Raw genomic sequence first — 112,935 nt, 5'->3', positions numbered from 1 at the left:
CGATGCGGACGTCCGACAGCACGGGGTCGGCGCCGCGCGCGAGCGCGGGCACCGCGGCCAGGAGCAGCGCCGCGAGCAGGACGGGGACGCTGGGCGGGTGGCGCGTCACGGAGCCGCGGAATCTAAACCGGCCCCTGGAAAACCTCAAACACTCTTGCGCCGTGGCCTGCCCCGTCGCCGCGCGACGCGGGGCGGGGGTCGCGGGGCGCGTCAAGCGAGCCGTCCCTGGACCAGGCGGAGCCGGCGCGGCAGCGCCGCGGCGAGCCGCTCGTTGTGCGTCACCACCACCGCGGTGATTCCCATCCGGACGTTCAGGTCTGCGAGCAAGGCGTGGATTCCCTCGGCGGTCTGGGGGTCGAGGTTGCCGGTCGGCTCGTCCGCGAGCAGGAGCTTCGGCTGGAGGCACAGCGCGCGGGCCAGCGCGACGCGCTGCTGCTCCCCGCCGGACAGCTCGCCGGGCCGGTGCTCCATCCGCTCGCCCAGGCCCACCGTCTCCAGCATCTCGGCGGCGCGGCGGCGGGCGTCGCCGCGGGCCACGCGGCGGATGAGCGCCGGCATCATGGCGTTCTCCAGCGCGGTGAACTCGGGCAGCAGGTGGTGGCTCTGGAACACGAACCCGATGGTCTGGTTCCGGAACGCGGCCAGGCCGTCCTCGCCGCGCCCGAACACGTCCTCGCCCTCGAACAGGACCCGCCCGCGGGTGGGCACGTCGAGCGCGCCCAGCAGGTGCAGGAAGGTGCTCTTGCCGGCGCCGGACGGGCCGGTGAGCGCCACCAGCTCGCCGGCGGCGATCTCCAGGTCGATCCCGCGGAGCACCTCCAGGCGCTTCTCGCCCATGAGGTAGGTCTTCCCCAGGCCCTCGATGCGGATGAGCGGCGCGGGCTGCATCACTCGTCCCGCAGCCCGTCCACCGGGTGGAGGCGGGCCGCCTTGGTGGCGGGGTAGATGGTGGCGAGGTACGAGAGCGCGAGCGCGGCCAGGCCGACCAGCGTGAACTGCGCGCCGTCGAGCAGCACCGGCAGGTTGGAGATGTAGTAGACGCCCGGGTCGAGCGGGATGCCGACCTTGTCGATGAGGAGGCAGGTGCCGAGCCCGAGCAGCAGGCCGAAGAGCGTGCCCACCGCCCCGATCACCACGCCCTCCACCACGAAGATCTTCATGACGCTGGGCACCCCGGCGCCCATCGACTTCAGCACCGCGATCTCCCGCCGCTTCTCCAGCACCTGCATGATGAGGGTGGCGACGATGATGAAGCTCGCCACCAGCACGATGAAGCCGAGGATCACCGCCATCACCACCTTCTCCATCTGCAGCGCGGAGAAGAGGCTGCGGTTCAGCTCGCCCCAGTCCTTGGCGCGGTAGGGCCAGCCGCCCAGCGCGAACACCACCCGGCCCATGACCGAGCGCGCGGCGTCGGCGTCGCGCACCTTCACCTCGAGCCCGGTGACCGTCTCCACGCCGAAGAACCGCTGCGCGTCGGCCAGCGAGATGTACGCGAACTTCGAGTCGTACTCGTACATGCCGCTGTAGAACACCGCCGCCACGCGGAACGGCCGGCTCTTCGGCTGCGGCCCGCCGGGGCCGAGGTCGCCGAACGGGGAGACCAGGTTCACCTGGTCGCCCACGAAGACCCGGAGCGCGTGCGCCAGCTCGCGCCCGATCACGATGCCGGGCAGCGGGCGGCCGGGGCGCGGCCGCTCCGGCGCGGCGCCGCCGCCGTCGCCGCTCCCGCCGTCGCGGGGCAGCGGGATCTCCGCCGGCGCCTCCAGCCACTCCAGGCGGCCGTCCTGCACGCTCGCGGGCAGGTCGGTGACCGACCCGATGGTCTTCACGTCGATGCCCTTCAGGATCGCGCCGGTCAGGTTCTGGCCGGTGGAGAGCATCACCTCGTTGTAGAGGAACGGCGTGGCCGCCTCGACGCCGCGCACCCCCAGCACCGTCTCGCGGATGCGGCGCCAGTCGCCGAAGTCGTCCTGCCCGTAGCTCAGCACCATGCCGTGCGCGGTGTGGCCCAGGATCTTCTTCTTCAGGTCGGCCTCGAAGCCGCTCATCACCGAGAGCACCACGGTGAGCGCCCACACCCCGATGGCGACGCCGCCGATCGAGATGAGCGTCATGAGCAGCGTGGCCGGCATGCGCGGGCGGTGGAACAGCTCGCCGCGGCGGTAGGCGCGCCGCTCCCGGGCGTCGCGGACGAGCGACCAGGCCAACGCGAGGAGCAGGCCCGGGAGCAGCCCGGTCACCACCACCGCGAACAGCGCCGCGAGCGCCTTCGGCGAGAGCTTCAGGTGGCTGCGCGCCACGAACAGCTCGTAGGACAGCGAGGCGTCCACGCGGCCGGCGCCGGCCAGCAGGTACGCGAGGCTCGCCCCCGCGAACACCGCCACCGCCGAGAGCAGGCCGGCCCCGAGCAGCCCGAGCACCACCACCAGCGTGCCCTGCGCCTCGAGCGCCTGGATCGCGCCCACCGCGCCGCGGACGCCCGGCGGCAGCACGCCCACCAGCACCGCGACCACCGCGGTCCACAGCAGCGTGGCGGCGGAGAGCTCGTAGAACGCGAGGCGCCGGCGCACCCGCGCGGCCGCGGCGCCGAACGCGCCGCCGAGCGCGGCGCCGGCGAGCGCGGCCAGCCCGCTGGCGAGCGGCGTGGGGAGGCCCAGCCGGTCGCCGAAGAAGGCGTGCGCCACCGGCGCCAGCGCGGCGGCGCCGAACACGCCCGCCAGCACCAGCGCGAACGCGGCGAAGGAGAAGACCGGCGGCACCGGGTGGGCGGCGCCGTCGCGGGAGGCGGCGCCGGGCGCGGGCGCGGCCGCCGGGCGGGGGCCGGGCTCGGAGCCGGGCCGGTGCGGGACGGGATCGGACAAGGTCAGTCGCGGGACTTCAGCAGCGGGAACAGGATCACGTCGCGGATGGAGGCCGAGTCGGTGAAGAGCATGGCCAGGCGATCGATGCCGATCCCCTCGCCGGCGGTGGGCGGCATGCCGTGCTCCAGCGCGCGGACGAAGTCCTCGTCGTAGGGCATGGCCTCCTCGTCGCCGGCGGCCTTGGCGCGCATCTGCGCCTCGAACCGCGCGCGCTGGTCGGCCGGGTCGTTCAGCTCGGAGAACGCGTTCGCGAGCTCCATGCCCGCGGCGAACAGCTCGAAGCGGTCCACCAGCCGCGGGTCGGCGTCGCGCCGGCGGGAGAGCGGGCTCGTCTCGAGCGGGAAGTCCACCACGAACGCGGGCCGATCCTTCGGGAGCTGCGGCTCGCCGAAGATCTCGAACGCGAGCGCCACCGCCTCGCCCGGCGTCTTCTTCGCGGCCTGCTCCAGCTTCCAGGCGTCCTCGGAGTCGTTCTCCCGCGCCGCCGCGCGCGAGAGCGCCTCGGCGAGGCCGCGGCCGGCCAGCGCGTCGTCCGGCGACAGCCCCAGCGCCCGCGCGCCCACCTCCAGCATGGAGACGCGCGGGAACGGCGGGGTCAGGTCGATGGCCTGGCCCTGGAACGTCACCACCGGCCCGCCGGTCACCTCCACCGCGAGCCGGTGCATCAGCTCCTCGGTGAGGCGCATCAGGTCCTCGTGGGTGGCGTACGCCTGGTAGAACTCGATCGAGGTGAACTCCGGGTTGTGGCGCCGGTCGATCCCCTCGTTGCGCCAGATCCGGCCGATCTCGTACACGCGATCCAGGCCGCCGACGACGAGGCGCTTCAGGTGCAGCTCGGTGGCGATGCGGAGCTTCAGGTCGAGATCGAGCGCGTTGTGGTGCGTCTCGAACGGCCGCGCCGCCGCGCCGCCGGCCTCCTCCGGCTTGTGCAGCGTGGGCGTCTCCACCTCGAGGTAGCCGCGCGCGTCCAGGAAGCGGCGGATCCCGGAGACGATGCGGGCGCGCTTCACGAACGCCTCGCGCACGCCGGGCGTCACCACCAGGTCCACGTAGCGCTGGCGGTAGCGCTGCTCCACGTCGGTGAGGCCGTGCCACTTCTCCGGCAGCGGGCGCGTCGCCTTGGTGAGGATGGTGAACGTCCGCGCCTCCAGCGTCAGCTCGCCGGTCTTGGTGCGGGTCGCCGGCCCCTCGGCGCCCACGATGTCGCCGATGTCGAGCAGCTTGAAGACCTCGAACGCCTGCTCGCCCACGCGATCCTTCTTCACCCACACCTGGAGCTCGGCGGAGCGGTCGCGGACGCGCAGGAACGCGGCCTTGCCGAAGGAGCGGACCGCCAGGACGCGACCGGCGAGCGACCAGTCGCCGGGGTCCTTCGCGATCTCCTCGGCGGGCTGGTCGCCGTAGTGGCGCAGCAGCTCGTCGGCGAGGTGGCGGGGCTGCCAGCCGTTTCCGAAGGGGTTCACGCCGAGGGCGCGGAGCGCCTCGGCCTTCTTCAGACGCTGCGCGATGATCTCGCGCTCGGTCGTTCCAAGTTCGTCGGCCATCGGGTGCGGAATCTCTCGGATCCTCGGAGGAATCTCCGGGAAGATGCGTGCGGGGGGAGGCTAGTCGGGTCGGCGCGGGGCGTCAACGCGGGATCCGCGCCGCCGCGAGGGCGCCGAGCGTCCCGGAGGGCCCGCCGAGGGAGGCGCCCTGCCGCGGCGTCACCTCGCGTCGACGGCCCCCGTCGTCACGCGACCGACGGCCCCGCCGTCACCGCGCATTGATGCCGAGCGACGGGTTCGTCGCGCCGCCCGAGATGCGGACGTAGAAGTCCCCGTCCCAGGACAGCTGGCCGAGGTAGGTCGGGTCCGCGTCGGTCGTCAGCCGCCCGCCGGAGGACAGCGCGATCCGGCGGGAGGCCGGCAGCGCCGTCGAGCCGGCGCTGTTCTCGAACGCGCTGAACGTGAGGGTGCCGCTCGCGTCGATCGAGTCCGCGCCGTGGTTCCAGCCCGACGAGAGCACGCTCGCGCCGCTGTAGACGAGGTGCAGCGCCCAGTCGCCGGCCAGGTCGGCCTGCGCGAAGCTCCGGCCGGTGCGCTGGAGCACCAGGAAGCCCGGCTCGCGCGCGGCGGGGTCGCCGGAGAGGTGCACCAGGAACACCGCGTTCTTCTCCGGCGCCATCACGCCGCGCATCGCGGCGCCGTCGTCGAGCCGCACCACCCCCGCCGCGTCCACCGAGAGCGTGCCCGCCGCGCCCGGGTCCATCACGACGCCGTCCGAGGCGTGGAACTCGCCCACGGTGAGCACGCCGGCCGCGTCGGTGCTCGCGGCGCCATGGGTCCAGCGGACGCCGGCGCCGGCGTAGAGGCCGTGGAAGGCGAAGCTGCGGCCGGCGAGGTCGGCGGCCGAGTAGGTCAGCCCGGGCACGCGCTTGCGCCACGCGTACAGGTTCCGCCGCACGACCGGCGCGCCCTCCTGGCCGGTGCCGAACACCAGCGTGCGGGCCGCGGTCATGGTGCCGTGGAACGTCGGGTCGCCGTCCGCGCCGGCGAGGCGCACGGTGCCGTCCTCGGCGATGAGCGCCTTCAGGTCGAACCCGGTCGGCGGCAGGCCGGTGTCGCCCGCGTCGTCGAGGAACGAGAGCACCGTCACCTGGCCCGAGGCGGCGATGCGGACCACCACGTCCGCCCAGCCCGCCGCGTCGTTGGTGGAGAGCTGGAGGATGTCCCAGTCGCCGGCGAGGTCTGCCTGCGTGAAGCCGGTGACCGGCGCCGGATCGCTCCCGCCCGACGAGCAGCCGGCGAGGATCAGCAACGCCGCGGCGGCGGCGCACCGCGTGAACGGATGGCGCGAGCCCATGGTCTTCCCCCCCTGCGGCGGACGGCCCTGCGCGTCCGCTGGCGCGAAGCGTCGCACGTCGCCGGGGGGCGGGGCGCCGCGGCAAGGCGCCGCCCGCGGCGGCGGTAGGCGCCGAGGGGGCCCGGGCGCCGCGCAGCGGTCAGCGCGGCGCGTACACCGTGTAGTCGATCTCGGGGAAGATGTTGTCCTTCTGCTCGACGTGGGCGAGCCACCCCTCGTCGATCCGGCCGGCGCGGAGCTGGTCGTGGAGCCGCGTGAAGCGGAGCACGTGCTCCTTCGTGCGCCGGATGGCGTAGTCCACCATGGTGCCGGTCTTCATGATGAAGGCCCAGTCGGACGACTGCGCCAGCAGGAGCTCGCGCGCGGCCTGCGAGAGCGCGCGGCGCTCCAGGTCGGTGGGCTGCTTGTAGTCGCGCGCCAGCGCGATCATCCGCTCGGCCGCCTTGTGGAGGTGGCGGTAGATCCAATCGTTCGAGCCGTCCAGCCACACGCCGGCGTAGCCGCCCGCGCCCCAGGAGCAGAGCGGCGGCGTGGCGAGCTGCTGCTCGGGGTTCTCGCGCAGGTAGTCGCCGGGCGTGGCCAGCCGGAAGGCGCGCTGGTCGTAGGCGGTCTTGCGGACGAGGTAGTCGATGAACATCGGCCCCTCGTACCACCAGTGACCGTACAGCTCGGCGTCGTAGGGCGAGACGACGATGGGGCGCACGCCGCCCATCCGCGAGGCGAGGTGCTCGATCTGCCGCTCGCGGTTGAACATGAAGTTGCCGGCGTGCTGCGCGGCCCGCTCGCGCGCGCGGCCCGGGTCGTAGGGCTCCTTGTGCGCGGTCCGGCCGGTGATCCGGTAGTACTTGATGCCGACGTTCTTCCGCTGCCCGGTGGGCTGGATGTACGGCCGGACGTAGTCGAGGTCGAGGTCCCAGCCCACGTCCCGGTAGAACTCGCGGTAGTCGGCGTCGCCCGGGTAGCCCGACTCCGCGCTCCACACCTGCATCGACGACTCGGCGTCGCGCCCGAACGCGGCCGGGCCGGTGGGCGTGTAGATGGGCGCGTAGACGCCGTAGCGCGGGCGCGGGGTGGCGTCGGTGATGCCGTGGGTGTCCACGAAGAAGTAGCGGATGTTCTGCTCGGCCAGGTACGCGTCGAGGCCGGGGAAGTAGCCGCACTCCGGCAGCCAGATGCCGGCCGGATCCCGGCCGAAGTGGCGGCGGTGGTGCGCGACCGCGACCGCGATCTGCGCGCGCACGGCCTCGGGATACTCCTGCATGAGCGGCAGGAACCCGTGCGTCGCGCCGCAGGTGACGATCTCGAGCCGGCCCGCGTCCTCCAGGCGCTTGAAGGCGCCCACCAGGTCGCGGCGGTACCGGTCGCCGAACAGCGCCCGCAGCCCCCGGAACTCCTGCTGGTAGTGCAGCGCCAGGCCGTGGAAGGTCGCGTCCTTGCGGGTGCGGTGGACCTCCTTGTCCGCGAGCTCGCAGAGCTTGTCGAGGCGCCGCGCGTACCGCGACATGAGCAGCTCGTCGCGGAGCATGGCGACGAGCGGCGGCGTCATCGTCATCGAGACGCGGAACGGAACGCCCTCGTCGGTGAGCCGGTCGAACGCCTGGAGCAGCGGGAGGTACGTCTCGGAGATGGCCTCGTAGAGCCAGTCCTCCTCCAGGAACTCGTCGTACTCGGGGTGCCGGACGAACGGCAGGTGCGCGTGGAGCTGGAGCGCCACGTAGCCGCGCACGTCGGTCATCTACTTCTCCCTCGGGTCGACGGGCCGCCCCGGCGACGACGGCGCCGCGGTCGGGGACGACGGCCGCCCCCCCATCCCGCCCGCGCTCCCGCCCCACACCGGCGCGCTGCCGAACCGCGACCAGTCGGACAGGCGCGCCAGCAGCGCGCGCACCTCGTCGGAGAACGGGCCGCCCGCGTGGCCCGGCCCGAGCAGCCGGCCGAGCGGCATGTCCCACGGGATGCGCACGAACCGGTCGTCCACCACGCCCGACGGGCCCGACGGCGGCAGGCCGACCGGGTTCGACGGGCGGGCGACCAGGCGCTCGGCGCCCCGCCGGTCGACCACGTGGATCTCGGCGCGGTAGGCCCGCCCCGGCTCGAGGTCGTGCACGTAGTAGCCGCGGGACTCGAGCGCGAAGTCGATCACCCGCACCCGCTCCCACCCGGCGCCGCTCCGCGCGAAGACCCAGAGCTGCGAGCGCCCGTGCTCGAGCCCCTGGAACGCGGCGTCCAGCGTGGCGCCGGACCAGTCCCAGTAGAGGAAGAGCGTGCGCGGGTCGCGGGGGAGCGCGACGAACGCGTCGTCGCCGTAGCCCCAGGGCAGGTCCCCCAGCCCCTCGTCGTACGCGGGCGCGCCGGACGGCGTGCCCTCCGCCTCCTCGCCGGCGACCTCCTCGTCCTCCGGCTCCGGCTCGACCAGCGGGTGCGGCGCCTCGCGCACGGCGTCCTCGCCGCGCACGCGCGCCACGAAGAAGCCCTCCGCGTCCGGCACCGCCCCGCGCGGCCTGCGCGCCGCGGCCTTTCGCCGCCCGGCGCGCGCCCCGGCCGCGGCGCCGACCGCCGCGCCCACCGCCGCGCCCGCCACGGCCGCCGCCGCGGTCGCCGCCTTGCCCGCCTTGCGCGCCCGGGCGGGGGCGGCGCCCGCCTTCGCGCCGACCACCGCCCCGATCGCTGCCCCGGCGCCGGCGCGCGCCGCGCGGGCGGCCGCGCCGGGCCGGCCCGGCTTCGCCGCCTTCGAGGGCGCCGGCACGCCCGCCTCCGCCACCTCGGCGGCGGCCTCCCGCGCCGGCTTCTTCGCGCCCCGGCGGGCCACCTCGCCCGCCGCCTGCTTCACCGCGCGCACCGCCTCGCCGGTGGCCTTCACGGCCCGTCCCGCCGCGGCGCGGACGCGCGCGCCCGGCCCCGGCCTCGCCGGCTTCACGCTCGGTCCCGGCTTCGCCTTGGCTGCCGGCTTCGCCCTGGGGGCCGCCTTCGCCGCGGACGTGCCCGAGGGCGCCGCCCTGGCGGGCTCGCCCGCCCCGGCCTCCTCGAGCGCGCTGACCAGCTCCGCCTTGGTCTTCAGCCGGGAGTGACCCGGCCCGAGGACCTTGCGCGCGAGCGCGCGGAGGCTCTCCACGGTCATCTTCCTGAGGTCGGGCATGGCTCGGGTTCGTTCAATCAATGTTCGCACGGTGGGGCAAGCGGTTTCCGGGGTCCGCGACGGCGCGCGCGCGGATCTGTCCCCCCTGCGCGGGGCACGGCCCGCCGCCGCCGTCTGCTAGGCTGAACGTGCAAACCGCGGGGGCTCATTGCAGGAACCGGGAAAGGTCCACGAGTCCGCGGGCGCGACCGCCTGCCTGCGCTGCGGAGCACCGCACGCGCCGTCCTACCCCTGCACCCCCGCCGACGCCGCCGCCCGCACGCTGGTGTTCGGCGGGTGCGCCGCCGCGCCGCCGCCGGACGCCGGCGCGGACCCGCTGGTGGGCGCGCAGGTCGGCAGCTTCCGCATCGTGCGCATGCTGGGGCGCGGCGGCATGGGCACGGTGTACCTGGCCGAGCACCCGGTCATCGGCAGCCGGGTGGCCATCAAGTTCCTGAACGAGTCGATGGCCGCCGACGCGGAGCTCGTCCAGCGCTTCTACGACGAGGCGCGGGCGGTGAACCTCATCGGCCACGAGAACATCGTCGGGGTGTACGACCTCGCCTCGCTGCCGTCCGGCCGGCGCTACTACGTGATGGAGCTGCTCGAGGGCGAGACGCTGGCCGAGCGGCTCGCCCGCGGCCCGCTGCCGCGCTCCGTGGCGCTGCAGGTGCTGCTCCAGCTCTGCGACGCGCTGCAGTGCGCGCACGAGCGCGGGGTGGTCCACCGCGACCTCAAGCCCGAGAACGTGTTCCTCGTGCCGCGCCGCGGGCGCCCGGACTTCGTGAAGCTGGTGGACTTCGGGATCGCGAAGCTGCGCAGCGCCACCGGGCACGCCACCGGCGGCTCGAGCGCGATCATCGGCACCCCCGAGTACATGGCCCCCGAGCAGTGCGAGGGCGGGCCGGTGGACGCCCGCACCGACGTGTACGCGCTCGGGGTGATGGCGTACGAGCTGCTCGCCGGACGCCGCCCGTTCGACTCCGGGCCGGTCCAGAAGCTGCTCCTCGCGCACCTGCGCGAGCCGCCGCCGCCGCCGTCCGCGTTCGCCGACCTCGAGCCGGAGCTGGAGGCCGCCGTGCTGCGCGCGCTCGCCAAGGCGCCGGCCGACCGCTTCCAGGACATGGGTGCCCTGGCCGAGGCGCTGCGCCCGGCCGCGGCCCGGCTGGTCCGACCGGCGGCCCCGACCCCTGCGGCCGGCGACCGCCGGGCCGCCGAGGCGGAGCGCGCGCGCGCGGCCGCCGCCGCCCGCCCCGAGCCCGAGCTGACCGCGCTGCTGCGCGCCGGGCCGGTGCCGCGGCGGCTGCCCATCGTCGAGCTCACCCGGGCCGGCCTGTACCTGCGCGCGGACGACGACCTGCCGCCGCTGTTCGCGCGCGTCAAGGTCGAGCTGGCCCACGCGTCGCTGCGGGCGCCGCTCGTGCTCGCGGCGGAGGTGGTGCGCCACGTCACCCGCGCCGAGGCGGCCGCGTTCCGCATGGCGCCCGGCTTCGCGCTGCAGCTCGTGGACCTCGCGCCCGCCGCGCGCGCGGCGGTGGCGGGGCTCGCGGACGCGCTCCGCCGCGAGCCGGCCCCGACCTCGCCGCCGCCCAGCCCGGGGGGCGCGAGCGCGCGCCTGGAGGTGCTGGAGCGGCGCGCCGCGGAGGGGCCGTACGCCCTGCTCGGCATGCCGCCCGACGCCGACTTCCCCGAGGTCCGCCGCGCGGCGCGCGCGCTCCGGGAGGAGCTGGAGGCGCTCCGGGCGCGGCCGCTCGCGCCCGATCACGCCCCCCGCACCGGCGCGCTGCTCGCGCGGCTCGACCTGGCCCAGGGCGCGCTCGGCACGCCCGCCCCGCGCCTCGCGCACGACGCCCGCGCCGGCAACTGGCGCGGCGTGCGGCGGTGCCTGGCGGCCGGCGTCCCGGACGCGCTCCGGGACGCGCGGCGGCGCGAGCTGCACGAGGCCGAGCCCGCCCGCGCCGCGGAGGCCCGCCGCCAGCTCGCCTGCGCGCAGGTGGCGCGGAAGCTGGGGAACGTCGAGGCCGCCCGGACCGCCTGGGAGGCGGCGCTCGTCGCCGACCCGCTCGACGCGGCCGCGGTGGAAGGGTACGTGGCGTTCCGGCGCGAGCAGGAGCGGCGCTGACGCCGCCCGCCCGGGCCGCGACGCCGGCGCGGTGAATGCGGACCGCGGCCGCGCGTCTTTCGGTAGACTCGCCGCCCGATGCCCGCGCTCCCCACCCTCTGCGCGCTCGCGCTGCTGGCCGCCGCACCCGGCGCCGCGCCGGCGCCCGCCCCGGCCGTGCCCGCCCCCGCCCCCGCGCCGGCCGGCGGCCCCGAGGCCGGCCCGCTCGGCCGCCGCTATCACCTGGAGCGCATCGAGCTGCGCGGCCTCACGCACACGCGGGAGGCCGAGGTGCGGCGCCACCTGCTCGTGGCGCCCGGGGACGTGCTCGACACCGAGCGGGTGCTCCTGTCCCGCCTGCGCCTCCTGCAGCTCGGCTGGTTCTCGCGGGTGGAGACCCGCGTCGAGCGCGGCTCGGAGCGCGGCCTGGTGGTGCTCGTCATCGAGGTCACCGAGCGCAACACGCTCATCGTGAGCGATCTCGTGTTCGGCTCGACCGGCCCGCAGCCGTTCTACGGCGGCCTCGGGCTGTCGCAGCAGAACTTCCTCGGCCGCGGCATGGGGCTCTCCGGCGCGTTCGTGTACGGCGGGTCCCCGTCCGGCCGGTCCGACGACCCGTCCCGCTTCGCGCTGCGCGGCGGCTTCTTCGCGCCCGACCTCACGCCGCGGCGACTGCCGCCGCTCGTGTTCGGCGTCTCCGGCCAGTTCCTGCGCGGCGAGGAGCTGACCTGCGACGACCCCGACTGCGAGGCGTACCGCTCCGACTACGGGCGCGCCCCGCGCATCCGCTACCAGCGCGCGGCCGGCGAGGTGACGCTCGGGATGCGACCGGGCCCGTTCGAGCGGCTCCTCGCGACCTACCGCTACGAGCGCCTGCACGCGGCCGCCATCGACGACTCGCCCGCGCTGGCGGCGGCGCGCGGGCCCGGCCCCGCCATCCTGGTCGGCTGGTCCGACCTCTCCGCGCTCACCGGCACCTACGAGATCGACACCCGCGACGACTTCTTCTTCCCCACCGACGGCTTCCGCGGGGTGGCGCAGGTCACGTTCGGCTCCGCGCTCCTCGGCGGCGACTACGAGTACAGCCGCTACCTGCTGCAGCTCGAGACCGCGTACGCGCTCCTCGGGCGCAGGCTCCGGCTCCAGCTCGCGGCCGGCGCGGCGCAGGGCTCGGCGCCGTTCTTCGAGCGCTTCTACGCGGCGGACTGGTCGTACTTCACGGTCGGGCCGGCGCTCGGGCGCGCGCTCGAGCTGAACTTCTCCACTGACTCGCGCTACGACGCGGTCCTGGGCATGGCCGGCCTCGAGTACGCCGTGCCGCTCTGGTCGCGGGGCGGCTTCTTCCACCGCGGCTACCTCGCGATCGGCGCGCGCGGGGTGTGGTCGGCGGCGCGCCCCGGCGGCGGCCGCACCGCGGTGTCCGACCTGCCCTTCTCGGCGGACCTGGCGCTCCGCCTCGACACGCCGGTGGGCACCTTCAACGCCTCGCTGGGCTACGCGCTGGACAACTTCCTGTGATCGCGCCGCCCGCCCGCACGGAGCCCCGCCGCGGGGCGCGCCGCGCCGCGCTCGCCGGCCTGGCGCTCGCCGCGCTCGCGGCGGCGGCCCCGGCCCGCGCCGCGCCCGCGCCGCTGCCGGCGCACCTGTGGGTCCGCGGCGGGCACCTCCAGGCCACCCTGGACCTGTCCTCCGTGTTCCCCGCCGCGCTGGAGAAGCAGCTCGGCAACGGGCTCACCAACCTCGTCGCCATCTACGTCACGGTGTCGCGCGAGGAGGGCGGCCCGCCGGCGGCGCTCTACGGCGAGGTGATCGAGATCCTGTTCGACGTCTGGGACGAGACCTACGCGGTGACGGTGAAGGACTGGCGCACGCCCGCGGGCGCGCGGCGCGTGCTGTCCGACTACGCGGCGCTGCGGCGCCTGCTGTCCGACGCGCGGGAGGTGGACCTCGGCGCCGTCGGGGCGCTGCCGCCGGGGCGGCTGGTGGTGGAGGCGCGCGTGGAGGTGAACCCGGTGTCGAAGGAGCAGCTCCAGCGGACGCGCGAGTACATCGCGAACCCCACCGCCGGCGCCCGCGCGGGCGGCGGCGGGGGCGGCGGCTCGCGCAGCGTCCTCGGGGCGGTGGCGAGCTTCCTGCTCCGCGATCCGGACCCCGGCACCGACGTGCACCTGCTCCGCTCGGCCCCGTTCAGCCTCGCCCAGGTGAGCGTCCGATGAGCGCCGCCCGCCGCGCCGCCGCCCCCGTGGGCACCGCCGCGCCGGGCCGGCTCCGCCGGCTGCTCGGCCACCTGCGCATGTCGCGCTTCGAGGCGCGCATCACGCTCGCGCTGGTGATCGCGGCCAGCCTCCCGCCGCTCGGGGCCATCCTGCTCGCCGGGAGGCTCGCCGAGGAGAACCTGACGCTCGGGCTCGACCCGCGGGTGGTGGACCGGCTGGAGTCGATCCCGTCGCTCTACGGCGACCTGTTCCAGGCGCGCAAGGCGCTCTATGCCGAGCAGGCGCGCGCGCTCGCCCGCGGGCTCCCGCGCGATCCCGCCGCCGGCTCCGCCTACCTGGCGAGCGCCCTGGAGCGGACCCCGCGGCTGCGGCGGGTGGTCTGGACCGGCCCCGACGGCCAGGTGGTGAGCGAGGCCGAGACGCAGGCGCCGAACCCGGAGGGCGAGTGGCGCGAGGCGCCGGCGCGGGTGGGCCTGCCCGGCGGCGGCCAGCTCGAGTGCGTGTTCGCCATCGAGGCCCGCTACTTCGCCGAGGTGGCGGAGTCCCGCGAGCTGGCGGAGCTGGTGCAGAACGTGGAGCGGCTCCAGGCGGAGATCCGGCGCAGCTACGTGCGCGCGTTCGGGCTGCTGCTGGTGGCCTGGGCGGTGGTGGCGGCCGGGGTGGGCTTCTGGCTGGCGCGGCGGACCACCCGGCGCGTGTCCGACCTGGTGCGCGCGGTCCGGCGGCTCGCGGCCGGCGACCTCGCGGTGCAGGTGGACCCGGGCCGCCACGCCGACGAGGTGGCCGGGCTGGCGCGCGCGTTCAACGCGATGGTGCGCGAGGTGCGCGAGAGCCGCGACCGCATCGTGTACCTGGAGAAGATCTCCGGGTGGCAGGAGGTGGCGCGCCGGCTCGCCCACGAGATCAAGAACCCGCTCACCCCCATGCAGCTCGCCTTCCAGCAGCTCGAGGCGCGCTGGAAGGCGACGCCCGGCGGCGACCCGGCCTTCGGGAGGCTGCTCGCGGACGCCGGCGAGATCGTGCGCGAGGAGATCGGCACGCTGCAGCGCCTGGTGGAGGAGTTCTCCGGCTTCGCCAAGCTGCCGCAGGTGCGGCCCGAGCCGTCCGACCTGGGCGAGTTCGTGGAGGAGTTCGTGCGCACCAGCCCGCAGATCGCCGAGGCGGCGGACGTGGACGTGGTCCGCGCCAGCCCCAGCTGCCCGGTGGGGCTCGACCGCGCGCTCATGCGCCGCGTGCTCGCGAACCTGTGCGCGAACGCGATCGAGGCGGCGCGGCCCGGGCGCGCCCGCATCCACCTCGGGGTGGCCCGCACCCGCGACCGGGCGGTGCTGACGGTCGCGGACGAGGGGCCGGGGATCGAGCGCGACCTGCGCGAGCGGATCTTCGACCCCTACTTCACCACGAAGGGCACCGGGACCGGCCTCGGCCTCGCCATCGTGAAGAAGATCGTCCTGCAGCACGGCGGGGAGATCCAGGCCGGGGAGCGGCCCGGGGGCGGCGCGTCCTTCACCGTCGCGCTGCCGCTCGCCGCGCCGGGCGAATCGACGGGCGCGGCCGGCGCGGCGCGCGGTTAGAATCCGCGCCATGCCCTACGACCTGACCGACCGCCTCGCCCTCGTCACCGGCGCGACCTCCGGCATCGGCGCCGCCTGCGTGGACGCGCTCGTCGGCGCCGGCGCGCGCGTCGTCGCCGCCGCCCGCCGCGCCGACCGCCTCGACGCGCTCGCCTCCCGCCACGCCGGGCGCGTCCACCCGCTGCTGCTCGACGTGCGCGATCGCGCCGCGGTGGAGGCGAGCCTGGCCACCCTGCCCGCGGGCTGGGGCGAGGTGGAGGTGCTGGTGAACAACGCCGGGCTCGCGCTGGGGATCGAGCCGGCGCAGCGCGCCTCGGTGGACGAGTGGCAGACCATGATCGACACCAACTGCACCGGCCTGGTGGTGGTCACGCGGGCGCTGCTGCCGGGCATGGTCGAGCGCGGACGCGGCCACGTCGTGAACGTCGCCTCGGTGGCCGGCACGTACCCGTACCCGGGCGGCAACGTCTACGGCGCCACCAAGGCGTTCGTGCGCCAGTTCACGCTCAACCTGAAGGCCGACCTGATCGGCACCGGCGTGCGCGCGACCTCGATCGAGCCGGGCATGGTCGAGACCGAGTTCTCGCTGGTGCGCTTCTCGGGCGACGCCGGCAAGGCGAAGCAGGTCTACCACGGGATGCAGCCGCTCGGCCCCGAGGACGTGGCGGACGCGATCCTGTGGTGCGTGACCCGCCCGCCACACGTGAACGTGAACGCGCTCGAGCTCATGCCCGAGCGGCAGGCGTTCTCGCCGTTCGCGGTGAAGCGGGGCTAGCGGCGTCCCCTGCGCGGCATCCGCTCGCCCCGAGGCTGCGAGGGCGGGCGGATGCAGCGCGGGACGCGGCGCTCAGTCGGCCGGGCTCGCCTCGGCGCCGTTCACCGGCCAGCCGATCTCGTCGGCCACGGGCTCGAGGTCCCGGCGCAGCTTCTCGAGCGCGCGGATCTCGAGCTGGCGGGCGCGCTCGCGCGAGAAGCCGAAGTGGTGGCCGAGGTCGCGGAGCGTCTCCTTGCCCTCGCCCATGATCCGCGCCTCGACGATGTGGCGCTCGCGCGGGTCGAGCCGCCCCATCGCCTCGGACACCCGGCGGGCGAGCAGCGCGTCCTCCTCGGCGCGGGCCAGCTCCTCGTCCTGCGGCTCGCCGTCGGCCGGCGTGAACTCGAGGTGCGTGCTGGTCCCGTCGGCCACCGGGGCGTCGAGCGACAGGTCGCGCCCCTCCATGCGCTGGGTCATCTCGACCACGTCGCTCGGCCGCACGCGGAGCTTCTTGGCGACGAGCGCGACGTCGATGCCCTCCTCGGCGAGGCCGGCGCCGGGGGTGAGCCGCTCGATCTCGTGCCGGGTGCGGGCCAGCGAGAAGAAGAGCTTACGCTGGGCCTGCGTCGTGCCGATCTTCACGAGCGACCACGACTTGAGGATGTGGTTCTGGATGTAGGCCCGGATCCACCACACCGCGTAGGAGATGAGCCGGATCTCCTTGTCCGGATCGAACTTCTGCACCGCCTTCATCAGGCCGATGTTCCCTTCCTGGATGAGGTCGGCCATGCGCAGCCCGTAGGAGCGGTACTCGAACGCGACCTTCACCACGAAGCGGAGGTTCGCCTCGACCAGCCGGTGGCCGGCGCGCGTGTTCCCCTCGTCGCGGAACTGGCGGGCGAGCCGCCGCTCCTCCTCGACGGTGAGGAGCGCGACCCGGTTGATCTCGCGGAGGTACTGGTCGAGGGTGCTGCTCGCGGTGCTCGGTCGGTTCATCTCTCCTCCAGGGTGGGAAACGTCGTAGGCCCGGTCCCGCCCCAGCAACCTCCGTGCCCGCCCCCGGATCGCCGCCGATCGCGCGCCAGCGGCGCCGCCGGCGAGGGGATCCCCGGGCGTGCCTGTAACTTCGTCGCGCCACGTCCGCGCGCGATCCGGTAAGCGCGACAGGTGCGCCGGCTCGGGGGCCCACCCCGCGTGCCGGCCGGCGTGCGGCCCGTGGGCGGGTGGCCGCGCTCGCGCTCGCTCGCTGCGGCGCCGCCCGGTGACATTCACGCATCGTGACGCCTACATCCCCGAACGAGCCCGCCCCGCTGCCCGCCGGGGCGCTAGAAGACCGCTTCGTCCGCGCCCGCCCCGGGCGCGTCGAAAGGAGACCTCGGATGCCGTCCGCCTCAAGCCCTCGCGCGCGCCTGGCCGCGCTCGCCGTCGCCGCGCTCGCCGCCGCGCCCCTCGCCGCCTCCGCCCAGCCGAAGGCCGCGCGCGGCAAGACCGAGGTCACCTGGTACGGCCACGCCGCGTTCCTGGTGACCACGCCCGGCGGCACCGTGCTCGCCATCGACCCGTGGCTGTCGAACCCGAAGGCGCCCGAGCCCGGCCTCGCCGAGAAGCTGCCGAAGGTGGACTACATCCTCGTCAGCCACGGCCACTTCGACCACGTGGGCGACGCCGTCGCGCTCGCGAAGCGCACCGGGGCGAAGCTCATCACCAACTTCGATCTCGGGAGCTCGCTGGTCGCGGCCGGCTACCCGAAGGACCAGGCCGGGATGGACACGCTCGGCAACATGGGCGGGACGATCCAGGCCGGCGACGCCGCCGTCACCATGGTCGCCGCGGTCCACAGCTCCGGGTTCGCGGACGACAAGGGCGCCGCGCACCCCGGCGGCAACCCCATGGGCTTCGTGATCCAGGTGAAGGGCGGCCCGACGCTCTACCACACCGGGGACACCGACCTGACGCAGGACATGAAGCAGCTCCCGGAGCGCTTCGGCCGCGTGGACGTGATGCTGACCTGCATCGGCGGCCACTTCACCATGGACCCGAAGGCCGCCGCCATCGCCGTGGGCTACGTGCGCCCGCGCACGGTGGTGCCCATGCACTTCGGCACGTTCCCGGCCATCGCGGGCACGCCGGAGGAGCTGCGCGCCGCGCTGAAGGGCAAGGCCGAGGTGCGGGTGCTCGAGCCGGGCAAGCCGGTGGCGTTCTAGGCGGCGCGGCGGAGGAGCCGAGCCCGCGGGGCCGCCACCCTGCTCCGCGGGTCCCGCGACCTCGTGCGCCCGCGTTCGCGGGCGCGCACGAGGTCCCCGCGGGCGCGGCTGCGCCGCGCTCGGGCGCCTCCGCCCCCTCACGCCGCCAGCGGGAACATCCCGCGGGTCTGCTTCTCCACCAGGCTGGCGTAGTGGCCGCCGCGGGCGACGAGCTCCGCGTGGCGCCCCTGCTCGACGATGCGCCCCTCGCGCAGCACCACGATCCGGTCCGCGTCCACCACGGTGGAGAGCCGGTGCGCGATGATGAGCGTGGTGCGCCGCCGCGACACGCGCGCCAGCGCCTCCGAGACCAGCGCCTCCGACTCGGCGTCGAGCGCCGAGGTGGGCTCGTCCAGGATCAGGATGGCCGGGGACTTGAGCAGCGTGCGCGCGATGGAGATCCGCTGGCGCTCGCCCACCGAGAGCCGGCTGCCGCGCTCGCCGACGACGGTGTCGTAGCCCTCCGGCAGGCGCACGATGAAGTCGTGCGCGTTCGCGGCGCGCGCCGCCGCCTCGATCTCGGCGCGGGTGGCGCCGGGGCGGCCGTAGGCGATGTTGGCGAGGACCGACTCGTTGAACAGCAGCGAGTCCTGGAACACCACGCCGATCTGGCGCCGGAGCGCGACCTGCTTCAGCTTGCGGACGTCGATGCCGTCCACCCGCACCACGCCCTCGGTCGGATCGTAGAAGCGCTGCACCAGCGAGACCAGGGTGGACTTGCCCGAGCCCGAGGGGCCGACGATGGCGACGCGCTCGCCCTCGCGGACGTGCAGGTCCACGCCGTCGAGGAGCGGCGGGCCGCCGCCCGGGTAGGCGAAGCGCACGTTGTCCCAGCGCACGTCGCCGCGCAGGCGCACCACCTCGCGCGCGTCCGGCGCGTCGCCGAGCAGGTCCTGCGCGTCGAGGATGCCGTAGACCTCCTCGACCGAGACCTGGGCCGTGCGCAGCGTCTTGTAGACGCCGGCGAGCCCCAGCACCGGGCCGAACAGGCCGCCCACGTAGCCGAGGAACGCCACCAGCGTGCCCGCGGTCATGTGGCCCCGCAGCACCAGCGCGCCGCCCAGCGCCAGGGCCGCGACCCGCGCCCCGATCTGCACCAGGTTCTGGGCCGCGCCCACCCCCGCGTCCACGCCGACGCCGCGGATCACCACCTCGTTGGCCGAGTTCACCTCGTCGAGGAAGCGGCGCTTCTCCGCCTCCTCCATGGTGAAGCTCTTCACGGTGACGATGCCGGAGAGCACCTCGTTGAACCGGGAGTAGATGTGCACCCAGCGCTCGAGCAGGCCGCGCTCGCGCCGCGTCTGCATGGGCGCGGCCAGCCGCGCGATCAGCGCCGGGAGCGGGGCGAACGCGAGCACCAGCAGCGCCAGCCGCCACTCGAGGCGGAGCATCACCGCCACCGAGATGAGGAGGTACGCGGCGGCGGGCACCACGTTGAACGCGATGTCGGAGAGCGCGCCCACCAGGCCCTGGATCGAGCGATCCAGCCGGGTCATGAGCGCGCCGACGCCCTCGGCGCGGTGGAAGGTGAGCGGCAGCCGGTGCAGCCGGCCGACCGTCGCCTCGGTGAGCCGGTACTGGATCCCGATGCGCGTCCGCCAGGTGAGCCAGTTCGAGGTTGCGGTGAACGCCTCGCGGAGCAGGCCCAGCACGACGAGCGAGATGACGCCCTCGGCCAGCGGGCGGCCGCCCTGCCCCAGCGCCAGCGCGTCGAAGATGCGCTTCAGCGCCAGCGGCTCGGCCGCGTTCACGCCGGCGAGCGTCAGCGCGACGAGCAGGATGCCGGCGATGGGCAGGCGGAACGGCACCAGGAACTCGGCCGCGCGCAGGAGCCCGCGGCGGCGGCGCCCGGCGCGACCGGCGGCGCGCGCGGGCGAGGCGGCGGGGGCTGCGGCGGCGGTCGTGGTCACGCCTCCCGGAACCCATCACCGGCCGGGGGTCTTCCCGCCGGGGGGCGCTCGTGGGCCTCCGGCGACGGCCGGGCGGCCGATCGCTCACTCGGCGAGGAGGCTCGCGACCACCCGGTAGCGTGGCAGGTGGCGGCACACGATCCGAACGGTCGAGAGCAGCGGGACCGCCAGGAACAGGCCCACCGGCCCCCACAGCCAGAACCAGAACAGCGAGCCGAGGAACACCACCAGCGGCGAGAGCCGGAGCTGCTTCCCGAGGAACAGCGGGTCCACCACGTTGCCCTGCACGTTGACGAGGACGAGGTAGATCGCCGCCACCAGCGCCACGTCCTTCGCGGTGCCGTACTGCAGGAGCGCCATGGCGGTGGGCAGGAACAGGCCCAGCGCCGGCCCGACGTACGGGATGAAGTGGAGCAGCGCCGTGGTGATCCCCCAGATGGCGGCGTGCTCGAGGCCGTACAGCGCGTACACGGCCCAGGTCACGACGCCCAGGATCGCGTTCAGCGCCACGCGGTTCAGCATGTACTGCTCCACGTCGCGGTGCAGCTCCTCCAGCGCCGCGAGCAGGCGCGCGCGGCCGCGCGGCCGGCGGTCGGCCCACGCGAGCAGCTTCACGCGGAACCGCGGGCCCTCGGCCAGCGTGAAGTAGAGGACGAACACCACCACCGTGGCCTGGCCGGCGAGCGTGAGCGCCCCCTGCGCCGTCCCCACGAGCAGCGTGCCCCAGGGCACCGTCTCCTGCACCTTCACCTCGCCCGGGCGGCGGGGCGCCTGCACCAGCTGCTCGGATTGCGCCTGCAGGTGCGCCGCGTGGCGCCGGATCCCGGCGGCGGCCTCGCGGAGCCGCCCCTCGTAGCCGGGCAGCTCCTGGGCGAAAGCGGCGATGCGGTCCCAGAGCACCCAGCCGATGGCGGCGAGCACCGCCACCGTGAGCAGCGTCCCGGCGATCGCGGCGAGCGTGCGCGAGAGCCCGCGCCGCTCCAGCGCCGCGACCACCGGGTGGACCGAGAGCGCGAGCGTGGCGCCGAGCGCGGTCGGCACGAGCAGGTCGCGCGCCAGCCACAGGAACCCGAACCCCGCCGCCACCGCGAGCAGGGTCAGCGCGCGCGCCGTCGCCCGGGCCTCGTGCCCGCCCGCGGGCGGCGGCGGCGCGACGGCGCTCACCCCAGCCCCGCGGCGATGGCGAGCAGCGCGTCGGCGCGGTGCGCGCAGGTGTGGCGGGCGCGGATGGTCTCGAGCCCGCTCGCGGCGAGCTCGCGCGCCAGCCCGGGCTCGGAGAGCACCGCGCGCAGGTGGCGCGCCATCTCGGCGCCGTCGCGCGCGACCAGGAAGTCCACCCCGGGGCGGAACAGCCGCTCGGCGTCCTGCCACGGCGCGCTCACCAGCGGGATGCCGCAGGCGAGCGCCTCGAACGGCCGGATGGTGGGGATGCCCGGCAGCGCCTCGGCGTACGGCCGCCGCGGCACGTGGACGGTGACGCGGTGGCGCGCGAGCACCTCCGGGGCGCGGTGGTTGGGCAGGTAGCCGCGGTAGGCGATCCCGGCGGCGGCGAGCGCGCGCAGGCCGGCCTCCGGGTAGCGCACCCCGTGCACCGTGGCGGAGATCCCGAGCGCGCGCACCGGCCCGAGCAGGAACTCCGCCAGCTCGGCGGTGCGCTCCTCGTCGCCCCAGTTTCCCACGAACACGAGGTCGCCCTCCGGGTCGGCGGGGCGCGGGTGGAAGCGGCGGACGTCGGCCGCCTCGTGCCAGGTGAAGGCGCGCCCCTCGAACCCGCGCGCGCGCCAGATCCCGGCCAGCACCTCGCCGAACGCGAGCACGCCGTCGTAGCGGGCCAGGTCGAAGCGGGCCAGCTCGCCGGGCGCGGTCACCGCGCGGTGGTGCGTGTCGTGGAACAGGAGCCGGAGCGAGGGACGCCGCGCCCGCTCGGCCCCGAGGCGCGCCACCACCTCGGGGTCGTTCCACTCGTGCACCAGCGCCAGGTCCACGCCGTCGAGGGCCTCGGCCGCGTCGAGCGCGCCGGCCACGTAGGTGCGGACCGCGATCTCCGGGTAGGCCTCGCGCCAGGCGTCGAGCGCGGCCGCCCCGTGGTCGCGCACCAGGTTCTCCGCGCTCCAGGCGCCGAGCGGCTCCCAGGCCGTGACGGCGTGGCCGCGGTGGACGAGCTCCGAGGCGACGCCGCGCAGGAAGTGGGCGTTGCCGTGGTTCCAGTCGGAGCGGAGCGAGTGGACGAAGAGCGCGATCTTCACGGCCGGGCTCCGGCGCGGGCGGCGAGCCCGCGGTAGAGGTCGAGGTACGCGTCCGCCATCGGGCCGGGCCCGAGCCGGAGCGCGCGGGTCCGGGCCCGGACGGCCAGCGCCTCGCGCCGGCCCGGATCACCGCAGAGCCTGCGCAGCGCCGCGGCGAGCGCCGCGTCGTCGCGGGGCGGGACCCACTCGGCGCAGCCGTCCCAGGTCTCGCGCAGGCTCTCGAGGTCGGAGAGCACCAGCGCGCACCCGGCCAGCGCGGCCTCCAGCACCGCCAGCCCGAACGGCTCGTAGCGGGCGGGGTGCGCGAACACCGCCGCGCGCCCGAGCCAGGCGGCGAGGTCCGCCTCCTCGAGCCGCCCCAGCAGGTGGGCGGGCCCGGGCGGCAGCGCGCGCGGCGCCGGATCGCCCGCGACCGGCGGCCCCTCCGCCCCGGGGGCCCGCGCCTCGCCGGCGATCGCCACCGGCCAGGGGAGCCCGGGCGCGATCCGCGCCAGCGCCGCCGCGCCCTTCGCCTCGTCCCAGAGCCGCCCCGCGCCCATCACCAGCGGCGCCTTCTCGCCCGGCGGGAAGCGCGCCGGGTCGCGGCCGTTCGGGACGACGGCGGGCGGCGCGAGCGGGCCGTGGTGGCGCACCAGCGCGCGCGCCATGGCGGCGCTGGGGGCGGCCACCGCCTCGGCCGCGGCGAGGCCCTCGCGCACGGCGCGGCGGTAGCGATCCCAGCACGGCGGCGGCGGCTCGCCCCGGACCGCCTCGTACCAGGAGACCACGCAGGAGTGGCCCACCACCAGGCGCGGCGCGCGGAACGGCAGCCGCCCGTGCGCGAACGCGCCGAGGTGCACCACGTCCGGACGCTCGCGGCGCTCGATCCCGAGCAGCCACTCGCCGGCGCGGGCCACGTCGTCCCAGGGCTCGTCCATCCACTCGAGCCGGAACCCGGCCTCCTCGTGCACCAGCCCCGGGATGGCGCGGAGCCGCCGGCGCGCGCCCTCCGGCACCGGGCCGCCCTCGGTCGCGAGCACCACCGCGACGCCGCGGTCCGCCAGCGCCGCCGAGAGCTCCAGCGCGTAGGTGAGGACGCCCCCCACCGCGTCCGCGTGCAGGAGGACCTTCACGGTGGGTCACGCCTCGTAGATCCGGTCCAGGGTGGCCTGGACGTCGAGGATCGACTCGACCGCCGGGTCGTAGCGCCCGCCGGCGGCGAGCGCGCGCGCCCAGGCCACCGCGGCCCGGCCGCCCCACGCGTCGGGCGGGCCGGCCAGCAGCTCGCGCCGCGTGCCGTGGAAGCGCTCCACCAGGAAATCGTAGAAGGACCCGTGGACGTTGCGGAGCGCCGCGCCGCCCCTGGTGCCGTAGAACGCGGCCTCGATGGCGCAGTCCTGGCCGGCCGAGAGGCGCCAGGAGCAGGAGAGCTGGACCGCGGTGCCGTTCCCCAGCTCGAGCTGCGCGGCGGCGTAGTCCTCCACCAGCCCGCTCTCGCGCCCGCGCAGCCGCTTCCCGCCCGAGCGCAGCGTCGCGCTCACCGTGTCCACCCCCGGCCCGCCCAGCGTCCACAGCGCCAGGTCCACCAGGTGGATGCCGAGGTCCACCAGGCAGCCCCCGCCGGAGAGGCGCGCGTCGTAGAACCAGGGCTTGTCCGGCCCGTACGCGTTGTGGAATGAGAGGTGCGCCGCGTACACCTCGCCGAGCGCCCCCTCCGCCACCAGCGCGCGCACCTGGTCCATGCCCGCGACGTGGCGGTAGGAGAGATCGACGCCGAGCAGCCGGTCGGCGGCGCGCGCCGCCTCCACCACCCGCCGCGCCTCCGGGGCGGTGCGCGCGAGCGGCTTCTGGCAGAACACCGCCACCCCGCGGCGGAGCGCCCGGACCGCCTGCTCCGCGTGCAGCGCCGAGGGCGTGGCGATCACCACGCCGTCCACGCCCAGGTCGAGCAGCGCGTCGAGGTCGGGGACCACCAGGCAGCCGTCCAGCGCGGAGGCGGCCTCCCGGGCCGCGGCGGCGCTCGGATCGGCGAGCGCGGCGGCGGTGGCCGCGCCGGACTCGAGGATGGCGCGCAGGCGGTGCCGGCCGATCCAGCCGACGCCGAGGAAGCCGAGCCGCGGGCGCGCCGGGCTGGCCGAGGGGTACGCGATCATGGGGTGACGAGGGCCTTCACGAAGCCGTCGGGCCGCTCCTCCATCGCCTGGAATGCGTCGGCGAGCCGGTCGAGCGGGAAGCTCCGGTAGAGCGGCCCGGGATCGAGCCGCCCCTCCGCCACCAGCCGCGCCGCCGCGAGGACCCCCTCCCGCTGCACCGCGGGATCGCGCTCGTGGGCGTTCACGACGTCGATCCCGCGCCAGTTCCACGACTGCATGTCCACGGTGCGGGGGCCGTCCTGGTGGTAGCCGGCGATGGCGAGCCGCCCGCCCTCGGCCACCAGCCGCGAGGCGAGGTCCAGCGCCTCCTGCGAGCCGATCGCCTCGACCACCACCCGGCACAGCCGCCCGCCGGTGAGATCCCGGACGCGCGCCTCGGCGGCGCCCGGATCGCCGGTCGGGATGGCCTCGTCCGCGCCGAGCCGCCGCGCCAGCGCGAGCGAGGTCTCGCGGCGCGAGAGCGCCAGGACCCGCGCGCCGGCCAGCGCGGCGAGCCGGAGCACCATCAGCCCGAGGAAGCCCGCCCCCACCACCGCCACCGTGTCGCCCTGCCCGATCGCGGCGCGGCGGAAGACGTTCACCGCGCAGCCGAGCGCCTCGCCCGGGAACGGCCCGGTGAGCGCCTCCGGGATGGGCAGGACCCGGTCCCCGGCGGCGAGGTCGTACTGCGCGAACGCGGCCCCGGAGAGCAGCGCCACCCGCTGCCCCTCCACCAGCCCGTCCACGCCCGCGCCCAGCCGCTCCACCACGCCCCACCCCTCGTGCCCCGGCACGCCCGGCGCGAACGGATAGGTGAACCAGGCCCGCCCCTGCCACGGCGCCAGGTTGGAGCCGCACACGCCGCAGCCGTGCAGGCGCACCAGCACCTCGCCCGGCCCGGGCCGGGGCCGCTCCACCTCGGCGAGCTCGATCCGCCGCGGGCCCGCCAGCACCGCGGCGCGCATGTGCGCGGCCATCTAGGTCGCCGCCTCCTCGAGCGTGGCCGGGCGCTGCGGCCGCGCCGCCGCCGCCAGCCACGCGTGCAGCCGCCCCACGCCCTCCTGCACGCCGGTGCGCGGCGCCCACCCGGCCAGCGCCGCGAAGGCGGAAGGGTCGGACACGTACCAGCGCTGGTCGGCGAGGCGCCACGGCTCGAGCGTCACCCGTGGGCGCACGCCCTCCAGCGCCTCGACGAGCTCGAGCAGCTCGATCAGGCTCACGGTGTTGTCCGGCCCGCCGCCGAGGTTGAAGGCGCGCCCGGCCACCTCGCGCGGGCGCTCGCGCGCCGCCAGGAACGCGTCGAGCAGGTCCTCCACGAACAGGATGTCGCGCACCTGCTTGCCGTCGCCGTAGAGCGTGATGGGGCGCCGGGCCATGGCCTGGATGAGGAAGTGCGCCACCCAGCCCTGGTCCTCGGTGCCGAACTGGTGCGGGCCGTAGATGCAGCTCATCCGGAACACGGTGGCGGGCACGCCGTAGGTGCGCGCCCAGTCGAGGACGTACTGCTCGGCGGCGCCCTTGGAGCAGCCGTACGGTGAGTGGAAGGCGAGGTTGCGCGCCTCGGAGATCCCGCGGTGCAGCCCCGGATCGACCGGAGCGTACCGCCGGCCGGCGTCCTCGAGGAGGACGTCCTCGAGCGCGCCGTAGACCTTGTTGGTGGACGTGAAGAGCACGAACGGCGGCGGGTCCTGGCGACGCACCGCCTCCAGCACGTTGAGCGTGCCGCGGGCGTTCACCTCGAAGTCCTGGACCGGGTCCACCAGCGAGGTGGTCACCGCCACCTGGGCCGCCAGGTGGAACACCGCCGAGGCGCCCTCGACGGCGCGCGCCACCGCGCCCGGGTCGCGCACGTCGCCGGTGATCACCTCGAGCCGATCGCCGTGCGTGGCGCGCAGCCAGGCCAGGTTCCGCTCCACGCCCGGCCGCGCCAGGCTGTCGAGGAGCCGCACCCGCGTCCCCGACGAGAGCAGCCGGTGCGCGAGGTTCGCGCCGATGAACCCCGCCCCGCCCACCACCAGCACGCGCTCGGCGATCACAGCGACAGCCCCCGCGCGGCCAGCTCCGCGCTCGCCTCTCCCACCCGGTCGTGCGCGATCTGGCCCTCCAGCCAGCCCGCCAGCTCCGCCAGCCCGTCGTCGAACGCCACCGCCGGCGCGTAGCCGAGCACGGCCCGCGCCCGCGAGATGTCGGCGAAGCAGTGGCGGATGTCGCCCACGCGGTAGCGCTGCGTCACCTCGGGCCGGAGCTCCTCGCGGCCGACCGCCACGGCCAGCCGCTCGGCGACCTCGAGCACCGTGAAGCTCCGGCCGCTGCCGACGTTCAGCACCTGCCCGGCCGCGCCCGGCACCGTCAGCGCCAGGCGGCAGGCCTCGGCGACGTCGCGCACCGACACGAAGTCGCGGCGCTGCAGGCCGTCCTCGTTGACGAGCGGCGGCCGGCCGTTGAGGTAGCGCGCCGCGAAGATGGCGAGGACGCCGGTGTAGGGGTTGGAGAGCGCCTGGCGCGTGCCGTACACGTTGAAGAAGCGCAGCGCCACCGTGGCGATGCCGTACGCCTCGCCGACGAGCAGGCTCATCCGCTCCTGGTCGTACTTCGAGAGCGCGTAGACCGACGCGAGCGCCGGCGCCTTCGTCTCGGGCGTCGCGACCGGCTCGAGCGGCGCGCCGTCCTCCCCGGCAGGCTCCCAGCGGCGCGCGAGGAGCTGCGCGCGGGTCCGCTCCGCGGTGACGGACCGGCCGTGCGCGTCGCGGTACAGCCCCTCGCCGTACAGGCTCATCGACGACGCCACCACCAGCCGCTCCACCGGGCGCTCGATGAGCGCCTGGAGCAGGGTGGCCGTCCCGAGATCGTTCACGCCGACGTAGCGCTCCACCTCGTACATGCTCTGGCCGACCCCGACGGCCGCGGCGAGGTGCACCACCGCGTCCACCCCCCGCAGCGCGCGCCGCACCGCCTCGGCATCGCGCACGTCGCCGACCTGGAGCTCCACCTCCCGGGCGAGATAGGCGGGGCGCGCCGCGCCCGGGCCGTGCACCTGGGGTGAGAGGACGTCCAGCGCGCGCACCGCGTGGCCGTGCGCGAGCAGGTGGTCGGCGAGGTGCGACCCGATGAAGCCGGCACCGCCGGTGATGAGGATCCTCCGTCCGTTCATGCGTTCGCCGTCCCTGGGCCCGCCCCCCGCTCCGTCCCCCGGGCGTGAAGGGCGGCCCTCCTCGCGAAACGTGCGGACAGGTGCGTGGCCGGGCAACGTGCACGCCTCGCGGGGGAACGCTCCTCGGGCGTGCGGCGCAGCGCCGAGCGACGCCGGGCCGCTCGGCGCCGACTGCGGGCGGGGGATCGGCAACCTACATTTCGTCGAGCGGATGGCCCGGAGGCCGCCCGTCACACCCATGCCTGAACGGCTTCGGATCGCCTTCTTCGCCTCGAGCCTGGTCTCCGCCTACTGGAACGGGGCGGCCACCTACTACCGCGGCCTGGCGCGTGCGCTCCACGCGCGGGGCCACGCGCTCACCTTCTACGAGCCCGACGCGTTCGAGCGGCAGCGGCACCGCGACATCCCGGATCCACCGTACGCGCGCTCGGTGGTCTGGGATCCGGGCGATCCCTCCGCGCTGGAGCGATGCCTGGAGGAGGCCGCCGACGCCGACCTGGTGGTGAAGGCGAGCGGCGTGGGCGTCCACGACGCCCTGCTGGAGGCATGCGTGGCGGGGCTGCGGCGGCCGGGGAACCGGGTCGCGTTCTGGGACGTGGACGCGCCCGCCACCCTGGCACGGCTGGCCGCCGACCCCGACGACCCGTTCCACGCGCTGGTGCCCCGGTACGACCTCTTATTCACCTACGGTGGAGGCGACCCGGTGGTCCGCGCCTACGCGGCCCGCGGGGCGCGGCGCTGCGTGCCGGTCTACAACGCGCTCGATCCGTCCACCCATCACCCCGCCCCGCCCGACCGGCGCTTCGAGGCCGACCTGGCGCTCCTCGCGAACCGGCTCCCGGATCGCGAGGCGCGGGTGGAGGAGTTCTTCCTGCGCCCCGCCGCGGCGCTGCCGGATCGCCGCTTCCTGCTCGGCGGGGCGGGCTGGGAGGACCGGGCGGTGCCGCCGAACGTGCGGCGCGCCGGCCACGTCGGCACCGCCGACCACAACGCCTGGAACTCCACCGCGCGGGCGGTGCTGAACGTCTCGCGAGACAGCATGGCCGCGACCGGCTTCTCCCCCGCCACGCGCGTGTTCGAGGCGGCCGGCGCGGGCGCCTGCATCGTCACCGACGCGTGGGAGGGGATCGAGCGGTTCCTCGCGCCCGGCGAGGAGATCCTGGTCGCCCGCGACGGCGCCGAGGTGGCCGCGCTGGTCGCCGGGCTGGACGCGGCGCGCGCCCGCCGCGTCGGCGCCGCCGCCCGCCGCAGGGTGCTCGCCGAGCACACCTACGCGCGCCGCGCCGAGGTGGTGGAGGCGGCGCTCGGGATCCGCGGCGCCCGGCCCGCCCCGGAGCCGGCGCTCGCCCAGGGGTGGGCCGAATGACGGCCGGCGCGCTCGACGTGGTGTTCCTGGGGCTCTCCATCACGTCGTCGTGGGGCAACGGGCACGCCACCACCTACCGCGCGCTGTGCCGCGCCCTCGCCGCCGCGGGGCACCGGGTCACCTTCCTCGAGCGCGACGTGCCCTGGTACGCGGCGAACCGCGATCTCGCCGCGCCGTCGTTCTGCCGCCTCGAGCTGTACCGGTCGGTGGCCGAGCTGCGCGAGCGCCTGGGGGAGACCCTCCGCCGCGCCGACCTCGCGGTGGTCGGCTCCTACGTGCCGGAGGGCGTGGAGGTCGGGGGCCTGGTGCAGGAGCTCGCGCGCGGCGTCACCGCGTTCTACGACATCGACACGCCGGTCACGGTGGCGCGCCTCTCCCGCGGCGAGTGCGAGTACCTCACCGCGGCGCTCGTGCCCGGCTTCGACCTGTACCTGTCCTTCACCGGCGGTCCCATGCTCGCGCGCATCGAGCGCGAGCTGGGCGCGCCCGCCGCGCGGGCGCTCTACTGCAGCGCCGACCCGGAGGTGCACCGCCCCGCCGCCGGGCCGGGGGCCGCGCCGACCTGGGACCTCGGCTACGTCGGCACCTACGGCGCCGACCGCCAGCCCGCGCTGGAGCGGCTGCTGATCGAGCCGGCGCGGCGCCGCCCGGACCGGCGCTTCGTGGTGGCGGGCCCGCAGTACCCGCCCGGCATCGCCTGGCCCGCCAACGTCACGCGCGTCGAGCACCTCGCGCCCGGCGAGCACGCCGCGTTCTACGCCGCGCAGCGCTTCACGCTGAACGTCACCCGCGCCGACATGGTCCGCGCCGGCTGGTCGCCGTCGGTGCGGCTGTTCGAGGCGGCGGCGTGCGCCACGCCCATCGTGTCCGACCCGTGGCCCGGCCTCGAGACCGTGTTCGCGCCGGGGCGGGAGATCCTGCTGGCGCGCTCCACCGGCGAGGCGCTCGCGATCCTGGAGCGGCTCCCGGAGGACGAGCGCCGGGCGCTGGGCGCGCGGGCGCGGCGGCGCGTCCTGGCCGAGCACACCGCGGCGCACCGCGCGGAGGCGCTCGCCGCCCACGTGCGCGAGGCGCGGGAGCGCGCCGCGCGGCGCCGGGCGCCGGCGCGCCGGCGGGCGCGGGTGGCGCAGGAGGATCCGGGCTAGCGGAACGAGGGGGATGGATGCGGATCGCGGTGGTGGGCGCGGGGTACGTGGGGCTGGTCACCGGGACGTGCCTCGCCGAGTCCGGCAACGACGTCAGCTGCGTGGACACCGACGCCGGGAAGATCGAGCGGCTCCAGCGCGGCGAGGTCCCGATCTACGAGCCGGGGCTGGAGGAGCTCGTCCGGCGCAACCAGCGCGAGGGGCGGCTCCGCTTCGGCACCGACCTCGCGCAGGCGGTGGGCCGCGCCAAGGTGGTGTTCCTGGCGGTGGGCACGCCGGAGGGCGAGGACGGCGACGCCGAGCTGCGCCACGTCATCGAGGCCGCCGAGGAGGTGGCGCGGGCGGTGAAGCACTACACCGTGGTCGCGACCAAGAGCACGGTGCCGGTCGGGACCGCCGGGCGCATCCAGGAGATCATGGGCCGTCGCGCCCGGTTCGAGGTGGACGTGGTCTCGAACCCCGAGTTCCTGAAGGAGGGGGCGGCGCTGGAGGACTTCCAGCGGCCCGACCGCGTGGTGGTGGGCGCCGGCAGCGACCGGGCCCGGCGGATCATGCGCGAGCTGTACGCCCCGTTCGTGCGGACCGAGCGGCCCATCCTGTTCATGGAGCCGCGCTCGGCCGAGATGGTGAAGTACGCGGCGAACGCGATGCTCGCGACCCGCATCTCGTTCATGAACGACATCGCGCTGCTCTGCGAGAAGGTGGGCGCCGACGCCGAGCAGGTCCGGCGCGGCGTGGGCGCGGACACGCGCATCGGCTACCCGTTCCTGTTCCCGGGGATCGGCTACGGCGGCTCCTGCTTCCCGAAGGACGTGAAGGCGCTGCTCGCCACCGGCCGGCGGCACGGGGTGGACCTCGACCTGCTGCGTGCCGTGGAGAAGACCAACGAGCGCCAGAAGCGCCACCTGCTGTCGCGCGCGGTGCGGCACTTCGGCGATCTCGCCGGCAGGGTGTTCGGCGTGTGGGGGCTCGCGTTCAAGCCGCGCACCGACGACATGCGCGAGGCGCCCTCGGTCGAGGTCATCGAGGGGCTGCTGGGCAAGGGCGCGCGGGTGCAGGCGTACGATCCGGTGGCGATGGAGCGCGCCCGGCGGCGCTTCGGCGAGCGGGTGACGTTCGCGCCCGGGCCGTACGAGGCGCTGGAGGGGGCCGACGCGCTGTTCGTGGTCACCGAGTGGAGCGAGTTCCGCAACCCGGACTTCGAGCGCATGAAGGCGCTGCTCCGCGCGCCGGTGGTGTTCGACGGGCGCAACGTGTTCGACCCGGAGGAGATGCGCGAACAGGGGTTCAGCTACTTCTGCGTCGGCAGGACGGCGGCCGGCGCGCGCTGACGCCCCACCCCACCCGGACCCTCCGCCGTCGTGGCGGGCCCGCCGGCGGGGCCCCATCTTCCGGTGGAGGCCGCGACGGAGGCGCCCATGGACGGCGATCGCATCTGGCCTGGCCGACCCTACCCGCCGGGCGCGGTGTTCGACGGCGAGGGCACCAACTTCGCGGTGTACGCGCGCCACGCGGACGCGGTGGAGCTGTGCCTGTTCGATCCGGCCGACCCCGCGGTCGAGCGGCGGCGACTCCGGCTCGGCGCCCGCACCGGCCACGTCTGGCACGCCTACCTGCCCGGCGTCGGGCCGGGGACGCCGTACGGCTACCGGGCGCACGGTCCGTACGAGCCGGAGGCGGGGCACCGCTACAACCCGGCCAAGCTGCTGGTGGACCCGTACGCGCGCGAGCTGAGCGGCCAGGCCGACCTGCGCGGCGCGGTGTTCGGCTACCGCCGCGGCGCGCCGGACGAGGACCTCACCCCCGACCCGGAGGACTCCGCGCCGTGGGTGCCCCGCGCGCTGGTGGTCGGCAACCACTACGACTGGGAGGGCGACCGGCCTCCGCGCACCCCGCTGCACCGCTCGGTCCTCTACGAGCTGCACGTGCGCGGCTTCACCATGCGTCACCCGGAGGTCCCGCCGGAGCTGCGCGGCACGTACGCCGGGCTGGCCTCGCCGCCCGCGCTCGAGCACCTGACGCGCCTGGGCGTCACCGCCGTCGAACTGCTGCCGGTGCACGCGTTCGTGGACGACGCGTTCCTGCTCCAGCGCGGGCTGCGCAACTACTGGGGCTACTCCACGCTCGCCTACCTCGCCCCCGAGCCGCGCTACGCCGCGCGCCGCGGCCCCGGCGAGCAGGTGAACGAGTTCCGCGGGATGGTGAAGGCGCTGCACCGCGCCGGCGTCGAGGTCATCCTCGACGTGGTCTTCAACCACACCTGCGAGGGCAACCACCTCGGCCCGACGCTCTCGCTGAAGGGGCTCGACAACCGGACGTACTACCGGCTCGCGGGCGAGTCGCCGCGCTACTACGCCGACTACACCGGCACCGGCAACTCGCTCGACCTCACCCAGCCCCAGACGCTGGCGCTGGTGATGGACTCCCTGCGCTGCTGGGTCAACGAGATGCACGTGGACGGCTTCCGCTTCGACCTCGCCGTCACGCTGGCGCGCGACCCGGAGACGTTCGACGAGGCCTCGCGGTTCCTGGCGGCGGTGCACCAGGACCCGGTGCTGCGGCAGGTGAAGCTCATCGCCGAGCCGTGGGACGTCGGGCCGGACGGCTACAAGGTCGGCGCGTTCCCGGTGATCTGGTCGGAGTGGAACGGGAAGTACCGCGACGTGGTGCGGCGGTTCTGGAAGGGCGACGAGGACCAGCAGGCGGAGATGGGCTACCGGCTCACCGGCTCGGCCGACCTGTACGAGCCCGCCGGCCGCAAGATCTACGCCAGCGTGAACTTCGTCACGGCGCACGACGGGTTCACGCTCCGCGATCTCGTCTCGTACGACCAGAAGCACAACGAGGCGAACGGCGAGGAGAACCGCGACGGGACCGACGAGAACTTCTCGTGGAACTGCGGCGCGGAGGGAGAGACCGACGACCCGGCGGTGCTGGCGCTGCGCGAGCGGCAGCAGCGCAACCTCATGGCGACGCTGCTCGTGTCGCAGGGCGTCCCGATGATCGCCGCGGGCGACGAGATGGGGAAGACGCAGCGCGGGAACAACAACGCGTACTGCCACGACGACGAGCTGTCCTGGCTGGACTGGGACCTCGACGAGCGGCGCCGCGCCCTGCTCGCGTTCACCCGGCGCATGATCCGGCTGCGCCTCTCGCAGCCGGTGCTGCAGCGGCGCAGCTTCTTCCGCGGCGCGCAGCTCTGGGACTCGTCGGTGAAGGACCTGGCCTGGTTCCGCCCCGACGGCGCCGAGATGACGCAGGCGGACTGGGACGAGCCGTTCGCGCGGTCCGTCGCGTTCCTGCTGGGCGGCGACGCCATCGCCAGCCCCGACGAGCACGGGGAGCGCATCGTGGGGGACACGCTGCTCGTGCTGCTCAACGCGCACCACGAGCCGGTCCGCTACGTGCTCCCGGCGGTGGAGTGGGGCCGGCGCTGGCTGGTGCTGGAGGACACCGCCGCCGAGCCGGAGCGCCGCCACGGGCCGGTGGAGGCCCGGGGGGCGGTCGAGGTGGAGGCGCGCTCGCTCGTGATCCTGGCCCGGCCCGCCGAGGTGTGACGGCGTCCCCGCCGCGCGCGGCGCGGGCGTCCCGGGCCGAGGTCGCCTATGATCGCGCCCGCATGGACCCGACCAAGGCGAGCATCCTGGTGGTGGACGACGAGCGGAACATCCGGCGCACGCTGCGGATGGTGCTCGAGGCCGAGGGCTACGCGGTGCTGGAGGCCGAGAGCGCCGAGCAGGGGCTGGAGGTGCTCCAGTCCGAGCCGGTGGACCTGGGCGTCTTCGACATCCGCCTCCCCGGCATGGACGGCCTGACCCTGCTCTCGCGCGCCCGCGAGCTGTGGCGCGACCTGCCGGTCATCATGATCTCCGGCCACGCCGACACGAGCGACGTGGTGGACGCGGTGAAGCGCGGGGCCACCGACTTCTTCTCCAAGCCGGTGGACCGCGACCGCGTCCTCGTCTCGGTGCGCAACGCGCTCTCGCGCCGGGACCTCGAGGGCAAGGTCCAGGCGCTCTCCGCGCGCGAGCGCCGCTTCTCCGACGACATGCTGGGCGAGAGCCCCGCCATGCGGAAGCTGCGGGAGGACATCGGCAAGGTTGCGCCCACCAGCGGCCGCGTGCTCGTCCTGGGCGAGTCCGGCACCGGCAAGGAGCTGGTCGCGGCCGAGGTGCACCGTCAGTCGAGGCGCGCCGACGGGCCGTTCGTGAAGGTGAACTGCGCGGCCATCCCCTCCGAGCTCATCGAGTCGGAGCTGTTCGGGCACGAGAAGGGCAGCTTCTCCGGCGCCGCGGCGCGCCGGCGCGGCCAGTTCGAGGTGGCGCACGGCGGCACGCTGTTCCTCGACGAGATCGGCGACATGGGGCTGTCCGCCCAGGCCAAGGTGCTCCGCGCGCTCCAGACCGGCGAGGTGGTGCGGGTCGGCAGCGAGAAGGCGTTCACCGTGGACGTCCGGATCATCGCCGCGACGAACAAGGACCTGGAGGAGGAGGTGCGGAACGGCACGTTCCGCGAGGACCTGTTCTTCCGCCTGAACGTCGTGCCGCTCACGGTGCCGCCGCTCCGCGACCGGCTCGACGACGTGCCGGTGCTCGCCGAGCGCTTCTTCCAGCTCGCCACCCGCGAGAACGGCCTGCGCCCGAAGCCGGTGGACCCCGCCGTCTATGACCGGCTGAGGCAGCACCGCTGGCCCGGCAACGTCCGCGAGCTCCGCAACGTGTGCGAGCGGATGGTGATCATGAGCGGCGAGCGCATCACCGCCGCCGACGTCCCGGAGACGGTCGGCCCGCGCGCCGCGCCGCCCCCGCCCCCCGGCTCGGCCGACCTGTCCCGCTACGGCGAGGTGCCGCTGAAGGAGCTCCGCGACCTGGTCGAGCGCGACTACATCCTGTCGCGGCTCGAGGAGCACGACTGGAACATCACCCAGGCCGCGCAGGCGCTCGGCGTCGAGCGCACCAACCTCCACAAGAAGATCAAGCAGCACGGGCTCTCCCGCGCCGGCCGCGCGCCGCCGAGGGAGGAGGCGGACGAGGGCGGCGACGCCGACGCGGAGGGCTGACACGGTTGCCCAAAACAGGAGTTGAGGTCAGAGGCGCGGGATGATCTTCTGCGCGCGATGACGCTCACGCCCCCGCCGACCGAGCCCGCCCAAGTTCGCCGCAGGCAGCGCCGAGATCCCGATCCGCACTTCAAGCCGGACACGAGCCACCAGCTCGACGCGATCCTGGGCTGCCCGGCGGAGAGCGTCCCGAAGGATCATCTCGCCTGGGCGGTGCTCGAGATCGTCGAGCAGCTCGACACATCGGCGGTCGAGGCCGGCTACTCGTCGCTCGGCCGTCACGGTTATCACCCGAAGAGCACGCTCGCCGTCTGGGTGTACGCGAGCCTCATCGGACTTCATCACTCGACCAAGGTGGCCCGCGCGCTGGGGACGGACGCGGCGATGCGGCTCGTCGCACGTGGCGGGAAGCACTCGGGCGCGACGCTGCGCCGGTTCCGGCAGCGCAATGCCGTGCTGTTCGCCGCCGCCATCGACGCCACGGTGCGCCTCGCGCACGAGCGCGGGCTGCTCGACGCGAAGGACCTCGCCATCGACAGCGTCCGAATCCGGGCGCACGCCTCGACGAAGGCGGTGAGGACGCGCGAGCGCTCCACGCGGCGGCTCCGCGAACTCGAGGGGATCGATCCGCGAGACCTGCCGAAGGGCAGCCGGATGGAGCACGCGGCAAAGCTCAAGAAGCATCGCGAGGCGCTGGCGCTGTGCGACGAGCGCGACGTCACGAACGTGGTGCTGACGAGCCCCGCGGCCGCACTGATGAAGTTCCCGTCGGGCGCGGGTCTGCCGGGTCATCGCGTCACCGTCACCGCGAGCGGGCAGAGGACCCGCTTCGTGATCTCCGTGCTGGTGGACGCGGCGACGAACGACTACGGCAAGCTCGAGGGAGCGGTGAACCAAGCGCGAGAGGCCCTCCTGCGGGCGGGTGTGCCGGAGGAATCGAAGCTCCAGTTCGCCGCGGACGCAGGTTACTGGAGCGAGCCGGATCTTTCGTTCGCACTGCGTTCCCGCGAGTGGGCCGACATCCTCGTCGCCGAACCCGGCAAGGAGAACGGGCATGACGACAGGACGGCTCCGTACTTTGGGCGGCGCGCCTTCGAGATCGACGGCGAAACCGCCGTCTGCCCGGCAGGCACGCGTATGCGCGGCCCCTATCAGGACTCGGCGGTCGGCCGGCTGAAGTGGATCGGCGTCGGCTGCGCGGAGTGCCCGCAGAAGCCGCAGTGCACGCCCGGACGTGAGCGCGCCCTCACCGTGAGTCCGGCTGCGGAGGCGATGCGGGACCGGCTACAGGGCAAGGGGGCACGCGAGCGCTACAACCGGCGCATCGCGACCGTTGAGCCGGTGTTCTCCGCCATCGAAGACACGATGGGGTTCCGTCGCGTCAGCTCGCGGCTCCCCGAGACGGTCCGGGCGGAGATCCTGCTCAAGATCCTCGCCCACAACGTCGGTCGCCTCGTCACGGCGAAGCGGGTTCGCTGTGTCTACGTGCTCGTCGAGGAATTCTGATCAACCCTGTGAGAGAGCGTGAAGAAATCGGCCGGCGCCCATGGACCTAGGACGGCCGGCCGTGATCTTCTCGGGGCGTGAGCGAGCACGACGCGCCGCGGGTGGTGAGGCCGGTCCGGAACCAGCTGTCGTTGCAGCCGACCGACCTTGAGGCATTGGTCGCGGACGAGCATCCGGTTCGCGCCATCTGGGGGCTCGTTGAGCGGCTAGATCTCTCGGCGTTCTACGACGAGATCGCGTCGAGGGGCAGCAACGCGGGGCGACCGGCGACCGACCCGGCGGTGCTGCTGGCGCTGTGGCTGTTCGCGAACTCCGAGGGCGTGGGGAGCGCCCGGCTGCTGGAGCGGCTTTGCGAGCGGGATGCGCCGTACCGCTGGATCTGCGGCGGAGTGCCGGTGAACCACCACACGCTCGCCGACTTCCGCGTGATTCACGGCAAGAAGCTCGACCGGCTCATGACGCAGGTGCTCGCCGCGCTGATGAAGGAAGGCGTAGTGCAGCTGAAGCGCGTGGCGCAGGACGGAATGAAGGTCCGCGCGAGCGCCGGGGCGGCGAGCTTCCGGCGTCGGCAATCGCTCGAGCGGTGCCGCAACGAGGCCGAGGAGCAGGTCCGCAAGCTCCGCCGCGAGATCAGCGAAGATCCGTCCGCATCGACGAAGCGAGTGACAGCCGCGAAGGAGCGCGCGGCGAAGGCGCGGCTCGACGCCATCGACGCTGCGCTTGCGGAGATTGGTGAGGTCGAGGAGGAGCGTGCCGAGCGCGACGAGAAGAAGCCGTCAGACGCGAGACGCCGCGGTGAGATCCGCGTGAGCACGACGGACGCCGAGAGCCGCGTGATGAAGATGGCCGACGGCGGCTTTCGCCCCGCGTACAACGTGCAGCTCGCGACGGACGAGAGCGGCTTCATCGTCGGCGCGGACGTGACGAACAACGGCACCGACCAGCCACACGTCGTGCCGATGCTCGACGAGATCCAGCGCCGCACCGGCGAGGCGCCACGCGAGTACCTGGTCGACGGCGGCTTCGTGACCCTCGACAACATCGAGGCGATCGCGGAGCGCGGCGCGACCGCCTACGCGCCGCTGCCGAAGTCGAAGAGCAAGGACGTCGACCCTCACGCTCCGAAGCGGAACGACCCGCCCGCGGTCGGTGCGTGGCGCATACGGATGGGCACCGAGGATGCGAAGCGCGTCTACATCCAGCGCGGCGTGCTCGCTGAGCGGACGAACGCGGATCTCCGGGCGCACCGAGGTCTCGACCGGCTGAACGTCCGTGGGCTCGTGAAGGTGAAAACCGTGGTGCTGCTGGCCGCCATCAGCTTCAACGTGATGCGGCTCATCGCGAGCGGGCTCTCGGCCTGACCGGCGTCTCCGGGCGCCCACTTCGGGCGCCCGAACCAGGGTCCTGACCGGGCAGCATCGGACTTCGGCCGGCCGAACCGCCGCCGCTGCCCCCCCGGACTCGGGCGCGTCTCGACTCCGCGGCGCCTCCGGCGCCGCCACGCTCGACGCGAACGGATTACTTCACGGTCCCTGAGAGCACGTGAACCCATCCCCTCCCGTCGCCGCGGCGGCCGATCCGCGTCGCATCGCGTCGTTGCTCCTCCCTCACATGCCGACGGGCATGCTCGGTCGTCGCGCCTCGCGCTGCTCGCGTCTCGACCGCCTGGCTCGGTCCAGGGATTGATTCACGCGCTCTGAGGGCCGCGGGCTATGGGAGCCGATCCGCCGGCCTCCCCGCCCGCTTCTCGGCGAGGCAGCGCTGCAGCGCCGCGTCCCCGGTCCAGCCGCAGGCGCCGTCCGCCTGGCGCTCGCAGCGGGCCGCGACGTAGCAGGCGAACTCCGGCTTCATGATGCACGGCGAGACCAGGTCCTCGGCCGCGCACAGCTCGCCGGCGCAGCCGGTCCGCCGGCACGCGCCGGCCGGCGCCGGGGCGTGCGCCTGCGGAGGCGGCGCCGGGGTGGCGGCGCCTCCCGCCTCGCCGGCCCCGGACCGGATCGCCGATCCCGCCGGCGCGCCCGGGTCGCCCGGCCCCGCCCCGGCGGCCGGCCCGCCCGCGGCCGGCGGCGGCGGCGCGGGCGGCTGCGGCGCCGGTGAGCCGTCGGTGCAGCAGGCGGCGAGGAACGCCACGGGGATGGCCGCGAGCACGAGGGAGCGCATCCGCGGAAGGTAGCGCGGCGCGGGCGCGCCCGGCCAGCGCGGCGTGCGCATCCGGCGGGGTGCGCCCCGGCGCGGCGCTATGATGGCCGGCCGATGCCCACCTCGCACGCGATCCCCGGCCTGCCGCCCCTCGAGCCCCGCGCCCCGGAGTCGCAGGAGCGGCTCGCCCGCCTGGAGCGGAAGTTCCCCGGCCGGATCGCCGCGGTGCGCGAGGCGTGCGCCTGCGCGCCGGATCCGGACCTGGCGCTCGCCGGCATCGAGCGGTACGTGGACGGCGCGGGCGCGCTGCCCGCCGAGCCGGACCTGCTGGAGGCGCTCGCGCTGCTCTGCGGCGGCTCGCGGCTGGTCGCCGCCCTGCTCGCCCGCGACCCGCGCCTGCTCCGCCGCGCCGCCCGCTCGCCGCACCTGCTCCGCCCGCGCACCGAGGCCGACCTGCGCCGCGTGCTCTCCCGGACCGCGCGCCGCCTCGATCCCGGGGACGTGGACGGCTTCCACCGGCTGCTCCGGCGGGTGCGCGCGCGCGAGGTGGTGCGCATCGCGCTCCGCGACCTGCGCCGGGCGCGCGTGAAGGAGATCACGGCCGAGCTGTCGGCGCTCGCCTGCGCCTGCGTGGACGCCGCCATCCGCTTCCACGACCGGCGCCTGCGCGCCCGCCACGGCGCGCCGGCCGGGCTGGCCGGGCGCGAGTTCGGCGCGGGCTTCTGCGCGGTCGCCATGGGCAAGCTCGGGGCGCGCGAGCTCAACTTCTCCTCCGACATCGACCTCATCTACGTGTACGGGCAGGACGGCCAGACCGACGGGCCGAAGCCGCTCACGCACTTCGCCTACTACGCGAAGCTCGCCGAGCACGTCACCGAGGCCATCGCGAAGCCCACCGAGGACGGGTTCGTGTTCCGGGTGGACCTGAACCTCCGGCCGGACGGCCGGAGCGGGCCCATCGTGAACAGCATCCCGGCCGCCGAGTACTACTACCAGGCGTTCGGGCGCTCCTGGGAGCGCAACGCGCTCGTGAAGGCCCGGCCCGGCGCCGGCGATCTCGCGGTCGGCGACGAGCTGCTCCGGCACCTCGAGCCGTTCGTGTGGCGGCGCAGCCTGGACCTCGACGTGGTGGCGGAGATCCAGGCGATGAAGGCGCGCATCGACGCCCGCGCCGGCGCCGAGGGCAAGGACGACCTGAAGCTGGGCCGCGGCGGGATCCGCGAGGTGGAGTTCTTCGTCTCGGCGCTGCAGCTCCTGCACGGCGGGCGCGACGAGGGCCGGCCGCTCCGCGAGCGCGCGGTGCTGCCGGCGCTGGAGCGGCTCCTGTTCGCCGGCGTGGTCCCGGCCAGGGACCGCGACGAGCTCGCCGACGCGTACCTGTTCCTGCGCCGCGCCGAGCACCGCGTCCAGATGGTGGACGGCGCCCAGACCCAGCGCCTGCCCCCGCCCGGCGAGCGGACCGGCCTGGCCCGCGCCATGGGCTACGCGTCCGAGCAGGCGTTCGAGGCGGTGCTCTCGGACCACCGCGAGCGCGTGGCCCGCCACTTCGCCGGCCTGCTCGGCACCGGCGCCGGCACCGCCCCGCTCGATCCCGAGCTGGCGCTGCTCGCCGACGCCGACGTGCCGGCCGACCGCCGCGCCGCCATCGCGACGCGCCGCGGCCTCGCCGACCCGGACCGCGCCATCGCCGCCATCGACTCGATGGCCCGCCGGCGCACGCCGTTCTCGCAGCTCGGCGATCCCGCCGCGGCGGTGTCGCTCCTCGCGGACGCGCTCGGCACGCCCGATCCCGACCAGGCGCTCTCGCACCTCGCCGACTTCGCCGCCGCGCTGCGCAACCCCGACCCGTACTTCAAGATGCTGGCCGAGCACCGCCGCATCGCGCGGCTGCTGCTCTCGCTGTTCGGCACCTCCGACTTCCTGTCCAAGCGCTTCCTGCGCCACCCCGAGCTCATCGACCTGCTGCTCCGGGAGGACCAGGTGGTGCTGGAGAAGCCGCTCGACGAGCTCCGCGCCGGGGTGCGCGAGCGCCTCGCGGCGGTGGACCGGTCGCTCCCGCTCGACGACCTGCTGGAGCACGAGCTGGGCGAGCTGCGCCGCTTCAAGGACGAGGAGGTGCTGCGGATCGCCATCCACGACATCGCCGGCACCGTGGACCTGCCCAGCGTCGCGAGCCAGCTCTCGGATCTCGCCGAGTCGTGCCTGGAGGCGTGCCTCGCGCTGGCCGAGGACGAGGCGCGCGCCAAGGGCGTGCTGCCGCCGGGCCGGCTCTGCGTCATCGGCATGGGGAAGCTGGGCGGGCGCGAGCTCGGCTACCACTCCGACCTCGACCTCATCTTCCTCTACCCGGGCGGCGCCGAGCCGGGCTTCGAGCGCTACGCCCGGCTCGCGCAGCGGTTCATGTCCTTCCTGCAGATGCCGCTGCGCGAGGGGCGCCTGTACCAGATCGACACGCGCCTGCGCCCCTCCGGCAACCAGGGCGCGCTGGTGATCGGCGCCGAGGGGTTCGTGCGCTACCACACCGGCGAGGCGCTCCCGGGCGGCGCCGCGCGCGACGGCGCGGCCGGCGCGGTGCGCAGCCAGCTCTGGGAGCGCCAGGCGCTGCTCCGCGCGCGCTTCGTGGCCGGCGACCGCGCGCTGTTCGACGACGTGAACGCGCGCGCCATCGTGCCGGCGGTCTACGGCCGGCGCGAGGACCCCGCCGCGCTCGCCGCCGAGATCCGGCGCATGCGGGAGCGGATGGAGTCGGAGCTGTCGCGCGAGGCCTCGCACGGGAAGAACCCGAAGACCGGGCGCGGCGGCCTGGTGGACGTGGAGTTCGCGGCGCAGTTCCTCCAGCTCGCGCACGGCCACGACCACCCCTCCATCCGGACCCCCTCGACCCCGGTGGCGCTGCGCGCGCTGCGCGCCGCCGGCCTGCTGCGCGAGGCGGAGCACGAGGCGCTCGCGCGCGGGTACGAGTTCCTGCGCCACGTCGAGCTGCGCCTGCGCATCGTCCACGACTTCACCATCGACCACCTGCCCGCGAGCGGGCCGCCGCTGCACCAGCTCGCGCGGCGGCTCGGCTACTACGGCGCGGAGCCGGGCACGCGGTTCCTGGCGGAGTACGCGCGCGTGACCGCGGCGGTGCGCCAGGCGTTCGACGACGTCGTGCGCTGACGCCGGGCCCGCGCCGCCGCCCGCCGGCCGGGTGCGCCGAGGTGGGGTACGGGCGCGTCGGGGGCGCGGCGTAGAATGCGCCCGCCCCCGATGCGCCCCGTCCCGCCCGAAGACCCGCTCGACCTCCATCACGAGGCCATCCGCCCGTTCGAGGAGGCCGAGGCCGCGCTGGTCCGCTCGGTGGTGAGCACGCCCGCGTGGCTGTCCGAGCGCGACGAGGCGGCGCTCCGCTACGCGCTCAACCTGGCGCGGATCGGCCGGGTCCGCGCGCCCGACGGCGGCGAGGTGGACCTCGAGCCCGCGCTCGCCCCGTTCCGCGAGGACGTGCGCCCGCTCGTCTCGGCCCTGCTCGCGACCGGTGGGCCGGATCGCGCCGCCGCGACCGGGATGGTGCCGAACCTGTCGCTGCGCGCCCGCGCGTTCCGGGCGCGGGCCGTGGCGGCGGCGGAGGGGCGCCTCGCGCCCGGCGCGCTCGACCGCGAGGTGTGCGAGAAGGCGCTGGTGCTGGTGTGCGGCGGCGGCGGCGGCGTGGCCTGGTCGTACCTGGGCGCGTTCGCGCTCCTGGAGCAGTACGGCCTCGTGCCGCGGCTGCTGGCCGGCACGAGCATGGGCTCGGTGCTGCTCCTGTTCCGGGCGCGCCGCGCGCGCTGGAACCCGGACGACGTGGACGAGGCGCTGAGCGGGCTCTCCTTCCGCACGCTGTTCCGCTTCCTCCAGACCGGGAACCGCTACGGCCTCCCCGCGGCGCTGCGCCTGTACCTGCGCGCCGCCATCGGCGAGTTCCTGAAGGGCCCCGACGGCCACCCGCTCACGCTCGGGCAGCTCGCGGTGCCGCTGGTGGTGGCGGTCACCGGGATCCGCAACGGCGCCCTGCCGCGCGACCCGGGCTACTACGAGCACCTGCTCGACCTGGACGCCCGCGCGCCGCGGCCGAGCGCGCTCACCCGCATGTTCTCCGACGTGCTCCAGGCGGTGGGCGAGCTCATCGTGCAGCGCGACCGGTTCGCCCGCATCTACCTGGGCGCCGACGCCGAGACGCACGCGTTCGACGCGATCGACGCGGTGGGCTTCTCCTCCGCCCTGCCCGGCGTCATCCACTACGACGTGCTGCGCGACGACGAGCGCATGCACCGCCTGCTCGGCGCCCTGCTCGAGAAGCACGACGTGTTCCGGCTGGTGGACGGCGGCCTGGTGGACAACCTCCCGGCGCGGGCGGCGTGGTCCACGGTGCAGCGCGGCGCGATCGGCACGCGGAACGCGTTCGTGCTCGCGCTGGAGGGCTTCGCGCCCAAGCTCTCGCAGCCGCTCTGGTTCGGGCTGGAGCAGCTCGCCGCGCAGAACGTGACCCGCAACCGGCCGTTCGCCCACCACCACCGCTCGTTCCAGAAGGTGCTCTCGCCGGTCGAGATCGTGCCGTCGAGGGAGGAGCTGCGGGACGCCATCCACGCCGGGAAGGCCGAGCTGCACCCCGACATGCCGTTCGTCGCGCGGATGGTGCGGCCGTTCGCGCCGCTCGCCTGACCGCGCGCCGCGCTCCACCGGCGGTGCGCCCCCGCGCATCGTGCGATTGAATCCCGCGGCGCGTTGGGGCATCTTCGTCGACCCACTCCCACCAACCTCGGAAGGGCCACGATGATCAAGGCGGACAGGATCTGGCTCGACGGCAAGCTCGTCGCCTTCGAGGACGCGAAGGTCCACGTCCTCACCCACGCGCTCCACTACGGCATCGGCGTGTTCGAGGGCATCCGCGCCTACGAGCAGGCCGCCGGGGGCTCGGCGGTGTTCCGCCTGCGCGAGCACATCCAGCGCCTGTTCGACTCGGCACGCATCATGCTCATGGACATCCCGTTCGCGCCCGGCGACGTCGAGCGCGCCTGCGTCGACGTGCTGAAGGCGAACGGCCTGAAGGCCGGCTACATCCGCCCGCTCGCGTTCTTCGGCACCGGCTCCATGGGCGTGGGCGCGCCGAACCCGGTGCAGGTGCTGGTCGCGGCCTGGCCCTGGGGCGCCTACCTCTCCGAGGAGGGCATGGCGAAGGGCATCCGCGCCAAGGTCTCGTCCATCGCCCGGCTCCACATCGGCGGCCAGATGGTGCGCGCCAAGGTGTCCGGCCAGTACGTGAACTCGTTCCTCGCCACCCGGGAGGCGGCGCTCGCCGGCTACGACGAGGCGATCCTGCTCGACGCCGACGGCTACGTGGCCGAGGGCTCGGGCGAGAACGTGTTCATCGTGAAGAACGGCGTGCTGCAGACGCCGCCGCTCTCCTCCCCGGTGCTGGACGGCATCACCCGGAACGCGGTGCTCCGCCTCGCCGGCGACCTGGGCATCCCGGTGAAGGAGGAGAAGTTCACCCGCGACACCGCCTACCTCGCCGACGAGCTGTTCCTCACCGGCACCGCCGCCGAGGTCACCCCGGTCCGCGAGCTCGACAACCGGCGCATCGGCAAGGGCGAGCCCGGGCCGGTGACGAAGCGGATCTCCGAGGCGTTCTTCAAGGCGGTCGGCGGCGAGGATCCGAAGCACCGGGAGTGGCTCACGCCCTACTAGGGGCCCGCGCGCCCGCGCCGAGCCCCATCAGGGCTCCCGCGGGCGAGCCACCATACATCCTCCCGACACGAGGGCCGTTTTCCGGGTGTTTGCCCCCCGAGGACGGCCCTCGCGCGCGCCGGCGACGGAACAAACCTGCCCCCCGGCCGGTTCCATCCGCCGAAGGGCAATTCCGTTGACCTTTCGCGAACGATTCGGCTAGATTCCCCGGACTTTCCGTGGGGCCCACCAAGGAAATCGCCTGAGATGCCGAAGGGTTCGACCGGCTCCGCGCCTCGATACCCGGGCCGATCCCCCTCGCGCAGAGGAGCACCCAAGATGCGGACCCGATACGTCGACATCGACGATCGCATGGAGGATCTCGCGGACCGTCTCCGCGGTGATCCCGAGATCGTCCAGGACTTCCTCGCGCGGTACGAGCTGTCGTGGCTCTACCACGAGAACGCGCTCGAGGGCGTCGTGTACTCGAGCCAGGAGCTCGCCACCGCGCTCGCCAACGCGCCGCTCGCCGACGTCACGTTCGTGAGCGCGCTCCAGGAGATCCGCAACCACAAGGTGGCGCTCGACCTGGTCCGCGAGGAGGCGGCGGCGAAGAAGCCGAAGCTCAACCTCACCACGGTGAAGAAGCTGTACGAGACGCTCGGCCACGGCATCGAGGGCCGGAGCGTCGCCGAGTACCGCAAGGACATGCCGCTCCACCGCGCGTACTTCCACGACATCGCGCAGCCGGCGAAGATCCAGCCCGCGCTCCAGAAGCTGCTCGAGACCACCGAGGGCGCCGACTTCCGCAACGCGCACCCCATCCAGCAGGCGTGCAAGCTGCACCACGGCTTCATGCAGGTGTTCCCGTTCACCGAGAACTCCGGCCGCGTGGCGCGCCTGCTCGCGAACCTCGTCCTGCTGCACGCCGGGTACAAGCTGCCGGTCATCGTCCACGCGACCGACCGCCAGCGGTACTACGAGTCGCTCCGGCTGCCCGAGACCATCCTGCGCGACCTGACCATGGAGGCGCTCGACAACGGGCTGTCGCAGGCCGAGAAGTACTTCGCCGAGGCGCCGCGGGCCCGGAAGGCCGCCCGCTAGGCGACCTCGCACCGCACCGTGCGCACCCCAAACGGGTGCGCACATGGGCGGCTCCTGTGCGCCGGCCGCCGGCGCGCGGGGAGCCCCGAGCGCGCCGCCCGCGCGCAAGCTGCCGACAGGACTGGATTTTGGGGCTGTCCCCGCCCGCGGCCGACCGAGCATGGCGGGGCGGGGGCCGGCTATTGTATAGCTACGCCCCCCTATGCTCCTGGGAGCACACGAAGGCATCGCCGGTGGGGTCTCGACCGCGTTCGCGCGCGCCGAGGCCGACGGCGCCGACTGCCTGCAGATCTTCACCCGCAACGCCCGCGGCTGGGCGGCGAAGCCGCTCGAGCCCGACGAGGTGAAGCGCTTCCAGGGCGAGGCCCGCCGCACCCGCAAGCCTGTGGCGGCCCACTCCTCCTACCTCATCAACAGCGCCGCGGCCGACCGCGACCTGCGGAAGAAGAGCTGGGACGCGCTCGCGGACGAGCTGGACCGCTGCGAGCGGCTCGGCATCCCCGGGCTGATCTTCCACCCCGGGAGCCACGAGAACGCGGCCGAGGGCCTCGAGCTGGTGGCCGAGGGGATGCAGCGGGCCATCGAGAAGGTCCCCGGCAAGGCGAAGCTCCTCGTGGAGACCACCGCCGGCCAGGGCTCCAGCCTGGGCTGGCGGTTCGAGGAGATCGCCGCCATCCGCCAGGCGATCCCCGGCGCGGCCCGCCGCCGCACCGGCGTGTGCGTGGACACCTGCCACCTGTTCGCGGCGGGCTACGATCTCACCACCGAGGAGGGATACCACCGCACCTTCCAGGAGCTCGACCGCGTGGTCGGGCTCTCGAACGTGCGCGCGTTCCACCTCAACGACTCGAAGAAGCCGCTCGGGTGCCGGGTGGACCGGCACGAGCACATCGGCCAGGGCGCGATGGGGCTGGACCCCTTCCGCCGCCTGGTGAACGACCCCCGCTTCGCGGAGATCCCGGGGTTCGTGGAGACCGAGTCGCGATTCAAGGAGAACATCGAGGTCCTCCGCGGCCTCGTACGCCGATGAAGGTCCACGTTCCCATGCGCCAGCCGCCCGACGAGCCGCAGAAGCCGCGGACCCGCCCGGAGGTCCGCGCCGCCCGGATGACGCTCTATCCCCGCGGCGGTGAGTCGCCCCGCGCCAAGCTCGATCGCCTGATCCAGTACGCCCGCTCGCACGAGCGCGCGCTCATCCTCACGCACGACAACCCGGATCCCGACTCCATCGCCGCGGGCGTCGCGCTCGCGTACCTGCTCGAGAAGCTCGCCGGCGTGGAGGCGATCGTCGCCTACGGCGGCATCGTGGGGCGCGCCGAGAACCGCGCGCTCATCAAGGTCCTGAAGCTGCCGGTGGTCCCCATCGCCCGCGTGGTCTTCGACGACTACGACCTCATCTGCATGGTCGACACGCAGCCGGAGCAGGGGAACCACTCGCTCCCGGCCCGGCACTTCCCCGACGTCGTCATCGACCACCACCCGGAGCGGCCCGACTCGCACCTCGCGCCCATCGCCGACGTGGGCGGCCCCATCGGCGCCACCTCCACCGTGCTCGCGGAGTACTTCCGCGCGAGCGGCCTGAAGGTGCCCGCCGGCCTCGCCACCGCGCTGTTCTACGGGATCAAGGCCGACACCCGCGACCTGGGGCGGCAGACCACGCCCACCGACGTGGACGCGTACCTGTGGCTGTTCCCGATGACGGACAAGGACGCGCTCGGCGCCATCGAGCACCCGCTGCTGCCCGAGGACTACTTCCGCCTCTACCACACCGCCATCGAGCGGGCGCAGGTCTACGGCGAGGTGGTGATCTGCGACCTCGGCACCATCTACACGCCGGACATGGTCGCGGAGATCGCCGAGCGCTTCATGTACCTCGAGGACATGAAGTGGTCGCTCGCGTTCGCACAGTACGAGGACGCGCTGTTCTTCTCGGTCCGCACCACCGACCGGCGCATGAACGCCGGCCGGCTCATCCGCGAGGTCATCGAGGCCCGCGGCGGCTCCGCCGGCGGCCACGGCACCATGGCCGGCGCGCGGCTGCCGGTGAAGGGGCTCGGCGCCGCGGCGAACCGCAAGCTGCGCGAGGAGGTCGTGAAGGACTTCCTCGACGCGTTCGGCGTGCGCGCCCGCAAGCCGAAGAAGCTCGTCTAGCCCTGCACTGCGGGCCGGCCGGAGCGCGCCGGTGATCTACCTCGACCACAACGCCATCACGCCCATGCGGCCCGAGGCCAGGGCCGCCGTGCGCGACGCGCTGGAGGTGTTCGGCAACCCCAGCTCGGTCCACGCGGCCGGCCGCGCCGCGCGCGACCTGCTCGACGGCGCCCGGGACCGGGTGGCCCGCGCCGTGGGGGCGGCCCCCGCCGAGATCGTGTTCACCTCCGGCGCCACCGAGTCGGCCGCGCTCGCGATCCGCGGCGTGCTCGGGGCCGCGCCCGCCGGGCGGCGGCGGCTGGTGGTCACCGCGGTGGAGCACCCCTGCGTCCTCTCGCTCGCGCGCGCGCTCGAGCGGGCCGGCACGCCGCTCACGGTGGTCCCGGTGGACCGCCGCGGCCAGGTGGACCCGGAGGCGTTCCGGGCCGCGCTCGGGCCCGACGTCGCGCTCGCCTGCGCCATGCGCGCGAACAACGAGACCGGGGTGGTGCTGCCCGTGCCCGAGCTCGCCGCGGCGGCGCGCGACGCGGGCGCGCCGTTCTTCTGCGACGCCGTGCAGGCGGCCGGGAAGATCCCGCTCGACGTGCGCGGGCTGGGCGCGGACCTGGTGGCCCTCACCGGGCAGAAGTTCGGCGGCCCGCGCGGGGCCGGCGTGCTGTGGGTCGCGCCCGGCCTGCGGCTCGCGCCGGTGCTGGGCGGCGAGCAGGAGCGCGGCCGCCGCGCCGGCACCGAGAACCTGCCCGGCATCGCCGGCCTGGCCACCGCGCTGGAGGCGGCCGTCGCCGCCGTGGCGGAGGAGGGCCCGCGCCTGGCGCGGCTGCGCGACCGGCTCGAGGCCGGGCTCCTCGCCGCGGTGCCGCGCGCCCGCGTGAACGGCGCCGGCGCCCCTCGCCTGCCCGGCACGCTCTCCATCACGTTCGAGGGCTGCGACGCCGAGGCGCTGCTCATGGCCATGGACCTCGAGGGCGTGTGCGCGAGCGCCGGGTCCGCCTGCCACTCCGGCTCGACCCGGCCGTCGGGCGTGCTGCTCGCGCTCGGCCTCTCCGACGCGGACGCGCGCGCGACGCTGCGCCTCTCGCTCGGCTGGACCACCACCGCCGAGGACGTGGACGCGGCGCTCCGGATCGTGCCGCCGCTCGTGGCGCGGGTGCGCGGCGCCATCGCGGGCCCGGCGTAGCGGCCGCTAGGCGGCCCCGAACAGCCCCCGCACCACCGCGGCGATCGCGAGCGGCGTGCCCACCGCCGGGTCGTACAGCGCCGCGATCTCGTCGGCTGCCGCGGCCGCGCTGGCCGGCCGCTGCGCCGGATCGCGAGAGAGGCAGCGGAGCACGAGCGCGTCCAGCGCCGGCGGGAGCTCGCGCCGCAGCGCCGAGGGCGCGCGCGCCTCGCCGGCCAGGATGCGCCGGCCCACCTCGTTCACGTCGCGTCCCGGGAACGCGGGCCGATCGGTCAGCAGCTCGAACAGCACCGCGCCGAGCGCGAACAGGTCGGAGGCCGGCGTGGGGCGCTCGCCGCGCAGCTGCTCGGGCGAGAGGTACTGCACCTTGCCGAGCGCGCCCGGCCCCGGCGCGCCCGCGGCGCCGGGCGTGAGCGCCACGCCGAAGTCCCCCAGCTTGATCTCGCCGAGCCGGGAGACGAACACGTTCGACGGCGAGACGTCGCAGTGCACGATGCCGAGCGGCGCCCCGGCGGCGTCCACCCCGGCGTGCGCGTGCGCGAGCGCCTCCGCCAGCGCGTGGGCCGCGTACGCCGCGAAGTCCACCGGCAGCAGGATCCCGCGCTGCCCGCAGCGGGCCAGGATCTCCTTCAGGTTCCGGCCGTCCACGTACTCCATCACGATGAACGGCGCGCCCTCCGCCACGCCCGTCTCGAGCACCTCGACGATCCCCGGGTGCCGGAGCCGCCGCGTGACGGCCGCCTCGTTCTCGAACAGCGCCACGAAGCCGGGGTCGCGGGCGAGATCGGGCCGGAGCCGCTTCAGGGCCACCGTCTGGCCCGCGAGCGGCCCGTCGAGCGCGACCGCCCGGAAGACCTCGGCCATGCCGCCGCGGCCGATGAGCCCCTGGATGCGGAAGCGGTCGAGCGCGGTCGCCATCGGGCCGCTGTTCTACAGCACGCGCGCCACGGCGGGGCGCCCGCGCGCACGGGACCCGGGCCGGGAGGCGGGCCCCGGCTGTCGGCCCGCACCCTTCGTGAACGGGGCGGCTCCGTGGCGAATGCGCGCGCCCTCCCGCGTGCCACTGGACCGCCGCGAGATCAGGCCGCTCTGACCGCAGAGGGCGCCCCGGCGTGGCCCTCGGCATGGCTTGACAGGCCAGGCCTCCGAGCCTAGGATCATCCCGTAAAACACCGCGTGGTTACGCGGGGTTACTGCTCTTTGACCGCGCGCTTGCGCTGTACCCCCTGCCGGGTTCGTGATTGGCCTTGCGTCGTTTGGGCCGACTTTGTCCAAAGCGGAGCGCCCGCCCACGTCCATGAGCAAGCTCCCTGAAGCGAGGGAGAAGCCTACGGATGCTGGCGTACCGGGTGCCCCACCTGTAGAAATACAGGTTCAAACAACCGGGCCACACGGCCCACGCGGGGGGCTTTTTTTTGTCCAGCCTCGGGGCACAGACGGCGCGGTGAGCGATCCCGCCATCCCCTCCGACCGCAAGCGCGCGCTGCGCAGGTCCCTCATCGGCGCGCGGGCCCGCATCGACCAGGACGAGCGCGCCGAGCGCTCCCGCCGCGTCCTCGCGGGGCTCGAGGCGCTCGACCTCGTCGCGGGCGCCCGCACGCTCGCGCTCTACGCGCCGCTCGGCGGCGAGGTGGACGTGCTCGAGCTCGCGGCGCGCGTGCGCGCCGGCGGTGGACGCGCGGTGTTCCCGAAGGTCCGGGCCGGCGATCGCCGCCTCGCCTTCGCGCTCTGCATGCCGCTCGACCTGGTGCGCGGGCCGCTCGGCGCGCTCGAGCCCCCGGAGTCCGCCCCGCCCGTCGAGCCGGACGAGGTGGACTGCGTGGTGCTGCCGGGCGTGGCGTTCTCGCCGGACGGCCTGCGCCTCGGCCGCGGCGGCGGGTACTACGACGCCACGCTCGCGGCCATGCCGCGCGCCGCGCGCGTGGGGGTGGCGTTCGAGGTGCAGGTGGTGGACGCGCTCCCGCGCGAGCCGCACGACGCGGTGCTCGACGCCCTGGTCACCGAGGCGAGGACCCTCCGGTTCGAGCGAGAATGCGGTTGACTGGGCGCGCTCCGCGCGCGAGGGATCCCCGACCTTGAAAGTCCTGTTCCTCGGAGACGTGTTCGGCAAGCCCGGCCGCCAGGCGATCCAGCGGCTCGTTCCCCGCCTCATCGTGCGCGAGGCGATCGACCTCGTGGTGGCGAACGCCGAGAACTCGGCGGGCGGCGCGGGCGTGACCCCCGACTCCGCCGACGAGCTGCTCGCGGCCGAGGTGGACCTGCTCACCAGCGGAAACCACATCTGGTCGAAGCGCGAGATCGTCTCCTACCTCGAGGCGCCCGGCTCGCGGCTGCTCCGCCCCGCGAACTACCCGCCCGGCTCGCCCGGCCGCGGCCGCGGCATCGCGTCCACCCCGGACGGCCGGCGGCTCGGCGTGGTGAACGTCGAGGGGCGGGTCTTCATGAAGACGCTCGACGACCCGTTCCGCACGGCGCTCGCCGAGGTCGAGGCGCTCCGGGCCGAGGGCGTCACCTGCATCCTGGTGGACGTGCACTGCGAGGCGACCAGCGAGAAGAACGCCATGGGCTGGTTCCTCGACGGCAAGGTCTCGGCGGTGCTCGGCACGCACACCCACGTGCAGACCGCCGACGCGCGCGTGCTCCCCGGCGGCACCGCCTTCGTCACCGACGTCGGCATGTGCGGGCCGTGGGACTCGGTCATCGGCGTGAAGAAGGAGCTGGTGCTGGAGCGCTTCCTCACGCAGCGCCCCGTCGGCTTCGAGCCGGCGCGGCGCGAGGTCTACCTGCAGGGCGCCATCGTGGACCTCGACGACGCGACCGGCCGGGCGCGGTCGATCGCGCGCGTGCAGGAGAAGCTCGAGGAGTGACCGCGGCCGGGCGGCGCGCCCGCTACCGCACCTTCACGAGCGCGTAGTTCCGCTTCCCCTTCTGCAGGAGCGCGTAGCCGCCGGCGAGCAGGTCGCCCGCGGCCACCTTCGCGTCGCCGGACTCCAGCACCGCGCCGTTCAGCGAGAAGCCGCGCCCCGCCACGCCCCGGCGGACCTCGCCCTTCGACGCGGCCAGGCCGACCTTCACGAGCAGGTCCGCGATCGTGAGCGCCGCGAGCTCGTCCCCGGTCACCGCCGCGGACGGGATCTCGCCGGCGAGCACGTCGAGCACGTCCGCGCTCGCCGCGCGCAGGTCGGTGCCGCCGAACAGGATCCGGCTCGCCTCGATGACGCTGCGGGTCACGTCCGGCCCGTGCACGCGTGCGGTGACGTCCTCCGCGAGCCGGCGCTGCGCCGGGCGCTTCCCGGGATCGCGCGCCTGCTCGGCGAGCAGCGCGGCGATGTCCTCCACCGACAGAAACGTGAAGAACTTCAGCAGCCGCTCCACGTCGCGGTCGTCGGTGTTGAGCCAGAACTGGAAGAACTTGTACGGCGAGGTCCGCGCCGGATCGAGCCACACCGCGCCGCCCTCGGTCTTGCCGAACTTCGTGCCCGAGGCGGTGGTGAGCAGCGGGAAGGTGAGCCCGTGGACGCTCGCGCCGTCCTTGCGCGAGACCAGCTCGGCGCCGGCGGTGATGTTGCCCCACTGGTCGCTGCCGCCCATCTGCAGCTCGCACTTCTCCGAGCGGAACAGGTGCCAGAAGTCGTAGGCCTGGATGAGCTGGTACGAGAACTCGGTGAACGAGATGCCGCTCTCCATGCGGCCCTTCACCGAGTCCTTCGCCAGCATGTAGTTGACGGTGAAGTGCTTGCCGACGTCGCGGAGGAACTCCATCAGGCCGATGGCGCGGAGCCAGTCGGCGTTGTTGCGCACCCGCGCCGCGTTCTGGCCCTCGAACGACACGAACCGCTCGAGCTGCGCGCGGATCGCGGCGACGTTCCGGTCGATCTCCTCCACCGAGAGCACCGGGCGCTCCGAGCGCTTGCCGCTCGGATCCCCGACCATGCCCGTGCCGCCGCCCACCACGATGATGGGCGTGCCGCCGCAGCGCTGCAGCCAGGCGAGCGACATGACCGCCAGAAGGTGGCCCACGTGCAGCGAGTCGGCGGTGGGATCGAAGCCGACGTAGCCGGTGATGGGGCCCTGGGCGAGGCGGGCCTGGAGGCCGGGGGTCTGATCGTGGACGAGGCTGCGCGAGACGAGGGCTTCGAGGAGGTTCTGCATGGCGCCGGGCAGACTAGCGGATCCCGGCCGAGATTTGGACGCGGAACCGCGCCGTCAGCCTCGCCTGGCCGGCTTCCTCGGCGTGGGCTTCCTCGCGGCGGGCTTCGAGGCCGCGGGCTTCTTCGGCGCGGGCTTCCTCGCAGGGGGCTTCTTCGCAGCGGTCGCCTTCTTCGCAGCGGCAGGCTTCTTCCGCGGCGCGGTCTTCACCGGCGGCGCGGTCTTCGCCGGCGCCGCAGCGTGCTCCGGCGTGGCCGGCTGCTGCGGGGCAGCCCGCGGCTGCGGCGCCACGGCGTGCTCCGGCGCGGCGCCCTTCTCCGGCACTGCAGGCTGCGGCACTGCCGGCTCCGGAGCGGCGCGCTGCTCCGGAGCCTTCGGAGCGTCCGCCCTCACCGCCGCCAGCCCGACCGCCGCGCCCCCGCGGAAGCCCGTGCCGAGCACGTAGACCTCGTAGCTCGACTCGCGCACCGCCTCCGGCCGGATCACGTGCATGGCCGCGAAGCGCCCCTGCAGCTCGCGCTTCAGCGCCGGGAAGTCGCCGCCCATGAACACCTTCGCGACGAACGCGCCGCCCGGCACGAGCACCTGCTCCGCGACCGACAGCGCCATCCGCACCAGCTCGAGCGAGCGCGCCTCGTCGGTCACCTTGATGCCGATGGTCTTCGGCGCCATGTCGCTCGTGACCAGGCGGAAGCGGCCCTCGTGCAGCAGGCGGATCTTGTCGAGCGCGTCCGGCGCGAGCAGGTCCACGACCGCGGTCCGGACCCACCGCTTGCCCAGGTTGCGGATGGGCTCGAGATCGACGCCGACGGCGACGCCCTTCTCGCCCACCGCGTCGGCCAGGATCTGCAGGAACCCGCCCGGCGCGGCGCCCAGGTCGAGCACCGCGTCGCCCCGCCCGAGCAGGCGGTGGCGGTGGAGGATCTCCTCGATCTTGAAGGCCGAGCGGGCGCGCAGGCCCTGCTTCTTGGCCTTGCGGTAGTAGAAGTCCTTCGGGTCGTAGGGCTTGGCCATGTGTGGGGCGAGGTCCGTTTGCCGGGGGTTCCTGCGCCCGGTATCCTGCGGCTCGCGCAGGGCAGTCAAGCCGACAATGTCCCGGATCAAGATCCTCCTGCTCTGCGTCCCGGTGGCCCTGGCCGGCCTCGGCGTCGCCCTGCACGCGACCTGGCGGATGGCGGCGCTGGAGCGCGCGCTGCAGGGCGCCGACGCGGAGGCGCGCGAGGCCGGGCGATCGTTCGTCCAGACGCTCCAGGGCGAGCACGCGGAGCGGCAGCGCATCGCGCTCGACCGGCGCAGGGCCGTGGCGCTCGACATGGCCGCCGCCCGGCGCGACCGGCTGCTCGGCCTGCTCGCCACCGGCGCCGCCGGGCTGCTCGGGGCTGCACTGTCGGTGATGGGCCGCATCTCCGCGGAGGTCGAGGAGGATCGCCGCCACGTGCGCGCCGCCGGCGGGGATCACGGACCGGACCGGTCCTGATCCCGCGGCCAAGTCGACCGGAACGGTCCGATTTTTCCCCAAGAAAATCCGCTGCCTGGGCTTGACTCGACCCCGTCCGGGATCGGATAAGCGTCCCCGTCCACCCGCCCGCCGGGCGCTCGTGAGAGGAAGAGAAAGACCATGGCCCTGAAGATTACCGAGGAGTGCATCAACTGCGGCGCGTGCGAGCCCGAGTGCCCGAACACCGCCATCAGCCAGGGTGACGACATCTACGTCATCGACGCGGCCAAGTGCACCGAGTGCCAGGGCCAGCACGACTCGCCGGCGTGCGCGGGCGTCTGCCCGGTCGACTGCTGCGTGAAGTAGCCGCGGCCGCCGCGGAAGCATCCGCGGCACAGGCGTGTTGACGAGGAGCAGCGTCCCCGCGGCGCTGCTCTTTTCGTTCCCGCCCGCCAGGGACGCACGCCGAGGCGATTGGCCCTAGGCGGAATCCGCTCGCGGGCGGTAGCATCGAGCGTCTTCGAACACGCCAGCGGCGGAACGCCGAGGAGAGTCCCATGGCCACCTTCATCACCGAGGAATGCATCAACTGCGGCGCGTGCGAGCCGGAGTGCCCGAACAGCGCCATCAGCCAGGGCGACGACATCTACGTCATCAACCCCGACCTCTGCACCGAGTGCGTCGGGTTCCACGGCGAGGAGGCGTGCGCCGCGGTGTGCCCCGTGGACTGCTGCGTCCCGGATCCGAACCGGACCGAGACCGAGGAGCAGAACTACGGGAAGCTGGCCACGATCCACCCCGACAAGACGTTCCCGTCGCTCGCCGAGCTGACCGCCGAGCTGTCGCGGTTCCGCAAGTAGCCGCCGCCGGCGACGCCGGTCCCGCGCCCCGCGTGCCGCATGGTGCGCGGGGCGTCGTCGTCTCGGCCCTTCCGCCGACGCACCCGCCACCCGAGGAGGCCGCCGCCATGTCACGAACCGTGAAGCTCGACCGCCGCACCGCCGCCGTGCTGCTCGTGGACGTGCAGGAGCGGCTCGCGCCCGCCATGCCCGCCGAGACGCTGGCGCGGGTGGTGAAGTACGCGACCGCGCTGGTGGAGGGGGCGAAGGTGCTCGGGGTGCCCGTGCTCGCGACCGAGCAGTATCCCAGGGGCCTCGGCGCGACCGTCCCCGAGCTCGCCCGCCTGCTCCCCTCCCCCGCGCTCGCGAAGGTGCACTTCTCCTGCGGCGCCGACCCCGCATTCGCCGCCGCGCTCGAGGCGACCGGCCGCCGGCAGGTGGTGATCACCGGGATGGAGACGCACGTCTGCGTCTTCCAGACCGCCCGCGACCTCGTGGCGATGGGCTACGAGGTGCACGTCTGCGCCGACGCCGTGTCGAGCCGCACCGAGGAGCACCGCCGGGTCGGCCTCGAGCTGTGCCGCGAGGCCGGCGCGATCGTCACCACGGCGGAGACCGCGCTGTTCGACCTCCTCCACCAGGCCGGCACCCCCGAGTTCAAGCAGGTGTCCGCCCTGGTGAAGTGACCCCGCGACCCCGCCCGCCACCGGGGGAGGCAGGGCCCGTCGGTCCCGCCGGATCCCGGTTGACCCAAGGGTTTCGCGGTGCTACCTAGACCGTCCCCGCAGTTCCCGGGGCGTAGCGCAGCCTGGTAGCGCACTTGCTTGGGGTGCAAGTGGTCGCTGGTTCAAATCCAGTCGCCCCGACTCTCTGAAGGCCCCGTCCTTTCGCACTCTTGGCGATGGACGGGGCCTTCGATTTGGTGCGCTTGAGGGGCTCTGGATGCCGGCTGGATGCCATAGTGGCCCCTGAACGCGGCCCCATCTCCCGCTGCACGGGCGGGAGTCGGGCGCCCCGCAGCCCCAACCCAGCGGCCTTGTCCCATGATTCGGCCTCGGAGCCGCAGGGCGGCCCCTCCCCCGGGCACCCCCGCACCGCACGTAGCCGAAGAAGTGCGCCATCCCGGGCGCCCGCCGGGTGCGCGACCGCGCGGAACGCCAGGAGGCCCTCGGCGCCCCGCTCCGCGCCGGGCCGGGCCTCCCCGCTCGCGGCGCCGCACCCTACTTTGCCCGATCGCCCCGCAGTTGTGCGAGTTCGATCAGTTCATCCAACAAAAGCCGCAGCGGAGAGCGAAGCTCGTCAAGATCGCGTCGCCGCGCTAGAAACCGCCGGTTGTGCGCCGACCTGTCCCCGAGTTCCTTGATGTTTCGTAACGCTTTCTTGCCGTCGCGCCCAAGCGTGGTCAGACCCGAAGGCCCAACGGCATGCGTAATGATGTCGCCGAGCATGAAGTACGTTCGCTCGCTTGACTGGATCTCGGTCTCGCGGCCGAGTTTCTCGTACGCTTCTATGAGCAGCGTCTCAACGACGCGACGAACAAGCACGGCTGCGGCATCGTAGTACGTTGAGTGATAGCAGCCGTTAAGCTGGCGGCATATGGACACTATGTAGCCACGCGTGGACCGCCACACGTCCTCAGCTAGGTACTCGCCGTCTGAAGGAACAGGCGGGGCAGTGGGATCCAACACCCCAGCGAGCACCGCTTCGACCTTCGGAGCAGCGCCGGCCTTAAGGCGAAAGCTCCCGTTCGTCCGGAGCGTGAGCCTCGAGTTCGCGAGGCCCTTGCCGAGTCTAGTCGAGTTCGGCGCGCCAAGGCCGAGCCGCTGCATCTCGCGGGCTAGTTCGCCGGCAGATGCGGATCCGTCATCTGGAAGGATTGCGTTTCGCTCTCTCCACCACAGAAGACCAAGCGCGAATTGCGTCGAGGTTAGCGCAGGCGTCTTTCTGCTAAGCCGTTGCGCAAACTCGCCCAGAGTCACGGCTAGCCCTCACCGTTCTCCGGCGGTCCATTTAGCATCTTCTGCACCTTCTCGAAGCCCTGTCCGGTCACCTTGTAGTTCTTCCGCGCTTGCTGCGTCTTGCCGCTCTTCTTGGTCTGAATCATCAGTTGCGGCGTCTGGTCCTTCAATGTGTCGATGACCTTGTTGATGCTCCCGATGCCGTGCCCTTGGTTCTTCAATTCCGTGTTGATCTCCTGTGACGTCAGCTCCGTCTTGCCGTTCTTCTTTGTCAGGAAGGCGGCAACAACAAGCACGCGATCGGCCTGCGTCTGGGTATGAGCCGCGGCAAGAGCATCGGCGGCTGTCTCGAAGCCTTCGAGTGCCGTCTTCCCGTCGGTCGCCTCGGTTACCGGCGTCCCAGACTTCGGCGTTGTCTTGCTCGACATCGCGAGGCCGAGACTCTCCCCAGCCCAACGTAGAATGCGCTCCTGCATGGGCGCCTCGAGACCATCTAGCGCCTTCAGGACCGCCTCAAGGCTCTTCACGTCTTGGAGTTCCATGCGCGCGGATGCTATGGCGCAGCGCACTACAAGTCAAATAGCATGGCTTCGGGAGGGCGAGCCCGCGCGCCCCCGTTACCCACGCGGAAAGCGAGGGGAATACGCCGTCCCGGCACTTCACTGCGGGGCGCGGCGCGGTTTCAGGGACAGGGCTCGCCGCCGAACGAAATAGCGAGCCCGCCCGTTGTCGGGTCCGGGCGAAACTCCGGACTAGGTCACCGGCATCTTCACGACGCGGCGCCAGTCGAGGAATTTGGCCCCGAAGATGTGGCGGGCCTTCCACTTCATTCGAATCGACCCGGAAGTCGCGTTCCTCGTCGACGACCGGCCCGCTCACGTTCTCCTCGAGTAGAACCAGCTCGGCCGTGTCGATCTGGTTCGGATCGGCAGCGAGGCAGACCGCCGTGTCCGCCAGCCACCGGCTGACTCCGACGCCAGTTCCCGACGACCATTGCGTCTCCGAACTCGCCTGCGACACAATCTGGTCCCGTCGTCACGGAACGTCACGACAGTCGATCTGCTCGTTCCGAATATTCGGCAGATTCGGCCTGCGACGCACGCTCTCTGTCTGCTATGCTACTTTGAGCGGTAACGCGACCGCGCCCTGCCCACTCGCGGTCGCAAACGCGGAGTCATCGCAGGCTTTCCCACCCATCGGCGTCTTGGGAACTGACATGAAAGTCCGTGGCCTCTCATTTCTCACCGCGTGTGTAGCGTGCCTGGCGTGCTCCCCGTTAACCCGCTATTCCACGAAGAACTACACTCCGGGATCTCCTGTCACCGCGACAGTCGGGGCTCCGCTCATCAGCGTCGAGCACGGGACGAAGGAGGGCGATCTCTTCGTGTCTCGCGAGGCAAAGCAGCTGATCTATTCCGGAAAGGCCGGAACTATTGTCCGCTTTTCATATCGCGAGTTCGCTGGCGACCGGCTCTCCGACGGAGGTACTGCGAACCTGTACGCCAGACCCGCCTTCACACAGGACGTTCAGTATGACCTGGCAGATGGCAACGAGATTGCCTTCCAGGACATGCGTCTCAACATCTTGAAGGCATCCACTTCCAATATCACGGCCGAGGTGCTTCAAGAGCTCGGGTCCCAGAACCGCTCGACAGAAGCGCCTCGCCTGAAAGCCGGCGCAGTTTGCTGGAATAACAACGGCGTGTGCGAAGACGGACTCTGGTGCAATTTGGGCCGCTGCACCAGATAGCCCACCATGGCAGGCCGGCCTCGGTCGCTGGCGCCGTTGCCGGACTCGACGTGGACTCGGTGCCGGAGCAAAGTGCACCACGAATCAGTAGCTTGGTGCCCGTGCACGTAGGGCGCGCATTTCCAAGGCTCCACCAATGGCGTGACGACGTGCGCCTGACCGGAGCGTCAACCTCGGATCACCAGCGATCCCACGTGACGCTCGTGGGGACCCTTCGCTACGCAGCATCCGTACAACGGACCGTCGTCCGCGGCGCGTCCGAGATGCCAAGGGTTGCCGGCTGACTCCGGCACCAGTGCCGCGCGAGTTCCGCTTGTGCTGCGAGCCCACGAACCCGGCAGACGATCTTGCGCGCCACCGACTCCCCGGCTGCCTGCAGCGGAGGCCCGGCCGCAACCCTGTGGCGGCTTGGCGAAGCTAGGTCGGCCGCGTGAGCCTGTCGCGAGGCTCGCGCTTGCCGTTTGCGATCTCGGTGAGCCGGTATACGAGCACGCCTGCGAGGAGCACGCTGAGCCCAGGCAGCGCCTTGCCGAGGAGCCCAGAAAGGAGCCAGGCTCCCACCGTGGCCCCGGGCCCCCAAGCGAATAAGCCCGCGGAGAAGAAGGCCACCGTGTAGAGCACGCCGATGATCACCAGGGCGCTCAGAGTGACCAGCTCAGACATCAGATCGGGCGCGAGGCGAACGACGACGTACCATGCCAGTAACGCACCGGCAGCAATGAGCAGCTTGGTACGGTGTGCGCGTGCTTTCCCCATGAACGCTTCGGGAACACTCCCGTACAGCGGCACAGGATTCGGCTGCGAAGGCATCCACCAACCCATTGCCACCTCCTGAACTGCGAGTATACCCGCCCTGTCGGAAACGGCGAAGGGAGCCTCGCGAGCCGCCGCCCGGCCCGCTTCCCACCGGGTGGCGCGAGCCCGTGACGATCGGAGCAGCCCCTGGCCCGCCACCGGATGCGCGGGCCGGGCTACTGCCTCCCGGCCCCGCGCTCGCTGGCCTGCCGGTTGCGCGAAATCGGTGTGGTTACTCCTGTCCATCGAGCTGCGCCAGCTCGCTCTGCAGGTTCTCGCGGGCCCGTCGCTCGTAGCGTGTTCGGAAGTGGTCTGACGCGAAGATCGACGGCCTCGCGAGCACGTCGCGCAGGAAGTGACGGCGACCCCGCGCGTACATGAAGTCAGGGATGCCGCGGTGCTCCCGGCGGATGCCGAGGACGTAGCGTCGGTACGCCGCGGGGTCCGCGCCGAGGATCGCCATGTCGGCATCGAGGAACGACCGCGCGGCCGTGTCATCGCTGCGCGCGTGGTGCGTCGCCGTGGCCTCGATGAGCTGCACGACGCGAGGCGCGAGGTTCTCGAGTCCGAGCTGCTCGAGCGTCGCGCGCGCCAGGGCCGCGCTGCGGCGCTCGTTGTCGCGCTTCCGCGGTCGGTAGACCGCGTCGTGGTACCAGGTCGCCCACTCGACGGCTGGGTTCCAGAGCGGCACCCCGTCCAGCTCGGCGAAGACGTGCGCCAGGTGCTCGAGGTCGTGATAGGCGCGGTGCGGCTCGCGGTACGCCGACACGAGCGCGTCGAGGTGCGGCGCAGCCGCCTCTGCCGCGACGCCGCAGGCTCGCAGGAGCGACGCCCAGCGCTGCGCGAGCTCGTCAGGCAGCATGCGGGGCGCGCTCCAGGGTCGCGTGCGTCTCGGCCAGGATCGCGCCGAGCAACGTCGAGGCACGCTCCAGTGCCGGCTCCGCGGACCCATCCCAGTGCCATAGCCGCCCGAAGCGCGTCCGCGCGATCGCCTCCTCCACCGCCCTCGCCTTGTCCTCCGCGCGCCACTGCGCGGCGAGCCGCGCGCGCACCTCGGCGGCATCCCACCCTCGGGCCGCCAGGCGCGCCCCACGGTCGTCCGGATGCACGCCGACGAGGATCACGCGGTTGTTGCACAGCGGGAGCAGCCCCTCCTCGGCGAGGAGCGCGGAGTTCAGCAGGACCAGCCCGCGCAGCCCATAGAGCGCCTTCCGGAGCCCGACCATCACGGCTGGCATCATGATGCGGTTCAGGTCGCGCACCGCGCCCGGGTCGCCGAAGGCGCACGCCGCGAGCCGCCGGCGGTCGACGCCCCCGGAGCCCTCGACCTGGCGCCCGAAGCGGTCGATGAGCGCCGCCCGCGTCTCTGCGCACAGCGGGGTGTCCTCGCCCGAGAGCACGGCGTGCGCGATGCCGTCGAGATCGACGTCGTGGACTGCGAGCCCCTCACGCCGGCCCGCCGCGACGAGCTGCTCGCACAGCAGCGACTTGCCCGCGCCGGGCTCACCCGTCACGCCGACGATGAGCTGCCCCGAGAGCACCTCCTCCAGCGCGGCCTTCACGGCGGGCGGCACGTAGTCGTGGATGAAGCCGTGCTCCGCCTGGATGGCCTTCGCCACGCTGGAGCTGACGTGCGCCAGCGACGGCCTCGCGAACAGAACGTGCGTATCGATGCCCACGCGCTGGCTCACGCCGACGAGGTGATGGACCTGCTCGTAGTCGAAGTCGGCTGCGTTGCGCACCCCCTTCACGATCACGCACGCGCCCTGCTCGAGGGCGACGTCCACGACCATCCCGCGGAAGGCGAGCACCGTCACGTTGGAGAGGTGGCCCAGCGTCTGGCGCGCGAGGGCGACGCGGGCGTCCTCCGAGAACAGGTACTTCTTGGCGGGATTGCGACCGATGCCGACGATGACGCGGTCGAACGTCCGGCTGACGCGTTCCACCACGTCGATGTGGCCGTACGTGATGGGGTCGGCCGAGAAGGCGTAGAGCGCCGTCGTGGGCGCGCGTCGCGATGGCGGCCGAGGCATCACGTGACCCCCAAGGTTGGTCGTTCGACCAACTCATCTTGAGGCTCGCACGCCGATGCGGTCAAGGTGTAAGTTGGTCACGTGACCAACCCTCAACCGGGCCTCGGGTGAACGCGTGCCCCGCCCTTCGAACACCCAGCTGCGGCGCCGGCAGATCGTCGAGGCGCTGCTCGCCGTCATGGCCGAGCGGGGCTACGATGGCGCCTCCGTCCAGGCCATCGCGCGAAGGGCCGGGCTGGCGCCTGGCCTGGTCCACTATCACTTCACGAGCAAGCAGGAGATCCTGCTGGAGGCGGTCCGCGAGCTCGCGCGCGTGGCCGAGCGGCGGTTCGAGGCCCTGGCGCGGCGCGCGAAGACGCCTCGTGACCGTTTGCGCGCATTCATCGATTCACGGCTGGCAACCGGAAAGGGCGCCAGCCCTCCGGCGGTCGCGGGCTGGGTGGTCGTCGGGGCGGAGGCGGTGAGGCAGCCGGAGGTGAGAGCCGCCCATGAGGCCGCGATCCGTGCGCAGCTCGTCCTCCTCGAGCGACTCCTCGGCGAGCACGCCGGCCATGCGCTCAAGGACGGCGAGGCCCGACAGCTCGCCGCGATCGTGCTCGCTGCCATCGAAGGCGCGTTCCAGCTCTCGGCATCGGCGCGCGGCGTGATGCCCGCGGGTTACGCAGCCAAGGCCCTGATGGATCTCGTCGACAGCCGCCTCGCAGCGCTCCACGCCGCCCCTGCCAGGTCGCATCGGCGCGCGGTCGCCTTCGAGAAGCAGTGACGCCGTTCGCTCGCTCGTATACCGTCCACGAACAGTGCTGGTCCGGCGCTCGAGATGGCGCTCGCGCCTGGAGCTCGTGCTCGCCGTCCTCGGCGTGTGGGTGGCCGGGCTCGTCTCGGCGCTGCTCTACGGCTTTGCCGACCTGCCCCGAACCTGGGGCGGGTGGGTCGCGTTCCTCTTCCTGGCACCTCCGCTGACCCTCCTGCTCGAGGTGATGGCTGAGCGCATCTCGGACTGCGGCAACCGCATATCGCCCGCGCGATTCTCTCTCCTCCGCATCGCCATCGCCGTGCTCGCGATGGTCGCGCTGCTGGGACCGCTGCTGTGGTGGAAGCTACGGATGGCCAGCGGGTAGCCGCGCCGGTTGTCATCGCCTCGCGCGGGCTCCGCTGCCGTGCCGGCTGACTCCGGCAGCAGTGGCGCGGACGGATCAGGCGCTCACCCGACCGCGCCGCCGGGCGGCGACTCGGTGCCGGAGCAAGGCAGTGCCGCCCCTGCGCTTCATCCCCGAGACGGCGACGGCGGTGATCGCGCCCGCGAGGTGGGCGAGCGGGACCGCGACGACCCCCGGCGGCGCGCCGGCGAGGAGCATCCGCCCCGTCGAGAGTTCCCACGCCAGCTTCGCGACGCATGCCACGAGCGCGATGCGGGAGAGCGTCGCCATCGTGCCCGGGTCGCGCTGCCCGGCGAGCGCGAGCGCGACGATCGCCGCGTACGCCACGCCCGAGAGCCCGGCGTAGCGCTCGAGGGAGGGCTCGAGCCAGAGCACGGCGAGGCCGACGGCGAGCGCCGACGCGAGCGTCAGGGCCGCGAACGTCGCGCGGCCGCGGCGCTCCAGCAGCGCGCCGGCGATGCCGAACGCGAGGGCGTCGGCGCCGAGGTGCGACGCCGAGAAGTGCACGACGCTGCCCGTGAGCAGGCGCCACCACTCGCCGGCCGCGACGCGCGCGCGGTCGAGGATCAGCAGCTCGCCGATCGACGGCACGAGGTACGCGCCGACGGCAAGGGCGAGCACCGAGGCGGTGATCCAGGGGAAGCGCCGCATCACGGCGCCCCCGAGCGCCTCCGCCGCAGGGAGCCGACCAGGGCGCCCCCGGCGAGCGCCGCGACGACGGCGAGCGTCGCCGCATCGACGGCGCCGCCGCCGCTGGCGGCGGCGCGCTTCTCGTACTCCGCGGTGCGCACGACCTCGACCTCGCCGGGCTGCGCCTTCAGGCGCTCCTGGAACGCGACGAGCTGCGCGTCGAGCGCGGTGATCAGCTCCGCCGTCGCGAGCTTGAAGCCCTGCTGCCGGTCCTGGCGCAGCTCCTCCGACTCGTTCACCGGCGTGGACCGGCCCTTCACGACGCTCGTCCCGGGCGCGCGGAAGAGGAGCTTCCGGCTCGGGATGTCGAGCACGACCGCGTCCATCAGCGTGCGCGTGTCGTGCTTCTCCCCCTGCACGACGTACGCGCCGACGAGCGTCCAGTAGGTGAGCGTCGCCATCCCCTGGTCCTTGAACTGCACCTGGTCGAAGGCGATGAGGACGATCTCGTCCACGCCGAACATGTTCCGGATCTGGTCCAGGTTCGTGAACCCGCCACCGGGCGTCAGATACGGCGTGGGGATGATCTCGACCGACTTGACGTACGGCCGCTCGCGGAAGTGCGCGGCGATCGTCTCCATGAGGCGGATCCGCTCGGTCTCGGGGGCGGCGGCGTCGCGATCGCCGACGTACGCCGCCGGCGTCACCTCGCTCGCCGCGGGCGGGACGAAGGCGATCCCGACCCGGAGCGGAAGCGTGAGCTTCGGGATGGACGGCTGGGCCGGCTCCTGCTGTCCGGCCGGATACAGGTAGTTGACGACGCTCGTCGCCCGCCGCGCCGTCGTCTGCGCGCAGGCACCGAGCACGGTGAGGAGGAGCAGTGCAGCGAGGGTGAACCCGCGGAACCTGCCACGGCACGTGGGGGCTGACATGGGAGCGCGTCCTCCGGTTGGACGAATCGCGAACCGAGTGACCTGCGGACTCCACGCCCATACTAGGCCGATCGTTGCGGTGGACGAAGACGCGCTCGCACAGCTACGGAATGACGCAGCCGCCGGCAGGGGCCACCATCGGAGTACGGGGCGCCCGATTCTCGCGCGCAATTCTCCGATCGGCGCTACCGTCCCCCCTCCTCGGAGCGAGCCACGCCGAGCCCCACCTTCCCCGCCTGCGACGCTCGATGCGCCGCCTTCGCGGCCTCCATCGCCTGCTGCATGGCCGCCTTGGTCGGGATGATCACCGAGTACGACTTGAACAGCAGGCCGGTGAGGTAGGCGGCGAGCTGGACCACGAAGAACGCGCTGATGGCGAGGTCCACGAGCCAGAAGCCGGTCGATACGAGCGCGGGGCGGCACAGCGCCACGAGCAGGAACGTGACCCAGTGGCTGGTGCAGTAGAAGCACGCGGTCAGGTGGCCGAGCCACTCGCTCCGCGCGGCCAGGAACCGCCGCAGAGGCTCGAAGATCTCGGTGCCGGTGATGGTGAAGGACGTCCCGCTCACGACCATGGCGAGGACGGCGCAGGTCCACAGGGCTTCGACAGGCAGCGGCATGGGGTGCTCCTCCGTTCCGGCGCGGCCCGACGGGGCCGGCGCGGTGCGCCGCAGTCATGCGACGCGGCCGCCGCGGGAGCATTGCGATTCGCGTTGCCGGATTGATACCGGTCCGGTATCAATCCGGGCGATGGATCTCCGCGAGCTGCGCGCGTTCCTGGTGGTGGCCTCGGAGCTGAGCTTCCGTCGTGCCGCGGAGCGGCTGCACATGAGCCAGCCGCCGCTGAGCCGGCTCATCGCGGGGCTCGAGCGCGACCTCCGCGTCCGGCTGCTCGAGCGCAGCACGCGGTCGGTCTCGCTCACGCCGGCCGGCGCGCTCCTCTTCCGCGAGGGCCCGGCCGTCGTCGAGCGCGCGGAGGCGCTCGAGGCCCGGGTGCGCGAGCGCGGCCGGCGCTCGGGGCAGCCGGTGCGGATCGGGCTCTCCGCGGCCGGCTTCACGACGTGGGTGCCGGAGCGGATCGCGCGCTTCGACGCGCAGGGCGAAGGTGGCGTCGAGCTCAGCTCTAACGTCCCCGACCGCCTGCTCCGGGATCTGCGTCTCGGGCGGCTCGATGCGGTGTGCGTCGAGACGGCCGACGAGGAGGAGGCGGGGCTCGAGCGCTGGGTGGTCGCGGAGGACGCCATGGGCGTGCTCCTGCCGGCGACACACCGCCTGGCGCGGCGCCGGGCGCTGCGCCTGCACGATCTCGAGGGCGAGACGTTCGTGGTCCACCCGCGCCACGAGCACGCCCACCTGTACGAGAGCCAGCAGCGGGCGCTCCGCGCGGCGGGCATCCGATACCGGATCGTCACCAAGCGGTCGGACGAGAGCTGCCCGATCCTGGTCGCGCGGGGCAAGGGGCTCCTGCTGGCAGCCCCTTCCTTCGTGCGAACGCGCGCGTCGAACACGCGGTTCGTCCCGCTGCGCGAGCCCGCGCTCAGGCACCGCGTGGCGCTGCTGTGGCGCAGGGAGCGCGCGACCCCGGCGCTCGCCGCGCTCCTGGAGTGGCTGCGGCGGGCCGCGCCGGACCGGCGGGCTCCCCGGCCCAGGTGAGCCGGGCGGGAGGCCTCGCCGCACCCGTGCATCGCCCGCACGTCCTCGGCGACAGCAGCTTCCCCTTCGACGTCACCCCGCCGTCCCCCACCAGCGCGCGGCAAGGTCCGCCGATGCAGCCCGATGTCGGAGGGCCGGCTGCGGTGACGGTTCCCCGAAGCGGCGCCGGCGGGTTGAACCGAAGCGTCGCTTCATCGTAAGACCCGGCGCATGCCCGTTGCCCTGGCGAAGGACCCGTGCGGCCCGGTGGCGAGCCCCGTCGTCGGCCGCACCGTCGCGGTGGATGGCCGCGCGGCCGGGAGGAGCCGGTGAGCGCGGGGGCGGACACGGTCCGGTACGGCCCGGCGGCGCCCGAGGACCTCGGCGCCATCCGCGCGCTGCTCGAGCGGCTGCACCTCCCGGCCGCGGACGTCGGGGCCGCGAACCAGAGCTTCCTGGTGGCGCGCCTCGGGGACGAGGTGGTCGGCTGCGTCGCGCTGGAGGAGTACGGGGACGACGCGCTGCTCCGTTCGCTGGCGGTGGCCCCGCGCCTGCAGGGGACGGGCGTCGGCAAGGCGCTCCACGCGCTGATCGGCGCCGAGGCGGAGCGGCGCGCCGTGCGGGCCGTCTACCTGCTCACCACGACGGCGGAGCAGTTCTTCGCGCGCGCCGGCTTCACCCGGATCGACCGCGCGAGCGTCCCGACGGCGCTGGGCGCCAGCGCGGAGTTCCGGTCGCTCTGCCCCGCCTCCGCGGTCTGCATGGTGAAGCTCCTCCCCCGGTAGCCGGCGGGGGCGCGGCCGGAGCGGGGGCTTCCCGTGGCGAAGCTGGGTCGCTCCGTCCGCCATGACGCGCGGGTGACATCCGGCCAGCAGGGTCTCGCGATGACCGCACCGGCTCCCCGCTCCCGCTTCCCCCGCGACGACGGCTTCCACGCGGACCTGAGGCGCGGCGCCGCCGCGTACTTCGCGCGCACCGGCACCCCGGCGCAGGGCGGGCTCGCCATGCACGTGAAGACCGTCGCCATCCTGGGGTGGTTCGCCGCGTCCTACGGGCTGCTCCTCGCGTTCGGCGCCGCGTCGGCGTGGCTCGCGGCGGGGCTCACCGTCTCCATCGCGCTCGCGACGGCGGGCATCGGCTTCTCGGTGATGCACGACGCGAACCACGGCGCCTACTCGCGGTCGCCGACGGTGAACCGCGCCGTCGGGCTCGCGCTCGACTTCATCGGCGCGAGCTCGTACGTCTGGCGCTTCAAGCACAACGTGCAGCACCACTCCTTCGCCAACGTGGCCGGCCTGGACGCGGACGTCGACGCCGAGCCGTTCCTCCGGCTCACCCGCGCGCAGCGCCGCCGGGCGCTCCACCGCTTCCAGGGCTGGTACGCCTGGCCCCTCTACGGCGCGCTCTCGCTCAAGTGGTGGCTGGTGGACGACGTCGTGGATCTCGTCCGCGGGTCCATCTCCGGCGCCCGGTTCCCGCGCCCCCGCGGCCGCGAGCTCGCCGCGGTGGTCGCGGGCAAGGCCACGTTCCTCGGCTGGGCGGTCGTGATCCCGGTGCTCGTCCACCGCAGCGCGTGGCCGGTGGCCTTCTTCGTGTTCGGGTCCCTCGTGCTCGGCGTCGTCATGTCGGCCGTGTTCCAGCTCGCGCACGCGGTGCCGGAGGCGCAGTTCCTGGGGGCGCCGGGGGCGGACGGCCGCATGCCGACCGGATGGGCGGAGCACCAGGTCCGGACCACGGTGGACTTCGCCCGCTCCAGCCGCGTGCTCGCGTGGTACCTGGGCGGCCTGAACTTCCAGATCGAGCACCACCTCTTCCCCGGCGTGTGCCACGTGCACTACCCGGCGCTGGCCGGGATCGTGGAGGAGACGTGCCGCGCGCACGGGCTGCCGTATCTCGCGCGCCCGTCCCTGTGGGCCGCGGTGACCGCGCACCACCGGCACCTGCGCAGCCTCGGCGCCCCCCGGCCCGTGGCGGCGTGACCGCCGCTCGAGCCGGATGCGGGCGGTACACCTGCTCACCACGACGGCGCCGCCGCGGTGAGACCCTCCCCCGCTAGTCCGGTCGCGTCACGGCGCGCGTCGCGAGCAGCGCGTAGATCGTGGGGAGCACCAGCAGCGTCAGCAGGGTGGACGTCACGAGCCCGCCCATGACCACCACCGCCAGCGGCCTCTGGATGTCCGCGCCGGAGCCGGTCGCGTAGAGCATCGGCAGGTGGCCGATGAAGCTCGTCAGCGCGGTCATGAGGAGCGGCCGGAACCGGAGGTTGCAGCCCTGCTCGACCGTCTCGGCGACCGAGAGGCCGCGCTCGCGGAGCTGGGCGAAGAACGCCACCAGCACGACGCCGTTCTGCACGGCGATCCCGAGCAGGACGATGAACGCGACCGCCGCAGAGACCGAGAGCGGCATCCGGAAGATCACGACGGCGATGACGCCGCCGACCAGCGCGAACGGCAGGTTGAGCAGCACGAGCGCCGCGTGGGCGACCGACCCCAGCGCGAGGTAGAGGAGCAGGAACACCAGCCCGAGCGCGACGGGCACCACGATCGCGAGCCGCCGCATGGCCCGCTCCTGGTTCTCGAACTGCCCGCCGAGGCGCAGGTAGTACCCCGGCGGCAGCTCCCGCTCGATGCCCTGGATGCGGGCGCGCACGTCCTCGACGAAGCCGCCCAGGTCGCGCCCGCGGACGTTCGCCTCCACCACCACCCGGCGCATGCCGTTCTCCCGGCTGACCTGCGCCGGCGCCTCCACGAGCCTCACCTTCGCGAGCTGGGCGAGCGGGACGCGCGCGCCGTCCGGGCCGGGGACGAGCAGCCGCCCGATCTGCTCGATGTCCTTCCGGCGGTCCTCCGGGAAGCGCACGGTGATGGCGAACCGCCGCTGTCCCTCGATGAGCGTCGACGCCACGCGGCCGCCGATCGCCGTCTCGATCGTGTCGTTCACGTCGCCGACGCGGATCCCGTACCGCGCCGCCGCCTCGCGATCGATGTCGAGGTCGTACTGCGGCATGCCCGAGACCTGCTCGACCTTGACGTCTCCGGCGCCGGGCACGCCGCCCACCGCGGCGCCGATGCGGTCGGCGAAGCCCTTCAGGACGTTCAGGTCGGGGCCGAACACCTTCACGGCGAGGTCGCTCTTCACGCCCGAGATGAGCTCGTTCACCCGCAGCGCGATCGGCTGCGAGAACGAGAGGCGCAGGCCCGGGACGTCGGACAGCTCCGCCCGGATCGCCTCGACGAGCTCCGCCTTGTCCCGGCCCGTTCCCCAGACCTTCCGCGGTCTCAGCATGACGAACACGTCCGTCTGCTCCGGGCCCATGGGGTCCTCGGAGATCTCCGCCCGGCCGGTCTTCGAGACGACCGTCTCCACCTCCGGGAACTCGCGGAGCCGCTGCTCCATGTAGCTCGCGACGGTCACCGACCCGGCCAGCGACGCGTTCGGCAGCCGGACCACGTTGATCGCGATGGACCCCTCGTCGAGGGGCGGCATGAACTCCGTCCCGACGAGCGGGACGAGCGCGGTCGAGAGGACGAGCAGGACGCCGCTCACCGCGAGCGTGCGCCTCGGCCGGGCGACGGCGCGGCGGAGCAGGCGCAGGTACCCCTCGTGAAGGCGCCGGACGAGCCGGAGCTCGCGCTCCGGCTCCTGCTTCAGGAGCGTCGCGGAGAGCACCGGGACCACGGTCAGCGCGACGGCGAGCGAGACGAGGAGCGCGATCAGCAGGGTCGTCGCGAGGGGGGCGAACATCTTCCCCTCGACGCCCTGGAGCGCGTACAGCGGCACGAGGATCACCGCGATGACGAGCACCGAGAACGCCACCGGCCGGGCCACCTCCCGGAGCGCCATCGCGACCACGTCCGGCCGGCTCCGCTGCCGGTCCTCGGCGAGGTGGCGCCTCACGTTCTCGACCACGACGATCGACGCGTCCACGACCATGCCGACCGAGAAGGCGAGGCCGCCGAGCGACATGAGGTTGGCGGTCAGCCCCGCCCAGCCCATCACGATGAAGGAGACGAGGAAGGTGAACGGGAGCGAGAACAGCACCACCACCGCGGTGCGCACCTCCGCCACGAACAGCAACAGCACCAGGACGACGAAGATCCCGCCCTCCAGCAGCGCGTCGACGACCGTCTCGATGCACGCCTCGATGAGCGAGGTCCGGTCGTAGAAGACGCCGATGCGCGCGCCGTCGGGCAGCGTGCCGCGGGCCGCCTCGATGGCGTCCTTCACCCCGGCGACCACGTCCTTGGCGTTCGCGCCCTTGAGCATGATCACCATGCCCGCGACCACCTCGCCCGCTCCGTCGCGGGTCACGGCGCCCTGCCGCGGCTCGGCGCCGATCACCACGTCGGCGACGTCGCGCAAGTACACCGGCGAGCCGTCGAACGCGCCGAGCACGATGCGCTCGACGTCGGGGACGTCGCGCACCAGCCCGACGCCGCGCAGGTAGGTCTGCTCCCAGCCGGCGACGACCACGCCGCCGCCGGCGTTCCCGTTGGACCGCTCGATCGCCTCCGAGACGTCGCGCACCGTGAGCCGGTACTTCACCAGCCGGTCGGGGTGCACCAGCACCTGGTACTGCTTCACCTCGCCGCCGAAGCTGTTCACCTCGTTGACGCCGGGGATGGGGCGAAGCTGCGGCGCCAGGATCCAGTCCTGGATCGTCCGCAGGTCCATGGGCGAGAGCCCTTCGCCCTCGAGCGTGTACTGGAAGATCTCCCCCAGGCCGGTGGAGATCGGCCCGAGCTCCGGCTCCACGCCGGGCGGGAGCCCGTCGCGCGCGCCGGCGAGCCGCTCGAACACGATCTGGCGGGTCCAGTACGTCTCCGCCCCGTCCTCGAAGACGACCACGACCTGCGACAGCTCCGCCTTCGAGAGCGAGCGGACCTGGGTGACGCGCGGGAGCCCGCGCATCGCCTGCTCGATGGGGAAGCTGACCCGCTGCTCGACGTCGACGGCGGCGAGCCCGGGCGCCTTCGTCAGGACCATCACCTGCGTGCTGGTCACGTCGGGGAAGGCGTCGATGGGCAGCCGCTTCCAGGCGATCCACCCCGCCACCGAGAGCGCCGCGGTGACGCCCAGGACGAGGGCGCGGTGCTTGAGGAGCCACTCGACGATGCGCATCCCGGGCCCCTAGTCCGCGCAGCCCGCGCCCATCTTCGAGCGCAGGACGTCCGACTTCAGGAGGAACGCGCCGTCGGCGGCGAGCGTCTCGCCGCCGTGCAGGCCGTCCTTCACCTCGACGAGGTCCATCCACCTGCGGCCCGGCTCGACCGGCCGCCGGATCCAGTAGTCGCCGTGGTGGTGCACGAACACGAAGGAGCGCCCCTCGTCCGAGAGCAGCGCCGCGACGGGCACCGCGAGCGCCTCCTCGTCGCCCGGGAGGTAGATGCGGACGCTCGCGAACATTCCCGCCCGCAGCCGCGCGTCCGGGTTCGCGGCCGTGACGCGCACCTTCACCGTGCGCGTCCGCTCGTCCATCGACGGGCCGACGAACTCCACCGTGCCCGGGAACACCGCGCCCGGGAACGCCTTCACGCCGATCTCGGCGCGGAGCCTGCCGCCGCGCTGCGCGTCGAGCACGCGGCCGAGCTGGTCCTCGTGGAGATCCGCCCAGACCCACACCGAGGAGACGTCCCCCACCGTCACGATGCTCTCGTCCGGCTTGACGAGCTCGCCGGGCACGGCGTGCATCTCGAGCACGATGCCGTCCGCCGGCGCACGGACGACGAGGCCACCGCCGGAGCGCCGCCCCGCGTCGCCGAGCCGCGCAAGGTCGCCGGTGCCGACGCCGAGCCGCGCGAGCTTCTGCTCCGCCGAGCGCGCCCGGATCTGCGCCGTCTCGAGCTCCTGGCGCGCCGCCAGGTGCTCCTTCTCGGACGAGATCTGCTCCTTCCGGAGCTGCTCCTGTCGCTCGGCGCTGGCGCGCGCCAGGCGGAGCGACGCCTGCGTGGCGAGGTAGTCGCTCTCCGCCTCGCCGAGCTGGACGCTCTCGAGCTCCACCAGCGCCTGCCCGCGCCGGACGTGCTCGCCCAGCGAGACGTGCACCGTGCGGATGGTGCCCTCGATCCGCGGCGACACGTGCGCGACCCGCCGCTCGTCGAACCGGACCTCGCCGGTGAGCGCGACCGGGGCCTCGACGCGGCGCCGCGCCGCGGACGCCTTCCGCACCAGGCCGCCGTCCACCAGCTTCGCGGGCACGCGCACGACGCCGACCTCGTACCGGCACTCGTCGCACTCGAACGTCTTCCGGCCGTGCTCGCAGGTCAGCCCGAGGAGCTCGTCCACGGGCCGGTCGAGGTCCGACGGCTCCTCGCCGTCGTGGCCATCCCCGTGGCCATCCCCGTCAGCGTGCTCGCCATGCGTCGGCGCGGTCGCCTCGGTCCCCTGTGCGTGGCCGGCGGCCGCGGATCCCTCCGCGGCCGGTGCGGCGCCGGCGTTTCCACCCCCCCGGCACGCCACGGCCAGGACCGCAGCGGCGAGGACGACGAGCTTCGAAAGGTCACGGTTCACGGCAGCTCCCGACCGGAAAGCAGGATGAGCGCGCCGCAGGCCACGTCTCGCTCGCGGGCGCTGGAGAGGTACTCGCGGCGGGCCTCGAGCAGCACCCGCCGCGCGTCGATCACGTCGAGGATCCCCGCCTCGCCGAGCTGGAACGTCCGCTCGAGCGTGCGCGCCGACTCCTCGGCGCGGGGCAGGATGCGGTTCTTCTGGCGGTCCGCGACGGCGCGGGCCCTGCCGCAGGCGGCGGCCGCGTCGGCAAGCGCCGCGGCGAGGGCACGGCCCTCCGCCTCCGCGCGGCTCGCCTCCGCGGCGGCCACCGCCTCGGCGCGGCGGACGCGACCGGACCTCCAGTCCCAGACCGGCAGCTCCACCCCCACGCGCCCGCCCACCGCCTCGCGATCGAGCTCGCTCGTGTAGAAGCCGCCCACCGACAGCGCGGGCACGCGCGACCGCCGCGCGGCGGACGCCTCCGCCCTGGCCGCCTCGGCGCGGGCCAGCGCGGCGCGGACCCGCGGGTGCGCGGACCCGTCGAGCACCGGGCTGCCCGCCTCGAGCGGCGGAGGTGGCGACGGAAGCTCGACGCGCTGGACCGGGACGGTCAGCCACGCCGCGAGCTGCGCGAGCGCCCCGTCCCGCAGCGCGAGCGCCGCGTCGATCTGGTTCCTGACGCGCTCGAGCTCGAGCTCCACCCGCGGGATCTCGACGGGGCGCCCCTCCCCCGCCTCCACGCGCCGGCGAACCAGGCGCGCCAGCGCGTCGACCTGCCGTTCGGTGGCCTCGAGCGTCTCCACCTCCGCCTGCGCGTAGGCCGCCCCGACGTGGAGCCTCCACAGCTCCGCCGTGACCTCGGCGCGGAGCGCACGGGCCTCCTCCGCCGCCTCGTCCACCGTCGCGCGGGCGGCGTCCACCTCGGGCCCGCGCCTCGCCAGCCAGTCGAGCGGGAGGGTGAGCGCGAAGCCCCACTCGTTCCGGCGCGTCGCGCCGTCCCGCGCGTCGGCGCGGCCGGCGGTCGCCTCGAGCTCGGGGTTCGGCGGGGTGCGTGCCGCCGTGAGCGCGCCCTCCGCGGATCGGACGCGCGACCGCGACGCCGCGACGCGCGGGTCGCGATCGATCGCGGCGGCGACGTCCGCCCAGCGGAGGGTGGCGGGGGCAGGTTCGGCTGCTCCAGCGAGCGCGGGCGGCCCGTACGCGAGCACGAGCGCGCACGCCCATCGAAGATGTGCAGGCAAGCGGTTCTCCTGACGTGGGACGTTCGGCCGGCCCGCGCGCTTGCGCGGCGGCCGGGTACGCGCGACGCGTGCCGGCGCAAGGCCGGCCCGCTCGCGCGAGGACGCGTCACGACGTCAGGCGATCGGCGGGCGGAAGGGACGCGCCGGCTCTCGCGTGGCCGGCGCCTGCTCGGCGGGCTCGACGGACGGCGAGCGGCCGCTCTCCACGGCCACGACCACCATCTCGCGCGCCGGGAGGACGAGCTGCGTCGCGCAGCACGCGCAGTGGTGCTGGGTCGCGCCGCAGCCGTGCTCGGCCCCCTGGTCGCCGAGGTCCCCGTGGTCCGCGGGCGTGTGGGCGACGTGCCCCGTCCGCGCGAGGTGCACGACGGCCTCGCCGGCCTCGGCGAGGCCGGGGACGAACCCGTGCACCAGGATCGCGACGAGGAGCCACCTCACGGCGCGGCATCCTACCCGCGCGAGCATCCGCCTGCAAACCACCGCGCGTCGGCGGGCTCCGGCACGGGGTGGCCGGCAGCCGCCCGCCTCCGCGCCCGGACGGTGGCGGCGCCCGGGCGGCGTGACGAGAGTTGCTGCACGCATGCACCCGCTGCTCCTCGTGATCGCCGCCCATCCGGACGACGAGACGATCGGTGCGGCCAGCCTGCTCCTGCGCCATCGGGCGGCCGTCGTCCACGTCACCGACGGTGCGCCGCGGGATCCCGCGCTTCGGGCGGGCGGCGCCGCGAACGGCCGCGAGGCGTACGCCCGGCTCCGCCGCGACGAGGCGCTCGCCGCGCTCGCCGAGGCGAGGCTCCGCGCCGCGGACGTCATCGGGCTGGGCGTGGTGGACCAGGAGGCGAGCGAGGCGATCGCCGCCGTGGCGAGGGACCTGGCGGCGCTGGTCCGGTCGCTCCGGCCCCGCCTCGTGGTGACGCACGCGTTCGAGGGCGGCCACCCGGATCACGACGCGACCGCGCTGGCGGTGCGCTCGGCGCGGGCGCTGCTCGCGCGGACGCCCGGCGGCGCCCCTGCGCTCGCCGAGATGACGAGCTATCACCGGGGCCCGGACGGCGCCGTCGTCACCGGCGCGTTCCTGCCCTCGCGCGCCGCCGAGCGCGTCCGCTGGCTCGAGCCGGCCGCGAGGGAGACGAAGCGCCGGATGCTCGCGGCGTACGCGAGCCAGCGCGAGACGCTGGCGCCGTTCCGGGCGGACGTCGAGCGGTTCCGGTCCGCGCCGCCGCTCGATCCCGCCCGGCGCCCGCACCCGGGCGCGCTCCACTACGAGGCGATGGGCTGGGCGACGTTCGACGCGCTCGCCGCGCGCGCGCGCCGGGCGGCCGCCTCGCTCGGCCTCGAGGAGGCGGCGTGGCGCTGACGATCCTCGGGGTCTCGTACGCGCTCGCCCCGCCGGTCGGCCCCGACGCGGTCGGCGGCGCCGAGCAGGTCCTCGCGCTGGTCTCCGGCGCGCTCGCGCGCCGCGGCCACCGCTCGATCGTGATCGCGCCGCGCGGGTCGGAGATCGACGGGCACCTCGTCGCGACGGATGCGCCGCCGGGCCCGTTCGACGCCGGCGCGCGCGCGCGCGCCGAGCAGGTGCACCGCGACGCGGTCCAGCGCGCGCTCGCCTCGGAGCGGGTCGACCTCGTCCACCTGCACGGCCTCGGCTTCGGGGCGATGCTCCCGGTGGGCCCGCCGCCCGTGGTCGCGCTCCACCTCCACCCCGCCTGCTACCCCGAGGCGGCGCTCCGGGCCGGCGCGCCGCTCGTGTGCGTCTCGGAGTCACAGGCGCGCGCCCTCCCCGCCGGCGTCCGCGCGCACGAGGTGATCCCGAACGGCGTCCCGCTCGACGCCTACCGGCCGGGCGGCGAGCGCGGCGGGTTCGCGCTGGTGCTGGCGCGGATCTGCCCGGAGAAGGGCGTCGCGCCGGCGCTCGCGGCCGCGCGCGCGGCCGGGCTGCCGCTGCTCGTGGGCGGGACCGCGTTCCCGTACCCCGAGCACCTCCGCTACCTGGAGGAGGAGGTGAAGCCGCTCCTCGACCGCGACCGGCGCCTCCTCGGCCCCCTCGGCCGCGCCGAGAAGGCCCTCCTGCTCCGCGCGGCGCGGTGCGTGGTCGTCCCGAGCCTGGCGCCGGAGACCTCGTCGCTCGTGGCCATGGAGGCGCTCGCCTCGGGCACGCCGGTGGTGGCGCGGCGGATCGGCGCGCTGCCGGAGATCGTCGAGGACGGGCGCACCGGGTTCCTGGTGGACCGGGACGACGAGCTCGGACCGGCCATGCGGGACGCCGCGCGCCTGTCGGCCGCCGACTGCCGGGCCGCGGCCGAGCGCCGGTTCTCGGCGGCGGTGAGCGGCGCGAGGTGGGTGGCGCTCGTCGAGCGGCTCGCGCGACCGCGGCGGCCCCGCGCGACGCGGCTCGAGACGGTGGCCGGCGCCGGGGCGCTGGAGGCGTTGCGCGGCGAGTGGTCCGCGCTGTGCGATCGCGCCGCCGCCACGCCGTTCCAGCGGCCCGAGTGGCTGCTGCCCTGGTGCCGCGCGTTCGGGGTCGCGAGCCCGCGGGCGGTCGTGGCCCGCCGCGCCGGGCGGCTCGTCGCGCTCGCTCCGCTCGTGCAGTACGAGGACGCCGGCCGGCGGATGGTCACGCTGCTCGGGTCCGGTCTCTCCGACTACCAGGACGCCGTGGTGGACCCCGGCGACGGTCCGGACGGCGCGGCGCTCGTCGGCGCGCTGCTGGGCGCCGCGGCCGGCGCCGACGCGCTGCTCCTCGAGCACCTCCCTGACCGGTCCCCGCTGCGGGCTGCGCTGGGACAGGGGCGCGGCGCCGGCGCGGCGGCGCCCGACGGCGTCTGTCCGGTGCTGGCGCTCCCGGCGGAGCCGGACGCGCTCGACCGGAGCCTCGCGCCGCGTCTCGCGGAGAACGTACGGTATGGCCGGCGCCGCCTCGCGCGCGCCGGGGCGAGCTTCACCACGGCGGGCCCCGGGGATCTCGATCGCCACCTCGAGGCGCTGTTCTCGCTGCACGCGGCGCGCTGGGGCGCGCGCGGGGAGCGCGGCGTGCTCGCGGGCGACGCGGTCCGACGCTTCCACCTGGAGGCCGCGCGCGGCCTGCTCGCGCGCGGGCTGCTCCGGCTGCACGTGCTCTGGGTCGGCGGCCGCCCCGCGGCGGCGTTCCACGGCTTCGTCGAGGGCGACCGCGCCTACTACTACATCGGCGGCTTCGACCCCGCCTTCCGTGCCGCCAGCCCTGGCGCCGTGATCATCGCGCACGCGGCCGCGTCGGCCGTCGCCGAGGGCGCCCGGGAGCTGGACTTCCTCCGCGGCCCCGAGCCCTACAAGCACGCGTGGGGCGCCCGCGACCGGCCGGCCTGGCGGGCCGTGCTGCCGGTGCCGCGCCGCTGGACCGCGAGCGCCGGACCGGCGGCGGCCAGCGTGCCCAGCCTCTGAGAGCGCCGCCCATTCGCGTAGAGCCCTGCTGCGGCGCACGCTGGCTGCCTGCGCCGGGCAGACTCGTCCCTGTGCTGCTCGACGTGCCTACGGGCACGCCTGCGCTGCTCGGTCCTCGTGTGCCCGGCTCGGCGACGCCATCGTGTGCCTCGCGACGGGCCCCACGCGAACGGGAGGCGCTATGAGCGGCCGGGGGCGCCGCGCGCGATCGAAGGCGCCGCCGCGCGCGGGAGCCCGGCGCGCGTGCGCGTCTCCGCCCCCGGGCCCCGTCGCGGGCCCACCGCTCGTCCCGCCCGGATGGTAACGTCCGCCGCGAGAAGGTGACGCCGCGGCGCCCGCGGCCCGGAGGATCCATGGCGGAGGCCACGAACGGAGGCGCGGTGATCGCGGCGGCGCTGCAGCGCGCCGGCGTGGGCCACCTCTTCACGCTGTGTGGCGGCCACATCTCGCCCATCCTCGTGGAGTGCAAGCGGCTCGGGCTGCGCGTGGTGGACGTGCGCGACGAGGCGAACGCGGTGTTCGCGGCCGATGCCATGGCGCGCCTCACCGGCCGGCCCGGCGTGGCCGCGGTCACGGCCGGCCCCGGCGTCACGAACGCCGTCACCGCGCTCGAGAACGCGCGGCTCGCGCAGTCGCCGGTGGTGCTCCTCGGCGGCGCGACCGCGACGCTGCTCCGCGGCCGCGGCGCGCTGCAGGACATCGACCAGCTCGCGCTCATGCGCCCCATCGCCAAGTGGGCCACGCGCGTCACCACCGTCGGCGGGCTGCGCCCCACGCTCGAGCGGGCGCTCGCGCTGGCGCGCGGCGGCGTGCCCGGGCCGGTGTTCGTCGAGGTCCCGGTGGACCTGCTCTACGACGAGGCGCTCGTCCGCGACCTGTACCGGCGCGAGTCGGGCGCCGACCGGGTGGGCGGCGTCGCCGGCACCGCGCTGCGGCTCTACCTGGAGGCGCACCTCGCGCGGCAGTTCCGGGCGCCCGCGCTGCCCTCGCTCGAGGACCTCCCGGCGCGGATCGCGGAGCGCATCGACCTGCGGCGAGGCACGTCGGGACGGGTCGAGCGGATCGCGGAGCGGCTCGCGCGCGCCGAGCGCCCGGTCCTGGTCCTCGGGAGCCAGGCGCTCGCGGGCTGCGAGGACCCTGGACGCCTCGCCGCCGCGGTGCGCGCGCTCGGCGTCCCGGTCTACCTGGGCGGCATGGCGCGCGGGCTGCTCGGCCGCCGCGACGCCCTCCAGTTCCGCCACGCGCGCGGGAAGGCGCTCAGGGAGGCGGACGTCGTCGTGGTCGCGGGATTCCCGTTCGACTTCCGGCTCGGCTACGGCCGCGGCTTCGGCCGCGGCGCGTTCGTCGCGGCGGCGAACCTCTCCGCGGCCGAGCTCCGCAAGAACCGCAGCCCGGACGTCGCCGTGGAGATGCACGCCGGCGAGCTCCTGGTGGCCCTGGCCGCGAAGGCGGGCAAGCCGCAGGCGCGGGACGCCTGGTTCGGCGCGCTCCGCGAGCGCGAGGCCGCGCGCGACCGCGAGATCGCCGCCGGCGCGGAGGCGGCCGGCGAGCTCGTGAACCCGCTGCGGTTCCTGCTCCGGCTCGAGGAGAAGATGGCCGACGACGCGGCGCTGGTGGTGGACGGCGGCGACTTCGTCGCGACCGCCGCCTACACGCTCCGCCCGCGCGCGCCGCTCGCCTGGCTCGACCCTGGCGTCTTCGGGACGCTCGGCGTCGGCGGCGGCTTCGCGACCGCGGCCGCGCTCGCCCGGCCCGGGCGCGAGGTGTGGCTGCTCTACGGCGACGGCTCGTGCGCCTACAGCCTCGCCGAGTTCGACACCTTCGCGCGCCACGGCCTCGCGCCCATCGCGGTGGTCGGGAACGACGGCTCCTGGCAGCAGATCGCCCGGGAGCAGGTGGACATGCTGGGCGACGACGTCGGCACGGTGCTCGCGCGCTGCGACTACCACCGCGTCGCCGAGGGCTACGGTGGCGTCGGGCTGCTGCTGACCGAGGACGCCCGGATCGACGAGACCCTCGACCGCGCGCAGGAGGCGGCGCGGGCCGGCCGGCCGGTCTGCATCAACGTCCACCTGCGCCGGAGCGAGTTCAGGAAGGGGTCGATCTCGATGTGAGGGGGGGGCGCCCGTCACGCCCCCTGCTGCCGCAGCCGCGCGGCGACGTATCCGGCGAGCGGGGTGGGCCCCCGCGACGGCGCGCTCGGCCGCTCGATGGCGCCGTCCACCACGGTCGCGGTCATCCGCGCGTAGGAGTCCGCCGCGGAGGGCGAGAAGCCCATCGCCCGGAACGTCTCGACCCACCGGGCGCGCGGGGTCTCGACCGCCCGGACGTCGCGCCCGAGCGCGGCGGCGGCGGCGCGCGCGACGTCGGCGGCCGAGTACGGGGTCGGACCCTCGACGTGGTGCACGCCGGCGTGGTCGCCCTCCTCGACGAGCCACCGCGCCGCGATGCGCCCGAGATCGACCGGCGCGACCATGGGCAGGGCGAGCTCGGCCGGGAAGAACGAGGGGAGGACGCCCGCCTCCCGCGCCGTCTCCAGCGCGAAGTCCCAGTTGCTCATGAAGTAGGCGCCGCGCACCACGCAGGTGGGGACGCCCGTCGCCGCGACCGCCTGCTCGAGCGCGTAGAGCACGCCGAGGTCGCCCAGGCCGTCGCCGGGCTGCGCGCCGTAGGTGGACTGCACCACGACCTTCTCCAGCCCGGCGCACTCGACGGCCCGCGCGATGGCCGCCGTGGTGCGCCGTTCCTCGGCGACGGTGTCGGTGGCCGGATCGGCCGGTGGCATGAGGAGGAACGCGCGCTGAGCGCCGCGGAGCACGGCCCGGAGCGCGTCCGCATCGCGGACGTCGGCGGCGGCCACGGAGGCGCCCCGGCGGGCGAGGGGCTCGGCCCGTCGCGGATCGCGGGTGACGACCGTGACCCGCTCGCCGCGGTCGAGGAGCGCGGCGGCGACCGCGGAGCCGACGCGGCCGGTGGCGCCTAGGACGACGTGCATCGGGGTGGACGTGGACATGGGCGATCAGGTACCGCTCTTCCCTGTCGAAACCTGTCCTCATCCTGAAGGTGAATCCCGAGCCGAGTTCCGCCATGCCCGTCCGTGCCGCGCGCCTCCTCGATCTCACCGACCTGCTCCGCGCCTCGACCGAGACCACGGTCGACGCGGTCGCCGCCAGGCTGGGGGTGAGCGCGCGCACGGTGCGGCGCGACCTGGCGCTGCTGCGCGATCGGGGCATGCCCATCACCGGGCAGTCCGGGCCGGGCGGCGGCATCCGGCTGGAGGGAGCGCGCGGCGTGGTGGCGGTCCACCTCGGCGTGCCGGAGATCGTCGCGCTCTGGCTCGGCGCGCGGCTGGCGCGGGCGGTCGCCGAGGTGCCGTGGGGCCGGCGCGCGGAGGATGCCCTCACCCGCCTGCTCGCGTCCCTCCCTGCGACGCGCGCCCGCGAGCTCCGGGACCTCTGCGGGCGCATCTTCGTCGGGCCGGCGGCGAGCCAGCGGGTGCGCGAGGGCCTCGCACCCGTCGCGCCCGAGCTGCTGCAGCTGTTCGAGGAGGCGGTCCGCCGCGGCGTCGCGCTCGCGTTCCGCTACCGGGATCGGACCGGCCGCGCGACGGCGCGCCACGTCGAGCCGCACGGGCTCTCGATCATGCCGCCGGTCTGGTACCTCCTCGGCCGCGACGTGGACACCGGCCTGCCCCGCATGTTCCGCATGGACCGCATCTCCGCACCCGCGCTGCGCTCCGCGCTCGCGTTCCTTCCGGACGCGCGCGTCGTCGAGGCGCTGCTGCCGCCGGAGGTGGCCTGGGTGCCACTGCGGCCGCGGCGGTGAGCTGGTCGCCTGAACGGTGCGAGGGTTCGCAGTACGCCCATCCGGGTTCACGAAGAGTGTCAGATGCGCGTGCGACAGTCTGCGTATGGACGCCGCTTCCATCGCCGGCCTCGGGGCCGCCGGCCTGCCGGGCACCGCCGGGGCGGCGCACGCGCTCGCGGACCTGCGCGAGCTGCTCCCGTTCAGCCGGACCGAGCTGGATCGCTGGTTCCGGGGCGGCGAGCCGGAGGCGGACGCGTGTGAGCAGGTTCTGGCGTGGGCCTCCCGCGGGCGCGGCGCGATCGACGTCGCCATCGCGGAGGGGCTGGCGGCGCTCCGCCGCGGCGAGCGGCTCGCGGCGCTGGGCTACCACCTCGACGACTACGCGCGCGAGGTCCTCGGGATCGGGAAGCGCGCAGCGGAGGGCCTGGCGCGGCTCGGGGACGGGCTGGGCACACGCCCGCGCCTGCACGAGGCGCTGCGGTCGGGACGGGTGGGGCTGCGCGCCGCGGAGACGGTGCTCGCGGTGGCGACCGGGGACGCGGAGGCGTTCTGGGTGGAGCGCGCGGCCGGCCAGACGGTGCGGGAGCTGGAGGCGGCGGTCCGGCGGGAGGGGCGCGGCGGCCCGGAGGAGGACGAAGACGAGGCGTGGCTGACCTTGCGCACGCAGCTGCCCGAGACCGAGCGGATCGTGGTGGACGCCGCGCTGGAGGCCGCGGGACGCGTCATGCCGGGGTCCACCCGGTCCGAGCGGCTGGAGGCGCTGGCGCAGGAGTACCTGGCGGAGTTCTCGACGGACGGCGATCGCGACGGCGCTCGGCCGCTCGGTTCGGAGTTCCGGGCGGTCCCGGCGGGCGAGCGCTCGCGGCGCGCCGTGCTCGAGGCCGAGCCGGAGCGCTGGCCGCTGCTCCCGCCGGTCGAGGACTGGCCGGCGCCGGACGTGCGCTTCGACGACGCCAAGACCCCCCAGGAGATCGACCGGACGCTCCGCGAGCTCGCCGCGGCGCGCGCGGCGCTGGAGGAGGTCATGGGCGCGTGCGCGTACGCGATCCGCCGGAGCGGCATGCACCTGCGCCTCGGGTTCGCCAGCTTCCGGCACTACGTCGAGGAACGGCTGCGCCTGCCGGCGCGCGCGGTGGAGCAGCGGGCGGAGCACGAGGAGCGGCTGGCGAGGTCGGCGGGGCTGCGCGAGGCGCGCCGGCAGGGCGTCTCCTACGAGCGGCGCCGGATCCTGGCGCGGCTGCCCGAGGACGAGCTCGCGTCGTGGATCCCGCGGGCGAAGGCGATGACCTGCGTCGCGCTCCGGCGCGCGGTCGAGGGCCAGCGGGAGCGGCAGCTGCGTGCGCAGCGGAAGGTCTCGGTCCCGCTGCCCCGGCGGGTGGCGGTGCTCCTCGCGGCGGCGCTGGAGACGGTCCGGAAGCGGGCCGGCCGCCTCGTGCCGGCCGGAAGCTGCCTCGCCGTGCTGGCCGCGCACTTCCTGGGGCAGTGGGGCGATGTCCTGAAGCGCACCTCGAGCCGCTCACAGCGGGTGCGGGAGCGAGACCTGGGCTGGTGCCAGGTCCCGGGCTGCAGCCACCGCGCCGCCCACTCGCACCACGTGCTGTTCCGCTCGCACGGCGGCGGGGACGAGGCGGAGAACCAGGTGGCGCTCTGCGCGTTCCACCACCTCCGCTGCGTCCACGGCGGCCACCTGACCGTCTTCGGGCGCGCGCCGGACGGGCTCACCTGGCTCCTCGGCGGCGTGCCGTTCACCGGCATGGCGCAGGGTTGAACCGCGCCCGGCGCCGCAGTCGCGCCGCCGCAGGCCGCGGATGCGGCCGCGCCCGCTCGACGTCAATGTCCGGACGGTCCCTCGGTCCGGATCCGCATCGGGACCTTGACCCAGAACGCGGCGGGGCGGCCCTCCGTGTCGCGCCCCGCGGTCCAGGCGCAGTCCTTCAACGCCTTCCACACGCCGCAGGCGAGCTCCGGCTCGGTGCCCTCCGGCAGCATCTCGAACCCGGCGAGGCGGCCGTCCGCGAGGACGGCGAACCGGAGCAGGTACTCCACGACGCCGGCGGGCGCGCGAAAGCCGGACGGCGGCCGGAACTTCCCCGGGAAGCACATGGGCGGGTTCATCGCCGGCCGCCGGTCGCCGGCCGCGGGCCAGCGGATCTCGAAGCCCGCCGGGACCACCGCGGCCGCCTGGAGGTCGCAGGGCGAGGCGCTGGACGACGCCGAGCGGGAGCACGCGAGGGCGAGCGCCGCTGCGGCGAGGTGCAGCCTGGGCACGGCGCCCAGCACATCACGCGCGGTGCGGGTCGTCCACTCCGGAGTGAGCCTACCGATTCGGGTATCCGAGCCGGGTCTCCGGAGCCGATGCACCGCGTCCGCAGCCGGGCTATGCCCCGCCAGCGCGAAAGGAGCGGGACCATGCGGAAGCTGATCGTGGGCGCGTTCACGACGCTGGACGGCGTCGTCCAGGCACCGGGCGGTCCGGACGAGGATCGCGACGGCGGCTTCCGGCACGGCGGCTGGCTGGTGCCGTACTTCGACGAGACGTTCGGCCGGCTCATGACCGACTGGACGAAGCGCGCCGGCGCGTTCGTGCTGGGGCGCAAGACCTACGAGATGTTCGCCGCCTCGTGGCCGAACGCGACCGACCCGGCCGACGAGGCCGCGGCGGCGCTGAACACGCGGCCGAAGTTCGTCGCCTCGCGGACGCTCTCGGAGCTGCGCTGGAGCAACTCGCACCTGCTGGGCGGCGACGTGGCGGGGGAGCTCGCGAGGCTGAAGGCCGAGGACGGCGGGGAGCTCCAGGTGCACGGCAGCTTCGACCTGCTCCAGACCCTGCTTCGCCACGACCTCGTGGACGCGCTGCGCATCTGGCAGTTTCCGGTCGTCCTCGGCACCGGCAAGCGGCTGTTCGGCGACGGGGCCCTCCCGCTCGCGTTCCGCCTGGTGGAGAGCCAGCAGACCGCGCCGGGCGCGGTGCTGCACGTCTACGAGCGCGCGGGGCGGCTGCGCTACGGCGAGGTGGAGGTGGGCCAGGAGACGCGTCACTTCGACGAGCCCCAGGCTCCCGGCGCGCGGCGCTGACGGCAGGCGGCGCCGCCAGGAGTCCTCCGGCGGCCGCGATCGTCCCGGGCCGCGCTCGCGCGGCGGCGCGGATGCGGGGTGCGACCGCCGGACGCGCCCCGCGCCCGTGCGCTCCCTCGTCGAGGTACGACCGCGTCTCCGCCGCGCCTGCGCCGCAGCGACGCACCGCGCGCCGGGAGGTGGCCTCGCTCCCTCCGGCGGCCTAAGCTCCGGGCCCGGGGCGCCGCGAATGACGGACGGGGTCGCGACGGGGAACACCACGGCGAGCTTCGCGCTCTCGGATCACCCCGAGCTGCGCCAGCACTACCCCTGGTTCTCGCAGGCCGACTACGACGCGCTGCTCGCCGCCCGACAGCAGAGCCCCGCGAGCCGGGCCTGGTGGCAGGGCGACGACGGCGCCGGCGGCGAGGTCGCCTCGCTCGAGCACGCGGCGCAGGGGCTGTACCTCTCCCTCGTGCAGGCGCGGCCGTGCTGGTGGCTCCCGGACCACGAGGACGGCACGCCGCCGACGCGCGACGAGATCAACGTCGCCGTGAGCGCCCGCCTCTCGGCGAAGCGCGGCCTCGCCGATCGCGCGCCGGCGCCGGGCTCGCCGGAGGACCTGGCCGAGCTGGCGCTTTTCCACGCGAGCCTGCGCCGCCGCGGGATCCCGCCGGAGGCGCTCCGCCCCTGGTACCGCGACGCGTACGCGGCGTACCTGGCGGCGGTGCGCGGCGGCGACCCGCGCTGATCCCGCGCCGCGGCGGCGACGCAGGGACGCGGGGACGCCGGCGCAGGGCGGCGCTTCAGGTGGGACCGACGCGGCGTCCGGGCCGGTGCGCGCGCCCGGGGTCGTGGCCCTGCCCGCGCCGCCACTGCGCCGGCGTGCGGCCGTGCACGCGGCGGAACTGGCGGATGAAGTGCGTCACGTCGGCGTAGCCCACCTGCCCCGCGATCGCCTCCACGGATCCACCGGTGGCGCGCAGGCGGCGGCGGGCCTCGGCCATGCGCTGCGCGAGGATCCACTCCCCCACGGTCCGCCCGGTCTCGCTCCGCACCACGGTGGCGACGTGCGCCGGCGTCCGCCCCACCGCCCGCGCCACGTCGGACAGCGACAGGGGGCGGAGCGCGCGCGCCTCCACGATCGCGAGCGCCCGCCGCGCCACGCTGGTGCCCTCGGTCCCGGGGAGCAGCGTGGCCGCGCTGGCGCGGAGCAGCTCCAGCAGCACGAGGCGGAGCAGCGCGGCGAGCGCCTCGTCGCGGCCCTCCTCGCGGCTCGAGGACTCCTCCTCGAGCGCCCGCAGCCACCGCTCGAGCCGGCGGCGCCGGGCGGCGGACGGCCGGAGCACCGGATGGCATCCCCCGCGCACCTGCGAGAACAGCCGCAGCGAGTGGCCGGACTGCTCGGGCCAGAAGGCGAGACCCCAGCCCTCGGCGCCTTCGAAGCGCGCCCCCGAGTGCGCGTCGCCGGGCGGGATGACGTGGACGTCGCCGGGCCGCAGCTCGAGCGCCCCCTTGTGCTCCACCCGCGAGCGTCCGGCGGTGAGGAGCACCACGACGGCATAGCCGTGCGCGAACCCGCCGCCCGCCCGCCGCGTCCCGGGACCGGCGCGCCGCGCGTGCGCCTCGAGACGCGTGACGAGCAGCGGCTCGCGGCCCTGCTCGAAGGCCTCGACCTCCGGTGGGCTGGACGGCTCGCCCTTCACGGCGCGGACTCCTCCGCTCGAGCCGGCGCGGCGAGCCCGGTCCGGACGGACGCCCGGACCGTACCCCCTGCCCGGTCGCGGACGCCGCCCCGCACGGGCCGCAAACGCCTCGGGACCTGGATCGCGCCTTCTCGGGGCGTCATGTCGATCCGGCCCGGGCTCGTTCGTCGCCAGGCCAAACCACCGGAGGTGCCTGCCATGAAGTACCTGACGTTCATGCGAAGCTCCGAGTCGTACCGCGCCACGCCGCCGCCGCCCGCGCTCATGCAGGCCATGGGGCAGTTCGTCGAGCGCTCGTTCAAGGACGGCGTGCTCGTGGACACGGGCGGCCTGCTGCCCAGCAAGGAAGGGTTCCGGATCCGGCTCGCGAACGGCAAGCTCGCCGTGAGCGACGGCCCGTTCGCCGAGGCGAAGGAGGTCATCGGCGGCTGGGCGGTCCTGAAGACCGCGACGCGCGCCGAGGCGCTGGCCGTCGCGACGGAGTTCATGGAGCTCCACCGGAAGCACTGGCCCGAGTTCGAGGGGGAGTGCGAGGTGCGGCCGATCGAGGAGTACGAGCCCGCGCCGTAGCGCCGCCCAGAAATCATCAGCAAATCCGGGGAGGTGAATTCCCCCTCCCCTGCGTCAGCCCCTTCCAGTACAAGGTGCCATGGCGGCAGACGCGACGAAGGGCCCTCCCGGCGGCGGGGAGGGCGAAGTCCATGCTGGCTCGGGGCCCGGTCCGTACCAGGACGAGATCGTCATCTCCTGGCCGGAGCTGCACCGCGACGCCCGCTACCTGTCGCGCGTGCTCCACGAGCTCGGCGACTGGAAGGGCATCATCGCCATCACGCGCGGCGGCCTCGTGCCGGCAGCGCTGGTGGCGCGCGAGCTGGACATCCGCCTCATCGACACCGTCTGCGTGGTCAGCTACGGCGCCGCCGAGGCGGGCGGCGCGGAGGCGAAGCAGGGCGCGCTGCAGTGGCTGAAGACGGTCCCGGGGGACGGCGAGGGCTGGCTGCTCATCGACGACCTGGTGGACACGGGCCGGACCGCCGCCGCGGTGCGGGAGAAGCTGCCGAAGGCGCACTTCGCCACGCTGTACGCGAAGCCGCTCGGCCGCCCGGTGGTGGACACGTTCGTGAAGGAGTTCCGCCAGGAGAAGTGGATCTACTTCCCGTGGGACATCGACTACCGGTTCGTCACGCCGATCCGGCAGCGGGGCGCGAAGGACCAGGGGCCGACGTGAGCGTTCCGCGCCTCGAGCTGAGGCACGTCACCAAGCGCTACGGGGACGTCGTCGCGAACGACGACGTGGCGCTCTCCGTCGCGCCGGGGGAGATCCACGCCGTCCTGGGCGAGAACGGCGCCGGCAAGTCCACGCTCATGAAGGTCGTCTACGGCGCGGTGGCCCCCGACGCCGGCGAGATCCTCTGGGACGGGCGGCCGGCCGAGGTGCGCACCCCGCACGACGCGCGCGCGCTGGGCATCGCGATGGTGTTCCAGCACTTCTCGCTGTTCGACTCGCTCACCGTCGCCGAGAACGTGTGGCTCGGCCTCTCGCGCAAGGTGGCGCTGCGCGACGTCACCGAGCGGATCCGCGCCAAGGCGGCGGAGTACGGCCTCGACGTGGACCCGCTCCGGCCGGTGCACGTGCTGTCCGTGGGCGAGCGCCAGCGCGTCGAGATCGTCCGCGCGCTGCTCGCCGACCCGCGGCTCCTCATCCTGGACGAGCCGACCGCGGTGCTCACCCCGCAGGCGGTGGACAAGCTGTTCGAGACGCTGCGCCAGGTGGCCGCGAACGGCTGCTCCATCCTCTACATCAGCCACAAGCTCGACGAGATCCTGGAGCTGTGCCACGCGTGCACGGTCCTGCGCGGCGGCCGGGTGGTCGCGACCTGCGACCCCACGCGGGAGAGCACCGCCAGCCTCTCGCGCATGATGATCGGCGCCGAGCCACCGAGGCTGGAGCGGCGCGAGGCGAAGCTCGGACCGGTCGCGCTCTCGGTCGAGCGGCTCGCCCTCCCCTGCCACGATCGGTTCGGCGTCGCGCTCGACGACGTGTCGCTCGAGGTCCACGGGGGCGAGATCGTCGGGATCGCCGGCGTGTCCGGCAACGGGCAGCAGGAGCTGCTCGCCGCGCTCTCCGGCGAGGACCCGCGCGCCGAGGCCGGCGCCATCCGGCTGTTCGGCGAGCCCATCGGCCGCACCGGCGCGGCCGGCCGGCGTCGCCGCGGGCTGCACTTCGTCCCGGAGGAGCGGCTCGGGCGCGGGGCGGTGCCGTCGCTCTCGCTCGCGACCAACATGCTCCTCACCCGGCAGGAGGCGCTGCGCGCGTTCGGCTGGATCGACCGCGCCGCGCTCCGCGACCAGGCGTCGGGCGTGCTGCGGCGCTACTGGGTCAAGGCGGCCGGCCCGGGCGCGGTGGCGCGGAGCCTGTCGGGCGGCAACCTGCAGAAGTACATCGTGGGGCGCGAGCTCGACGCGGTGCCGAAGGTGCTGGTGGTGGCGCAGCCGACCTGGGGCGTGGACGTCGGCGCGGCCGCGCAGATCCACGCCGAGCTGCTCCGCCTGCGCGACGCCGGCGCCGCGGTGCTGGTGGTCTCGGAGGAGCTGGAGGAGCTGTTCGCGCTGGCCGACCGGCTCCACGTCATCGCGAAGGGCCGCCTCTCGCCGCCGCTGCCCGCCGCCGACGCCACCGTCGAGCGCATCGGGGAGTGGATGAGCGGGCTGTGGGCCGGCGGCCCCGGCCGCCCGGAAGCCGCCGCCGGAGGGCCCGCGTGATCCGCCTCGACGTCCGCCCCACCCCGTCGCTCGCGATGAGCGTGCTGTCGCCCATCATCGCGCTGAGCGTGACGGTCACGCTGGGCGGCCTGCTGTTCCTCGCGCTCGGCCAGGAGCCCGGGCGCGTGCTCTCGATGTTCCTGTTCGAGCCGTTCAACGGCGCGCGCGCGCTCACCGAGCTGGGCCTGAAGTGCACCCCGCTCATCCTCTGCGCGCTGGGCCTCGGGCTCTGCTTCCGCGCGAACGTGTGGAACATCGGCGCCGAGGGGCAGTTCCTGATGGGCGCCATCACCGGGGGCGGGCTGGCGCTGTGGGTGACGAACGCGCAGCTCGCGCTCTCGCCGTGGGCGTTCTTCCCGCTGGTGGTGGTGGCGGGCGCGGCCGGCGGGGCCGCCTGGGCCGGCATCGTGGCGCTGCTCCGGGATCGGTTCCACGCGAACGAGATCCTCGTCAGCCTGATGCTGGTGTACGTCGCGGACCTGCTGCTCTCCTGGCTCGTGTTCGGGCCGTGGAAGGACCCGCGCGGCTTCAACTTCCCGCAGACGGTGAACTTCTCGGCGGCCACCGAGATCCCGCGCGTCGTGCCCGGCCTGCGGCTGCACTGGGGCTTCGCGTTCGCGCTCGTCGCGGCGGTCCTCATGTGGCTGTTCATGTTCCGGACCTACCGCGGCGTCCGGCTCCAGATCGGCGGGCCCGCGCCGGCGGCGGCGCGCTACGCAGGCTTCTCGGCGAGCGCCGCCATCTGGACGACGCTCCTCCTGTCGGGCGCGCTCGCCGGGATCGCCGGCGCCTTCGAGGCGGCGGGCCCGATGGGCCAGCTCACCCCGCACGTGGCGAGCGGCTACGGGTTCACCGCCGTCATCGTCGCGTTCGTGGGCAGGCTCCACCCCATCGGCGCGCTGCTCGGGAGCGTGGTGCTCTCGGCGCTCGTCATCGGCGGGCAGCTCGCGCAGTCGCGCGTCGGGCTGCCGGCGTCGGTGAGCGGCGTGTTCCAGGGCATCCTGCTGCTCTCGCTGCTCGCCTGCGACACGCTCATCCACCACCGGCTCCGGCTGGTCGGCTGGGGCCGGAGGACCGCGCCGTGAACGAGCTCGCCCTGCTCATCGCCGCGACGCTCGCGGCCGGGACGCCGCTCGCCATCGCCGGCCTGGGGCTGCTGCTCAACGAGCGCGCCGGCGTGGTCAACCTCGGCGCCGAGGGCATGCTGCTCGTGTCCGCCGTGGCCGGCTTCGCCGCCGCCCACGACGGCGGGAGCGAGTGGCTCGGCTTCCTGGCCGGCGCGGCCGGCGGCGCGGCCGTGGCCGCCGTGTTCGGCTGGCTGGTGGTGTGGCTCAACACCAACCAGTACGCGACCGGGCTCGCGGTCAGCCTGTTCGGCTCGGGCTTCTCGGCGTTCGTGGGCATCGGCTACGTGGGCAAGCAGCTCGGGGAGCAGCCGCCGCACCGCGTGCCCTTCCTCGCCGACCTGCCGTTCGTCGGTCCGGCGCTGTTCCGGCACCACCCGGTCGTCTACCTCGCCATCGCGCTCGTCGCGGCCGCCGCGTTCTTCCTGTACCGCACGCGCGCCGGGCTCCTCCTGCGCGCCATCGGCGAGTCGCCGCAGTCCGCCCACGCGCTCGGGTACGGCGTCCGGCGCATCCGCTTCGCGGCGGTGGTGACGGGCGGCGCGCTGTGCGGGATCGCCGGCGCGTACCTGTCGGTGGTGTACACGCCGCTGTGGGTGGAGGGCATGGTCGCCGGCCGCGGGTGGATCGCGCTGGCGCTCACCGTGTTCGCCACCTGGCGGCCGGGGCGCATCCTCCTCGGCGCGTACCTGTTCGGCGGCGTGACCATGCTCCAGCTGCACCTCCAGGCGCGGGGCGTCCACGTGCCGAGCCAGTTCATGGCGATGCTGCCCTACGTCTCGACCGTCGTGGTCCTCGCGCTCATCTCCCGGAACCCGCTGTGGATCCGGCTCAACATGCCCGCCTCGCTGGGGAAGCCGTTCTTCCCCGGCGCCTGAAGCCGCACCCCGAAGCACCTGCAGTCATCCAGACCCTGACAGAGGGGGAGATCGACACCATGAATCGCTCGTTCACCCGCCGGATCGCGCTCGGCGCGCTGCTGCTCGGCGCGACGCTCGCCGCCTGCTCCAAGAAGGAGGCGCCGCCCGCGCCTGCCGCCGCGCCCGCGCCGGCCAAGCCCGAGCCGCTCAAGGCGGCCTTCATCTACGTCGGTCCGGTCGGCGACGCCGGCTGGAGCTACTCGCACGACCTCGGCCGCCGCACCGCGGTCGAGAAGTTCGGCGCCGACAAGGTCACCACCACGTTCGTCGAGAAGGTCCCCGAGGGCCCCGACGCCGAGCGCGTGCTCCGCGACCTCGTCGCGCAGGGCAACAAGCTCGTGTTCGCCACCTCGTTCGGCTTCATGGAGTCGATCGTGAAGGTGGCGAAGGACAACCCGGAGGTGCGCTTCGAGCACGCCACCGGCTACAAGACCTCCGACAACCTGCGCGTCTACGAGGCGAAGTTCTACGAGGGCGCCTACCTCGCCGGCGTGGTGGCCGGCAAGATGACGAAGACGAACACGCTCGGCTTCGTCGGCTCGTTCCCGATCCCCGAGGTGCTCCGCAACATCAACGCGTACACCCTCGGCGCGCAGAGCGTGAACCCGAAGGTGAAGACGCGGGTGGTGTGGGTGAACTCCTGGTTCGACCCGCCCAAGGAGACCGAGGCCGCCCAGTCGCTGCTGAACCAGGGCGCCGACGTGCTGCTGCAGAACACCGACTCCACCGCCGTCCTCCAGGCCGCCGAGCGCAACGGCAAGCTCGGCTTCGGCTGGGACAGCGACATGAGCGCGTTCGCGCCCAAGGCGCACCTCGGCTCGGTCGCGCTGAACTGGGCCGGCTACTACGAGAAGTCGTTCCGCGAGGCGAGCGACAAGAGCTGGAAGCCCGAGGTGACGAAGTGGGGCGTGAAGGAGGGCATGATCGACTTCGTGAAGCCCGCCTCCTTCCTCCCGGCCGACGTGCAGCAGGCGCTCGAGACCGCGCGCGAGGGGCTGAAGACCGGCGCGGTCGCCGTCTTCAAGGGGCCGCTCGTCGACAACGCGGGCAAGGAGGTCCTCGCCAAGGACGTCGTCGCCGACGACGCCTGGAAGGGCGCCATCAACTTCTACGTGAAGGGCGTCGAGGGGAAGGTCCCGTCCGGCAACTAGCCGTCGCGTCGGAGCACCCCACGGCCGCGTCCGGCACCGCCGGGCGCGGCCGTTCCTCGTTCGCCGCGCGGCGCCCGTCCGGCGCGCGCCCTCAGGCGTCGTAGCGGATGTCGCCCGCGCCCTCGACGTCGTACCCCCGGATGGCGCCGGCCTCGGCCCGGAACGCCCTGCCCTGCGCCGTCTCGCACAGGCGGACCACGCGCGCGTCGCCGAGATCGCGCGCCTTCACGATGAGCCCGTAGGGCTCGGTGGCGATCGGCCGGAACGCCAGCCCGGCGCGCTCGCCCCACGCGCGCGAGCAGAGGCCCACGTCGGCGCGCCCCGCCGCCACGGCCAGCGCCACCTCGAGGTGCGAGCGCAGCAGGAGCGCCTTCCGGTGAACGCGCGCCGGGTCGAGCCGCCGCGCGCGGAGCGCCTCGTCGAGGTGCCTGCGGACGCCGGCGCTCCCGGGGCGCGACGCGAGCCGGCGTCGGGCCAGGTCCTCGAGCGTCACCGGCCGGCCCGGCGGGTGGACGAGCCCGATCTCCCGGGTCACGAGGTGGATCCGCGCCACGCGGTCGTCGCCGACGTGGCTCGGGAACCCGCCGGCGTGCGCGCCCGCGGCGAGCACCGCGCGCCGCCGCAGCAGGTCGGCGGCCTCGGCCATGTCGGCCTGCACGAAGCCGAGGAGCGGAGGGCCCTGGGCCGCGGCGAGCGCCAGCAGCGACAGCACGGCCACGTCGCCGTTCGCGGCGACGAGCGCCGGGGCCGCGTCGGGCGCGCCCGGCGGGGTGGACGCCGGCGCCGTCTCGAGCCGCGCCGCGTCGCCGGTGCTGCCGCCCGACCAGGCCAGCACGTCCTCGCGCGAGAAGCGCCACTCGGCCCCGACGCGGCGGGCCGGGAGCCCGCGCTTCAGCAGCCGGTACACGTGCTTCGGGTGGACCCGGAGGACCTCGGCGACCTCGGCGGTCGTGAGCAGCTGATCGGGCATGCGCGCCCCGGAGTATAGCGGCCGCGGCGCCCCCTGGCGAACCGGGGCGGCGGACGCTGGTTGCCGTATGCAGCTTGTCCGGAGTATACGGTTCCCTGTTGTTACCCGTACGTCCCAGCCGGAGTGCCGCCGTGATCCGCCGCATCCTGCTCGCCGTCGCGCTCCCGGGGCTCCTCGCGGCCGCGCCCGTGCCGGCGCAGCCGCCTGCGGCCACGCTCGCGGTCGCCGCCGCGGCGAACCTGAAGGACGCCGCCGAGGAGCTGAAGCAGGCGTTCGAGGCCGAGCGCCCGGGCGTGCGGGTGGCGCTCACCTTCGGCGCGTCCGGCGCGTTCTTCGCGCAGATCCGGAACGGCGCCCCCTTCGACGTGTTCCTCTCGGCGGACCGGGACTACCCGGCCAAGGTGATCGCCGCCGGGCTCGGAGCCGCCGCGGACGAGCAGGTCTACGGGTTCGGGAGGCTGGTGGCGTGGCTGCCGCCCGGCTCGACGGTGCCGCTCGAGCGCCGCGGCCTCGCGGCGCTGGCCGATCCCGGGGTGCGCCGGATCGCCATCGCCAACCCCGCGCTCGCCCCGTTCGGCCGCGCCACCGAGCGCGCGCTCCGGGCCGCCGGCGTCTGGGACGCGGTGCAGGGGCGGCTCGTGCTCGGCACCAGCGCCGGGCAGGCGGCGCAGTTCGCCACCACCGGCGCCGCCGACGTGGCGTTCCTGCCGTACTCGCTCACGCTCGGGGAGGCGCTCGCGGCCGGCAGGGTGGTGCCCGTCCCCGAGGCGCTCTACCCCAGGATCGAGCAGAGCGGCATCGTCCTCCGGACGGCCCGGGACCCGGCGCTCGCCCGCGCGTTCCTCGCGTTCCTGACCGGCCCGAAGGGCCGCGCGGTCCTCGCGAAGTACGGGTACGGGCTCCCCTAGCCATGGACGCCGCCGCGCTCGCGCTCTCCCTGAGGCTCGCCGGGCTCACCACGCTCGCCCTGCTCGTCCTGGGGCTGCCGCTCGCGTGGTGGCTGACGGTGAGCCGCTTCCGCGCGAAGTTCCTGGTCGAGGCGGTGGTGGCGCTCCCGCTCGTGCTCCCGCCCACGGTGCTCGGGTTCTACCTGCTCACCGGGCTCGGCCCGCGGAGCGCGGCAGGCCGCGTCTTCGAGGCCGTCGCCGGCCACCCGTTCCCGTTCTCCTTCGCCGGGCTGCTCGTCGCCTCGGTGCTCTACAGCCTCCCGTTCGCCGTCCAGCCGTTCGCCGCGGCCCTGGCCGGCGTGGACCGGCGACTCGTCGAGGCCTCGCACAGCCTGGGCGTCTCGCGGGTCGGGACGTTCCTGCGCGTGACGCTGCCGCTCGCCTGGCCGGGCGTGCTCGCGGGCGCGGTGCTGAGCTTCGCGCACACGCTGGGCGAGTTCGGCGTGGTCCTGATGGTGGGCGGCAACATCCCCGGCCGGACGCGCACGCTGGCGGTCGCCATCTTCGACCACGTCGAGGCGCTCGAGTACGCCGCCGCGCACCGCACCGCGGCGCTCTTGCTCGCGATCTCCTTCGGCGTGCTCACGATCGTCTACGCGCTCCAGCGCCGGCCCGCCTTCCGATGGAACGAGCGCTGACGTTCGACGTCGTCCGGCGGTTCCCGCGCGGCCCCACCATCCGGGCGCGCGCGAGCTGGCCGCTCGGGCGCGACGCGGTCACCGTGCTGTTCGGGCCGTCGGGCTCCGGCAAGACCACCGTGCTGCGCGCGCTCGCCGGGCTCGACCGGCCCGACGCCGGCGCCATCGCGTTCGACGGCGAGACCTGGTTCGACGCGGACCGGCGGGTGTTCGTCCCGCCGCAGGCGCGCGGCATCGGGCTGCTGTTCCAGGACCACGCGCTGTTCCCGCACCTCTCGGTGGCCTCGAACGTCGGGTACGGCCTCCACCGCCTGCCGCGCGCGGCGCGGGAGGCGCGCGTGGCCGAGGTCGCGGAGCGGTTCGGGATCCGGGAGCTGCTGCCGCGCCGCCCCGGGCAGCTCTCCGGCGGCCAGCGCCAGCGGGTGGCGCTCGCCCGCGCGCTCGCGCCGCGGCCGCGGCTCCTGCTCCTCGACGAGCCGCTCTCCGCGCTCGACGCGCCGGCCCGCGAGGCCCTGCGCGGCGAGCTCCGCCACCTGCTGGAGGCCTCGGGCGTGCCCGCCGTGGTCGTGACCCACGATCGCACCGAGGCGCTCGCGCTGGGCGACCGCCTGGCCGTGCTCCTCGACGGCACCGTGCGCCAGGTCGGCCCGGTCCACGAGGTCTTCTCGGCCCCGGTGGACGCCGAGGTGGCCCGGGTGGTCGGGACGGAGAACGTGTTCCCGTCGCGCCTGCTCCGCCGCCGCGACGGCCTCGTCGTGGTGCGCGCGGGCGCCGCCGAGCTCGTCGCGCTCGACCCGGGCGGCGTGGAGGACGAGGCGTACGCCTGCGTCCGGGCCGAGGACGTGGTGCTCGAGCCGCACGACGGCGAGCACCCCACCTCCGCGCAGAACCGGCTCGCGGGCGTGGTGGTGGCGCGCCGCGACGAGGGCCCGCTCGTCCGGATCACCGTGGACGTCGGCGTCCGGCTGGTCGCGCTCGTCACCCGCGCCAGCGCCGAGCGGCTCGGCCTCGTCGCCGGGCGCGAGGTCACGGCCATGGTGAAGGCCCCCAGCGTCCGGGTCGTTCCCCGCCGCGCGTGAGCGGTCCCGGGGGCGCTCGCCCAGGCTGGCGCCCCGGCGCGCCCCGCGTCATACCCCCGGTCCAGGATGCGGCGACCGCATGACGATCCTCACGCCCACGGAGGCCCGGGCCTTCCTCGTCGGCCACCACCTGCTCCGCGCGCCGGAGCTCCCGCCCGGCCCGGCCGGCGTCCGCGCGCTCCTCCAGCGGCTGCGGTGCATCCAGCTCGACCCGCTCGATCCGCTGGGCACGAACGCGGACCTGGTGGCGCTCGCGCGCGTGGACGGCATCGCGAAGGGAGACGTGTACCGGCACCTCCTGCCCGGCCACGCGTTCGAGCACTTCGCGAAGGAGCGGTGCCTCCTCCCCGCCGACGCCTTCCCCTGGTACCGCGACGAGCTCGCCATCGAGGCGCCCTGGTGGTCTCACGCCGAGCGGCTGCGGCGGCTGCCGCCGGGCGTGGTGGAGAAGGTGCTCGAGGAGGTGCGGGCGCGCGGCCCGGTGGCCGCGGACGATCTCTCCGACCACGGGCCGGTGGAGCGGCTCGACTGGAGCGGCTGGAAGGGCACGCCGCGGGCCGCGAAGATGGCGCTCGAGGTCCTGCAGACGCGCTGCGAGGTGGTGGTGTGCGGGCGCTCCCCGCGGGGCAAGGTCTACGACGTCCCGGAGCGCGCCCTGCCCGGCGCCGCCGGGGCGCGCGTCCACCCGCGCGGCCGGTCGCGGGCGCGGCGCGCCGAGGCGTTCCACCGCTGGGCCGTGGTCGAGCGGGTGGAGGCCGCCGGCCTGCTCTCCACCGCGGGCGGCTCGACCTGGTCGATGCTGGAGCCGGCGCGTCGCGCGCGGATCCCGGAGGCGCTCGTGGCCGAGGGCGCGGTGGAGGCGGTGCAGGTCGCCGGCTCGCGGCGAACCTTCCTCGCGCCGCGCGGCTTCGCCGGCCGCCGTCACCCGCCGCCCGACGGCCGCGTCCGGCTGCTCGGCCCGCTCGACCCGCTGCTCTGGGACCGCGGCCTCGTCCGCGCCGCGTTCGGCTTCGACTACACCTGGGAGGTCTACCGCCCCGCGCACCTGCGGCGCTTCGGCTGGTACGTGTGCCCGCTGCTCCAGGGCGACGCGCTGGTGGGCCGGCTCGACGGCGCGCTGAGGGACGGCGTGCTCCGCGTCCGCGCGGTGTGGGTGGAACCCGGCGCCACCCTCGACCGCGCCGACCTCCTCGCCTGCCTGGAGCGGCACGCGGCCGCGTGCGGCGCCCGGCGCGTGGCCCTGCCGCGCAGGTTCCGGATCAACCGAGCGTGAGCGGCCGGCTCACGCCGTCCTCGCCGGCGCCCGCTCGTACCGGATCCGCGCCGGACGCTCGACGAACCCGAGCCGCAGGTTGATGCCGAGCATCGGGTTCGTGTCCGCGTTGGACGTGCGCACCACCGGAGGCCGTCCCGAGGCGGTGCGCAGCGTGCGCGCCCACGCCAGCGAGGCGACCTTGAGCGCGGTCGCGAGGCCGTGGCGCCGGTGCGAGCGGGCCACGCCGGTGAACCCGGTGTAGAGGATGGCGTCGCTGGCCTGGCTCGCCCAGAGCTGCGTCATGCCGACCACCTCCTCGCCGTCGAGCGCGACCCCGTGCGCCTCGGGCAGGAGGTCGGGGTTCTCGTGGTACGCGCGCCGCCAGACCTCGAACGGATCGCACACGGCGTCGGCCGCGCCGGGGACGTCGCGGAGGACCGCCGCGTGCAGCGCGTGGAGCCCGCGGAGGAGCCGCTCGTCGCGCGCGCCGCCCGGGCCGAGCGCGCGCAGCACGATCCCGGCGGCCTGGGCCCGCCGCGCGGCGTCGCCGAGGCGGGCCGGGTCGAAGGCCGCGAGGTCCAGCTCGGAGCTGGCGGTGCGCAGGACCGGCCGGAACGCGCGCCGCTCGAGGAACGCCATCGCCTCGGGACGGTCCTCGGTGGTCTCGCAGCCCATCACGCACGGCGTGCCCGCGGGCAGGTCCTCGAGCACGCGGCCGAGCAGCGCCGTCCCGAGCCCGCGGCGACGATGCGCCGGGTCCACCTCCAACGTGAAGAAGCGGTGCGGCTCGGCGGAGGTCGTCCGGAGGCGCCACCGCTCCGCGACCGCCGCGAGCCGGGACGGATCCCCCGGGTCGAGCACGGCCACGCGCTCGAAGGCGGCCCCGGGCTCGCGCTCGGCGTCGGAGCGCACGAGCCACGCGGCGCACGTGGGCGACTCCGGCCACACCCGGTTGCGCAGCGCCGCGAGCGCCTCGTACGTGGCGGAGCTCCGCGGGAGCTGGAGGATGGCGGCCGCGAGCAACGGGTCACGCCTCCCCGCGCTGCCGGCGCAGCCAGCGGCGGAGGGGACCGAGCCGCCCGCTCGCCGGCGGCTTCGCGCCGCCCGGGCCGTCCTGCGCTCCGCGGAGGAACGCGAGGACGTGCTCCGGCCGCAGCCACACGCGCGTGCCGGCCGCGAGCGGCCCCGGCACGAACGGCTGGTTCTCGAGCGCCCCGCCCCACCAGCCGTCCCCGCGCACCACGTCGAGCAGGACCCACATGAACTCGGTCCGCCGGGTGATCTCGCCGTGCGGGCCCGCGGCCAGGAACGCGAACGGCGCCTTCACGAGGTCGCCGGGCTCGGGCGTGGACGGCAACGCCTCGACCTCGCGGCCCACCTCGCCTGGCAGGAGCAGCGTCCAGCCCTCCGCCTCGAGGGTGGCCGCGCGCTCGCGCACGTCCGGCTCCGGCGGCGGCCGCGCGGCGCCCGGGGCGCACTGCGCGGACCAGGCGTGGACCACGGCGGGAGCGACGCCGAGCTCCTGCGCCCTCGTGAGCAGGTGCGACCCGTCCAGCAGCATGAGGTGCGGCCGCTGCCTGCCGCGGCCGAGGTGGACGTGCACCTCGAGGCCGAGCGTGGGCGGGAGGACGTGCGACTGGTTCGCGATCGTGCCGCGGAAGCCGGGGTGGTCGGTGGGGCCTTCGTCGTCGAACGCCCGGCGGTACGCCTCGAAGTCGCCCCGCGCGATCTTCACCCAGAAGCCCCAGGAGTACGGCGCCTCGCGCCCGCGGACGGGGATGGGCGCCACGCAGCGGATGAAGAACGCCTCGCCGTCGATCGAGACGAGGTCGTCCGACTCGCGGACCCGCGCGGCCCGCTCCTCCTGCGGGACGGCGAACACCGCGTCCGGCCGCCGGAACCCCGGCTCCAGCTCGTCGTGCTCCTCGCCGCACTCGGCGCAGCGCCCCCGCTCCATGTCCACCTCCGCGCGCGCGGCGCCGCCGGACGCCCGATGCGGCCAATCTAGCCCAGGCGCCCCTCACGCTCCGCGAAACCTGGAGTGCGCCCCCGAGAAGGCGGCCGCGGGGGCGCCCCCTCCCTCGCGTGCGGCGACACGGATCGAACGGGCGTCCCCGAGAAGCCGGGGCCCCCCGGCGCTCGGGGCGGGTGTAGACAGGGCTCGAGGAGGCTCCCATGACGCTCTCCGTCGATCGTGCCCGCGAGTTCCTCGCGACCCGCCGCATCGCCGTCGCGGGCGTGTCCCGCGACGAGAAGGACTTCAGCCGCTACCTGTTCGGCGAGCTCGTCGCCCGCGGGTACGACGCCGTGCCGGTGAACCCGGCGCTTGCCGAGGTCGACGGGCGCCGCGCCTTCGCGTCCCTCGCCGACATCGAGCCGCCGGTCGAGGCCGCGCTGATCCTCACCCCGCGCTCCGCGACCGAGGGCGTGGTCGCCGACGCCCTGCGCGCCGGCATCCGGCGAATCTGGCTGCACCGCGGGGCCGGCGCCGGGTCGGCGACTGCCGGCGCGCTCGCCCTGTGCCGCGCCAGCGGCGTCGAGCCGGTGCACGACCTCTGCCCGTTCATGGTGCTGACCGGCACCGCGTTCCCGCACCGGTTCCACGGGTTCTTCCGGCGCCACCTCGCGCACGAGCACCCGGCGCCGCAGGCCTGAGGTCCCGGGCTCCCGGTCCTTGACTCCGAGCGAACCTTTTTCTTACCGTGCGTGCACACGCCCGCGGCGGCGTGCCGCGGCCGCGCGGCAGGCGCCGAGGGCGCACGCATCCCGCCCCGCGCTCCGGAGCCGCGCCCATGCCCATCCCGTCGGTGAAGCGAACCTCGACCGTTCTCCGGCTCGCCCTCTCGCTCGCCGCTGCGGCGCTCACCGCCGGCTGCGGCGGCTCGGGCGCTGGGGGAACGGCGCCGACGCCGACGATCGAGTGGGCCCGCGTCTCCACTCGCGGCTCCCATACCGTGGCGATCGCGAAGGACGGGACGCTGTGGGCGTGGGGGATCAACGACGCCGGGCAGATCGGCGACGGCACGCGGGTCGATCGCGCCACGCCGGTCCGGGTCGGCGCCGGCTTCGCGCGCGCGGCCGCTGGCACCGGGTACACGCTGGCCGTGAAGGCGGACGGGACGCTCTGGGCCTGGGGCGACAATGCATCCGGCCAGCTCGGCGACGGCACGACCACTCCGCGCGCTGCGCCCGTGCAGATCGGGGCGGGGTTCGCGGAGGTGGCCGCGAGCCGGAACTGGCTGGAGCCGGTGTCGCTCGCCGTGAAGACGGATGGGACGCTGTGGGCCTGGGGGAGCAACCGCCAGGGCCTCGTCGGCGACGGCTCCGGGCTGGACCAGCACGCGCCCGTGCAGATCGGGACGGGCTTCACCCGGGTCGCGGTCGGCGACTGGCACGCTGCGGCGGTGAAGGCGGACGGCTCGGCCTGGACCTGGGGCTCGAACGCATCCGGACAGCTCGGCGACGGGACCATCGCGAGCACGCCGCGCCCGACGCCGGCGCAGGTGCTCCCGGCGGAGGTGATGGAGATCGCTGCGGGCGGTGCGCACACGGTGGCCTTGAGGTCGGACGGCTCGATCATGGTCTGGGGGACGAACCGCGACGGCCAGCTCGGGGACGGCACCACGACCGGACGGAGGTCGCCGGTGCTGCTGGGGGGCGGGGGCTTCGTCCAGATCGCCGCGGCCGCCAACCACACCGCCGCGCTGAAGGCCGACGGGACGCTCTGGACCTGCGGCGCGAACGAGTCCGGTCAGCTCGGGGACGGCACGTTCGCGAGCCGCAGCTGGCTCACCCGCGTCGGCTCGGGCTTCGCGCAGGTCGCGGTGGGCTCCCGCCACATGGCCGCCATCGCCGCGGACGGCTCGCGCTGGGCGTGGGGGAACGATGACTTCGGCCAGGCTGGCGACGGGAGCTGGAGCCGGAGCGCCGTCCCGGCGCAGGTCGGCAGCGGCTTCGCCCGCGTGGCCGCCGGCCTCGGGCACAGCCTAGGCGTGAAGGCCGACGGGACGCTCTGGGCGTGGGGCCTCAACGACATGGGACAGGTCGGGGACGGCACCGACGCCCCGCAGCGCGGCGCACCGGTCCGGATCGGCGAGGCGTTCGCCCAGGTCGCGGCCGGGTACCAGCACTCGCTGGCCGTCGCGGCGGACGGGACGCTGTGGAGCTGGGGGAGCAACTCCTCCGGACAGCTCGGCGACCCGTCCGTCGCGTCCCGGCACACGCCCGCTCAGATCGGCTCCGGGTTCGTCCGCGTCGCGGCGGGCCGGTGGCACTCGGCGGGCGTGAAGGCGGACGGAACGCTCTGGATCTGGGGCGGCGACGTCGGGGGCACCTACGACACGCCGACGCAGGTGGGGAGCGGCTTCCTCGAGGTGGCCGCAGGCCACGAGCACACGGTCGCGCTCGCGGAGGACGGGACGCTCTGGACCTGGGGCAACAACGGCCTGGGCCAGCTCTGCGATGGGACGTTCGATCAGCGGATCGCGCCGGTGCAGGTCGGCACCGGCTTCGTCCACGTGGCGGCGGGCGCCTACCACACCGTGGCGCTGGAGGCCGACGGAACGCTGTGGGCCTGCGGTGAGAACGGCGCCGGGCAGCTGGGCGACGGGACCACCACCTCCAGCGCGGCCCTGCTCGGCGTCGGCACCGGCTTCGCCGCCGTCTCCGCGGGGGAGCTCCACACCGTGGCCGTCAAGGCGGACGGGACCCTCTGGTCGTGGGGCTCCGGCAGCCTGGGCGAGCTCGGCGGCGGCGCGTTCGACTGGCGCCCGGAGCCGACGCAGATCGGGAGCGGCGCGGCGCAGGTGGCAGCCGGCGGCGCGCATACGCTGGTGGTCAAGGCCGACGGGACGCTGTGGGCGGTCGGCCAGAGCGCGTTCGGCCAGCTGGGCGACGGCACGGTGAGCACGCTGGTGCCGGTGCGCGTGGGCCCCTGAGCCGCGGGCGCGGAGCTCGCGCAGACGCGAAGAGGCCGGCGAACCCCGGGGGGGAGGGACGCCGGCCAGGCCGCTCGATGTGGATCCGCCACCGCGGGCGACGCCCCTCAACGGTGCGTCCGGGTACGGCCTGCGTCCACGCCAGCGAAGGGTTGCGGTCGGATGCCGCCCACCCGTTCGCGCCGGACGCTCACCCGCCCCGCCACCAGCTCCACTTCACGAGGAACGTGTCCACCGCCCGGCCGCGGAACAGATCGGGCGAGCCCAGGCCGCTCGGCACGTCGCCGTCGCGCGCGGGCAGCTCGCTCTGCGAGCGCGTGTAGACGGCGTACAGCGTCGAGCCGAGGCGATACTCCCACCGGATCACGGCGTTCAGGTTCACCGTCGCGTCGTGCGAGGCGGGATCGCCCGCGTAGGCGACCGGCGCGAGGTCGGCCCAGGACAGGCGGCGGCGGCCGTTCACCGAGGCGCCGTAGAACGTGTCGCCCCAGCGGATGGCGGAGCTGAACGCCTGCGCGTACAGCTGGGCGCTGAGCCGCGGGGTGAAGACGAGCTGCTGGCGGAGCGTCACCGACACGAACCGCGGATCCTGCACGCCGAACACCGCGGTGCCGTCGGGGAGCGTCTCCAGCCAGCGCGGCCCCTGCGGCTTGTGCTCGTACCCCGCCTCGAGCTTCGTCTCGAGGCGCGGGTGCGGCCGCCAGCTCCCGGTGAGCGAGCTGGACCAGCCGCTCGCGGGGCCGAACGGGCCCTCGTCCATGGTGCGGAAGTAGACGACGTCGAGCTTGCCCTGCAGCTCGCGGTGCGGATCCGAGGCCAGGCTCGCGGTGACGTACCAGTGGCCGGTGCGCTCGAACGCGATGCCCGATCGCGCGATCTCGCGCGTGTCCCACTGCGGGTGCTCCACGTTGAGGCGAACCTGCAGCTCCTGGTAGCCGGGGAGCTGGAGCTTCGACGAGGTCCACCAGTTGAGGCTCCGCGCCATCTTCCCGTCGGCGTCCCAGTTCACGTCGAGCGTGGTGTCCGCCTTGAACGAGTGGAACGGGCCGAACCCGTTGGGCCGGACGTAGCGGCCGACCAGATCCACCCACTGGAAGTCGGACAGCGGCTGGTACCCGACGTCGTTCAGATCGAGCTTCGCGTCCTCGTAGAGGTACTGCACCTCGAAGCGCCACGGCTCGCCGCCGAGCTTGCCCCAGCGCATGTGACCGCCGAACCCGAGGTCTCCCGCCCGCAGCACCGTCCCGTCGCGGAGCGTGCGCCCGCCGTCGGGTCCGCCGACCGCCTGCGACACCTCCACCTGCGCGAAGCCGCCCCACTCGCCCGGCACGGTGAGATCCAGCCCGAGCGCGTTCGAGCCGCGCGAGTCGCACCCGGCCGCACGGTAGTCCGCGTCGGTCGCGAACTCGTGGCGCCGGCAGCGCGGCTCGAGCGGCGTCGCGGCGGTGAACATGGCGCCCGCGGTCGCTCCACCCCCGAGCCGCTGCCGGCCCACCGCGGCGAAGTAGTTGGTGCTGACCGGGTGCGCGGAGGGCAGCGCGTTCTCCGGGCCGAACCGGAACGGCTGCCGCAGGCGGAAGCGCCAGCTGCGGTCCGGATCCTGCTCCACCGGCGCGAGCGCGGCGGGATCCGGGTTCCCGTAGCCGAGCGGCACGAGCGCCGCGTTCCCGGCACCCATCACCACCGAGTCGAGCACGCCCATCTCGAGCCCGCGGCGCGCGCTGCCGGTGACCTTGACGGCGCCGAGGATGGGGGCGTCGAGGCCGATCCGGCGCGAGTAGAACAGCTGCTGCTGCACGCCGTACTCGCTGCCCACCGGCTCGAACACGTCGAGCCCCTCCATGAAGAACGGCCGCTTCTCCGGGAAGAACGGCTCCGAGTTCTGGAGGTTCTGGATGACCTCGTCGCTCTCGACCTGGCCGAAGTCGGGGTTGATCGCGCCGGTGAGCGTCAGCCCCGAGCCGAGCGGCGACTTCAGGTCGAGCCCGACGTCCACCAGCGGGTCCACCAGCCGCGGCCTGGGCCGGGCCGGGTCGGAGTACTGCGGCCGGACCGTGGCGCGCGCGGCGACGTACGGCAGGAGCTCGAGGCCGCGCGGCGGGTCGAGCGCCGAGAGCCCCTCGAGCCGGCCGAACCGCGAGACCACCAGGTTGCCCGGGTTGAGCGGGTTCGCCTCCCGGGGCATCAGCACCGAGCCGAACACCTGGTGCGTCCGCGGCACGTGCCGGCGCACCACGAACCCCCACTGCTGCTCGGGCGCCGAGGAGAAGCGGAGCTGCCGGAGCGGGATGGCGAGCTCGACCGACCAGCCGCGCGCGTCGCCGGCGACCGCCGCGTCCCAGACCGCATCCCAGCTGTCGGTGGTGTTCACGTCCGCGTAGACGAGCTGGTCGCGGAGCACGCCCGCGGCGTTCACCGTGAAGACATAGGCGGTGCGCCCGCCCCCGCCCGAGTCGATCGCGACCTCCACCCGGTCCGCGGTGGTGTCGGTGTCGCGGCGCGCGAGCTGGCGCACGATGGCGCGGGGCTGCGGGTCGAAGCAGACCACGCCGACGTACAGCATGGCGTCGTCGTACAGGACCCGGACCTCGGTGCGGAAGCTCGCGGGCAGCCCGGGGCTCGGGAAGCTCTCCACGAACCGCGAGTACGCCGGCGCGGCGGCCCACTCCTCCTCGTCGAGGCGGCCGTCCAGGGAGATGGGCCGCGGGGTCCGCGCCGCCACGACGGCGTCCCCGGTCGGCGCGTCCTCCGGCGCCGCGGCGGCGGCCGAGGCGGCGAGCAGGCAGGTGATGGCGACGGCGAAAGGCTTCAAGACGGGTCCTCTGTGCTCCCCTCCGTTGGGAGGGCTCGACCGGGCGTCCGTGACAGGGGCGCGGTGCGGCGCCCGCCGCCCTGGCGCGCGGCCCCGTCGACGGAGGGCGGACCGATCGCCCGGACCCGCTCGCGGGATGCTCGCCGATGCGGTGTGGACGCCGGGGCGAGGACGCGGCGGTCGCGCTCCTCCCGAAGCACGCCGCGACGCGTCCGGTCGCCTGCCTCGAGCTCGAGGTCGGGGTCGCCCGCCGGCGGTCCTCACATCGCTCGCCACGGCCGGCGCGCAGATCCTGGAACCGCACCCGCGGCTCCTCCCGATGGGATCGCTGGCGTGCGGGCAGCCGGGATCAGCCGGCGGACCGGCCGGGCGCCGGCAGCGCGCTCACGGTGCGGCGCCGGTGGCCACCCGGTACATGAACTCGACCCACCGGGTCGCGACCATGGTGGCCCCGGCGGCGTTGAGATGGGCGTCATGCCCGCCGTCGGCGCTCCAGTCGTGGGCCAGCGCGGGCACGCCTCCCAGCGTGAACGGGTTGCCCTGCGCGTCGTGCGACTCGTGGTACGCGAGGTCGAACACGCGCCCGGTGCCTCCGTACTTCTCGCGGATGTGGTTGCTCAGGGCCTCACGCTGCGTGTTGCCGTCGATGTCGGTCACGTCCGGCATGAGCGGCACGGTCCAGTAGATGATCTTCCCCGGATATGCGGCCTCGAGGGCATCCATGGTGGCCTGGTACTGGGCCCATGTGTCGGAGACGTCCTGCGCCGTCCAGATGTCGGTGAAGCAGAACTTGAAGCCGAAGTAGTCCAGGGCGCCCCCGAAGCGCGTGCGGACCTGCGCGTCGAAGTCCAGGACCTTCCCGACCGGCTGCCCGTTCACGCCGATCGCCGTGTCGGCCACCGCGCCCACCGGTACCGCTGCCGCGCTGGCAGGGTGATACGCGATCGTGACCCCGCTGCCCGGGTTGGCGTCCAGGAGCCCGTCGAGCCCGCCGGTCCCGTTCCCGTACAGGATGTTGTTGCCGACGCTCTGGTGGGCGAGGAGCTGCCGCTTCGACGCGAGCGCCTGGAGCTTCTGCGCCAGCGTGGGATCCGTCGGCGGGGACGCCTGGATGGTGTAGGTGGCTGCGCGCACCGCGCTGGGCGCGAACCCGTCCGCGGTGGCGATGGCCCGGAGGGTGGCGGTGGCCTGGATCGTCACGGGGCTGGCGCACGCAGCGGACGCCGCCGTCGGCAGCGTCCCGTCCAGCGTGCAGCGCACCGTGGCGCCCGGGGTGGCGCTGGACACCGTCACCTGCTGCGCCGAGGCGTAGGTGCCTCCGGGCGGTGAGAACGTGGGCGCCGACGCCGCCGGCACCGCCGCCTCGATCGTGTACGTCGCGCTCGCGGCCGCGCTGGGCGCGAACCCGTCGGCGGTGGCGATGGCCCGGAGGGTGGCGGTGGCCGGGATGTTCACGGGGCTGGCGCACGCCGGCGTCGCCGCCGTCGGCGGCGTCCCGTCCAGCGTGCAGCGCACCGTGGCTCCAGCGGTGGCGCTGGACACCGTCACCTGCTGCGCCGACGTGTACGTCCCGCCGGGCGGTGAGAACGTCGGCGGCGAGGCCTCCACCGGCGCCGGCGTCTCGATGGTGTACGTCGCGCTCGCGGCCGCGCTGGGCGCGAACCCGTCCGCGGTGGCGATGGCCCGGAGGGTGGCGGTGGCCGGGATGTTCACGGGGCTGGCGCACGCCGGCGTCGCCGCCGTCGGCGGCGTCCCGTCCAGCGTGCAGCGCACCGTGGCTCCAGCGGTGGCGCTGGACACCGTCACCTGCTGCGCCGAGGCGTACGTTCCACCGGGTGGTGAGAACGTCGGCGCGGCGGCGATGGGCGCCGCCGCCGCGATGGTGTAGGTCGCGCTCGCGACGCCGCTGTCCGTGTACCCGGGCGCGATAGAGACCGCGCGCACCGTGGTGGTCTCCGCCACCTCCAGCGACGTGCACGCGGGCGACGCCGCCGTGGGCGCGCTGCCGTCCACCGTGCAGCGCACGGTGGCGCCCGGCGTGGCGCTCGCCACCGTCACCTGCTGCGCGGAGGCGTAGGTCCCGCCGGGTGGCGAGAAGGCGGGCATCCCCGCCTGCAGCACCTGCGGAGGCGATTCCGACGAGCCGCCCGAGCCGGCGCAGGCCAGCGCGGCGAGCAGCACCATCCACGAGCTCCGTTGCATGGAATGCGATCCCCCTGAGTGCGTCCGCGGCGTGCGGCCCAAGGCCCATACCAGACCCCGGCGCACGGTGGCTCGCCTCCGCGGGGGCAGGCGGCGCGGGGGGCGACCCTCGGCGTCCCCTCGGCGGGGCACCGCGGGGGACGCCGTTGCGCGCCCGCACGGTGCGTGCTTTCCTCGGCGCCCCGTCATCGAGCGCACGCCGCCGGCGACGGGCCGTGTGCCCCGGAGGTCGCTCGTGACCGACACCTCGCCGGACCCCCGTCCCGAAGCGCCGCTGCTCCGGCCGATCGGCGTCATCCGCTCCGCCCTCACCACCCGCGGCGACGCGCCGAAGCAGGGGGCGGAGGGCGCGCCGGACGCGTGGCTGGAGGTGTACCCGTGGGCCGCCGACGGCCTGGACGGGATCGCCGCCGGCGATTCGCTCCTGGTCGTCACGTGGCTGCACCTCGGGGATCGCTCGGTGCTCCGCGTCCACCCGCGCGGCGATGCACGCAGCCCGCTCACGGGCGTGTTCGCCACCCGGTCGCCGGATCGTCCCAACCCGCTCGGCCTGCACCCGGTGACGGTCCGGTCCGTGGAACGCCACCGGCTGCGCATCGGTCCCATCGAGGCGATCGACGGCACGCCGGTGGTGGACCTGAAGCCGGCGCTTCGATAGCCGCGGCGCGGCCGCTGCTCCCGGCGCCCGCAGCCCCGCCTCAGATCGACAGGATCCCCGGCCAGCGCCGCGCCCAGTCCCGCGCGCGCACGCGCCGCTGCCAGGCGGGATCGGCGCGATCCACGCGGGTGGAGCCGGCCAGGAGCGCCTGCACCCGCGCCTCGAACGCGCCGGCGACGGCCTCGTCCTGGACCACGAGCAGCAGCTCGTCCTCCCAGTAGCTCGCGGTGACGTCCAGGTTGGCGCTCCCCACCGCGCAGGCGCGCCCGTCGGCGATCATCGCCTTCGCGTGCACGTGGGGGTGGACCAGCCCGAGCTCCGGCGACCAGCCCGGCACGTCGCGCACGCCGAGCAGCCGGGCCTCGGCCCCCGCCGCCACCAGCGTGTCGATGCGCGAGTGGACCAGCCAGGTGGCCGCGGTGCGCGCGGTCGCCCAGGGGCCTTCGAACGGCTCGTCGCCGTGCGTGGGCGTGACCTCGCCGAGGAGCACCTGCACCTGCACGCCGCGGCGCAGCGCGCGAGAGAGCGCGTGCTCCAGCTCGAGCAGCAGCGGGAACCCGTTCACCGCGACCAGCCGGTGGCGCGCGCTCTCGACGAGCGCCAGGTAGGCCTCGAGCGTGCTCGCGTCCCGCAGGCCCTGGTGCACCACCACCCGCACCCGCTCCGCCCCGGCCACGCCGGGTGCCGCCACCTCGAACGGCGCGCCGCCCGCGCCGGTCCACGCCTCCAGGAAGGCGCGCTCCACCGCGGCGACCGCCGGCCCGCGCACCCGCGCCCCGCCGTCCAGCCAGGGCACCTCTCGCCACGGCGTCCGCGGCCCGACCCGGACCTCGTCGAACCCGGTGTAGTACTCGTGCGCGAGGTTCCGTCCGCCCACCAGCGCCACCGCCCCGTCGGCCACCACCAGCTTGCGGTGGTCGCGCCGCTTCAGGTCCTCCACGCTCGGGACCGCCGCCACCGGCCGCGAGACCCGCACCTCGACGCCTGGCTTCGTCGCGAGGCGCGCGAGGAGCGGGTTCTCCAGGCCGAAGGAGCCGTGCAGGCCGTGCAGGGAGTCCACCAGCACCCGCACCTTCACGCCGCGGCGCCCGGCGCCGGCGAGCGCGGCCTCGACCCGCCGGCCGGCGGCGTCGTCGGTGGCCAGGTAGACCTGGAGGTGGAGCGTCCGGCGCGCGCCGCGGATCGCCTGGAGCAGCCAGCGGCGGGCGGTGGCGTTGTCGAGCTCCAGCTCGACGTGGTTTCCCTCGATGGCGGGCGCGGCCGTGGCCGCGTCGAGCCGCGCGTCGAGCGTGTCGGGACGGGGCGCGAGCGGCGGCGCTCGCCAGGCCCGCCCGGCGAGCTGGCGCGCCTCCAGCGCCTCGAACCCGATCGCGGCGGGAGGGTGCGGTCCGCGGTGCACGATCGCCGCGACCGGGAACCCGGCCGCGCGCAGGCGGCCGCCCACCCGCGCCAGGCGCACGGCGTCGTGTGCCTCGCTCACGTCGGCCGCCTCGCCCTCGTCCAGCACCGCGCTCGCGTCCACCACGCGCGCGGCGAGCCCGGCGGCGCGCAGCCGCTCGCGCAGCAGGTGGCAGCTCCGCGTCGGGCGCAGGCGCACCGCGAGCGGCTCGGCGCCGTCCAGGCGGGCGAGGGCGGCGAGGTCCTCCGGGTCCAGCTCGGCGTCGAACGGCAGGAGCGGCCGCGCGCCCGGGCGGATCACCGCGACCTGCCGCTCCACCGCGACGACCGGGTCGAGGCCCTCGGCGTCGCGCGCGCGGAACACGCCCAGCGAGCCGGCGGCGAGCCCCGCCGGCAGCTCCGCCTCGCCGCCGCGCGTGCGCACGCGGGCGACGACGGCCCCGGCCGACACCAGCGCCAGCTCCTGGTCCTCGACCGGCGGGTTGCGCCCGAGGCCGTAGGCGTGGCCGACGCGCAGACGGACGGGGCCGCCGCCATCCACCAGATCCGGCACGTCGAGCGGCCGCCGCAGGCCGGTCCGGATCGGCGCGGCCGGCGGCAGCACCAGCAGCGGCGCCGGCCACGGTGCTCCGAGCAGGAGCGCCCCGGGGAAGCGGGAGAGGACCACGGCGTCCAGCCGGCGCTCGCGCGCGACGGTCTCGAGCGTCCGCCACGTCCCCGCGCCGAAGCCGCCGGCCAGCTCGACCCGCGCGCGGATGCCGGCGACCTGCAGCGCGGCGGCGAGCTCGCCCCGCGACGGCGCCGCGAGCGACAGGAGCGTGACGCGCTGGGAGGGATCCCCGTGATCCCGCAGGAAGCCCGCCAGCGCCGCACGGGCGCGCTCGCCGGGCGCCACGCAGAGCAGCTCCCGCGCCGGCCCGCTGGCCTGCGCGGCGGCGGCGGCGGCGGCGGCCGGCACCCACGCGACCGCGACCGACCGAAGGCGGCGCAGCTCGGACAGGGCGGCGCCGCCCGCCGCCGGGAGCGGCCCCGCGACGACCAGGTCCACCTCGCGGTCGCCGGCGAGCGCCGCCAGCGCCGCGGGATCGAGGTCCGGCACCGCGCCCACCGCCAGCCGAGGCGCGAGCGGCGCCGCGTCCTGCCGCAGCCGGTCGAGCCAGGCGGCCCCCGCGGCGCCCGCCGGGACCGGCGCGGCCACCCCGGGCAGCCACGGGTGCGGGCGCGGCGGCGGACAGGCCACCACCCCCAGCGACTCCGCGTCCGGCGCGAGCGCGCGCACGGCGCCGAGGGTCGGGCCGGCGTCGGCGCCCTGCTCCACCAGCGCGAGCACGCGGCGGTACCTCATGCCTCCGCCTCCGGCAGCGACACGCGCTCCACCGAGCGGCCGTCGGCCGCGATCACGTGCGCCTCGACCGCGGCCAGGCTCCCGTCGTCCCGGAGCTCGTAGCTGTTGAAGCCGGCCCGGACGCGCGGGTGCGGGTGGTCGAGCGCGGCGCCGCTCGCGCCGATCACCTGGAGCGCGCCGGCGGCGGTGGGCAGCCGCCACCGCACCCGCGCGTGCAGGTGGCCGAACAGCACCAGCCCGCGGCCGAGGCGGCAGAGCACCGCCCGCAGCCGATCCGCGTCCACCAGCCCGTCGCGGAGCTGGAGCGCCCGGATCCGGCCGTCCACCGGCGGGTGGTGCAGCAGCACCACCGGCGTGCGCCTGGCCACCTCGGGGTGGGCGAGCACCGCCTCCAGCGCCTCGAGCTGCGCCTCGCCCAGGCGGCCGCTCGCCACGAACGGCGGGCGCGGCACCGCGCTCGAGAGCCCGATGATGGCCGCCGGGCCGCGGAGCTTCACGCAGGGGAAGGGGCCGGCCGCGAGGTCGCGGGCCAGGTCCGGCAGATCGCCGCGCAGGAACGCGCCGAAGTGGTGCGGGAAGCGGCGCCCGTCCTGGATGGACGCGAGGTAGACGTCGTGGTTCCCCGGCACGACCGTCACCTCGACCCGGCGCGCCATCGCGTCCAGCAGCGAGCGCGCCTCCTCCAGCTCGCGCTCCAGGGCGAGGTTGGTGACGTCGCCGGTCACCACCACGTGATCGGCGCGCGCCGCGGCCGCCGCGAGCACCGCCGCGAGGTACTCGCGCCGGTGCACGCGACCGCGCTGCCGGATCAGGTTGACGTACCCGGTGATGCGCTTGTTGAACAGGATGCGCCGCCACTCGGTCCCGCGGGGCGAGCGCACGTGCAGGTCGGAGAGGTGGGCGATCCGGAGCACCGGCACCAGCGTCCCTCGACGCGCCGCCCGCTTCCAGCGGGGGGTGGAGGGAAACGCCTGGGCTCGGCAGGGGGATGCGACGGGATGTGCAGTCCGCGCGCGCGGCGCCCCCCTGCACGGGGGCCCAGGCGTGGCGCGCGAAAGAGGGGGCTCGACTTTACCCAGGATAAAGTGTATTCACGCGGCTCCCCATCCCAACTCCAGGCGGGGACCGGGCGGTTTTTCATCGCCCGCGAACAATGAGAAGAAACGAGTCTACACAGTAATGGCTACCGGTACCGTGAAGTGGTTCAACGATGCGAAGGGCTTCGGCTTCATCACGCAGGACGGCGGCGGGGACGACGTGTTCTGCCACCACACTGCCATCCAGGCCGACGGCTTCCGCACGCTCGCCGAGGGGCAGAAGGTCGAGTTCGACGTGACGCGTGGCCCGAAGGGCCTGCAGGCGGCGAACGTCCGCGCGATCTGACCGCGCGATCCGTCGCTCCGTCGACGCGAGAAGCCCGGCCCTTCGGCCGGGCTTCTTCGTTTTCGTGCCCCCGCGATCACCGCCGCGACCGGCGCCGCGCCGCCGCGCGCCGCGCCTGCGTCGAGAGCGCGCGCCGGGACGCGGCGGCCTTGCCCTCGCGCTTCAGCGCGCGCTCCGAGGCGGCGCTCCGCCGGCGCGAGGGCGCGCGCGGCTTGCGCTTGCGCTGGCCGACCTCGTAGGCCGCCTCGGCCGAGCGGCGGGTCCGGCGCGACGCCTGGCCCTTCTTCGGCGGCTTCAGCGGGACGCCGGCGCGCCGCGCCTTCGAGAGCCCGATCGCGATGGCCTGCTTCGTGGACCGCGCCCCGTGCTTGCCGCGGCGCACGTGCTCGATCTCCTCGCGCACGAACTCGCCCGCCGCGGTGGTGGGCTTCTTCCCCTTGCGCAGGGCCGCCTTGGCCCGCCGCTCCGTCGCCTTCTCCGGCATCCGCGTCTCCTTCCGCGCGCGCGCGCTCAGGCGTGCTCGCCCGGCGACTCCGCCGGGAACCCGCGCACGCCGTGGGCCATCTCCTCGTCCACGTAGCACCACGCCCAGTCCGCCCCCGGCTCGAACGAGCGCACCACCGGGTGATCGGTCTCGTGGAAGTGCCGGGTGGCGTGCCGGTTCGGCGAGCTGTCGCAGCAGCCGACGTGGCCGCAGGTGAGGCAGAGCCGGAGCTGGACCCAGCGATCGCCGGACGCGAGGCACTCCTCGCAGCCCTGCGTCCGCGGTCGCACCGCCGCCCGCCGGCGCTCCACCGTCTCCAGGTGCTCGCACATGGCCCGCTCCTCTCCCGTCCCGCGCTCCTCACCGCCCGGAGACCAGCTCCGGGTTGCCCCCGACCACCCGCTTCGCCGCCTGGCCCGCGCGCAGCGCCCCACCCGGCGCGACGCCGTTCAGGGCCGCCAGCACGTCGGGCGGCGCGGTCGAGGGGAACTCGCGCGCGAAGTCGGCGAGCGACATGTCGCGCGGCACCTTCACGACGTCGATGCGCGCCGGCTGCACCGCGCGCGCGGCCGGATCGGTCACCGGCCCGAAGCTCGCGAGCACGCGCTGGAAGGTGTCCGCCGCGCCCTGGAGCCGCTCCGCCGGCGCGTACTCCACGATCTGCAGCGTGGTGCCGCCCGCCGGCACGAACGCGACCACGCCGCCCACGTTCCCCTGCTCGGTCGTGGCCTCGAACCAGCGCGCCGCGCCGCCGTGCGGGACGGCCGGGGCCGGCGCCTCCACCGCGCGGACGCCCTGCTGCGCGAAGAACTTCTGGACCGCCTCCTCCGGCGAGGCCTTCCCGGCCCCGGTGAGCTGGAGCGCGGCGTCCTGCTGCGGGCTGACCGCGACGAGCGCGGCGGCCGTGTTCTGCGCCTTCCACCCCTGCGGCAGCGTGAGCTGGAACCCGAGCTGCGGGTGGACGAAGGTGCTGCCCTTCAGGTAGCCCTGCCGCGGGTCCTCGCCGAACACCACGTCGTCCACCTTCGCCAGGTACTGATCGCGGTCCACCTCCATCCGGTCGGGGGCCTCGATCTTCGCGGCCCGCTTCGCCGCGGTCTCGGCGCGGTCGCCCGGATCCGGGTGCGTGGAGAGCCAGCCCGGCACCCGCCCGCCGCCCTCGCGCGCGGACACCGCCTCCAGGGTGCGGAAGACCGCCGCCATCTGTCGCGGGTCGTACCGCTGCTCGACCATGTAGCGGAAGCCGAGCGCGTCGGCCTGCCGCTCGTCGTCGCGCCCGAACTTGAGGAACAGGAGCTGCATCCCGGCCCCGGCGACCTGCCCGTACCGGCGCACGTCCTCGCTGACCACCATCCCCACGCCCAGGCCCACCTGCGCCAGC

General features: G+C 74.8%; 97 protein-coding genes, 1 tRNA gene, 1 other RNA gene and 2 pseudogenes (2 of these 101 running past the window's edge). 55 read left to right on the top strand and 46 right to left on the bottom strand.

Annotated features, from left to right (window positions below):
• The 7 genes from bamA to ANAEK_RS05650 form a co-directional block, all read right to left on the bottom strand.
• Positions 1-109, bottom strand: partial view of an outer membrane protein assembly factor BamA gene (bamA, locus tag ANAEK_RS05680; protein WP_012525199.1) — the 5' end (the start) only. 2,273 nt of this gene lie to the left of the window's left edge; the window shows 109 of its 2,382 coding nt (coding positions 1-109); its start codon is at positions 107-109; its stop codon lies off the left edge, out of view.
• Between the two features lie 101 nt (positions 110-210).
• Positions 211-888: an ABC transporter ATP-binding protein gene (locus tag ANAEK_RS05675; protein WP_012525198.1), complete on the bottom strand. Its 678-nt coding sequence runs from the start codon at positions 886-888 to the stop codon at positions 211-213.
• Complete coding sequence (locus ANAEK_RS05670) at positions 888-2,864, bottom strand: ABC transporter permease (protein ID WP_012525197.1); 1,977 nt, start codon at positions 2,862-2,864, stop codon at positions 888-890. The genes ANAEK_RS05675 and ANAEK_RS05670 overlap by 1 nt, the downstream gene beginning before the upstream one ends.
• A gap of 2 nt (positions 2,865-2,866) precedes the next feature.
• Entirely contained in the window at positions 2,867-4,408 is a 1,542-nt protein-coding gene (gene lysS, locus ANAEK_RS05665; protein WP_012525196.1) for a lysine--tRNA ligase, read from the bottom strand.
• 208 nt (positions 4,409-4,616) lie between these two features.
• Complete coding sequence (locus ANAEK_RS05660) at positions 4,617-5,705, bottom strand: hypothetical protein (protein ID WP_012525195.1); 1,089 nt, start codon at positions 5,703-5,705, stop codon at positions 4,617-4,619.
• A gap of 139 nt (positions 5,706-5,844) precedes the next feature.
• Positions 5,845-7,440: a glycoside hydrolase family 57 protein gene (locus ANAEK_RS05655; RefSeq protein WP_012525194.1), complete on the bottom strand. Its 1,596-nt coding sequence runs from the start codon at positions 7,438-7,440 to the stop codon at positions 5,845-5,847.
• The gene (locus ANAEK_RS05650; RefSeq protein ID WP_012525193.1) at positions 7,441-8,841 is read right to left on the bottom strand and encodes a DUF4912 domain-containing protein; all 1,401 of its coding nucleotides are present in this window, start codon (positions 8,839-8,841) and stop codon (positions 7,441-7,443) included.
• A gap of 148 nt (positions 8,842-8,989) precedes the next feature.
• Here ANAEK_RS05650 and ANAEK_RS05645 point away from each other — a divergent pair, with 148 nt between their 5' ends.
• The 5 genes from ANAEK_RS05645 (at position 8,990) to ANAEK_RS05625 (ending at position 15,486) form a co-directional block, all read left to right on the top strand.
• Positions 8,990-10,942, top strand: coding sequence for a serine/threonine-protein kinase (locus tag ANAEK_RS05645; RefSeq protein WP_012525192.1), 1,953 nt, complete (start codon positions 8,990-8,992; stop codon positions 10,940-10,942).
• 78 nt (positions 10,943-11,020) lie between these two features.
• Positions 11,021-12,439 (top strand): BamA/TamA family outer membrane protein, encoded by a 1,419-nt coding sequence (locus ANAEK_RS05640; RefSeq protein ID WP_012525191.1) that lies wholly within the window; start codon positions 11,021-11,023, stop codon positions 12,437-12,439.
• Positions 12,436-13,137: a hypothetical protein gene (locus ANAEK_RS05635; protein ID WP_012525190.1), complete on the top strand. Its 702-nt coding sequence runs from the start codon at positions 12,436-12,438 to the stop codon at positions 13,135-13,137. The genes ANAEK_RS05640 and ANAEK_RS05635 overlap by 4 nt, the downstream gene beginning before the upstream one ends.
• The gene (locus ANAEK_RS05630; protein WP_012525189.1) at positions 13,134-14,711 is read left to right on the top strand and encodes a HAMP domain-containing sensor histidine kinase; all 1,578 of its coding nucleotides are present in this window, start codon (positions 13,134-13,136) and stop codon (positions 14,709-14,711) included. Before ANAEK_RS05635 ends, ANAEK_RS05630 begins: the two co-directional genes overlap by 4 nt.
• Before the next feature lie 10 nt (positions 14,712-14,721).
• Positions 14,722-15,486: an SDR family NAD(P)-dependent oxidoreductase gene (locus ANAEK_RS05625; protein ID WP_012525188.1), complete on the top strand. Its 765-nt coding sequence runs from the start codon at positions 14,722-14,724 to the stop codon at positions 15,484-15,486.
• A 72-nt stretch (positions 15,487-15,558) separates the two neighbouring features.
• Here ANAEK_RS05625 and ANAEK_RS05620 read toward each other — a convergent pair whose 3' ends face one another.
• Positions 15,559-16,461, bottom strand: coding sequence for an RNA polymerase factor sigma-32 (locus ANAEK_RS05620; protein ID WP_012525187.1), 903 nt, complete (start codon positions 16,459-16,461; stop codon positions 15,559-15,561).
• 383 nt (positions 16,462-16,844) lie between these two features.
• Between ANAEK_RS05620 and ANAEK_RS05615 the strand changes: the two genes are divergently transcribed.
• The gene (locus tag ANAEK_RS05615; protein ID WP_012525186.1) at positions 16,845-17,669 is read left to right on the top strand and encodes a metal-dependent hydrolase; all 825 of its coding nucleotides are present in this window, start codon (positions 16,845-16,847) and stop codon (positions 17,667-17,669) included.
• Positions 17,670-17,806: 137 nt separating this feature from the next.
• Here ANAEK_RS05615 and ANAEK_RS05610 read toward each other — a convergent pair whose 3' ends face one another.
• From ANAEK_RS05610 to ANAEK_RS05575, 8 genes are all read right to left on the bottom strand, one after another.
• Positions 17,807-19,618, bottom strand: coding sequence for an ABC transporter ATP-binding protein (locus ANAEK_RS05610; protein ID WP_012525185.1), 1,812 nt, complete (start codon positions 19,616-19,618; stop codon positions 17,807-17,809).
• Between the two features lie 84 nt (positions 19,619-19,702).
• Entirely contained in the window at positions 19,703-20,782 is a 1,080-nt protein-coding gene (locus tag ANAEK_RS05605; protein ID WP_012525184.1) for an AI-2E family transporter, read from the bottom strand.
• Positions 20,779-21,864 carry a glycosyltransferase gene (locus ANAEK_RS05600; RefSeq protein WP_012525183.1) on the bottom strand — a complete coding sequence of 362 codons (1,086 nt, stop codon included), beginning with the start codon at positions 21,862-21,864 and terminating at the stop codon, positions 20,779-20,781. Before ANAEK_RS05600 ends, ANAEK_RS05605 begins: the two co-directional genes overlap by 4 nt.
• On the bottom strand, positions 21,861-22,976 hold the full coding sequence (locus ANAEK_RS05595; RefSeq protein ID WP_012525182.1) for a glycosyltransferase family 4 protein: 1,116 nt from the start codon (positions 22,974-22,976) through the stop codon (positions 21,861-21,863). Before ANAEK_RS05595 ends, ANAEK_RS05600 begins: the two co-directional genes overlap by 4 nt.
• A gap of 6 nt (positions 22,977-22,982) precedes the next feature.
• Complete coding sequence (locus ANAEK_RS05590) at positions 22,983-23,996, bottom strand: Gfo/Idh/MocA family protein (RefSeq protein ID WP_012525181.1); 1,014 nt, start codon at positions 23,994-23,996, stop codon at positions 22,983-22,985.
• A complete protein-coding gene (locus tag ANAEK_RS05585) occupies positions 23,993-24,952 on the bottom strand; it encodes a zinc-binding dehydrogenase (RefSeq protein WP_012525180.1) in 960 nt (319 codons plus the stop codon). The genes ANAEK_RS05590 and ANAEK_RS05585 overlap by 4 nt, the downstream gene beginning before the upstream one ends.
• Entirely contained in the window at positions 24,953-26,011 is a 1,059-nt protein-coding gene (locus ANAEK_RS05580) for an SDR family NAD(P)-dependent oxidoreductase (RefSeq protein WP_012525179.1), read from the bottom strand.
• Entirely contained in the window at positions 26,008-27,126 is a 1,119-nt protein-coding gene (locus ANAEK_RS05575; RefSeq protein ID WP_012525178.1) for an NAD-dependent epimerase/dehydratase family protein, read from the bottom strand. The genes ANAEK_RS05580 and ANAEK_RS05575 overlap by 4 nt, the downstream gene beginning before the upstream one ends.
• A 238-nt stretch (positions 27,127-27,364) precedes the next feature.
• On the opposite strand from ANAEK_RS05575, the gene ANAEK_RS05570 reads away from it, so the two are divergent.
• The 7 genes from ANAEK_RS05570 to ANAEK_RS05540 all read left to right on the top strand — a co-directional run bounded on the left by ANAEK_RS05570 (position 27,365) and on the right by ANAEK_RS05540 (position 37,563).
• A complete protein-coding gene (locus ANAEK_RS05570; RefSeq protein WP_012525177.1) occupies positions 27,365-28,492 on the top strand; it encodes a glycosyltransferase in 1,128 nt (375 codons plus the stop codon).
• Positions 28,489-29,637, top strand: coding sequence for a glycosyltransferase (locus ANAEK_RS05565; RefSeq protein ID WP_012525176.1), 1,149 nt, complete (start codon positions 28,489-28,491; stop codon positions 29,635-29,637). Before ANAEK_RS05570 ends, ANAEK_RS05565 begins: the two co-directional genes overlap by 4 nt.
• Before the next feature lie 17 nt (positions 29,638-29,654).
• Positions 29,655-30,968: a UDP-glucose/GDP-mannose dehydrogenase family protein gene (locus tag ANAEK_RS05560; RefSeq protein WP_012525175.1), complete on the top strand. Its 1,314-nt coding sequence runs from the start codon at positions 29,655-29,657 to the stop codon at positions 30,966-30,968.
• Between the two features lie 87 nt (positions 30,969-31,055).
• On the top strand, positions 31,056-33,194 hold the full coding sequence (gene glgX / locus ANAEK_RS05555; RefSeq protein WP_012525174.1) for a glycogen debranching protein GlgX: 2,139 nt from the start codon (positions 31,056-31,058) through the stop codon (positions 33,192-33,194).
• A gap of 62 nt (positions 33,195-33,256) precedes the next feature.
• Positions 33,257-34,696 carry a sigma-54 dependent transcriptional regulator gene (locus tag ANAEK_RS05550; protein ID WP_041454031.1) on the top strand — a complete coding sequence of 480 codons (1,440 nt, stop codon included), beginning with the start codon at positions 33,257-33,259 and terminating at the stop codon, positions 34,694-34,696.
• A gap of 57 nt (positions 34,697-34,753) precedes the next feature.
• Entirely contained in the window at positions 34,754-36,202 is a 1,449-nt protein-coding gene (locus ANAEK_RS05545; protein WP_012525172.1) for an IS1182-like element ISAnsp6 family transposase, read from the top strand.
• Between the two features lie 77 nt (positions 36,203-36,279).
• Positions 36,280-37,563 (top strand): IS1182-like element ISAnsp1 family transposase, encoded by a 1,284-nt coding sequence (locus tag ANAEK_RS05540; RefSeq protein WP_012525171.1) that lies wholly within the window; start codon positions 36,280-36,282, stop codon positions 37,561-37,563.
• A 349-nt stretch (positions 37,564-37,912) separates the two neighbouring features.
• Here the strand turns inward: ANAEK_RS05540 and ANAEK_RS05535 are convergent, their stop codons facing one another.
• The gene (locus ANAEK_RS05535; RefSeq protein ID WP_232288377.1) at positions 37,913-38,362 is read right to left on the bottom strand and encodes a hypothetical protein; all 450 of its coding nucleotides are present in this window, start codon (positions 38,360-38,362) and stop codon (positions 37,913-37,915) included.
• A 93-nt stretch (positions 38,363-38,455) separates the two neighbouring features.
• Between ANAEK_RS05535 and glnE the strand changes: the two genes are divergently transcribed.
• From glnE to ANAEK_RS05500, 7 genes are all read left to right on the top strand, one after another.
• Entirely contained in the window at positions 38,456-41,500 is a 3,045-nt protein-coding gene (glnE, locus tag ANAEK_RS05530; protein ID WP_012525169.1) for a bifunctional [glutamate--ammonia ligase]-adenylyl-L-tyrosine phosphorylase/[glutamate--ammonia-ligase] adenylyltransferase, read from the top strand.
• Positions 41,501-41,590: 90 nt separating this feature from the next.
• Positions 41,591-43,021 (top strand): patatin-like phospholipase family protein, encoded by a 1,431-nt coding sequence (locus ANAEK_RS05525; RefSeq protein WP_232288376.1) that lies wholly within the window; start codon positions 41,591-41,593, stop codon positions 43,019-43,021.
• Positions 43,022-43,132: 111 nt separating this feature from the next.
• On the top strand, positions 43,133-44,047 hold the full coding sequence (locus ANAEK_RS05520; protein ID WP_012525167.1) for a branched-chain amino acid transaminase: 915 nt from the start codon (positions 43,133-43,135) through the stop codon (positions 44,045-44,047).
• 318 nt (positions 44,048-44,365) lie between these two features.
• Positions 44,366-45,130 carry a Fic family protein gene (locus ANAEK_RS05515; protein ID WP_012525166.1) on the top strand — a complete coding sequence of 255 codons (765 nt, stop codon included), beginning with the start codon at positions 44,366-44,368 and terminating at the stop codon, positions 45,128-45,130.
• 202 nt (positions 45,131-45,332) lie between these two features.
• Positions 45,333-46,160: a deoxyribonuclease IV gene (locus ANAEK_RS05510; RefSeq protein ID WP_012525165.1), complete on the top strand. Its 828-nt coding sequence runs from the start codon at positions 45,333-45,335 to the stop codon at positions 46,158-46,160.
• Complete coding sequence (locus ANAEK_RS05505) at positions 46,157-47,281, top strand: bifunctional oligoribonuclease/PAP phosphatase NrnA (RefSeq protein ID WP_012525164.1); 1,125 nt, start codon at positions 46,157-46,159, stop codon at positions 47,279-47,281. Before ANAEK_RS05510 ends, ANAEK_RS05505 begins: the two co-directional genes overlap by 4 nt.
• Before the next feature lie 31 nt (positions 47,282-47,312).
• Complete coding sequence (locus ANAEK_RS05500; RefSeq protein WP_012525163.1) at positions 47,313-48,458, top strand: cysteine desulfurase family protein; 1,146 nt, start codon at positions 47,313-47,315, stop codon at positions 48,456-48,458.
• Positions 48,459-48,464: 6 nt separating this feature from the next.
• Here ANAEK_RS05500 and ANAEK_RS05495 read toward each other — a convergent pair whose 3' ends face one another.
• Positions 48,465-49,376, bottom strand: a complete 912-nt coding sequence (locus ANAEK_RS05495; protein ID WP_012525162.1) for a serine/threonine-protein kinase — start codon at positions 49,374-49,376, stop codon at positions 48,465-48,467.
• A gap of 302 nt (positions 49,377-49,678) precedes the next feature.
• On the opposite strand from ANAEK_RS05495, the gene ssrS reads away from it, so the two are divergent.
• The 3 genes from ssrS (at position 49,679) to ANAEK_RS05485 (ending at position 51,325) form a co-directional block, all read left to right on the top strand.
• Positions 49,679-49,869, top strand: a non-coding RNA gene (gene ssrS, locus ANAEK_RS22735) — 6S RNA.
• Between the two features lie 33 nt (positions 49,870-49,902).
• Complete coding sequence (locus tag ANAEK_RS05490) at positions 49,903-50,499, top strand: 5-formyltetrahydrofolate cyclo-ligase (protein WP_012525161.1); 597 nt, start codon at positions 49,903-49,905, stop codon at positions 50,497-50,499.
• A gap of 34 nt (positions 50,500-50,533) precedes the next feature.
• Positions 50,534-51,325, top strand: coding sequence for a TIGR00282 family metallophosphoesterase (locus tag ANAEK_RS05485; RefSeq protein ID WP_012525160.1), 792 nt, complete (start codon positions 50,534-50,536; stop codon positions 51,323-51,325).
• Between the two features lie 22 nt (positions 51,326-51,347).
• Here the strand turns inward: ANAEK_RS05485 and tyrS are convergent, their stop codons facing one another.
• A complete protein-coding gene (tyrS, locus tag ANAEK_RS05480) occupies positions 51,348-52,610 on the bottom strand; it encodes a tyrosine--tRNA ligase (RefSeq protein WP_012525159.1) in 1,263 nt (420 codons plus the stop codon).
• 360 nt (positions 52,611-52,970) lie between these two features.
• A pseudogene (locus ANAEK_RS05475) lies at positions 52,971-53,621 on the bottom strand (SAM-dependent methyltransferase); the annotation flags it as partial.
• A gap of 76 nt (positions 53,622-53,697) precedes the next feature.
• Here ANAEK_RS05475 and ANAEK_RS05470 point away from each other — a divergent pair.
• The 5 genes from ANAEK_RS05470 (at position 53,698) to ANAEK_RS05450 (ending at position 55,750) form a co-directional block, all read left to right on the top strand.
• Positions 53,698-54,084 carry a hypothetical protein gene (locus ANAEK_RS05470; protein ID WP_012525157.1) on the top strand — a complete coding sequence of 129 codons (387 nt, stop codon included), beginning with the start codon at positions 53,698-53,700 and terminating at the stop codon, positions 54,082-54,084.
• A gap of 141 nt (positions 54,085-54,225) precedes the next feature.
• The gene (locus tag ANAEK_RS05465) at positions 54,226-54,411 is read left to right on the top strand and encodes a YfhL family 4Fe-4S dicluster ferredoxin (protein ID WP_012525156.1); all 186 of its coding nucleotides are present in this window, start codon (positions 54,226-54,228) and stop codon (positions 54,409-54,411) included.
• 191 nt (positions 54,412-54,602) lie between these two features.
• Complete coding sequence (locus ANAEK_RS05460) at positions 54,603-54,905, top strand: YfhL family 4Fe-4S dicluster ferredoxin (protein WP_012525155.1); 303 nt, start codon at positions 54,603-54,605, stop codon at positions 54,903-54,905.
• Positions 54,906-55,012: 107 nt separating this feature from the next.
• A complete protein-coding gene (locus ANAEK_RS05455) occupies positions 55,013-55,570 on the top strand; it encodes a hydrolase (RefSeq protein ID WP_012525154.1) in 558 nt (185 codons plus the stop codon).
• Between the two features lie 106 nt (positions 55,571-55,676).
• Positions 55,677-55,750 (top strand) — tRNA-Pro (locus tag ANAEK_RS05450).
• A gap of 354 nt (positions 55,751-56,104) precedes the next feature.
• Here ANAEK_RS05450 and ANAEK_RS05445 read toward each other — a convergent pair.
• Positions 56,105-56,863, bottom strand: coding sequence for a hypothetical protein (locus ANAEK_RS05445; RefSeq protein ID WP_012525153.1), 759 nt, complete (start codon positions 56,861-56,863; stop codon positions 56,105-56,107).
• Between the two features lie 2 nt (positions 56,864-56,865).
• Entirely contained in the window at positions 56,866-57,384 is a 519-nt protein-coding gene (locus tag ANAEK_RS05440; RefSeq protein ID WP_012525152.1) for a hypothetical protein, read from the bottom strand.
• Between the two features lie 365 nt (positions 57,385-57,749).
• Between ANAEK_RS05440 and ANAEK_RS22970 the strand changes: the two genes are divergently transcribed.
• On the top strand, positions 57,750-58,592 hold the full coding sequence (locus ANAEK_RS22970) for a hypothetical protein (protein WP_157376678.1): 843 nt from the start codon (positions 57,750-57,752) through the stop codon (positions 58,590-58,592).
• A 417-nt stretch (positions 58,593-59,009) separates the two neighbouring features.
• Here ANAEK_RS22970 and ANAEK_RS05435 read toward each other — a convergent pair whose 3' ends face one another.
• The 3 genes from ANAEK_RS05435 to coaD all read right to left on the bottom strand — a co-directional run bounded on the left by ANAEK_RS05435 (position 59,010) and on the right by coaD (position 61,420).
• Complete coding sequence (locus ANAEK_RS05435) at positions 59,010-59,414, bottom strand: hypothetical protein (RefSeq protein ID WP_012525151.1); 405 nt, start codon at positions 59,412-59,414, stop codon at positions 59,010-59,012.
• 205 nt (positions 59,415-59,619) lie between these two features.
• Positions 59,620-60,249, bottom strand: a complete 630-nt coding sequence (locus ANAEK_RS05430; RefSeq protein ID WP_012525150.1) for a hypothetical protein — start codon at positions 60,247-60,249, stop codon at positions 59,620-59,622.
• Positions 60,239-61,420, bottom strand: coding sequence for a pantetheine-phosphate adenylyltransferase (gene coaD, locus ANAEK_RS22600; protein ID WP_012525149.1), 1,182 nt, complete (start codon positions 61,418-61,420; stop codon positions 60,239-60,241). Before coaD ends, ANAEK_RS05430 begins: the two co-directional genes overlap by 11 nt.
• A gap of 115 nt (positions 61,421-61,535) precedes the next feature.
• Between coaD and ANAEK_RS05420 the strand changes: the two genes are divergently transcribed.
• Both ANAEK_RS05420 and ANAEK_RS05415 read left to right on the top strand, forming a co-directional pair.
• Positions 61,536-62,183 (top strand): TetR family transcriptional regulator, encoded by a 648-nt coding sequence (locus ANAEK_RS05420; RefSeq protein ID WP_012525148.1) that lies wholly within the window; start codon positions 61,536-61,538, stop codon positions 62,181-62,183.
• A gap of 76 nt (positions 62,184-62,259) precedes the next feature.
• Complete coding sequence (locus ANAEK_RS05415) at positions 62,260-62,538, top strand: hypothetical protein (protein WP_012525147.1); 279 nt, start codon at positions 62,260-62,262, stop codon at positions 62,536-62,538.
• Positions 62,539-62,613: 75 nt separating this feature from the next.
• Here the strand turns inward: ANAEK_RS05415 and rrtA are convergent, their stop codons facing one another.
• The 3 genes from rrtA to ANAEK_RS05400 all read right to left on the bottom strand — a co-directional run bounded on the left by rrtA (position 62,614) and on the right by ANAEK_RS05400 (position 64,759).
• A complete protein-coding gene (gene rrtA, locus ANAEK_RS05410; protein WP_012525146.1) occupies positions 62,614-63,228 on the bottom strand; it encodes a rhombosortase in 615 nt (204 codons plus the stop codon).
• Positions 63,228-64,139 (bottom strand): rhombotarget lipoprotein, encoded by a 912-nt coding sequence (rhlP, locus tag ANAEK_RS05405; RefSeq protein WP_012525145.1) that lies wholly within the window; start codon positions 64,137-64,139, stop codon positions 63,228-63,230. Before rhlP ends, rrtA begins: the two co-directional genes overlap by 1 nt.
• A 185-nt stretch (positions 64,140-64,324) precedes the next feature.
• On the bottom strand, positions 64,325-64,759 hold the full coding sequence (locus ANAEK_RS05400; protein ID WP_012525144.1) for a hypothetical protein: 435 nt from the start codon (positions 64,757-64,759) through the stop codon (positions 64,325-64,327).
• Positions 64,760-64,889: 130 nt separating this feature from the next.
• Here ANAEK_RS05400 and ANAEK_RS05395 point away from each other — a divergent pair, with 130 nt between their 5' ends.
• The 3 genes from ANAEK_RS05395 (at position 64,890) to ANAEK_RS05385 (ending at position 67,750) form a co-directional block, all read left to right on the top strand.
• Entirely contained in the window at positions 64,890-65,792 is a 903-nt protein-coding gene (locus ANAEK_RS05395; RefSeq protein WP_012525143.1) for a LysR family transcriptional regulator, read from the top strand.
• A 308-nt stretch (positions 65,793-66,100) separates the two neighbouring features.
• A complete protein-coding gene (gene arsN2 / locus ANAEK_RS05390) occupies positions 66,101-66,556 on the top strand; it encodes an arsenic resistance N-acetyltransferase ArsN2 (RefSeq protein WP_012525142.1) in 456 nt (151 codons plus the stop codon).
• 99 nt (positions 66,557-66,655) lie between these two features.
• Entirely contained in the window at positions 66,656-67,750 is a 1,095-nt protein-coding gene (locus ANAEK_RS05385; RefSeq protein ID WP_012525141.1) for an acyl-CoA desaturase, read from the top strand.
• A gap of 73 nt (positions 67,751-67,823) precedes the next feature.
• On the opposite strand, the gene ANAEK_RS05380 is transcribed toward ANAEK_RS05385, so the two are convergent.
• From ANAEK_RS05380 to ANAEK_RS05365, 4 genes are all read right to left on the bottom strand, one after another.
• Positions 67,824-70,892 (bottom strand): efflux RND transporter permease subunit, encoded by a 3,069-nt coding sequence (locus ANAEK_RS05380; protein ID WP_012525140.1) that lies wholly within the window; start codon positions 70,890-70,892, stop codon positions 67,824-67,826.
• A 9-nt stretch (positions 70,893-70,901) separates the two neighbouring features.
• Positions 70,902-72,056, bottom strand: a complete 1,155-nt coding sequence (locus tag ANAEK_RS05375; RefSeq protein WP_232288375.1) for an efflux RND transporter periplasmic adaptor subunit — start codon at positions 72,054-72,056, stop codon at positions 70,902-70,904.
• 221 nt (positions 72,057-72,277) lie between these two features.
• Complete coding sequence (locus ANAEK_RS05370; RefSeq protein ID WP_012525138.1) at positions 72,278-73,501, bottom strand: TolC family protein; 1,224 nt, start codon at positions 73,499-73,501, stop codon at positions 72,278-72,280.
• 114 nt (positions 73,502-73,615) lie between these two features.
• On the bottom strand, positions 73,616-73,939 hold the full coding sequence (locus ANAEK_RS05365) for a hypothetical protein (protein WP_012525137.1): 324 nt from the start codon (positions 73,937-73,939) through the stop codon (positions 73,616-73,618).
• A gap of 142 nt (positions 73,940-74,081) precedes the next feature.
• Here ANAEK_RS05365 and ANAEK_RS05360 point away from each other — a divergent pair, with 142 nt between their 5' ends.
• The 3 genes from ANAEK_RS05360 to ANAEK_RS05350 all read left to right on the top strand — a co-directional run bounded on the left by ANAEK_RS05360 (position 74,082) and on the right by ANAEK_RS05350 (position 79,035).
• Positions 74,082-74,858, top strand: coding sequence for a PIG-L deacetylase family protein (locus ANAEK_RS05360; RefSeq protein WP_012525136.1), 777 nt, complete (start codon positions 74,082-74,084; stop codon positions 74,856-74,858).
• Positions 74,849-76,921, top strand: coding sequence for a GNAT family N-acetyltransferase (locus tag ANAEK_RS05355; RefSeq protein ID WP_012525135.1), 2,073 nt, complete (start codon positions 74,849-74,851; stop codon positions 76,919-76,921). Before ANAEK_RS05360 ends, ANAEK_RS05355 begins: the two co-directional genes overlap by 10 nt.
• 353 nt (positions 76,922-77,274) lie before the next feature.
• Positions 77,275-79,035 (top strand): thiamine pyrophosphate-binding protein, encoded by a 1,761-nt coding sequence (locus ANAEK_RS05350; protein WP_012525134.1) that lies wholly within the window; start codon positions 77,275-77,277, stop codon positions 79,033-79,035.
• 14 nt (positions 79,036-79,049) lie between these two features.
• Here the strand turns inward: ANAEK_RS05350 and ANAEK_RS05345 are convergent, their stop codons facing one another.
• The gene (locus tag ANAEK_RS05345; RefSeq protein ID WP_198137460.1) at positions 79,050-79,934 is read right to left on the bottom strand and encodes an NmrA family NAD(P)-binding protein; all 885 of its coding nucleotides are present in this window, start codon (positions 79,932-79,934) and stop codon (positions 79,050-79,052) included.
• Between the two features lie 74 nt (positions 79,935-80,008).
• Here ANAEK_RS05345 and ANAEK_RS05340 point away from each other — a divergent pair, with 74 nt between their 5' ends.
• Both ANAEK_RS05340 and ANAEK_RS05335 read left to right on the top strand, forming a co-directional pair.
• Positions 80,009-80,746 (top strand): YafY family protein, encoded by a 738-nt coding sequence (locus ANAEK_RS05340; RefSeq protein WP_012525132.1) that lies wholly within the window; start codon positions 80,009-80,011, stop codon positions 80,744-80,746.
• Between the two features lie 85 nt (positions 80,747-80,831).
• Complete coding sequence (locus tag ANAEK_RS05335; RefSeq protein WP_012525131.1) at positions 80,832-82,496, top strand: HNH endonuclease signature motif containing protein; 1,665 nt, start codon at positions 80,832-80,834, stop codon at positions 82,494-82,496.
• 62 nt (positions 82,497-82,558) lie between these two features.
• Here the strand turns inward: ANAEK_RS05335 and ANAEK_RS05330 are convergent, their stop codons facing one another.
• Positions 82,559-82,996: a hypothetical protein gene (locus tag ANAEK_RS05330; protein WP_157376677.1), complete on the bottom strand. Its 438-nt coding sequence runs from the start codon at positions 82,994-82,996 to the stop codon at positions 82,559-82,561.
• Between the two features lie 141 nt (positions 82,997-83,137).
• Here ANAEK_RS05330 and ANAEK_RS05325 point away from each other — a divergent pair, with 141 nt between their 5' ends.
• Entirely contained in the window at positions 83,138-83,803 is a 666-nt protein-coding gene (locus ANAEK_RS05325; protein WP_012525129.1) for a dihydrofolate reductase family protein, read from the top strand.
• Between the two features lie 229 nt (positions 83,804-84,032).
• On the top strand, positions 84,033-84,533 hold the full coding sequence (locus ANAEK_RS05320) for a hypothetical protein (protein ID WP_012525128.1): 501 nt from the start codon (positions 84,033-84,035) through the stop codon (positions 84,531-84,533).
• 55 nt (positions 84,534-84,588) lie between these two features.
• On the opposite strand, the gene ANAEK_RS05315 is transcribed toward ANAEK_RS05320, so the two are convergent.
• Complete coding sequence (locus ANAEK_RS05315) at positions 84,589-85,488, bottom strand: AraC family transcriptional regulator (RefSeq protein WP_012525127.1); 900 nt, start codon at positions 85,486-85,488, stop codon at positions 84,589-84,591.
• A gap of 198 nt (positions 85,489-85,686) precedes the next feature.
• On the opposite strand from ANAEK_RS05315, the gene ANAEK_RS05310 reads away from it, so the two are divergent.
• The 6 genes from ANAEK_RS05310 (at position 85,687) to ANAEK_RS05285 (ending at position 91,446) form a co-directional block, all read left to right on the top strand.
• Positions 85,687-86,058, top strand: coding sequence for a YciI family protein (locus ANAEK_RS05310; RefSeq protein WP_012525126.1), 372 nt, complete (start codon positions 85,687-85,689; stop codon positions 86,056-86,058).
• Positions 86,059-86,137: 79 nt separating this feature from the next.
• On the top strand, positions 86,138-86,716 hold the full coding sequence (gene gpt, locus ANAEK_RS05305; protein ID WP_012525125.1) for a xanthine phosphoribosyltransferase: 579 nt from the start codon (positions 86,138-86,140) through the stop codon (positions 86,714-86,716).
• Entirely contained in the window at positions 86,713-88,251 is a 1,539-nt protein-coding gene (locus ANAEK_RS05300; RefSeq protein ID WP_012525124.1) for an ABC transporter ATP-binding protein, read from the top strand. The genes gpt and ANAEK_RS05300 overlap by 4 nt, the downstream gene beginning before the upstream one ends.
• Positions 88,248-89,336, top strand: a complete 1,089-nt coding sequence (locus ANAEK_RS05295; RefSeq protein ID WP_012525123.1) for an ABC transporter permease — start codon at positions 88,248-88,250, stop codon at positions 89,334-89,336. The genes ANAEK_RS05300 and ANAEK_RS05295 overlap by 4 nt, the downstream gene beginning before the upstream one ends.
• Complete coding sequence (locus tag ANAEK_RS05290; RefSeq protein WP_012525122.1) at positions 89,333-90,253, top strand: ABC transporter permease; 921 nt, start codon at positions 89,333-89,335, stop codon at positions 90,251-90,253. The genes ANAEK_RS05295 and ANAEK_RS05290 overlap by 4 nt, the downstream gene beginning before the upstream one ends.
• A gap of 59 nt (positions 90,254-90,312) precedes the next feature.
• Complete coding sequence (locus tag ANAEK_RS05285) at positions 90,313-91,446, top strand: BMP family ABC transporter substrate-binding protein (protein ID WP_012525121.1); 1,134 nt, start codon at positions 90,313-90,315, stop codon at positions 91,444-91,446.
• Positions 91,447-91,537: 91 nt separating this feature from the next.
• On the opposite strand, the gene ANAEK_RS05280 is transcribed toward ANAEK_RS05285, so the two are convergent.
• Entirely contained in the window at positions 91,538-92,416 is an 879-nt protein-coding gene (locus ANAEK_RS05280; protein WP_012525120.1) for a helix-turn-helix transcriptional regulator, read from the bottom strand.
• 131 nt (positions 92,417-92,547) lie between these two features.
• On the opposite strand from ANAEK_RS05280, the gene modA reads away from it, so the two are divergent.
• The 4 genes from modA (at position 92,548) to ANAEK_RS05260 (ending at position 96,353) form a co-directional block, all read left to right on the top strand.
• Positions 92,548-93,324 (top strand): molybdate ABC transporter substrate-binding protein, encoded by a 777-nt coding sequence (gene modA / locus ANAEK_RS05275; protein ID WP_012525119.1) that lies wholly within the window; start codon positions 92,548-92,550, stop codon positions 93,322-93,324.
• Between the two features lie 2 nt (positions 93,325-93,326).
• The gene (gene modB / locus ANAEK_RS05270; protein ID WP_012525118.1) at positions 93,327-94,001 is read left to right on the top strand and encodes a molybdate ABC transporter permease subunit; all 675 of its coding nucleotides are present in this window, start codon (positions 93,327-93,329) and stop codon (positions 93,999-94,001) included.
• Positions 93,986-95,080, top strand: a complete 1,095-nt coding sequence (locus ANAEK_RS05265) for an ABC transporter ATP-binding protein (RefSeq protein ID WP_012525117.1) — start codon at positions 93,986-93,988, stop codon at positions 95,078-95,080. The genes modB and ANAEK_RS05265 overlap by 16 nt, the downstream gene beginning before the upstream one ends.
• A gap of 79 nt (positions 95,081-95,159) precedes the next feature.
• On the top strand, positions 95,160-96,353 hold the full coding sequence (locus ANAEK_RS05260) for a winged helix-turn-helix domain-containing protein (protein ID WP_012525116.1): 1,194 nt from the start codon (positions 95,160-95,162) through the stop codon (positions 96,351-96,353).
• A 9-nt stretch (positions 96,354-96,362) separates the two neighbouring features.
• Here ANAEK_RS05260 and ANAEK_RS05255 read toward each other — a convergent pair whose 3' ends face one another.
• Together ANAEK_RS05255 and ANAEK_RS05250 are read right to left on the bottom strand one after the other, a co-directional pair.
• Complete coding sequence (locus ANAEK_RS05255; RefSeq protein ID WP_012525115.1) at positions 96,363-97,358, bottom strand: GNAT family N-acetyltransferase; 996 nt, start codon at positions 97,356-97,358, stop codon at positions 96,363-96,365.
• A 4-nt stretch (positions 97,359-97,362) separates the two neighbouring features.
• Positions 97,363-98,292, bottom strand: a complete 930-nt coding sequence (locus ANAEK_RS05250; protein ID WP_012525114.1) for a DUF2199 domain-containing protein — start codon at positions 98,290-98,292, stop codon at positions 97,363-97,365.
• 218 nt (positions 98,293-98,510) lie between these two features.
• On the opposite strand from ANAEK_RS05250, the gene ANAEK_RS05245 reads away from it, so the two are divergent.
• The gene (locus tag ANAEK_RS05245; protein ID WP_012525113.1) at positions 98,511-98,990 is read left to right on the top strand and encodes a CoA-binding protein; all 480 of its coding nucleotides are present in this window, start codon (positions 98,511-98,513) and stop codon (positions 98,988-98,990) included.
• 137 nt (positions 98,991-99,127) lie between these two features.
• Positions 99,128-101,272, top strand: a complete 2,145-nt coding sequence (locus ANAEK_RS05240; protein WP_012525112.1) for an RCC1 domain-containing protein — start codon at positions 99,128-99,130, stop codon at positions 101,270-101,272.
• Between the two features lie 190 nt (positions 101,273-101,462).
• Here ANAEK_RS05240 and ANAEK_RS05235 read toward each other — a convergent pair whose 3' ends face one another.
• The 3 genes and pseudogenes from ANAEK_RS05235 to ANAEK_RS23265 all read right to left on the bottom strand — a co-directional run.
• Positions 101,463-104,084: a carbohydrate binding family 9 domain-containing protein gene (locus tag ANAEK_RS05235; RefSeq protein ID WP_012525111.1), complete on the bottom strand. Its 2,622-nt coding sequence runs from the start codon at positions 104,082-104,084 to the stop codon at positions 101,463-101,465.
• 384 nt (positions 104,085-104,468) lie between these two features.
• On the bottom strand, positions 104,469-105,218 hold the full coding sequence (locus ANAEK_RS23270) for a hypothetical protein (RefSeq protein ID WP_232288474.1): 750 nt from the start codon (positions 105,216-105,218) through the stop codon (positions 104,469-104,471).
• A 42-nt stretch (positions 105,219-105,260) separates the two neighbouring features.
• Positions 105,261-106,190, bottom strand: a pseudogene (locus tag ANAEK_RS23265) (chitobiase/beta-hexosaminidase C-terminal domain-containing protein); the annotation flags it as partial.
• Between the two features lie 331 nt (positions 106,191-106,521).
• Here ANAEK_RS23265 and tsaA point away from each other — a divergent pair.
• Positions 106,522-106,944 (top strand): tRNA (N6-threonylcarbamoyladenosine(37)-N6)-methyltransferase TrmO, encoded by a 423-nt coding sequence (tsaA, locus tag ANAEK_RS05225; protein ID WP_012525109.1) that lies wholly within the window; start codon positions 106,522-106,524, stop codon positions 106,942-106,944.
• 40 nt (positions 106,945-106,984) lie between these two features.
• On the opposite strand, the gene ANAEK_RS05220 is transcribed toward tsaA, so the two are convergent.
• Together ANAEK_RS05220 and ANAEK_RS05215 are read right to left on the bottom strand one after the other, a co-directional pair.
• On the bottom strand, positions 106,985-109,687 hold the full coding sequence (locus ANAEK_RS05220) for a phosphatidylserine/phosphatidylglycerophosphate/cardiolipin synthase family protein (RefSeq protein WP_012525108.1): 2,703 nt from the start codon (positions 109,685-109,687) through the stop codon (positions 106,985-106,987).
• Positions 109,684-110,601 carry a metallophosphoesterase gene (locus tag ANAEK_RS05215; protein ID WP_232288374.1) on the bottom strand — a complete coding sequence of 306 codons (918 nt, stop codon included), beginning with the start codon at positions 110,599-110,601 and terminating at the stop codon, positions 109,684-109,686. The genes ANAEK_RS05220 and ANAEK_RS05215 overlap by 4 nt, the downstream gene beginning before the upstream one ends.
• Before the next feature lie 265 nt (positions 110,602-110,866).
• On the opposite strand from ANAEK_RS05215, the gene ANAEK_RS05210 reads away from it, so the two are divergent.
• On the top strand, positions 110,867-111,070 hold the full coding sequence (locus ANAEK_RS05210) for a cold-shock protein (protein WP_011420046.1): 204 nt from the start codon (positions 110,867-110,869) through the stop codon (positions 111,068-111,070).
• Positions 111,071-111,146: 76 nt separating this feature from the next.
• Here the strand turns inward: ANAEK_RS05210 and ANAEK_RS05205 are convergent, their stop codons facing one another.
• The 3 genes in view from ANAEK_RS05205 to ANAEK_RS05195 are tightly spaced (at most 28 nt apart) and all read right to left on the bottom strand, a layout consistent with a single transcriptional unit that may run on beyond the window.
• Positions 111,147-111,554, bottom strand: a complete 408-nt coding sequence (locus tag ANAEK_RS05205) for a hypothetical protein (protein ID WP_012525106.1) — start codon at positions 111,552-111,554, stop codon at positions 111,147-111,149.
• A gap of 26 nt (positions 111,555-111,580) precedes the next feature.
• Complete coding sequence (locus tag ANAEK_RS05200; RefSeq protein WP_012525105.1) at positions 111,581-111,886, bottom strand: ubiquitin carboxyl-terminal hydrolase 14; 306 nt, start codon at positions 111,884-111,886, stop codon at positions 111,581-111,583.
• A 28-nt stretch (positions 111,887-111,914) separates the two neighbouring features.
• Positions 111,915-112,935 carry the 3' portion of a M48 family metalloprotease gene (locus ANAEK_RS05195; protein WP_012525104.1) on the bottom strand. 449 nt of this gene lie beyond the right edge of the window, so the window shows 1,021 of its 1,470 coding nt (coding positions 450-1,470); its start codon lies beyond the right edge, outside the window; the stop codon is at positions 111,915-111,917.

This window comes from Anaeromyxobacter sp. K, assembly GCF_000020805.1.
GTDB lineage: Bacteria > Myxococcota > Myxococcia > Myxococcales > Anaeromyxobacteraceae > Anaeromyxobacter > Anaeromyxobacter dehalogenans.
This window is presented reverse-complemented; position numbering and strand designations above follow the sequence as displayed.

Excerpts from the sequence above, each read along its gene's own strand:
- ANAEK_RS05520 (WP_012525167.1), top strand. The coding sequence starts at position 43,133 with ATGATCAAGGCGGACAGGATCTGGCTCGACGGCAAGCTCGTCGCCTTC.
- ANAEK_RS05655 (WP_012525194.1), bottom strand. The coding sequence starts at position 7,440 with ATGACCGACGTGCGCGGCTACGTGGCGCTCCAGCTCCACGCGCACCTG.
- ANAEK_RS05440 (WP_012525152.1), bottom strand. The coding sequence starts at position 57,384 with ATGGAACTCCAAGACGTGAAGAGCCTTGAGGCGGTCCTGAAGGCGCTA.
- ANAEK_RS05465 (WP_012525156.1), top strand. The coding sequence starts at position 54,226 with ATGGCCCTGAAGATTACCGAGGAGTGCATCAACTGCGGCGCGTGCGAG.
- ANAEK_RS05560 (WP_012525175.1), top strand. The coding sequence starts at position 29,655 with ATGCGGATCGCGGTGGTGGGCGCGGGGTACGTGGGGCTGGTCACCGGG.
- ANAEK_RS05620 (WP_012525187.1), bottom strand. The coding sequence starts at position 16,461 with ATGAACCGACCGAGCACCGCGAGCAGCACCCTCGACCAGTACCTCCGC.
- ANAEK_RS05320 (WP_012525128.1), top strand. The coding sequence starts at position 84,033 with ATGACGGACGGGGTCGCGACGGGGAACACCACGGCGAGCTTCGCGCTC.
- ANAEK_RS05250 (WP_012525114.1), bottom strand. The coding sequence starts at position 98,292 with ATGGAGCGGGGGCGCTGCGCCGAGTGCGGCGAGGAGCACGACGAGCTG.
- ANAEK_RS05535 (WP_232288377.1), bottom strand. The coding sequence starts at position 38,362 with ATGCGCTCCCTCGTGCTCGCGGCCATCCCCGTGGCGTTCCTCGCCGCC.
- coaD (WP_012525149.1), bottom strand. The coding sequence starts at position 61,420 with ATGCCTCGGCCGCCATCGCGACGCGCGCCCACGACGGCGCTCTACGCC.
- ANAEK_RS05220 (WP_012525108.1), bottom strand. The coding sequence starts at position 109,687 with ATGAGGTACCGCCGCGTGCTCGCGCTGGTGGAGCAGGGCGCCGACGCC.
- glnE (WP_012525169.1), top strand. The coding sequence starts at position 38,456 with ATGCCCACCTCGCACGCGATCCCCGGCCTGCCGCCCCTCGAGCCCCGC.
- ANAEK_RS05360 (WP_012525136.1), top strand. The coding sequence starts at position 74,082 with ATGCACCCGCTGCTCCTCGTGATCGCCGCCCATCCGGACGACGAGACG.
- ANAEK_RS05280 (WP_012525120.1), bottom strand. The coding sequence starts at position 92,416 with ATGCCCGATCAGCTGCTCACGACCGCCGAGGTCGCCGAGGTCCTCCGG.
- ANAEK_RS05265 (WP_012525117.1), top strand. The coding sequence starts at position 93,986 with ATGGAACGAGCGCTGACGTTCGACGTCGTCCGGCGGTTCCCGCGCGGC.
- ANAEK_RS05285 (WP_012525121.1), top strand. The coding sequence starts at position 90,313 with ATGAATCGCTCGTTCACCCGCCGGATCGCGCTCGGCGCGCTGCTGCTC.
- ANAEK_RS05260 (WP_012525116.1), top strand. The coding sequence starts at position 95,160 with ATGACGATCCTCACGCCCACGGAGGCCCGGGCCTTCCTCGTCGGCCAC.
- ANAEK_RS05570 (WP_012525177.1), top strand. The coding sequence starts at position 27,365 with ATGCCTGAACGGCTTCGGATCGCCTTCTTCGCCTCGAGCCTGGTCTCC.
- ANAEK_RS05455 (WP_012525154.1), top strand. The coding sequence starts at position 55,013 with ATGTCACGAACCGTGAAGCTCGACCGCCGCACCGCCGCCGTGCTGCTC.
- ANAEK_RS05505 (WP_012525164.1), top strand. The coding sequence starts at position 46,157 with ATGAAGGTCCACGTTCCCATGCGCCAGCCGCCCGACGAGCCGCAGAAG.
- ANAEK_RS05310 (WP_012525126.1), top strand. The coding sequence starts at position 85,687 with ATGAAGTACCTGACGTTCATGCGAAGCTCCGAGTCGTACCGCGCCACG.
- ANAEK_RS05515 (WP_012525166.1), top strand. The coding sequence starts at position 44,366 with ATGCGGACCCGATACGTCGACATCGACGATCGCATGGAGGATCTCGCG.
- ANAEK_RS05200 (WP_012525105.1), bottom strand. The coding sequence starts at position 111,886 with ATGTGCGAGCACCTGGAGACGGTGGAGCGCCGGCGGGCGGCGGTGCGA.
- ANAEK_RS05675 (WP_012525198.1), bottom strand. The coding sequence starts at position 888 with ATGCAGCCCGCGCCGCTCATCCGCATCGAGGGCCTGGGGAAGACCTAC.
- ANAEK_RS05210 (WP_011420046.1), top strand. The coding sequence starts at position 110,867 with ATGGCTACCGGTACCGTGAAGTGGTTCAACGATGCGAAGGGCTTCGGC.
- ANAEK_RS05565 (WP_012525176.1), top strand. The coding sequence starts at position 28,489 with ATGACGGCCGGCGCGCTCGACGTGGTGTTCCTGGGGCTCTCCATCACG.
- ANAEK_RS05340 (WP_012525132.1), top strand. The coding sequence starts at position 80,009 with ATGCCCGTCCGTGCCGCGCGCCTCCTCGATCTCACCGACCTGCTCCGC.
- ANAEK_RS05335 (WP_012525131.1), top strand. The coding sequence starts at position 80,832 with ATGGACGCCGCTTCCATCGCCGGCCTCGGGGCCGCCGGCCTGCCGGGC.
- ANAEK_RS05650 (WP_012525193.1), bottom strand. The coding sequence starts at position 8,841 with ATGCCCGACCTCAGGAAGATGACCGTGGAGAGCCTCCGCGCGCTCGCG.
- ANAEK_RS05550 (WP_041454031.1), top strand. The coding sequence starts at position 33,257 with ATGGACCCGACCAAGGCGAGCATCCTGGTGGTGGACGACGAGCGGAAC.
- ANAEK_RS05660 (WP_012525195.1), bottom strand. The coding sequence starts at position 5,705 with ATGGGCTCGCGCCATCCGTTCACGCGGTGCGCCGCCGCCGCGGCGTTG.
- ANAEK_RS05460 (WP_012525155.1), top strand. The coding sequence starts at position 54,603 with ATGGCCACCTTCATCACCGAGGAATGCATCAACTGCGGCGCGTGCGAG.
- ANAEK_RS05545 (WP_012525172.1), top strand. The coding sequence starts at position 34,754 with ATGACGCTCACGCCCCCGCCGACCGAGCCCGCCCAAGTTCGCCGCAGG.
- ANAEK_RS05495 (WP_012525162.1), bottom strand. The coding sequence starts at position 49,376 with ATGGCGACCGCGCTCGACCGCTTCCGCATCCAGGGGCTCATCGGCCGC.
- ANAEK_RS05325 (WP_012525129.1), top strand. The coding sequence starts at position 83,138 with ATGCGGAAGCTGATCGTGGGCGCGTTCACGACGCTGGACGGCGTCGTC.
- ANAEK_RS05350 (WP_012525134.1), top strand. The coding sequence starts at position 77,275 with ATGGCGGAGGCCACGAACGGAGGCGCGGTGATCGCGGCGGCGCTGCAG.
- ANAEK_RS05470 (WP_012525157.1), top strand. The coding sequence starts at position 53,698 with ATGTCCCGGATCAAGATCCTCCTGCTCTGCGTCCCGGTGGCCCTGGCC.
- ANAEK_RS05240 (WP_012525112.1), top strand. The coding sequence starts at position 99,128 with ATGCCCATCCCGTCGGTGAAGCGAACCTCGACCGTTCTCCGGCTCGCC.
- tyrS (WP_012525159.1), bottom strand. The coding sequence starts at position 52,610 with ATGCAGAACCTCCTCGAAGCCCTCGTCTCGCGCAGCCTCGTCCACGAT.
- ANAEK_RS05380 (WP_012525140.1), bottom strand. The coding sequence starts at position 70,892 with ATGCGCATCGTCGAGTGGCTCCTCAAGCACCGCGCCCTCGTCCTGGGC.
- ANAEK_RS05585 (WP_012525180.1), bottom strand. The coding sequence starts at position 24,952 with ATGGCCGCGCACATGCGCGCCGCGGTGCTGGCGGGCCCGCGGCGGATC.
- ANAEK_RS05385 (WP_012525141.1), top strand. The coding sequence starts at position 66,656 with ATGACCGCACCGGCTCCCCGCTCCCGCTTCCCCCGCGACGACGGCTTC.
- ANAEK_RS05430 (WP_012525150.1), bottom strand. The coding sequence starts at position 60,249 with ATGCTGCCTGACGAGCTCGCGCAGCGCTGGGCGTCGCTCCTGCGAGCC.
- ANAEK_RS05625 (WP_012525188.1), top strand. The coding sequence starts at position 14,722 with ATGCCCTACGACCTGACCGACCGCCTCGCCCTCGTCACCGGCGCGACC.
- ANAEK_RS05615 (WP_012525186.1), top strand. The coding sequence starts at position 16,845 with ATGCCGTCCGCCTCAAGCCCTCGCGCGCGCCTGGCCGCGCTCGCCGTC.
- ANAEK_RS05245 (WP_012525113.1), top strand. The coding sequence starts at position 98,511 with ATGACGCTCTCCGTCGATCGTGCCCGCGAGTTCCTCGCGACCCGCCGC.
- ANAEK_RS05525 (WP_232288376.1), top strand. The coding sequence starts at position 41,591 with ATGCGCCCCGTCCCGCCCGAAGACCCGCTCGACCTCCATCACGAGGCC.
- ANAEK_RS05640 (WP_012525191.1), top strand. The coding sequence starts at position 11,021 with ATGCCCGCGCTCCCCACCCTCTGCGCGCTCGCGCTGCTGGCCGCCGCA.
- ANAEK_RS05435 (WP_012525151.1), bottom strand. The coding sequence starts at position 59,414 with ATGGGTTGGTGGATGCCTTCGCAGCCGAATCCTGTGCCGCTGTACGGG.
- gpt (WP_012525125.1), top strand. The coding sequence starts at position 86,138 with ATGGCGGCAGACGCGACGAAGGGCCCTCCCGGCGGCGGGGAGGGCGAA.
- ANAEK_RS05400 (WP_012525144.1), bottom strand. The coding sequence starts at position 64,759 with ATGCCGCTGCCTGTCGAAGCCCTGTGGACCTGCGCCGTCCTCGCCATG.
- glgX (WP_012525174.1), top strand. The coding sequence starts at position 31,056 with ATGGACGGCGATCGCATCTGGCCTGGCCGACCCTACCCGCCGGGCGCG.
- ANAEK_RS05630 (WP_012525189.1), top strand. The coding sequence starts at position 13,134 with ATGAGCGCCGCCCGCCGCGCCGCCGCCCCCGTGGGCACCGCCGCGCCG.
- lysS (WP_012525196.1), bottom strand. The coding sequence starts at position 4,408 with ATGGCCGACGAACTTGGAACGACCGAGCGCGAGATCATCGCGCAGCGT.
- ANAEK_RS05590 (WP_012525181.1), bottom strand. The coding sequence starts at position 23,996 with ATGATCGCGTACCCCTCGGCCAGCCCGGCGCGCCCGCGGCTCGGCTTC.
- rhlP (WP_012525145.1), bottom strand. The coding sequence starts at position 64,139 with ATGTCAGCCCCCACGTGCCGTGGCAGGTTCCGCGGGTTCACCCTCGCT.
- ANAEK_RS05205 (WP_012525106.1), bottom strand. The coding sequence starts at position 111,554 with ATGCCGGAGAAGGCGACGGAGCGGCGGGCCAAGGCGGCCCTGCGCAAG.
- ANAEK_RS05395 (WP_012525143.1), top strand. The coding sequence starts at position 64,890 with ATGGATCTCCGCGAGCTGCGCGCGTTCCTGGTGGTGGCCTCGGAGCTG.
- ANAEK_RS05575 (WP_012525178.1), bottom strand. The coding sequence starts at position 27,126 with ATGAACGGACGGAGGATCCTCATCACCGGCGGTGCCGGCTTCATCGGG.
- rrtA (WP_012525146.1), bottom strand. The coding sequence starts at position 63,228 with ATGCGGCGCTTCCCCTGGATCACCGCCTCGGTGCTCGCCCTTGCCGTC.
- modB (WP_012525118.1), top strand. The coding sequence starts at position 93,327 with ATGGACGCCGCCGCGCTCGCGCTCTCCCTGAGGCTCGCCGGGCTCACC.
- ANAEK_RS05510 (WP_012525165.1), top strand. The coding sequence starts at position 45,333 with ATGCTCCTGGGAGCACACGAAGGCATCGCCGGTGGGGTCTCGACCGCG.
- ANAEK_RS05345 (WP_198137460.1), bottom strand. The coding sequence starts at position 79,934 with ATGTCCACGTCCACCCCGATGCACGTCGTCCTAGGCGCCACCGGCCGC.